At 33.8% G+C, this 115,343-nt stretch carries 114 protein-coding genes and 5 tRNA genes (2 of these 119 cut by a window edge); 94 read left to right on the top strand and 25 right to left on the bottom strand.

The window, feature by feature from the left end; translation table 11 throughout:
* Together HPY57_11920 and HPY57_11915 are read left to right on the top strand one after the other, a co-directional pair.
* Positions 1 to 1,184, top strand: partial view of a methionine synthase gene (locus HPY57_11920; GenBank protein NPV12483.1) — the 3' portion only. Its footprint begins 454 nt before the window's first position; 1,184 of the gene's 1,638 nt are visible here — the last part of the coding sequence; its start codon lies beyond the left edge, outside the window; the stop codon is at positions 1,182 to 1,184.
* Positions 1,185 to 1,199: 15 nt separating this feature from the next.
* Positions 1,200 to 2,513 carry an asparagine synthase gene (locus HPY57_11915; protein NPV12482.1) on the top strand — a complete coding sequence of 438 codons (1,314 nt, stop codon included), beginning with the start codon at positions 1,200 to 1,202 and terminating at the stop codon, positions 2,511 to 2,513.
* A gap of 83 nt (positions 2,514 to 2,596) precedes the next feature.
* Here the strand turns inward: HPY57_11915 and HPY57_11910 are convergent, their stop codons facing one another.
* Genes HPY57_11910 through HPY57_11900 form a run of 3 tightly spaced genes read right to left on the bottom strand, consistent with a single transcriptional unit; the run spans position 2,597 to position 5,560 of the window.
* Positions 2,597 to 3,847 carry an anion transporter gene (locus tag HPY57_11910; GenBank protein ID NPV12481.1) on the bottom strand — a complete coding sequence of 417 codons (1,251 nt, stop codon included), beginning with the start codon at positions 3,845 to 3,847 and terminating at the stop codon, positions 2,597 to 2,599.
* Positions 3,847 to 4,410 carry an aminodeoxychorismate/anthranilate synthase component II gene (locus HPY57_11905; protein ID NPV12480.1) on the bottom strand — a complete coding sequence of 188 codons (564 nt, stop codon included), beginning with the start codon at positions 4,408 to 4,410 and terminating at the stop codon, positions 3,847 to 3,849. The genes HPY57_11910 and HPY57_11905 overlap by 1 nt, the downstream gene beginning before the upstream one ends.
* 7 nt (positions 4,411 to 4,417) lie before the next feature.
* A complete protein-coding gene (locus HPY57_11900) occupies positions 4,418 to 5,560 on the bottom strand; it encodes an aminotransferase class V-fold PLP-dependent enzyme (GenBank protein ID NPV12479.1) in 1,143 nt (380 codons plus the stop codon).
* A gap of 93 nt (positions 5,561 to 5,653) precedes the next feature.
* On the opposite strand from HPY57_11900, the gene larC reads away from it, so the two are divergent.
* The 3 genes from larC (at position 5,654) to HPY57_11885 (ending at position 9,282) form a co-directional block, all read left to right on the top strand.
* Positions 5,654 to 6,913 carry a nickel pincer cofactor biosynthesis protein LarC gene (larC, locus tag HPY57_11895; protein ID NPV12478.1) on the top strand — a complete coding sequence of 420 codons (1,260 nt, stop codon included), beginning with the start codon at positions 5,654 to 5,656 and terminating at the stop codon, positions 6,911 to 6,913.
* A 96-nt stretch (positions 6,914 to 7,009) separates the two neighbouring features.
* Positions 7,010 to 7,651, top strand: a complete 642-nt coding sequence (gene msrA, locus HPY57_11890; protein ID NPV12477.1) for a peptide-methionine (S)-S-oxide reductase MsrA — start codon at positions 7,010 to 7,012, stop codon at positions 7,649 to 7,651.
* A gap of 95 nt (positions 7,652 to 7,746) precedes the next feature.
* Positions 7,747 to 9,282, top strand: a complete 1,536-nt coding sequence (locus HPY57_11885) for a T9SS type A sorting domain-containing protein (protein NPV12476.1) — start codon at positions 7,747 to 7,749, stop codon at positions 9,280 to 9,282.
* Positions 9,283 to 9,363: 81 nt separating this feature from the next.
* On the opposite strand, the gene HPY57_11880 is transcribed toward HPY57_11885, so the two are convergent.
* Both HPY57_11880 and cfa read right to left on the bottom strand, forming a co-directional pair.
* The gene (locus tag HPY57_11880) at positions 9,364 to 10,812 is read right to left on the bottom strand and encodes a T9SS type A sorting domain-containing protein (protein NPV12475.1); all 1,449 of its coding nucleotides are present in this window, start codon (positions 10,810 to 10,812) and stop codon (positions 9,364 to 9,366) included.
* 237 nt (positions 10,813 to 11,049) lie between these two features.
* The gene (cfa, locus tag HPY57_11875; GenBank protein NPV12474.1) at positions 11,050 to 12,171 is read right to left on the bottom strand and encodes a cyclopropane fatty acyl phospholipid synthase; all 1,122 of its coding nucleotides are present in this window, start codon (positions 12,169 to 12,171) and stop codon (positions 11,050 to 11,052) included.
* 171 nt (positions 12,172 to 12,342) lie between these two features.
* On the opposite strand from cfa, the gene HPY57_11870 reads away from it, so the two are divergent.
* From HPY57_11870 to HPY57_11775, 20 genes are all read left to right on the top strand, one after another.
* Entirely contained in the window at positions 12,343 to 14,118 is a 1,776-nt protein-coding gene (locus HPY57_11870; protein ID NPV12473.1) for a menaquinone biosynthesis decarboxylase, read from the top strand.
* Between the two features lie 138 nt (positions 14,119 to 14,256).
* The gene (locus HPY57_11865; protein ID NPV12472.1) at positions 14,257 to 16,011 is read left to right on the top strand and encodes a hypothetical protein; all 1,755 of its coding nucleotides are present in this window, start codon (positions 14,257 to 14,259) and stop codon (positions 16,009 to 16,011) included.
* Between the two features lie 131 nt (positions 16,012 to 16,142).
* The gene (locus tag HPY57_11860; protein ID NPV12471.1) at positions 16,143 to 17,252 is read left to right on the top strand and encodes a M20/M25/M40 family metallo-hydrolase; all 1,110 of its coding nucleotides are present in this window, start codon (positions 16,143 to 16,145) and stop codon (positions 17,250 to 17,252) included.
* A complete protein-coding gene (locus HPY57_11855) occupies positions 17,245 to 18,105 on the top strand; it encodes a cyanophycinase (GenBank protein ID NPV12470.1) in 861 nt (286 codons plus the stop codon). Before HPY57_11860 ends, HPY57_11855 begins: the two co-directional genes overlap by 8 nt.
* A complete protein-coding gene (gene yfcC / locus HPY57_11850; GenBank protein NPV12469.1) occupies positions 18,102 to 19,508 on the top strand; it encodes a putative basic amino acid antiporter YfcC in 1,407 nt (468 codons plus the stop codon). Before HPY57_11855 ends, yfcC begins: the two co-directional genes overlap by 4 nt.
* Positions 19,509 to 19,626: 118 nt before the next feature.
* A complete protein-coding gene (locus tag HPY57_11845) occupies positions 19,627 to 20,631 on the top strand; it encodes a T9SS type A sorting domain-containing protein (GenBank protein ID NPV12468.1) in 1,005 nt (334 codons plus the stop codon).
* Positions 20,631 to 21,470, top strand: coding sequence for a MurR/RpiR family transcriptional regulator (locus HPY57_11840; GenBank protein ID NPV12467.1), 840 nt, complete (start codon positions 20,631 to 20,633; stop codon positions 21,468 to 21,470). Before HPY57_11845 ends, HPY57_11840 begins: the two co-directional genes overlap by 1 nt.
* A 14-nt stretch (positions 21,471 to 21,484) precedes the next feature.
* A complete protein-coding gene (locus HPY57_11835) occupies positions 21,485 to 23,941 on the top strand; it encodes a TonB-dependent receptor (protein ID NPV12466.1) in 2,457 nt (818 codons plus the stop codon).
* Between the two features lie 25 nt (positions 23,942 to 23,966).
* The gene (locus HPY57_11830) at positions 23,967 to 26,732 is read left to right on the top strand and encodes a hypothetical protein (protein NPV12465.1); all 2,766 of its coding nucleotides are present in this window, start codon (positions 23,967 to 23,969) and stop codon (positions 26,730 to 26,732) included.
* A gap of 14 nt (positions 26,733 to 26,746) precedes the next feature.
* A complete protein-coding gene (locus HPY57_11825) occupies positions 26,747 to 27,736 on the top strand; it encodes a PorV/PorQ family protein (GenBank protein ID NPV12464.1) in 990 nt (329 codons plus the stop codon).
* Between the two features lie 179 nt (positions 27,737 to 27,915).
* On the top strand, positions 27,916 to 29,946 hold the full coding sequence (locus tag HPY57_11820; GenBank protein ID NPV12463.1) for a type 1 glutamine amidotransferase-like domain-containing protein: 2,031 nt from the start codon (positions 27,916 to 27,918) through the stop codon (positions 29,944 to 29,946).
* A gap of 51 nt (positions 29,947 to 29,997) precedes the next feature.
* Complete coding sequence (locus HPY57_11815) at positions 29,998 to 31,464, top strand: hypothetical protein (GenBank protein NPV12462.1); 1,467 nt, start codon at positions 29,998 to 30,000, stop codon at positions 31,462 to 31,464.
* Between the two features lie 77 nt (positions 31,465 to 31,541).
* Positions 31,542 to 32,246, top strand: coding sequence for a DUF1573 domain-containing protein (locus HPY57_11810; protein ID NPV12461.1), 705 nt, complete (start codon positions 31,542 to 31,544; stop codon positions 32,244 to 32,246).
* Positions 32,247 to 32,260: 14 nt separating this feature from the next.
* On the top strand, positions 32,261 to 33,103 hold the full coding sequence (locus tag HPY57_11805; protein ID NPV12460.1) for an acetyl-CoA carboxylase carboxyltransferase subunit beta: 843 nt from the start codon (positions 32,261 to 32,263) through the stop codon (positions 33,101 to 33,103).
* A gap of 135 nt (positions 33,104 to 33,238) precedes the next feature.
* The gene (gene mgtE / locus HPY57_11800) at positions 33,239 to 34,618 is read left to right on the top strand and encodes a magnesium transporter (GenBank protein NPV12459.1); all 1,380 of its coding nucleotides are present in this window, start codon (positions 33,239 to 33,241) and stop codon (positions 34,616 to 34,618) included.
* Positions 34,619 to 34,635: 17 nt separating this feature from the next.
* The gene (locus tag HPY57_11795; protein NPV12458.1) at positions 34,636 to 35,487 is read left to right on the top strand and encodes a pantoate--beta-alanine ligase; all 852 of its coding nucleotides are present in this window, start codon (positions 34,636 to 34,638) and stop codon (positions 35,485 to 35,487) included.
* Positions 35,488 to 35,571: 84 nt separating this feature from the next.
* Positions 35,572 to 36,432, top strand: coding sequence for an FAD-dependent oxidoreductase (locus tag HPY57_11790; protein NPV12457.1), 861 nt, complete (start codon positions 35,572 to 35,574; stop codon positions 36,430 to 36,432).
* Entirely contained in the window at positions 36,416 to 37,153 is a 738-nt protein-coding gene (locus HPY57_11785) for an N-acetylmannosamine-6-phosphate 2-epimerase (protein ID NPV12456.1), read from the top strand. Before HPY57_11790 ends, HPY57_11785 begins: the two co-directional genes overlap by 17 nt.
* The gene (locus HPY57_11780) at positions 37,095 to 39,071 is read left to right on the top strand and encodes a T9SS type A sorting domain-containing protein (GenBank protein NPV12455.1); all 1,977 of its coding nucleotides are present in this window, start codon (positions 37,095 to 37,097) and stop codon (positions 39,069 to 39,071) included. Before HPY57_11785 ends, HPY57_11780 begins: the two co-directional genes overlap by 59 nt.
* Positions 39,072 to 39,357: 286 nt before the next feature.
* Positions 39,358 to 39,891, top strand: coding sequence for a hypothetical protein (locus tag HPY57_11775; GenBank protein ID NPV12454.1), 534 nt, complete (start codon positions 39,358 to 39,360; stop codon positions 39,889 to 39,891).
* An 86-nt stretch (positions 39,892 to 39,977) separates the two neighbouring features.
* Here the strand turns inward: HPY57_11775 and truA are convergent, their stop codons facing one another.
* The 5 genes from truA to HPY57_11750 all read right to left on the bottom strand — a co-directional run bounded on the left by truA (position 39,978) and on the right by HPY57_11750 (position 43,829).
* Positions 39,978 to 40,754, bottom strand: a complete 777-nt coding sequence (gene truA / locus HPY57_11770; protein NPV12453.1) for a tRNA pseudouridine(38-40) synthase TruA — start codon at positions 40,752 to 40,754, stop codon at positions 39,978 to 39,980.
* 83 nt (positions 40,755 to 40,837) lie between these two features.
* The gene (locus tag HPY57_11765) at positions 40,838 to 42,463 is read right to left on the bottom strand and encodes an arginine--tRNA ligase (protein NPV12452.1); all 1,626 of its coding nucleotides are present in this window, start codon (positions 42,461 to 42,463) and stop codon (positions 40,838 to 40,840) included.
* A gap of 6 nt (positions 42,464 to 42,469) precedes the next feature.
* Positions 42,470 to 42,844, bottom strand: a complete 375-nt coding sequence (gene rsfS, locus HPY57_11760; GenBank protein NPV12451.1) for a ribosome silencing factor — start codon at positions 42,842 to 42,844, stop codon at positions 42,470 to 42,472.
* Positions 42,838 to 43,287, bottom strand: coding sequence for a LytR C-terminal domain-containing protein (locus HPY57_11755; GenBank protein ID NPV12450.1), 450 nt, complete (start codon positions 43,285 to 43,287; stop codon positions 42,838 to 42,840). The genes rsfS and HPY57_11755 overlap by 7 nt, the downstream gene beginning before the upstream one ends.
* Positions 43,288 to 43,313: 26 nt before the next feature.
* Positions 43,314 to 43,829 carry a hypothetical protein gene (locus tag HPY57_11750; protein NPV12449.1) on the bottom strand — a complete coding sequence of 172 codons (516 nt, stop codon included), beginning with the start codon at positions 43,827 to 43,829 and terminating at the stop codon, positions 43,314 to 43,316.
* Positions 43,830 to 44,079: 250 nt separating this feature from the next.
* Between HPY57_11750 and HPY57_11745 the strand changes: the two genes are divergently transcribed.
* The 57 genes from HPY57_11745 (at position 44,080) to HPY57_11465 (ending at position 81,270) form a co-directional block, all read left to right on the top strand.
* Positions 44,080 to 44,166: transfer RNA gene (locus HPY57_11745), tRNA-Tyr, on the top strand.
* Between the two features lie 30 nt (positions 44,167 to 44,196).
* Positions 44,197 to 44,269, top strand: a tRNA-Gly gene (locus HPY57_11740).
* 87 nt (positions 44,270 to 44,356) lie between these two features.
* A tRNA-Thr gene (locus tag HPY57_11735) sits at positions 44,357 to 44,429 on the top strand.
* 21 nt (positions 44,430 to 44,450) lie between these two features.
* Entirely contained in the window at positions 44,451 to 44,600 is a 150-nt protein-coding gene (gene rpmG / locus HPY57_11730; protein ID NPV12448.1) for a 50S ribosomal protein L33, read from the top strand.
* A 5-nt stretch (positions 44,601 to 44,605) separates the two neighbouring features.
* A tRNA-Trp gene (locus tag HPY57_11725) sits at positions 44,606 to 44,678 on the top strand.
* A 19-nt stretch (positions 44,679 to 44,697) separates the two neighbouring features.
* Positions 44,698 to 44,880, top strand: a complete 183-nt coding sequence (gene secE, locus HPY57_11720; GenBank protein ID NPV12447.1) for a preprotein translocase subunit SecE — start codon at positions 44,698 to 44,700, stop codon at positions 44,878 to 44,880.
* 2 nt (positions 44,881 to 44,882) lie between these two features.
* The gene (gene nusG / locus HPY57_11715; protein ID NPV12446.1) at positions 44,883 to 45,416 is read left to right on the top strand and encodes a transcription termination/antitermination factor NusG; all 534 of its coding nucleotides are present in this window, start codon (positions 44,883 to 44,885) and stop codon (positions 45,414 to 45,416) included.
* 16 nt (positions 45,417 to 45,432) lie between these two features.
* A complete protein-coding gene (gene rplK, locus HPY57_11710) occupies positions 45,433 to 45,858 on the top strand; it encodes a 50S ribosomal protein L11 (GenBank protein ID NPV12445.1) in 426 nt (141 codons plus the stop codon).
* A gap of 15 nt (positions 45,859 to 45,873) precedes the next feature.
* On the top strand, positions 45,874 to 46,569 hold the full coding sequence (locus HPY57_11705) for a 50S ribosomal protein L1 (protein ID NPV12444.1): 696 nt from the start codon (positions 45,874 to 45,876) through the stop codon (positions 46,567 to 46,569).
* A 69-nt stretch (positions 46,570 to 46,638) separates the two neighbouring features.
* Entirely contained in the window at positions 46,639 to 47,163 is a 525-nt protein-coding gene (locus HPY57_11700) for a 50S ribosomal protein L10 (protein ID NPV12443.1), read from the top strand.
* Between the two features lie 20 nt (positions 47,164 to 47,183).
* Complete coding sequence (rplL, locus tag HPY57_11695; GenBank protein ID NPV12442.1) at positions 47,184 to 47,567, top strand: 50S ribosomal protein L7/L12; 384 nt, start codon at positions 47,184 to 47,186, stop codon at positions 47,565 to 47,567.
* Positions 47,568 to 47,658: 91 nt separating this feature from the next.
* Positions 47,659 to 51,432 carry a DNA-directed RNA polymerase subunit beta gene (gene rpoB, locus HPY57_11690; protein ID NPV12441.1) on the top strand — a complete coding sequence of 1,258 codons (3,774 nt, stop codon included), beginning with the start codon at positions 47,659 to 47,661 and terminating at the stop codon, positions 51,430 to 51,432.
* 29 nt (positions 51,433 to 51,461) lie between these two features.
* Complete coding sequence (gene rpoC, locus HPY57_11685; protein NPV12440.1) at positions 51,462 to 55,709, top strand: DNA-directed RNA polymerase subunit beta'; 4,248 nt, start codon at positions 51,462 to 51,464, stop codon at positions 55,707 to 55,709.
* 68 nt (positions 55,710 to 55,777) lie between these two features.
* Positions 55,778 to 56,161, top strand: coding sequence for a 30S ribosomal protein S12 (locus HPY57_11680; protein NPV12439.1), 384 nt, complete (start codon positions 55,778 to 55,780; stop codon positions 56,159 to 56,161).
* Positions 56,162 to 56,163: 2 nt separating this feature from the next.
* Positions 56,164 to 56,631 carry a 30S ribosomal protein S7 gene (gene rpsG / locus HPY57_11675; GenBank protein NPV12438.1) on the top strand — a complete coding sequence of 156 codons (468 nt, stop codon included), beginning with the start codon at positions 56,164 to 56,166 and terminating at the stop codon, positions 56,629 to 56,631.
* A gap of 20 nt (positions 56,632 to 56,651) precedes the next feature.
* Positions 56,652 to 58,748 carry an elongation factor G gene (gene fusA, locus HPY57_11670; protein NPV12437.1) on the top strand — a complete coding sequence of 699 codons (2,097 nt, stop codon included), beginning with the start codon at positions 56,652 to 56,654 and terminating at the stop codon, positions 58,746 to 58,748.
* A 32-nt stretch (positions 58,749 to 58,780) separates the two neighbouring features.
* Positions 58,781 to 59,989 carry an elongation factor Tu gene (tuf, locus tag HPY57_11665; GenBank protein ID NPV12436.1) on the top strand — a complete coding sequence of 403 codons (1,209 nt, stop codon included), beginning with the start codon at positions 58,781 to 58,783 and terminating at the stop codon, positions 59,987 to 59,989.
* 38 nt (positions 59,990 to 60,027) lie between these two features.
* Complete coding sequence (gene rpsJ / locus HPY57_11660) at positions 60,028 to 60,342, top strand: 30S ribosomal protein S10 (GenBank protein ID NPV12435.1); 315 nt, start codon at positions 60,028 to 60,030, stop codon at positions 60,340 to 60,342.
* A gap of 12 nt (positions 60,343 to 60,354) precedes the next feature.
* Complete coding sequence (rplC, locus tag HPY57_11655; GenBank protein ID NPV12434.1) at positions 60,355 to 60,975, top strand: 50S ribosomal protein L3; 621 nt, start codon at positions 60,355 to 60,357, stop codon at positions 60,973 to 60,975.
* A 2-nt stretch (positions 60,976 to 60,977) separates the two neighbouring features.
* Positions 60,978 to 61,610, top strand: coding sequence for a 50S ribosomal protein L4 (gene rplD, locus HPY57_11650; protein NPV12433.1), 633 nt, complete (start codon positions 60,978 to 60,980; stop codon positions 61,608 to 61,610).
* Positions 61,603 to 61,911, top strand: coding sequence for a 50S ribosomal protein L23 (gene rplW, locus HPY57_11645; protein NPV12432.1), 309 nt, complete (start codon positions 61,603 to 61,605; stop codon positions 61,909 to 61,911). The genes rplD and rplW overlap by 8 nt, the downstream gene beginning before the upstream one ends.
* A 17-nt stretch (positions 61,912 to 61,928) precedes the next feature.
* Positions 61,929 to 62,762: a 50S ribosomal protein L2 gene (rplB, locus tag HPY57_11640; protein NPV12431.1), complete on the top strand. Its 834-nt coding sequence runs from the start codon at positions 61,929 to 61,931 to the stop codon at positions 62,760 to 62,762.
* Positions 62,763 to 62,776: 14 nt separating this feature from the next.
* Positions 62,777 to 63,064 (top strand): 30S ribosomal protein S19, encoded by a 288-nt coding sequence (gene rpsS, locus HPY57_11635; protein ID NPV12430.1) that lies wholly within the window; start codon positions 62,777 to 62,779, stop codon positions 63,062 to 63,064.
* Positions 63,065 to 63,082: 18 nt separating this feature from the next.
* Complete coding sequence (rplV, locus tag HPY57_11630; protein ID NPV12429.1) at positions 63,083 to 63,436, top strand: 50S ribosomal protein L22; 354 nt, start codon at positions 63,083 to 63,085, stop codon at positions 63,434 to 63,436.
* 8 nt (positions 63,437 to 63,444) lie between these two features.
* Positions 63,445 to 64,095 (top strand): 30S ribosomal protein S3, encoded by a 651-nt coding sequence (gene rpsC / locus HPY57_11625; GenBank protein ID NPV12428.1) that lies wholly within the window; start codon positions 63,445 to 63,447, stop codon positions 64,093 to 64,095.
* A 5-nt stretch (positions 64,096 to 64,100) separates the two neighbouring features.
* Positions 64,101 to 64,523 carry a 50S ribosomal protein L16 gene (gene rplP, locus HPY57_11620; protein NPV12427.1) on the top strand — a complete coding sequence of 141 codons (423 nt, stop codon included), beginning with the start codon at positions 64,101 to 64,103 and terminating at the stop codon, positions 64,521 to 64,523.
* An 8-nt stretch (positions 64,524 to 64,531) separates the two neighbouring features.
* Entirely contained in the window at positions 64,532 to 64,762 is a 231-nt protein-coding gene (gene rpmC, locus HPY57_11615; protein ID NPV12426.1) for a 50S ribosomal protein L29, read from the top strand.
* Between the two features lie 3 nt (positions 64,763 to 64,765).
* The gene (rpsQ, locus tag HPY57_11610) at positions 64,766 to 65,026 is read left to right on the top strand and encodes a 30S ribosomal protein S17 (protein ID NPV12425.1); all 261 of its coding nucleotides are present in this window, start codon (positions 64,766 to 64,768) and stop codon (positions 65,024 to 65,026) included.
* Between the two features lie 20 nt (positions 65,027 to 65,046).
* On the top strand, positions 65,047 to 65,415 hold the full coding sequence (gene rplN / locus HPY57_11605) for a 50S ribosomal protein L14 (protein ID NPV12424.1): 369 nt from the start codon (positions 65,047 to 65,049) through the stop codon (positions 65,413 to 65,415).
* Positions 65,416 to 65,425: 10 nt separating this feature from the next.
* The gene (gene rplX / locus HPY57_11600; protein NPV12423.1) at positions 65,426 to 65,755 is read left to right on the top strand and encodes a 50S ribosomal protein L24; all 330 of its coding nucleotides are present in this window, start codon (positions 65,426 to 65,428) and stop codon (positions 65,753 to 65,755) included.
* A gap of 8 nt (positions 65,756 to 65,763) precedes the next feature.
* Entirely contained in the window at positions 65,764 to 66,432 is a 669-nt protein-coding gene (gene rplE / locus HPY57_11595) for a 50S ribosomal protein L5 (GenBank protein NPV12422.1), read from the top strand.
* A gap of 10 nt (positions 66,433 to 66,442) precedes the next feature.
* Positions 66,443 to 66,628 carry a type Z 30S ribosomal protein S14 gene (locus HPY57_11590; protein NPV12421.1) on the top strand — a complete coding sequence of 62 codons (186 nt, stop codon included), beginning with the start codon at positions 66,443 to 66,445 and terminating at the stop codon, positions 66,626 to 66,628.
* Between the two features lie 18 nt (positions 66,629 to 66,646).
* Positions 66,647 to 67,042: a 30S ribosomal protein S8 gene (gene rpsH, locus HPY57_11585; GenBank protein NPV12420.1), complete on the top strand. Its 396-nt coding sequence runs from the start codon at positions 66,647 to 66,649 to the stop codon at positions 67,040 to 67,042.
* 21 nt (positions 67,043 to 67,063) lie between these two features.
* The gene (gene rplF, locus HPY57_11580) at positions 67,064 to 67,603 is read left to right on the top strand and encodes a 50S ribosomal protein L6 (protein NPV12419.1); all 540 of its coding nucleotides are present in this window, start codon (positions 67,064 to 67,066) and stop codon (positions 67,601 to 67,603) included.
* A 2-nt stretch (positions 67,604 to 67,605) separates the two neighbouring features.
* Positions 67,606 to 67,974 (top strand): 50S ribosomal protein L18, encoded by a 369-nt coding sequence (locus HPY57_11575; protein ID NPV12418.1) that lies wholly within the window; start codon positions 67,606 to 67,608, stop codon positions 67,972 to 67,974.
* 5 nt (positions 67,975 to 67,979) lie between these two features.
* Positions 67,980 to 68,050, top strand: a tRNA-Gln gene (locus tag HPY57_11570).
* Between the two features lie 23 nt (positions 68,051 to 68,073).
* Positions 68,074 to 68,583 carry a 30S ribosomal protein S5 gene (rpsE, locus tag HPY57_11565; protein ID NPV12417.1) on the top strand — a complete coding sequence of 170 codons (510 nt, stop codon included), beginning with the start codon at positions 68,074 to 68,076 and terminating at the stop codon, positions 68,581 to 68,583.
* The gene (gene rpmD / locus HPY57_11560; GenBank protein NPV12416.1) at positions 68,580 to 68,768 is read left to right on the top strand and encodes a 50S ribosomal protein L30; all 189 of its coding nucleotides are present in this window, start codon (positions 68,580 to 68,582) and stop codon (positions 68,766 to 68,768) included. The genes rpsE and rpmD overlap by 4 nt, the downstream gene beginning before the upstream one ends.
* Position 68,769: 1 nt before the next feature.
* Positions 68,770 to 69,237 (top strand): 50S ribosomal protein L15, encoded by a 468-nt coding sequence (gene rplO / locus HPY57_11555; protein NPV12415.1) that lies wholly within the window; start codon positions 68,770 to 68,772, stop codon positions 69,235 to 69,237.
* Complete coding sequence (gene secY / locus HPY57_11550; protein NPV12414.1) at positions 69,237 to 70,571, top strand: preprotein translocase subunit SecY; 1,335 nt, start codon at positions 69,237 to 69,239, stop codon at positions 70,569 to 70,571. Before rplO ends, secY begins: the two co-directional genes overlap by 1 nt.
* A gap of 5 nt (positions 70,572 to 70,576) precedes the next feature.
* A complete protein-coding gene (gene map / locus HPY57_11545) occupies positions 70,577 to 71,335 on the top strand; it encodes a type I methionyl aminopeptidase (GenBank protein ID NPV12413.1) in 759 nt (252 codons plus the stop codon).
* A complete protein-coding gene (infA, locus tag HPY57_11540; protein ID NPV12412.1) occupies positions 71,335 to 71,553 on the top strand; it encodes a translation initiation factor IF-1 in 219 nt (72 codons plus the stop codon). The genes map and infA overlap by 1 nt, the downstream gene beginning before the upstream one ends.
* Before the next feature lie 12 nt (positions 71,554 to 71,565).
* Positions 71,566 to 71,679 (top strand): 50S ribosomal protein L36, encoded by a 114-nt coding sequence (rpmJ, locus tag HPY57_11535; protein ID NPV12411.1) that lies wholly within the window; start codon positions 71,566 to 71,568, stop codon positions 71,677 to 71,679.
* A 15-nt stretch (positions 71,680 to 71,694) separates the two neighbouring features.
* The gene (rpsM, locus tag HPY57_11530) at positions 71,695 to 72,078 is read left to right on the top strand and encodes a 30S ribosomal protein S13 (GenBank protein NPV12410.1); all 384 of its coding nucleotides are present in this window, start codon (positions 71,695 to 71,697) and stop codon (positions 72,076 to 72,078) included.
* Between the two features lie 18 nt (positions 72,079 to 72,096).
* Positions 72,097 to 72,483: a 30S ribosomal protein S11 gene (gene rpsK, locus HPY57_11525; protein ID NPV12409.1), complete on the top strand. Its 387-nt coding sequence runs from the start codon at positions 72,097 to 72,099 to the stop codon at positions 72,481 to 72,483.
* Between the two features lie 20 nt (positions 72,484 to 72,503).
* Positions 72,504 to 73,130 carry a 30S ribosomal protein S4 gene (rpsD, locus tag HPY57_11520; protein NPV12408.1) on the top strand — a complete coding sequence of 209 codons (627 nt, stop codon included), beginning with the start codon at positions 72,504 to 72,506 and terminating at the stop codon, positions 73,128 to 73,130.
* 27 nt (positions 73,131 to 73,157) lie between these two features.
* On the top strand, positions 73,158 to 74,147 hold the full coding sequence (locus tag HPY57_11515) for a DNA-directed RNA polymerase subunit alpha (GenBank protein NPV12407.1): 990 nt from the start codon (positions 73,158 to 73,160) through the stop codon (positions 74,145 to 74,147).
* A gap of 14 nt (positions 74,148 to 74,161) precedes the next feature.
* On the top strand, positions 74,162 to 74,725 hold the full coding sequence (gene rplQ, locus HPY57_11510; protein NPV12406.1) for a 50S ribosomal protein L17: 564 nt from the start codon (positions 74,162 to 74,164) through the stop codon (positions 74,723 to 74,725).
* Between the two features lie 81 nt (positions 74,726 to 74,806).
* The gene (locus HPY57_11505) at positions 74,807 to 75,415 is read left to right on the top strand and encodes a YihA family ribosome biogenesis GTP-binding protein (protein ID NPV12405.1); all 609 of its coding nucleotides are present in this window, start codon (positions 74,807 to 74,809) and stop codon (positions 75,413 to 75,415) included.
* Positions 75,412 to 77,247 carry a GAF domain-containing protein gene (locus HPY57_11500; GenBank protein NPV12404.1) on the top strand — a complete coding sequence of 612 codons (1,836 nt, stop codon included), beginning with the start codon at positions 75,412 to 75,414 and terminating at the stop codon, positions 77,245 to 77,247. The genes HPY57_11505 and HPY57_11500 overlap by 4 nt, the downstream gene beginning before the upstream one ends.
* 7 nt (positions 77,248 to 77,254) lie before the next feature.
* On the top strand, positions 77,255 to 78,424 hold the full coding sequence (locus HPY57_11495) for a phosphopentomutase (protein NPV12403.1): 1,170 nt from the start codon (positions 77,255 to 77,257) through the stop codon (positions 78,422 to 78,424).
* A complete protein-coding gene (locus HPY57_11490) occupies positions 78,421 to 78,666 on the top strand; it encodes a hypothetical protein (protein NPV12402.1) in 246 nt (81 codons plus the stop codon). The genes HPY57_11495 and HPY57_11490 overlap by 4 nt, the downstream gene beginning before the upstream one ends.
* Positions 78,663 to 79,049: a PIN domain-containing protein gene (locus HPY57_11485; GenBank protein ID NPV12401.1), complete on the top strand. Its 387-nt coding sequence runs from the start codon at positions 78,663 to 78,665 to the stop codon at positions 79,047 to 79,049. Before HPY57_11490 ends, HPY57_11485 begins: the two co-directional genes overlap by 4 nt.
* A gap of 10 nt (positions 79,050 to 79,059) precedes the next feature.
* On the top strand, positions 79,060 to 79,359 hold the full coding sequence (locus tag HPY57_11480; GenBank protein NPV12400.1) for a EutN/CcmL family microcompartment protein: 300 nt from the start codon (positions 79,060 to 79,062) through the stop codon (positions 79,357 to 79,359).
* A complete protein-coding gene (locus tag HPY57_11475) occupies positions 79,359 to 79,640 on the top strand; it encodes a EutN/CcmL family microcompartment protein (protein ID NPV12399.1) in 282 nt (93 codons plus the stop codon). The genes HPY57_11480 and HPY57_11475 overlap by 1 nt, the downstream gene beginning before the upstream one ends.
* 3 nt (positions 79,641 to 79,643) lie before the next feature.
* Positions 79,644 to 80,501 carry a sigma-70 family RNA polymerase sigma factor gene (locus tag HPY57_11470; protein ID NPV12398.1) on the top strand — a complete coding sequence of 286 codons (858 nt, stop codon included), beginning with the start codon at positions 79,644 to 79,646 and terminating at the stop codon, positions 80,499 to 80,501.
* Between the two features lie 73 nt (positions 80,502 to 80,574).
* Positions 80,575 to 81,270: a hypothetical protein gene (locus HPY57_11465; GenBank protein ID NPV12397.1), complete on the top strand. Its 696-nt coding sequence runs from the start codon at positions 80,575 to 80,577 to the stop codon at positions 81,268 to 81,270.
* Between the two features lie 65 nt (positions 81,271 to 81,335).
* Here the strand turns inward: HPY57_11465 and HPY57_11460 are convergent, their stop codons facing one another.
* Together HPY57_11460 and HPY57_11455 are read right to left on the bottom strand one after the other, a co-directional pair.
* Positions 81,336 to 84,110: a vitamin B12-dependent ribonucleotide reductase gene (locus tag HPY57_11460; protein NPV12396.1), complete on the bottom strand. Its 2,775-nt coding sequence runs from the start codon at positions 84,108 to 84,110 to the stop codon at positions 81,336 to 81,338.
* Between the two features lie 249 nt (positions 84,111 to 84,359).
* Positions 84,360 to 85,889: an AbgT family transporter gene (locus HPY57_11455; GenBank protein ID NPV12395.1), complete on the bottom strand. Its 1,530-nt coding sequence runs from the start codon at positions 85,887 to 85,889 to the stop codon at positions 84,360 to 84,362.
* 149 nt (positions 85,890 to 86,038) lie between these two features.
* Here HPY57_11455 and HPY57_11450 point away from each other — a divergent pair, with 149 nt between their 5' ends.
* From HPY57_11450 to HPY57_11425, 6 genes are all read left to right on the top strand, one after another.
* Entirely contained in the window at positions 86,039 to 87,847 is a 1,809-nt protein-coding gene (locus HPY57_11450; GenBank protein ID NPV12394.1) for a long-chain fatty acid--CoA ligase, read from the top strand.
* A gap of 300 nt (positions 87,848 to 88,147) precedes the next feature.
* A complete protein-coding gene (locus tag HPY57_11445) occupies positions 88,148 to 90,019 on the top strand; it encodes a T9SS type A sorting domain-containing protein (GenBank protein ID NPV12393.1) in 1,872 nt (623 codons plus the stop codon).
* Positions 90,016 to 91,359 carry a SpoIID/LytB domain-containing protein gene (locus tag HPY57_11440; GenBank protein ID NPV12392.1) on the top strand — a complete coding sequence of 448 codons (1,344 nt, stop codon included), beginning with the start codon at positions 90,016 to 90,018 and terminating at the stop codon, positions 91,357 to 91,359. The genes HPY57_11445 and HPY57_11440 overlap by 4 nt, the downstream gene beginning before the upstream one ends.
* A complete protein-coding gene (locus tag HPY57_11435) occupies positions 91,359 to 92,000 on the top strand; it encodes a leucyl/phenylalanyl-tRNA--protein transferase (protein NPV12391.1) in 642 nt (213 codons plus the stop codon). The genes HPY57_11440 and HPY57_11435 overlap by 1 nt, the downstream gene beginning before the upstream one ends.
* 14 nt (positions 92,001 to 92,014) lie before the next feature.
* The gene (locus HPY57_11430) at positions 92,015 to 92,818 is read left to right on the top strand and encodes a hypothetical protein (GenBank protein ID NPV12390.1); all 804 of its coding nucleotides are present in this window, start codon (positions 92,015 to 92,017) and stop codon (positions 92,816 to 92,818) included.
* Between the two features lie 339 nt (positions 92,819 to 93,157).
* A complete protein-coding gene (locus tag HPY57_11425) occupies positions 93,158 to 95,593 on the top strand; it encodes a family 20 glycosylhydrolase (GenBank protein ID NPV12389.1) in 2,436 nt (811 codons plus the stop codon).
* A gap of 64 nt (positions 95,594 to 95,657) precedes the next feature.
* On the opposite strand, the gene aspS is transcribed toward HPY57_11425, so the two are convergent.
* A complete protein-coding gene (gene aspS / locus HPY57_11420) occupies positions 95,658 to 97,424 on the bottom strand; it encodes an aspartate--tRNA ligase (protein NPV12388.1) in 1,767 nt (588 codons plus the stop codon).
* A 308-nt stretch (positions 97,425 to 97,732) separates the two neighbouring features.
* On the opposite strand from aspS, the gene HPY57_11415 reads away from it, so the two are divergent.
* Positions 97,733 to 97,909, top strand: coding sequence for a hypothetical protein (locus HPY57_11415; GenBank protein ID NPV12387.1), 177 nt, complete (start codon positions 97,733 to 97,735; stop codon positions 97,907 to 97,909).
* Between the two features lie 529 nt (positions 97,910 to 98,438).
* Here the strand turns inward: HPY57_11415 and nuoI are convergent.
* Genes nuoI through HPY57_11390 form a run of 5 tightly spaced genes read right to left on the bottom strand, consistent with a single transcriptional unit; the run spans position 98,439 to position 104,125 of the window.
* The gene (nuoI, locus tag HPY57_11410; GenBank protein NPV12386.1) at positions 98,439 to 98,930 is read right to left on the bottom strand and encodes an NADH-quinone oxidoreductase subunit NuoI; all 492 of its coding nucleotides are present in this window, start codon (positions 98,928 to 98,930) and stop codon (positions 98,439 to 98,441) included.
* A 12-nt stretch (positions 98,931 to 98,942) separates the two neighbouring features.
* Complete coding sequence (nuoH, locus tag HPY57_11405; protein NPV12385.1) at positions 98,943 to 99,962, bottom strand: NADH-quinone oxidoreductase subunit NuoH; 1,020 nt, start codon at positions 99,960 to 99,962, stop codon at positions 98,943 to 98,945.
* Between the two features lie 3 nt (positions 99,963 to 99,965).
* A complete protein-coding gene (locus tag HPY57_11400) occupies positions 99,966 to 101,654 on the bottom strand; it encodes a molybdopterin-dependent oxidoreductase (protein NPV12384.1) in 1,689 nt (562 codons plus the stop codon).
* A 16-nt stretch (positions 101,655 to 101,670) separates the two neighbouring features.
* The gene (locus HPY57_11395) at positions 101,671 to 102,882 is read right to left on the bottom strand and encodes a pyridoxal phosphate-dependent aminotransferase (protein NPV12383.1); all 1,212 of its coding nucleotides are present in this window, start codon (positions 102,880 to 102,882) and stop codon (positions 101,671 to 101,673) included.
* Complete coding sequence (locus HPY57_11390) at positions 102,872 to 104,125, bottom strand: insulinase family protein (GenBank protein NPV12382.1); 1,254 nt, start codon at positions 104,123 to 104,125, stop codon at positions 102,872 to 102,874. The genes HPY57_11395 and HPY57_11390 overlap by 11 nt, the downstream gene beginning before the upstream one ends.
* Before the next feature lie 446 nt (positions 104,126 to 104,571).
* Between HPY57_11390 and pgsA the strand changes: the two genes are divergently transcribed.
* The 3 genes from pgsA to HPY57_11375 are packed head-to-tail and all read left to right on the top strand — an operon-like array spanning position 104,572 to position 106,888.
* On the top strand, positions 104,572 to 105,159 hold the full coding sequence (gene pgsA / locus HPY57_11385) for a CDP-diacylglycerol--glycerol-3-phosphate 3-phosphatidyltransferase (protein ID NPV12381.1): 588 nt from the start codon (positions 104,572 to 104,574) through the stop codon (positions 105,157 to 105,159).
* Positions 105,160 to 105,185: 26 nt separating this feature from the next.
* The gene (locus tag HPY57_11380; protein ID NPV12380.1) at positions 105,186 to 105,641 is read left to right on the top strand and encodes a phosphatidylglycerophosphatase A; all 456 of its coding nucleotides are present in this window, start codon (positions 105,186 to 105,188) and stop codon (positions 105,639 to 105,641) included.
* Positions 105,638 to 106,888 carry a competence/damage-inducible protein A gene (locus HPY57_11375; protein ID NPV12379.1) on the top strand — a complete coding sequence of 417 codons (1,251 nt, stop codon included), beginning with the start codon at positions 105,638 to 105,640 and terminating at the stop codon, positions 106,886 to 106,888. The genes HPY57_11380 and HPY57_11375 overlap by 4 nt, the downstream gene beginning before the upstream one ends.
* Before the next feature lie 184 nt (positions 106,889 to 107,072).
* Here HPY57_11375 and HPY57_11370 read toward each other — a convergent pair whose 3' ends face one another.
* The 7 genes from HPY57_11370 to HPY57_11340 all read right to left on the bottom strand — a co-directional run bounded on the left by HPY57_11370 (position 107,073) and on the right by HPY57_11340 (position 114,086).
* A complete protein-coding gene (locus HPY57_11370; GenBank protein ID NPV12378.1) occupies positions 107,073 to 108,467 on the bottom strand; it encodes an NAD(P)(+) transhydrogenase (Re/Si-specific) subunit beta in 1,395 nt (464 codons plus the stop codon).
* A gap of 8 nt (positions 108,468 to 108,475) precedes the next feature.
* On the bottom strand, positions 108,476 to 108,757 hold the full coding sequence (locus HPY57_11365; protein NPV12377.1) for an NAD(P) transhydrogenase subunit alpha: 282 nt from the start codon (positions 108,755 to 108,757) through the stop codon (positions 108,476 to 108,478).
* 16 nt (positions 108,758 to 108,773) lie between these two features.
* Entirely contained in the window at positions 108,774 to 109,922 is a 1,149-nt protein-coding gene (locus HPY57_11360) for a Re/Si-specific NAD(P)(+) transhydrogenase subunit alpha (protein ID NPV12376.1), read from the bottom strand.
* A 130-nt stretch (positions 109,923 to 110,052) separates the two neighbouring features.
* Positions 110,053 to 111,492 (bottom strand): tetratricopeptide repeat protein, encoded by a 1,440-nt coding sequence (locus HPY57_11355; GenBank protein NPV12375.1) that lies wholly within the window; start codon positions 111,490 to 111,492, stop codon positions 110,053 to 110,055.
* A 269-nt stretch (positions 111,493 to 111,761) separates the two neighbouring features.
* On the bottom strand, positions 111,762 to 112,622 hold the full coding sequence (locus tag HPY57_11350) for an FAD-dependent thymidylate synthase (GenBank protein NPV12374.1): 861 nt from the start codon (positions 112,620 to 112,622) through the stop codon (positions 111,762 to 111,764).
* Positions 112,623 to 112,625: 3 nt separating this feature from the next.
* Positions 112,626 to 113,258 (bottom strand): class I SAM-dependent methyltransferase, encoded by a 633-nt coding sequence (locus tag HPY57_11345; protein NPV12373.1) that lies wholly within the window; start codon positions 113,256 to 113,258, stop codon positions 112,626 to 112,628.
* A 93-nt stretch (positions 113,259 to 113,351) separates the two neighbouring features.
* On the bottom strand, positions 113,352 to 114,086 hold the full coding sequence (locus HPY57_11340; protein ID NPV12372.1) for a hypothetical protein: 735 nt from the start codon (positions 114,084 to 114,086) through the stop codon (positions 113,352 to 113,354).
* 260 nt (positions 114,087 to 114,346) lie between these two features.
* On the opposite strand from HPY57_11340, the gene HPY57_11335 reads away from it, so the two are divergent.
* The gene (locus HPY57_11335) at positions 114,347 to 114,766 is read left to right on the top strand and encodes a YjbQ family protein (protein ID NPV12371.1); all 420 of its coding nucleotides are present in this window, start codon (positions 114,347 to 114,349) and stop codon (positions 114,764 to 114,766) included.
* Between the two features lie 2 nt (positions 114,767 to 114,768).
* A protein-coding gene (locus tag HPY57_11330) for a T9SS type A sorting domain-containing protein (protein NPV12370.1) crosses the window boundary here: on the top strand, positions 114,769 to 115,343 show its 5' portion. The gene runs 562 nt beyond the window's last position; 575 of the gene's 1,137 nt are visible here — the first part of the coding sequence; it begins with the start codon at positions 114,769 to 114,771; its stop codon lies beyond the right edge, outside the window.

Below are 115,343 nucleotides of genomic sequence, written 5' to 3'. Positions count from 1 at the left end.
ATCCAATTTTAAGACATCACTTTGGCAGACCCACACTTGAAGAAACGATAGAAGGTGCCCGAAAAATTGCAGAAGCACAGGTCCTCGATGTTATTTCACTGGGAACGGACCAGAACGCTCAAGAATTTTTCTTCAGACCAGAGCTGATGAGAAAAGAACTTGATGGTGCAGGTGGAGTTCCTGTTCGTAAACCTGAAGATTTAAAAGCAATTTATGAAGCATCGAGAACAGGCAATTATCCATTGATGAGATGTTATAGTGGGACAAATGATTTGATTAAATGGGCGGAAATGTCAGTTGAGACAATTAATAATGCCTGGGCTGCTATTCCATTAACCTGGTACAGTGTAATGGATGGAAGATCCACTCGACCTCTTGAAATTTCAATTGCTGAAAATCAACAGGCAATGAAATGGTACGCTGAAAGAAATATTCCAGTCGAAGTAAATGAATCTCATCAATGGAGTCTGAGAGACGCTCACGATTCGCTGGCAGTTGCGACCGCTTATCTTGCGGCTTACAACGCAAAAAAGATGGGTGTTAAAAAATATGTTGCCCAATTTATGTTTAATACTCCGCCTGGAACAAGTCCACAAATGGATCTGGCAAAAATGATGGCCAAGAATGAGTTGATTGAAGAATTAAAAGATGAAAATTTTGATTTTTATCGTGAGGTAAGATCTGGTATCGCTCACTTTTCTCCTGATCCAGATATAGCAAAGGGTCAACTTGCTGCATCAATCTTAATAACCCTTTATATGAAACCGCACATTCTTCATGTAGTTGCTTATTGTGAAGGCGATCACGCTGTTTATCCAGAAGAATTAATTGAGAGTTGTAAGATTGCTCATGGAGTAATAAAAAATGTTTTGAATGGTTTACCAGATATTTCAAATGATAAAAGATTAAAGAAACGAAAAGATGAACTTAAGAAAGAAGCAAAGATAATTCTTGAGGCAATTAAGAACTTTGGAAGAAATATGAGTGATGATCCACTTGCAGATCCAAAAGTGCTGGCAAAAGCAATTAAAGAGGGAATTTTAGATACTCCGCATTTTATAGGAAATCCGCACCTGTGTGGTAGAATCAAAACAAATCTGATTAACGGCGCATGGTTTGCGGTTAACCCAAGAACAGGTAAAATTATTAAAGAAAAGCAGAGGCTTAAAAAGTATCTCAAATGAAAGGAGCGTTTTTAGATGACAAGAATAGTAGGAATAAACAAGCCTGAGCGGTTTGATCTTATTAAAGATATGCTGATTAAATTTCCTTATAAAAACTGGAAAAATCAAAAGGTATTTTCAACCGAACATTCTACATTTGGAATTGTATCGAATACATTGACTGATGAAGAATTTGATAAATTCGAAAAAGAAAAATTTGTTGAACAAAACATTTTTGATGATCACTTTGCTAGAGCAAGGGAAATAAACGGCTCATTAGTATTGGAAAGGGATTATCCAGGGGTTGCTCCACTCTATTTTGGTTATACAAATGATGGAAGTTTAGTTTTCGCATCTGAAATTAAAGCTTTAATTGGAATAACGCACAAAATTAATGAGCTAAAACCAGGAAGCATTTTTCAAGACAATAAAATTAACTCGACAGATGTAGTAAATACTGATAATGTTTTTTTAGAATTAGACGAAATCTCGATTGGCAAAAAATTAAAAGATTTAATTGAACAAACAATTTCAAAAAGAATTTATAAAGGAAAGATTGGCTCATGGTTGAGCGGCGGTTTGGATTCAAGTATCATTGCAAAAATCGTAAGCAAATTTTATCCGGATTTATATACATTCAGTGGAGGACTTAAAGGTTCATCTGATTTGCAATATGCTTCTTTAATGGCTGAACATTTAAAGACCAAACATTTTGAGATTATTGTTTCAATCGATGAGATATTAAAGGAATTGCCAGAAGTTATTTACGCACTCGAATCTTTTGACGTTTATCTTGTGCGATCGTCAGTGATTAATTATATGATTACTAAGAAAGCATTTGAATACATTGATTATGTCTTCTCTGGAGAAGGAGGAGATGAATTATTTGCAGGGTATTCTTATTTGAAAACTTTTAATCTAAGTGATTTGCCGGCTGAACTAAATGCCCTGATAAATGTTCTGCACAATACTGCACTCCAGCGAGTTGATAGATGCTCAATGTCTTTCGGTGTTCAGGCAATAGTACCTTTTGCTGTTTCTGAAATAATAAAGTTTGCAGTTAAAATTCCACCAGAATTAAAAATTAAAAATGGAATTGAAAAATGGATTTTGAGAAAAGCCTTTGAGGATGTTTTGCCTGATAAAATTATTAAACGAAAGAAAGAAAAATTCTGGGAAGGTTCAAATGTAAAGAATTTGATTTCTGAATATGCGGATTTTAAAATTTCAGATGAAGAATTCAGATCTCAGAGAAAAACAAAATCGAATTCAGTTTTAAGATCAAAAGAAGAATATTTTTATTACAAGATTTTTACTGAATGTTTTGGTGAAATTGAGAACTTCGATTGAGTTGGATTTTAAAATATTAGTAATTCTAAAATCGCCTGAATTAAAAAATAAAATCTTAGCTTGAAAATGTTTACTCTGAAATTTTATTTAAATGTTAGTTCAAGATACAACCAACCAATTGCAATTGAAATAATTGTAATTATCACACCAACTTTCAGGTATTCAACAAATTCCAGTTTTACACCATAACGCTTAGCTGATTCAGCAACAATTAAATTTGCAACTGAACCTAGCAAAGTCAAATTACCCGCAAAAGTTGAAGACATTGCAAGTATCAACCACGCTTTTTCAGGATTAATAAATTGACCAATCAATGGTTTAAAGAGCATTACTGCAGGAACATTGGATACAATATTGCTCAATATTGCTGAAGATACAGCAAAAAGCCCGCTATTGCCTTTTGCTATTGGTTCAATTAAATCAAATAATTTTTTACTCAATGCATTTTTTTCAATTGAACCTGTAATTATAAAAAGGCTTGCAAAGAAAACTAACAACGACCAATCAATTTCTATAAAAACTCTTTGTGGTTTTAATCTACGGGTAACGAGCAGAATTGAAGCCGACGTAAGTGCAGAAAGTGGAAGAGGAAAATTTAGAATGATCATCCCAACAAAGATAAATCCAGCGACAATACACTTTACAAAAAGAGGCTTATAAATTCTGAAATTAAATTCAGGAAATTGTTCAAAATTTTCCTTCTTGAATTCACTTTTGTAAATCAGAATTATAATGATGTAAAGAATAAGCAGACTTAATATTGATGGTATAATTAAAGCTCCAGTAAATTTCAGAAATGGGATTTTTGAGCTCATTCCAATTATCATATTTTGAGGATTTCCAATTATCGTAGCAGCGGAACCAATATTTGCTGAAGCGGCAAGTGCGATTAAATAGGGAATTGGATTTCTTTTCAATGAGATGGCAATCTCAACAATCAAAGGTGTAAGCATAATGCAGATTGTGTCGTTAAGAAAAATGGCAGATAAAATTCCCGAGGAGAAAATTATTAAAATCAGCAATTGTCCCGGTGATTTTGAAAAATGAATTATCTTCGATGCAACCAGTTGGAAAAAACCTGATATACCTAAGTTAACATTTATAATCATCATTCCAAGCAGAAGTGTAATCGTATCTAAATCAATTGACCGATAAGCATCATCGAGTGAAATTGCCCCAGTTAAAACCAAAAATGTTGCACCGACAAGTGAGATTGTTGCTCGATTCATCCTGAGCTTTGGAAGACTTCCAATAGCAATTCCCGTAAGTGTGATGATTGTAATTGTGGTTGTTAAAAAAAGCTTGTAATCTATTTTCTGAAGAAATTCGAACATTACATTTCTATCCAATTTTTAATCAACTCATCACCAAATTTGGTTAAGATAGACTCTGGATGAAATTGTACTCCTTCGATTGGAAAGTGTTTGTGTCTAATTGCCATTATTTCATTGTCATCACTTTTTGCCGAGATTTCGAATTCCTCTGAAAGTGATTTTTCATCAATGACGAGAGAATGATAACGAGCGGCTAAGAATTTTTCCGGCAAATTCCTGAAAATTGTTTTTCCATCGTTTTTAATCTCTGATGTTTTACCGTGCAAAATATTTTTTGCTCTAATAATCTTTGCTCCAAATAAGTAACCGATTGCTTGATGTCCAAGACAAACTCCAAGAATCGGGATTTGCTTATTAAATTCTTTTATTGCAATAAGCGAGCCTTTGGAATTTTCGGGTCTTCCCGGTCCAGGTGAAATTAAAATTTTAGAGGGATTGATTTTTTGTATCAATTCGGAATTTATTTCATCATTCTTCAAAACAATATAATTTGCATTAAACTTAGCAAGTTGTTGAACAAGGTTGAAAGTGAAAGAATCGTAATTATCTATAACTAAGATCATTTAGTTTCTAAGATTTGTTTGTAATCTCTTTAAGATTTTTTACGACGGTTTCAATTTCTTCTCTTGTATTGTAAAAATGCGGTGAAAATCTCAGATATCCTTCTCTCACTGAAATATGAATTTTCCTTTGCTTTAATTGTTGAAAAACATTTTCAGGATTATCAACTTTAATGCTGACAATTCCAGACATTTGATAATCTTTATCGGGTTTGAAGAGAAAATAAAATTGATCTGTTTCGAGAAGGTTAATTAAATATTTTGTGTTTTCAATTATCTCTTTCTCAATTTCATTTATTCCGAGTGAGATAAAAAATTTTATATTCGGATTCAGCGATACAATTCCAGCATAGTTTAATGTTCCGTTTTCAAAGCGGTGAGCAGTCTCATCAAGTTCAAGTTTGTAGTCAAGAATATTCCAGGCATCTTTAACGCTCAACCATCCTACATATTTTTGATTGATTTTATCCTGAAGTTCTTTTGAAACATAAACGATGGTAGTCCCTTCAAGTCCAAGAAACCATTTCTGAATTCCCGAAGCTAAAAAGTCAATGTTCATTCTTTGAACATCGATGTTTACAACTCCAAACGATTGAATTGCATCTACTGCGAAAATTATCCCATTTTCTTTGCAGAGTTTTCCAATTTGTTCAAGATCTGCTCGATATCCACTTAAAAATTGTATGTGACTTATTGAAAGGAGTTTTGTTTTATCCGTGATATTTTTTCTAATCTCATCAAATATGATTTTACCATTTTTTGTTGGAAGTATTTTTACTTTCACGCCTTGCTTTTCAAGGTTCAAAAAAGGATAAACATTGGCAGGAAATTCAATATCAAAGAGAATAATTTCATCGTCTTTGTTCCATTGTAGTCCCTGAGCTAAGAGATTCATCGCATTTGAAACATTATCGACAAATGCAATTCGATCAGAGGTTGTATTGATAAATTTTGCGACTAATTCTTTTGTTTCTTTTGTAATGGCTAAAATTTCGTTGTAATTATCAATTGAATCTTCACTTCTTTGTTCAAGATATTTATTAATTGCTTTGACTGTGAAATCAGGAATTGGTCCTGTCGATGCGTGATTGAAATAAATCATTCCATTATTAAGATAAGTGAAATGCTTTCGAACTTCGTCTTTGTTTATCATAAATTTCTCATTATTTACTCAAAGATATAAATTCGTTTACAATCACTCTAAACATCATTTGATATATTTGCAAGCAAAAGAAGGAAATTAAAGATGAAAATAGCTTTACTCGATGCATTTTCAGGACTTAGCGGAGATATGATGATCGGTGCTTTTATATCGGCCGGGTTGCCGTTTGAGTATTTGCAGTCAGAATTGAAAAAATTGAATCTGGGCGGTTACGAATTATCGACTTCGAGTGTTCAAAAGAAATCTATCACCGCTGTAAAATTTGATGTAAAAATTTTAGATCAAAATTATCATAAAAACAATAAAGAACATCATCAAACAAATGAGCACCATCACGAACATCATCACACTACAAATGCACACAAGCATGCAGAACATCACCATCACCATGAAACCAGGACATATTCTGAAATTATGGATTTAATTAACTCAAGTTCATTGAATGAAAATGTTAAAGATATTTCGAAAAAAATATTCACCATCATTGGCGAAGCTGAAGCGAAAATTCATAATGTAAAACTTGATGATGTTCATTTTCACGAAATTGGCGCAATTGATTCGATTGTTGATATTGTTGGCTGTGCAATTGGACTTGATTATTTCAGCATTAAAAAAGTTTATACTTCAATAGTTCCTCTTGGACGAGGATTTGTTGAAACTCAACATGGCAGAATGCCAATCCCGGCACCAGCCACAATCGAAATACTCAAAGAATATCCTGTGACATTTGTTGATTTACCATTTGAGTTAACAACTCCAACTGGTGCTGGAATCATCAAAGCTCTTTCAAGCGGATTGATGAGTGATAAGAAAGTAAAAATCTCAAATATTGGTTATGGTGCAGGCAGCAAAGATATACCGCAGCTTCCAAACTTGTTTAGAATTTTAATTGGTGAATTTGTCGAAGGTTATTCAGTAGATGATTCTTACATTATTGAAACAAACATTGATGATATGAATCCAGAATTTTATCCATTTGTGATTGAAAAACTTCTTGAAGCAGGTGCACATGATGCTTATTTAATTCCTGTTATTATGAAAAAGGGCAGACCTGGAATTGTTTTATCAACTCTGTGCGAATCTTCAAAAGTTGATGAAGTTTTGAGAATTATTTATCGTGAAACAACAACTCTTGGTGTTCGCATCATTAAAATTGATCGAAGAAAACTTAACAGAGATATTGAATTCGTCGAGACTAAATTTGGAAAAGTAAAAGTAAAGGTTGTCGTTACCGAACACGGCAAAAAATACATCCCCGAATTTGAAGAGTGCAAAAAAATCTCCATTGAAAAAGGAATTCCAATCGCAGAAGTTTATAATCAAATATTAAAGCTTAATGATTAATCAAAACTTTTAATTGAATTCGCTAGATCATTGATGCAATGGAATGAGAAATCAATGTTTTAGAAGTCAGATAAAATCTCAAAAAGAAAAATTGATATGTATAAGATTTTTATTTTTACCGTTCTAATTTTTTTCCTTCAACTTTCAACGATAAACTGTAAAGGGAATATCAAAATGTCAGAACAAACAAAAAATAAAAATGAATTGAACTACGAACTTGCAACTTTTGGAGGAGGATGTTTCTGGTGTACCGAAGCTGTTTTCAAACAAATTGATGGCGTGATTGAAACAGAAGTCGGTTATGCCGGTGGTGATGTTGAAAATCCGACTTACGAACAGGTTTGCACTGGTAAAACAGGTCATGCCGAAGTTTGTCAAATTAAATTTGATCCCGAAAAAATTTCTTACAATGAGCTGCTCGAGATTTTTTTCAAAACTCATGATCCAACTACATTAAATCGTCAGGGTGCAGATGTTGGAACACAATACCGCTCAGTTATTTTTTATCACAATGAAACTCAAAAAAATCTTGCTATAGAATTTATCAAAAAACTTGAGCGGGAAGGAGTATTCTCTAAGCCGATTGTGACTCAAGTTGAACCGCTCAAAAATTATTACAGAGCTGAAGAATATCACCAAAATTATTTTGAAAAAAATCCTTACAGCACTTATTGCATTTTTGTTGTTGCACCTAAGGTTGAGAAAACAAAAAAAATCTTTCAGAATAAGTTAAAATAATCAAGCTTAATCAGTTAGACCTTGCTTTTTCCCTGTAGCTATTGAATATCTTTTGATTGTCATTTAAATTTTTTTAAAAAAGTGGAGGGTAAAAAATGAAAGGGCTAACAAATTATTTAATTTTTATTTTGCTTCTTCTCTGTTTTAATCAAAAACTTTCAGCTTATGGTCAATCACCTCGGTTTAATCCAACTATTTATAAAAAATACAAATCAATTTCTCTGCAAATGGAAAAATTAAAATCCAGTCATCTGAATAATTACACTTTTACAAAACGACCATCCAATAAATCAAATTTGCAAAATGAATTTATTACTGCTAAGGAGAGGCTTGATACTGCAATTTATTATGCAAAGCAATTTGCATTGGACAGCGAATTACGAGCTATTTTATTAAATGAATTTGCATCAACTACTCCTATGGGAGATTCAATTGATGGTAAATCCTTATTCATCAGTTATTATTTTTATTCAAATCAAAAAGGGAATTTTGTAGTTAATTGTGCAAGCGCTTTTGCATATTTAGATACCTCTATTGTTAATTTCCCATTTACGGGTGGAACACTTGCAATTACACGTAATTTTATTGACAGCGATTCAGTTTCATTGATTGCTGAAGCTAACGGCGGTTATCGATTTAGATCGGAAGAGGGAACATCAACTTCAATTTTTTATGAATTACGAAATTTATCGAACGAAGATTTGTTCTTCCCTGATACAAGCAATATTTATTGGAAGGTTACATACTATAAAGCCGATACGAGTTATAATCCACGCGGATTTTTAACTTTTTATATAAATCCAACTGATGGAAATATAGCTAGGAAATTTCAAGGTGATTTTAATCCTGTAACAATTAAAGAAAAATTTGAGAATGTTGACTCAGTTGCAAAAGCCAATTATCCTGATGCAAAACTAATGTATGCTTTAGGTTTTTTAACTTCAGACTTTGATGGAAGATCTTGGGCTAATTCTTATGGTTATTTATCTCAGGATACTATAAAGTTTACAGTAAATTTATTCTTTGGTGTTCCGGTTCTGGATGATACTTCAGGCTGGCTATTTGAGGATTTTGAATTCAATAAACAATTGGAACTTAATTCATATTTGGACAGCGATACTCTATTTGCAATTGGTGAGTTAAATGGTGGCAAAGCTTTTCGTGAAACTTACCAGTTAATTTCTGGGGGTTACCTCTATTCGCAATCGTTTTTTGATACTTCGTATGTTCGTTTTCATTCAATTTATAATGGAGTGGATTCAACTACAGGATATGAGAAAAATTTATTTCTATTGATTGATCCTGTTACGGGTAACTTCATTACTTCGATTTTACTTAAAAATGAATCAAAAATTGTTACCATTCCGAATAATTTCATACTTTATCAGAATTATCCAAATCCATTCAATTCAGCGACAAAAATTAAATATTACATTCCCATTTCAGGAAATGCTTCGATTAAGATTTATGATTTGTTAGGAAGAGAATTAAAAACTTTAGTCTCGGGTTACCATACAGCTGGCGAGTATGAAATTACATTTGATGCGGGAAAATTATCTTCAGGAATTTACTTTTATGAACTTAAAACTGAAAAATCAACTTTAGTTAAGAAAATGGTCTTGTTGAAGTAAAGAATTAAAAATCGTTTTTCTAAACAAAGCTCATCGGGTTTTGAAAAAATTTTTGTCATTCCTATCACCCGATGAGCTTTATTATTTTATTATAAGAAGTTTAAATATTTCTCTTCTCTGGTTGATTAAAATTTCAGTGAAATAAATCCCGCTTGTTAACTTGTCAGTTTCAAAATTTAGTTCGTAGTTACCCGCTTCGCTATGCTCATTGTAAATGTCAAGCAAATTTTCCCCGAGTAAGTTATATATCTTAAAAAAGATCTTATAAGTAGAACTCAAATCTGATTTTTGAATTTCATATTTGATTTTTACTTTGCCATTTGTTGGATTTGGGTAAGGCTGATATATTTTAATAAACTCAGATTTATTTTTTTGATTTTCAACTCTGGTGACTTTTTTCAATTTGTAAATTCTGCCTTCGTATCCAACCACATAAATTTCGTTTTGATCATCAATTCCAAATGAACTTATTGCTTGAGGGCAAGTAGCGATTAGTTCATTAACGGGAGTTGATGAACCGTCGTAGGTCAACGCCCAAATTTTTTTTGAACCGAAATCGCCGTAAATATATTTCCCGGTTAATTCTGGGAATTGATTTCCACGATAAACATAACCGCCAGTTATTGAAATCCCTTCGATGTGAGAATATTCATAAATCGGAAAAATGTAAGAACCTGAGCAACCCGATAGATTATATGGGTGATTGCCCTCATAACATCGCCAACCATAGTTACCGCCATTCTCAATTATATCAATTTCTTCCCAATCATATTGACCGACATCGGCGCACCATAATTTGTTTGTGACTTGATCGAAGCTAAATCTCCACGGATTTCTTAAACCGTAAGCATAAATTTCTTTTTTTATATTTGGATCAGGAGAATTTGCAAAGGGATTATCAGCGGGTATTGCATAATTTAATGGAGCTTGTCGATTGTTTACATCAATTCTTAAAATTTTCCCGAGTAGATTAGTCAAGTTTTGCGCATTGTTTTGTGGGTCACCAGCTGAGCCTCCATCTCCGGTTGCAATGTAAAGATATCCATCAGGTCCAAACGCTAAACATCCGCCATTATGATTTGAGTAAGGTTGATTAAATGTCATCAAAATTAATTCAGAATTTTTATCAGCTGAATCGGGATTTGTTGGTGGAACTCTAAATCTCGATATCACAGTTCTCCTTGGATTGTTCGCAGTATAATTAACATAAAAATATCCATTTGAAGAGAACTGAGGATGAAATGCGAGTCCAAGCAAACCCATCTCACCACCCCAAGAAACTCTATCACTTATATCTAAAAAAACTTTCTTAGTTGTGGTGTTTCTATCATTTACAAATACAATTATTCGTCCTTGCTGCTCTACAACAAAAAGGCGATTTGTTCCATCACGAGGAGATTGTAAATCAACAGGATTTGAAAAAGTTAAATACGGAAAGGCTTCTTCGAGCGAGAAACTTGTTGATTTGGTTTCATTGCAAGAAGCAATTACAAATGTTAAGATTAAAATTGTGAAAATTTTTTCAATCATATTTGAACCCGCTGTTTGTTGTTAATGCAATTTTGTGATAATTATTGCAATTAATCAATATAATTTTTGTTGGCAATGGAGATAACCATAATTCAACCTTAATAATAAAAAGATGCTGGGAACGTAAAACAAATGATATTATGGAATCTGACTTTGTAGAGACAAAAAATTTTTATTAACAGGTTGGATTTTTAAGATACTTTAATCAAGAAAAAAATTTTTTGAAAAAGATAATAACTATCTAATCGAACTATAACCACCAAGAATACCTTTCTTTGATAAAACAATTTGCCAAAGTTGATTTTTCCTTGCACGAAATGCACCAGCACATGAGAGTAAAAAATACTCCCACATTCTGTAAAATCGCTCGCCATACTTATCCTTTAGTTTATGCCAGTTGTTTTTAAAATTATTATACCAAGCCATTAAAGTTTTATCATAATCGGCACCGAAATTATGAACATCTTCGATTACAAATAGATTTTCTACAGTTTTAGAAATTTGGGCAAGAGATGGCAGCATTCCATTTGGGAAAATGTATTTATGTGTCCAGGCATCTGTAGATTTAGTTGATATATTTGAACCAATTGTGTGAAGGAGAAAGATGCCGTCATCTTTTAAATTTTTTGCCGCAATTTTGAAATACTCTCTATAATTTTTATAGCCAACATGTTCAAACATTCCAATTGAAACGATTCGATCAAACTTCTCATTTACTTCACGATAATCTTGCAGACGAATTTCAACTGGTAAACCGTCGCATAATTCTTTGGCGAGTTTTAATTGCTCTTTTGAAACGGTAATGCCAACGACTTCAACTCCATACTTTTCAGCTGCATATTTTGCGAAAGCACCCCAGCCGCATCCGATATCAAGAACACGCATGCCTGGTTTTAGATAAAGCTTTTTACAAATAAGTTCGAGTTTATTTTCCTGTGCTTCATCTAAGTTAGTTGCATCTTTCCAGTAGGCGCAACTGTAATTCATTCGTTTATCGAGCATATTCTGAAAAAGATCATTACCAAGGTCATAATGTTTTTCTCCTATTATAAAAGCGCGTTTTCTCGATTGCATATTGATGAGATAAAAACCTGAAAGTTGTAACGCGACTTTTAAATTTCGTTTTATTTTATCCTGTAAATCAGCGCGTAAGATTCTGAAAATCATTTCATCGAGTTTTTCTACATCCCACCACTTGTCCATATATGATTCGCCAAGCCCGAGTTCGACTTCTGTTATAACGCGTTTATAAAATCTTTCGTCGTGGACTTGAATATCCCAAGGATTGTTGCCGTTAATTCGGATTCCAGCGAGTTCAAGTAATTGCTGAACAATTGTTTTATATCTGCTGCTTTTCATTTTTAATCCCCCTTATTAAAAAAATGTTTTCTTTATAAAATTAAATTAATTGGCATAATAATGTAAAATTATTATTTGAATAAAATTCATCAGGATTTTTTAACCTTGAATGCTCTCCTTGTAAAAATTAAATTGCATTAGATATGACTAACCACAAATATTGGATGAGTTATGAGCTTTTCAAATCTTAAAGAATTTATCGAAGAACTAAAATCAGAAAAAGAGTTATTAATAATTGAAGAACCAGTCGATCCTGTTCTTGAAGTAACAGAAATAGCCCATCGTGCTTTGTTGATGAACAAACCTGCTTTGCTCTTCACTAAACCAATTGGCTCAAAATATCCTTTGTTGATGAATATTTATGCTTCTGATAGAAGAATCGAACTTGCGTTGCAAAAAGATCCAGATGAACTTGGGTATGAACTTCTGAAGTTTGCTGAAATTTTAGTCCCGCCAAAATTCAATGAGATTTTGAAACGAAAAGAAATGTTAAAACGAGTTTTATCAACTTTCCCTAAATCTGGTGGAAGATATTCTCAAGCTCAAGAGATTCCAGTAAGATTAAGTGATTTACCTGTTTTGAAGTGCTGGCCTCAGGATGGCGGAAGATTTATAACTCTTCCACAGGTTTTTACTTATGATCCAAGAACAGGCAAACGAAATGTTGGAATGTATCGAATGCAGGTCTTTGATGATGCAACTACTGGAATGCACTGGCAAATTCAAAAAGGCGGCGGATTTCATTATTATCAGGCAGAAAAACTTGGTAGAGATTTACCAGTTGCTGTTGCACTTGGAACTGATCCAGCAATGCTCTTTGCGACAATTGCTGCACTTCCAGAAAATATAGATGAAGTAATGTTAGCTGGATTTTTAAGAGGTAAAAGAACTCCAATGATCAACGCTAAATCAATTAAAATCAAAGTTCCTGCAAATGCTGAGTTTGTTCTTGAAGGAATTGTTCCAGCAAATTTCAGGAGGATGGAAGGCCCATTTGGAGATCATTTTGGACATTATTCTGCTGCTGCTGAATTTCCAATCTTTCAAATAAGAAAAATTACGACTGCTAAAGATCCTATCTATCCTGCAACTATTGTTGGCATTCCTCCAATGGAAGATAAATTTCTTGGTGATGCAACTCAGAAAATTCTTGGCCCGTTAATAAAATTGATCCATCCTGAGATTGAATCGCTCTGGGCTTACTATGAAGCAGGATTTCATAACCTGCTCGTTGTTTCTGTTGATGAAAGATATCACAAAGAAGCGGTGAAGACTGCTCTCAGCATTATGGGTGAAGGACAACTTTCTTTAACCAAATGTGTAATTCTTGTTGACAGAGGAATAAATCCAAGAGACTTTCGAGCTGTATTACGAGAAATTAAAAGGAACTTTGATCCCCATTATGATTTCGTAATGATACCAAAAGTACCTTTAGATACACTGGATTTCACGAGCTTCAAAATGAACCTCGGAAGCAAAATGGTAATTGATGCAACAAGTAAAATTGAAAATAAGGAACTAAAAACGACCAAAGGACTCGAGTTTGAACAAATTAAAAAAATATTACTAAAAACAAATCCAACAATTCGTGATATAAACACTTACGAAGATACTTTACTCGTTTTCCAGGTTGAAAAAAATGGAAGAGAGACAATTGAAAAACTTGTCGCACAAAAAGAATTGAGTTCTTTTAAAATTATTGCTGCTGTAAGTGAAGATGTTGATGTCTTTAATCAGGAAAAAACAATCTGGGGCATTTTTACCCGATTTGACGCAGAAAGAGATATTGTTTTTACAGAACAAAAATTAATTGGAATAAGTCCGATTTATGAAGGAATTTTGGGAATCGATGCGACCTGGAAACAAGGTTATCCCGAGCCTTTACGAATGGAAGAAAATATTATTAAGAAAGTTGATGAGAAATGGCTGAAACTATTCAAGGTTTAATCTGAATTATTTAGTTATATTTGAATTAAGGAGAATATTGAGCAACAGCTGTGGTATTGCTTTAATCTGAATTATTTAGTTATATTTGAATTGGTAGATTAAGTCTGAAAATTATTTTTCATCTAATCGGAATAATCAATGATATTAAAATTATTTGCCCTCCTTTTAGTTTCAACTTCATTATTAGCCCAGAGCGGTTTGGAGCAATATTTCGAATCAAGTGATTATTATTTTAATCGTCAGTTATTAAATCCATATGGAATGAAAAATTTAAAAGATATAACTCCAGTATTAGTTGAAAATATCTTTGCTAATATGATTATAAATCCAGCTAGACTAACGGAACTTGAGAGTAAGTATTATTTTTACATTGATTACCGTGGGGAGAGAAAAGAGGCTGATTTATATGATTATCCTGTAATACCCCTTGATCAAATGCCCGAGATTATCCCCGAAGGTCGAGTAATTTATCCTCTACATTATTTCCCTACAACCAGATTAGAGCCTGAGCCTAGATTTTCATTCGGTTTTATTACAAATCCAGTTGAGTTTTTATCAGGAAAATTATTTGTGGGGTTGACTTATCAAAATATAAGAAGGTATGATTCTTTTGTTGATTTAATTTATCCGATTCTGATGGAAAAATCTTATCAGACTTCTTCCACGGAAAATAACGAAATGAAATTTAAAGGGGATATTTTTTCTTTCTTTGCAGGATATAAAATAAATGAAAAATTTTCAGCAGGCTTTAGTTTTAATGGAATAAATTATTCAAGAATAGGTTTAAGGTATCGCGCAAATAATCATCAGGATACAGACTATGTGGGAGAATATCTGGAGGATATTGACAAGGATCAAGATTATAATCATCAAGATTATACTTTTGGCTTAAGTTATTCACTAAATGAAAAAACAAAGATCGGAATTAAAACTGGTTTACTTGCTGGAAAAGTTAATCAACCATTTAATAGTGTTAATAAATACTTTTATCAAACAGGTATTCCTGATGTTTCTAATTTTTGGGATTATTCCAGCTATTATTCGAAACTTGATCGTAATTTCGACAACGATGGAAAGTTGTATTATTCAGGATTTGATTTTTCGAGTTATATAAAAGATAATTTGAAGGTATTTGGTTACTTTAATTATTTAAGCGGTAAATTTGACTTCAATGGAAATCGCAAACAATATGATACAAACTTTGTCTATAATAAATCATTTTACACAAATGAAAATTACTGGATTAAAAACTTACAAGATTATCGGCAAATTTCTTTTTCAAAACTAACTGGATTTGAAAAGAGGAAAGAATATAACGGCTTTATTGGATTAAGAATTGACATCTCACCGAAAGTTAATCTTGCAATTGGTGCTTTTTACTCTGAGAAATATTCGGAAATTATTTCTAATGAGCCACTTAATATCAGCAGAACAAGTAGAACAATTTGGATGACAAATAATTCTCAATTATCATATTATCCGATGGATAGTTCCAGATACAGTTATTTCGAAGATGCTCAAGTTGAATTAGAAAGAAAAACGATGGATTATCTCTATCAAATACCACTTTTATTCAATGTAAAAGTTGGTGACTATGGAGAGTTAATGTTTCTTTTGAATCAATTGACTGGCGGTGGGAAATACGAAGAAAATTTTGTTTATAGGATAAGAAATAGAACCGTAGTTCATAATGATTCTACGTATCAAGAAATTGGAACAGTGGTATCAAGTAAAAATTCGGGTTATAAAAACTCTATTTACGAAGCCAATGCAATTTGTGGATTTAAGGTTTTTCTCTCATCAAATTTTACCTTAAATGTTTTAATAGATCCTGATCTATTTTCTCAAATGCGTATAGCCCAGTGGTGGATGAGTCTGGAGGGGAAATTTTAGTTCCAAAATCTTAGTGTTTTAATTTACAATCCCTTAATTCTCTGTCAAATAATTTCAAACCTTCCACTTGACAAAAAAATATTTTTTCCTTAAAGTGTAATAGAAATTTCAATTAAATTTATTTTGAAACAATGGTTACAGATAATTTTAATGAAAATGAACTTGTAGATCTTTTCATTTCACTTTCCAAGATTGAGGGGCTATCGAAAAACGAGAGGGAAGTTTCAGAGTTTATTAAAGAATTTATCAGTCAGTTTAATCTTAAAGTTTTTGAAGATGATGCATTTCAAATTGATGGGGGCAATTCTGGAAATTTGATCTGTGAAATTAATGGTGGTGGTGATTTTGTTTTGCTTTCTCATATGGATACAGCCAGATCAACAAAGAATTTATCACCAATAATTCAAAATGGTAAAATAACTTCAGACGGTAGATCAATCCTCGGTGCCGATAATCGTGCAGGCATTTCGGCAATCCTTTATGCCTTAAAAAAATCAATTGAAAATGGAAGAAAAATTAAACCGTTCACAATAGCTTTTACTATTTGTGAAGAAACGACTCTGAGCGGTTCAAGATTTCTAAAATTGAGAAATAATATTAAAATGGGTTTCGTTTTCGATTCTCATTTAGATCCTGGTAATTTCATAATCAAGTCTCCTGGTGCTTTAATGTTCAAAGTCAATATCGAAGGAAAAGCATCGCATGCTGGTATTGAACCAGAAAAAGGCATCAATGCAATTGAAGTAGCTGCTAAGGCAATTTCAAGGATTAAGCAAGGAAGAATTGAAGAAGAAACAACTTTGAATATCGGAAAAATCTCTGGTGGTGAAGCTACGAATGTGGTTCCGGAATTGGTAATAATTGAAGGTGAAATTAGATCTTTTGATTCTTCGAAAGTCGATAGTTTGATTCTTACAGTAAAAAATATTTTTGAAAATGAAGCAAAAAGCTTTGGGGCTAAAATTTATTTTAATTTTAGTTGGGATTTCAAACCATATCAGATTAAACCTGAATGGGATGTTTATAAAAGAATTGTAGATGCGATTTCAAAAGCAGGTTTAAAACCAGAAGAAAAAATCTCATTTGGCGGCAGCGATGCAAATTCATTAAACGAGAAAGGCATACCAACAATAAATATCGGAATCGGAGCTAAAAATCCGCATAGCAATAATGAATACATTTTAATTGAACATTTAGTTCAAGCATCGAAAATAGCTTATCATTTAATGAACTATGATTAAAAGTAAAATCAAATTAATTGTTTTACTTTTTCTCTTTTTTCTGGAAAGTTTCTTCGCTCAACCAAAAGGGTATCTTATCATAATTGGTGGTGGTAATCGAACTGACGAAATTATGACAAAAATACTTGAACTTAGTAAAGCTGATTCCAGAGTTTTGATTATTCCCAATGCTTCAAGTGAGCCATTAATTACGGGTGAAAGATTGAAAAAAGAGTTTCAAGCACTCGGCTTTAAAGATGTTCTTGTGTTTTATGGCGATAGAGAAAAGGCAAATGATGAAGGATTCATTAAGCAGTTCAAAAATTGTAATGTTGTTTTCTTTTCGGGCGGAGATCAGAATTTATTAACCAGAGATTTGCTTAATACATCACTTTTAGAATTGATAAAGAGTATTTACAAAAGTGGTGGTGTTGTAAGTGGAACAAGCGCAGGTGCTGCTGTAATGAGTAAAATTATGATTACCGGGGATGAATACAGAAACAAGGATTCCTCAAATCCTTTTAATTGTATTGAAGCTGAGAACATAATTACATCCGAAGGATTTGGTTTCATTGAAAATTCTATTATTGATCAACACTTTATTAAAAGAAAAAGGTTAAATAGACTAATTAGTGTTGTTCTTGAAAATCAAGATAAACTTGGAATTGGTATTGATGAGTCTACTGCGATTGTTGTTTATCCAGATCAAACCTTTGAAGTAATAGGGGAAAGTCAGGTAATCGTCTTTGATCCAACTAAGTCAACACAGGTAACTAAAAATCAAAGCAATAAACTTAGTGGCTCTAATATCTTAATGCACATCCTGGTATCTGGACAAAAATTTGATCTTAAATCAAAGAGTGTTGTAAAGTGAAAACCAACTATAAATTCAAATTAAGAGTACCAAATACTTATTTGCTCATTTTTTCATTGCTGGTATTTATAGCAATATTAACCTGGGTAATTCCTGGCGGTAAATATGAAAGAACTTTAGTCAATGGGCGTGAGGTAGTTGTTCCTGGTTCTTTTAAATATGTAGAGAGCAATCCTCAGGACTTATTTGATCTTTTCATTGCACCATTAAAAGGATTTAAAGAAGCCGCCTTGATAATTGGATTCATTCTTTTTGTTGGTGGTGCTTTTAATGTTCTGACAAGCACTGGTGCAATTGATGCTTTTATTAAAAGACTTCTTTTAATGCATAATAAATCTCCTATAATGCGTGCAGCATTTATTCCTATACTTGTTATTCTTTTCTCTTTTGGTGGGGCGACATTCGGAATGAATGAGGAGATAATTCCTTTCGTTTTGATACTGGTTCCAATTGCACTAGCATTAGGATATGATTCGATTGTTGGTGTTGCAATTCCGCTTATTGGTGCTCACATAGGATTTGCAAGTGCTTTCTTAAATCCATTTAATGTAGGAATTGCTCAGGGGATTGCTGAGCTCCCCTTGTTCTCTGGTCTGAGTTATAGAGTCTTCTGCTGGATAATCTCAACTACAATTGCAATAATTTTTATCACTTATTATTCGAGAAAGGTTTATAAAAATCCATCCATTAGTCCAGTATTTGATATTGATCAGGAAAGAAAACTTAACGAAACGAATTTAGAATTGAATTCGGAAGAAAAATTGACACTAAGACATAAACTTGTTCTGTTAATCTTTGTTCTTAGTTTAGCTGGACTTGTAATTGGAGTTATAAAATTCAAATGGTTCATTGAAGAAATTTCTGCTTTGTTTGTGATTATGGGAGTACTTGCAGGAATTTTTGGTGGATTAAAGACAGATAAAATTGTTAATTCATTCATCAATGGTGCAAAAGATCTGGTGGGTACGGCCATAATTGTTGCTTTAGCTAGAGCAACTCTGGTTATTTCAAGAGATGCTCATATAATTGATACAATTTTATATGGACTGACACCATTTGTTGAATCTTCCTCTCCAATTTTTTCTGCACAGAAAATGTTTATAGTTCAAGCAATAATTAATTTCTTTGTTCACAGTGGAAGTGGACAGGCTGCACTTACAATGCCAATTATGGCTCCGCTTGCTGATTTAACAGGTGTATCAAGACAAACAGCAATACTAGCCTTTCAATTTGGTGAATACACAAATATCATTATTCCAACTTCGGCGGTTACGATGGGTGCTCTAACAATGGCTAAAGTGCCCTGGGAAAGATGGGCAAAATTGGTTTTGCCTTTAATGGTAATATTATTCTTGTTGGGATTTATTCTCTTAATTCCACCATTTTTAATTAACTATCAATAATAAAACAAATGGAGGTGCGATGAAAAAAATTCTACTAACTAGTCTCCTGCTTTTGATAGGAGTTCAATTTCACGAGCTTTTAGCTCAGAGTTTTTAAACCGGTAGTATCGGAGTGGAGGTGAATGTTTATGGAAGGGTTCGTATACATTCACCAGCAATAAACAATTTAAGACAAATTGATAGATCGTCAATTTTAATTGGTGTTAACAAAGATCAGGTATATGATTACAAAAAAGATGCGGATACAGAAATTCAACCTTATAATGTACAAAGCCCTGAGAAAAGCGATTATGAAATTTTTGGCGCATTTAATAATGCTTATTCAAATTTACCGCCAAACTTTCTTGTCAGACTTTCAGTTTATGGGTGGCAGAATCAGAGTTATGTAATCTGTAAATTCACTGTGGTTAATCGCGAGAATTCTACTCTTACTCCGTTTATAGGAATTGAATTTATTCCACAGCCTGATGGAACTTATGGACTTGAAACAGTTAAATTCAATTTGCCAAATTACATTGGTTATTCTTTCAGAGGAACAAGTCCTCTGGTCGGATACAAAATATTTTCACAACCAACTTATTCATTTAGAGTAATTGATTGGACGGCTTCTTATTATGATCCTGACTCACTTCTCTGGGGATATTTAACTTATGGTAACTTTGATACTTCCTTTGTTGCCGGCGGTGATGGTTCAGTTGCTATTTTAACTCAAGAACCTGTAACCATTCAGCCCAATGATTCTGCTCATTTTTGGGTTGGGATTGCAGTTGGAAGTGATGAGACACAATTGATTAATAATATGGAACAAGCCTACGCAAAATACACAACCCTGACAACAGTAAATGATGGAATAAATCCTTACTCCTACGAATTAAAACAAAATTATCCCAATCCATTCAATCCAAAGACTATGATTGAGTTCTCAATTCCAGAAAAGCAAAATGTTGAGTTATCTGTTTATAATTCTCTTGGACAAAAAGTAAAAACTTTGGTTAATAGAGAACTTGATGCGGGAAAACATTTTGTTGAATTTGATGCTTCTGAATTGACATCTGGTATCTACTTTTACAAACTAAGCTCTGGTCAATTTACATCAATTAAAAAAATGGTTCTATTGAAATAATGAAAAACATAATCTTAGCCAGGTACAATTCGATTCCAAAGAAGCAGCGTAAACTTGCTGATTATTTTTTAGAAAACCTTGATGTAATTCCTTTTCTAAACATTTACGAAATCTCAGAAGCCACACAGTTTAGTGTGGCTTCTATTGTTAGATTTACTCAACGGCTTGGGTTCAAAGGTTATAGTGAATTTAGATCAGAGTTATTGAAAGGATTGCAAAAAAATCTTAAAAAGCTTGAAATGTTTCCTTCAATTAAAGTGAATGAATTGAAGGAGCACATGTTAGTAGCAGTTGCAAATCAGGAAATTAAAAACATAAACGAAACTCTTCAATTAATTGATAAAAGTACTTTTGACTCAGTGATTGATTTGATATTAAAATCGGAAAGAGTTTTTACGATGGGGTTAGGCATTTCGTATCTACTTTCGCAGATACTTTCTTATCAATTAAATCAGGTAGGGATAGATTCAAGTTTCTTGAGAAGTGATACATCTACATTTTATGATCAAATTCTTTTTATGACAAATAAAGATTTGCTAATTGCTTTTTCATTTCCGCCATACTCAGTTGAAACAATTGAAGCTGCAAAATTCGCTAAAGAAAGGAAAATTAAGATTGTTGCAATTACAAATAAGAGTTCCGCACCATTAACATTTCATTCAACACACTCACTAATTGTAAAAAGTGAGAATATGCTATTTACCAATTCTTTCTCAGCCATATCTGTTTTGATCAATGCCATAGCGACTGAATGTGCAAAGAGGGATAAAAAGAGAGCCGAGAAAATTTTGAATGAGTTTAATTTAATAATGAAAAGATTTAATCAAGTAATAACCTAAGGAAGAGGTGGGTTATGAAAAAATTAATTTTATTTTTTTTAGTTATTGGTTCGAATTTAATTGCTGGGGTTACGGGTAAACTTGTTGGAACTGTAAAAGACGCAGAAACGAAAGAACCAGTTATAGGGGCAAATGTAATTTTAGTCGGAACAAATTTAGGTGCTGCAACCGATGTTAATGGAAGATTTGTTATTCTCAACATTCCTCCGGGTGTTTATTCAGTAAGAGTAAGCTCGATTGGTTATGAGGCTGTAATAGTTGAGAATGTAAAAATAATTATAGATCAAACGACTGAAATTTCAGTTCAGCTAAAACAAACAGATATTGTATTGCAGGAAGTTTATGTTGTCGCGAAGACTCCAATGATTCAAAAAGATATGACGAGTTCAATATCAATCATTACGAGAGAAAAAATTGAAGCACTTCCTGTTTCAAGATTTACAGATATATTAACTCTTCAAGCAGGCGTTGTAGGTGAAGGGACAGCAATTCATGTTCGTGGTGGAAGAACAAATGAAGTCGCTTACCTTGTAGATGGAATGTATGTCAAAGATCCTTTACTCGGTCGGCTTGCAACTGATATTAACAATGATGCAATTCAAGAGATGACTTTACTTTCAGGGACTTTTAATGCAGAATATGGAAATGCTATGAGCAGTGTTGTTAACATTGTAACTCGTGAAGGAACTGACAGATTTTCCGGCAAACTTGAATTTAGGACGAGCGATTTTGGCTTGAGTCCATACGATAAATTTGATGAAAATAGATTGAATGCAAGTTTGAGTGGACCAATTTTTACAAATAAACTAAAATATTTTGTCTCCTTTGATCGAGATAATCGAGGAAGTTATCTCCCATTTGGCTATAATAAAGTTTCTACTTTTTTCTCAAAGTTGACCACAACTCATATTCCCTCAATTAAGATAACTTTGTCCAATAGAGGAAGTAAAGGCAGAAGGCAAAATTATTCACATGAATTTAAATACATACCCGAACAATATTTGAGAATAAGAACAGACAGTTGGCAGACAGCTTTGACCTTTACTCACACATTATCGCCGAGACTTTTTTACGATTTCAGAGCTTCTTATTTCAATCAAGGCTTTTATTCTGGAATTGATAAAGATACTTCTCAATATTTATCAGTAAGTCAGAGAGAATATTTTCCGAATATTGGTAACGGATTCGAATTTTACTCTAAAGCCGATCCTCTTGAGATGACGGACAGCCGTACGGTAACTGCAGATTTTAAAATAGATTTCCAATGGCAGGCTTCAGAAATTCATGAATTGAAATTCGGAGGACAATTTAAAAAGCACTGGATACGCTATTGGAACATTTACGATCCTAAAAGAAATTTCCCTTATATAAATAATTACAAAACTTATCCATTTGAATTTGCAACCTACATACAAGATAAAATTGAATATCCTTATTTAATAATTAATCTTGGGCTCCGTTTTGATTACTTAAATGCAAATGTTGAATTCAGACAAAATCCATTAGATCCAAATTCAATTGTTAAAGTTAAACCGAGATATCAGTTAAGCCCGAGAGTGGGTATTGCACATCCGATTTCTGACAGAACAAAATTACATTTTTCTTATGGACATTTCTTTCAAAACCCAGACTTTGAGTTTCTGTTTGAGAATAAACAATATGATTTAAATGTGAGAGAACCTCTCTTTGGTCAACCTTCACTTGATGCACAAAGAACTGTTGCCTATGAAGTTGGTTTGTCTCATCAATTTTCTGAAAGAATGGCGGCTCACCTTGTTGCATATTACAAAGATGTAACGGGATTAATAGGTACACGATATTATTTCCCTTACTTTGAAGGAAGATATGTCGGATATACTCTTTATGTAAATGAAGACTATGCTAATATTAAAGGACTTGAATTAACAATTGATGTTCGACCCGATAGATATTTTTCTGGTGGTTTAACTTATACTTATTCCGTTGCTAAGGGCAGTGCATCTTCTGAAACAGAGCAGTATCCCGGAACTCAAGAATCAACATTGCTCTATTACTTAGATTTTGATAAAACCCATGTATTAAATGCAACTGCAACTTTCACAATTCCAGAAAATGAAGGACCAGAGTTTTCGGGATTAAAACTTTTTTCAAATACAGATTATAGTTTGATTTTCAAAGCTAGCAGTGGTTATCCTTATACTCCGAGTGGAAGAGACATAGGGTTTGTTGTTAAAAATTCTCTCCGAAGACCTGCTACTTATACAATCGATCTACAACTTGGTAAAGAGATTAAATTGATAAAAAACTCAAAGCTCAGAATTTTTGCTGAAATCTATAATCTCACTAATCGAAAGAATGTTATTTATGTTTATCCTGATACCGGGGATCCTGAATACACATTTGTAGGCGGTCATTCTGAAGAATGGATGAAAAATCCAGCAAATTATGGTCCGCCAAGAATTATAAGATTAGGAATGGGAATTAAATTTTAATCAATCAGAAATTGAAGAGTTTGATATGAAAAAAGTATTTATAGTCATTTTGATTTTTTTGTCAATCTCTGCTCTTTATTCTCAACAGAGCAAGAAAGAAATCGAAGAAATGGAAAGATTAAGAGCTCTTGAGAAATCAGAGGGAATAATAGATCGAGCAGGTGGGGTACATAATGCGAGTAATATTGGTTTGTTTTTTGAAAACAGAGGTAAACTTTATCCAAGAAGATTATCACAGGGACCATCCGGTGAATTTCCAATAAATAGTGGAAAACATTATATCTATCGAATAAATCCGTTCATTGGCGTACCGGATAATGTTGTTCAGGGAAGATTTACAACCAACGAAGAGTGGGAAGCAGTTGGTGGTTATCATAATCCGCAGCTTGCAAAAATTGCAATGAGTGATAAACCCGATACCTGGCATCCAGTTAATGGCTGGCCTATTAAAGATCAATATGGAAATCCAATCTTTAAATCCGATCAGGATAGTTACTGTGTTTTTAGTGACAGCAATAATTCAAAGTCAATACTTGGATTGGAAGTTCATCAAATTGGATACACTTATGGAGTAAAGTTTGCTCAGAATATTATTTTTTATAAGTACTTGGTAATTAATAAGGGCAAAAAAGATCTTGATAGTCTTTACTTCGCTATGTATTGTGATATTGATGTTGGTAATGTAAGCGGCGGCGTCCCGGAGTATGCTGATGATAAGATTGGATTTTTGAAAGAAAAGAATTTTCTCTATTTCTATGATGCTAAAGGATATTCAAGAGAGTGGCCCGATGGAAAAACAGGGTATTTTGGTGTTGCTTTTTTAAGAACGCCTGAAGTTAATGGTGTACAACTTGGCATTACTGATATGCACTATAATCTCTACGATGATGATAGAGATATTGATTCTATACAATACTGGATAATGTCAAGTGATCCGAGATTATATAATAATCCAACTCTGGGTCCTAAATATTTTCATCTTGGTCCTAATCCAAATATTCATTATGATGATCCTAATACAATTCCCGCTTCAGGACTTGATATTGTTGCAACCATTAGCTCTGGTCCTTATAAATTAAATGTAGGCGATACTCTTGTTTTTATTACTGCAATAATTGCAGGTGATGATTACGATGATGCAATAAGATATCTCGATAATGCTTATAAAATTATCGAGTTTGATTTTGAAATTAGCAAACCGCCGGCTACACCAACTCTAACAGGCTGGGCAGGTGATAGAAGAGTAATTTTAATATGGGATGATAAAGCAGAAAAATCTAAAGATAGTTTTAGCGGAGAATATGATTTTGAAGGTTATCGTGTTTACAAAAGTCTTGACAAAGGCGTAAACTGGCAAAAGTTAGCCGACTACGATTTACCTAATAAAATTGGTCTCGATCGAGGTTTACGATATTCATACATTGATACTTTAGTTGTAAACGGTATTGAATACTGGTATTGCGTAACATCTTATGATCGTGGTGATACGCTTGTTGGTGCGAGTCTCGAAAGTCCTCTTGGTAAAGATACTTCAGCTATAAATACGATCGCAGTTATTCCTTATTCTAAACAAATCGGTAGGATATCTGTTAGCTCGGATACTGTAGCTTATATTGGTACTGGAAATTCAAATTATCAATTGATTGTAGATCCTACTGATAAAGATGAACTTGCTGGTGGAACTTACGAACTAAAATTTTCCTATGTACAAAGAACAGAGAGGGGCAAACTTTTAACTAAAGTCACACCCATTATTACAGATTCATCCAGAACAGAACCCAAACGATATGGAATTGAATTTATTTCAAAAACCCAATTTCATTTAATTGATCTTTACACAGGTGATTACATCGCACCTGATCCTAAAAGCTATCTATCAGGAGCGACTTATACAGTAAATCCAGGAATGCGAATTAAAATCGAAGATCCAGATCCAACAGTTCCAGCAGAATTTAAACCAAAAGCAGGTGACTATATTACATTAAACTTTGCTGCTACTGTAGTTAAAAATGGGTCGGATACACTGATAAATCAGAGACCATTCTGGCTGAATACACCATATTCAACACCAGATGGAATTTTGTTTTCGCTTGTTCCGCCAGATGTAATCAGAAATCTTTCGCGTGTAAGTGGTTCTGACTTTATGAAAATTATCCCATCTGTTTCAGATACAACCGCATTAAAGAATATGATGTATCTAATTTCAGTTGAGAGCAATGGATTTGTGAATGGCGCCGGCTTTATCAGTGTACTCGTTCGAAATGAAAGATTAGATACAATTATGAAAAAAGATACAATCAGAAATTTAGAGTCGATTACATTCAACGGAATTAATGTTCGTTTTGAATTTCAATCAAATAATCCACCATCGCGAGGAAATGTATTTTCATTTGAAACAGTTGTTCCTGTTTTACCAAATTTAAGAGATGCTTATAGATTTTCTATTCTTCCATCAAGAATTGAGTCGAAGGTGATAAAAGAAAACTTAAGCAAGATTAAAGTCGTTCCAAATCCTTATGTGGTTTCTTCTTTATTTGAACCAGAATTTGGCGAATTGAGAAGAGAACCACTTAGACAATTACAATTTATTAATCTGCCAAATGAATGCACTATCTACATATTTACATTGGATGGAGATTTAATAAAAACAATATATCATAATTCTAATACTGGGACAGCAATCTGGGATTTGAGAGCGGAAGGGGGAAGAGAAATTAGCACGGGAATTTATCTTTATGTTGTTAAAACGAGTGTAGGTGAATATCTCAATCGATTTGCAGTAATTAAATAAAATTTGGAGGAGCTATGAAAAGAGTTTTTATTTTGGTTTTAGTTTTGTCCATCAATTTAATTGCTCAAAATCCAAATCTTGGAACATCTGGAGCTCAGTTTTTACAAATCCCTATAGGAGCAAGAAACGCTGCACTTGGTTCTGCAGTTGTTGGTCTAACGGATGATGCTTCAGCAGTATTCTGGAATCCAGCCGGTATTGCAAATGTTCAATCAACTTCTTTTCATTTTACTTTTTTCAACTGGTTCAAATTTTTTGATGTTAATGCTTTCGCAGTTGCGAAAAATTTCGGTGATTTTGGAATACTTGGTGCAAGCATTATCGTTTTGAATATGGAAAAGATGGAGATTACAACTGAATTAGAACCAAATGGAACGGGAAGATTTTTTGATGCGCAGGATATGGCAATTGGGTTAACTTATGCAAGAAATTTGACTGATAGATTTCGATTTGGTTTGACTATGAAATATATTTATCAAAGAATATGGAACGAGACTTCTAATGGAATCGCCTTTGATATTGGGACACAATACACATTAGATTTTCAAAATTTAACTATTGCAATGTCAATGACAAACTTTGGCCCTGATTTGAATATGTCCGGTCCAGATTTAAATGTAGTTCACGATAGAAATAATAACTTTCCTTTAAACAGATTAACCCCTGCTCGACTGGTAACCGATGACTATCCTTTGCCTTTACATTTTCAAGTGGGCATTGGAATGGACTTATTTAAAACCGAATTCTTTAAGTCTCGAATTGGGATTGATGCTTCTCACCCAAATGACAATAAAGAAAGAATTCATTTCGGTTCAGAGTTTACTTTCTTTGATATGCTTTCAATTCGAGGCGGATACAAATACAATTATGATGATGAAAACTTTACACTTGGCGGTGGGATAAAAACTGTTTTTGCTGATTATAAATTATCGTTTGATTACAGTTACTCGGCATTTAAAATTTTACCAAATGTTCATCGTATCTCTTTGAACTTTGAATTTTAAAGATTATTAATAATAAACTTTAGATCTGAACAGGTTTATAGAAATTCTTGATTTAAGTTGATAAAGGGAAAAATCATTAGAGCACGAGAGATTGTCTTTTAATTTACATTCTGAGGCTCGAAATAATTATTCTTTAATCTCGATAAAACATTTTATTATTGATCAAAAAAATTATTGACATGAGTTTTCATAAAATTTTCTTAATTATTTTAATTATCCTTACAGAACTTCTTTACTCACAGGGCTACATTTGTGCAATTGGTGGAGGAAGTGAAAATTACAACGATTGGAGCGATGAACCTTACCGCTGGATTGTGCAAAAATCAGATAGCGGAAAAATTATCATCTTAAGCTATTCAGATGCATCCAGCTGGTTACCAAATTATTTTATGTGGCTTGGTGCTGATACTGCATATAATAAAACAATTTCTTCAACTACAATAGCTAATCTTCAGTCAACTTACGATGAACTTATTACTGCGAAAGCTATTTTTCTCAGAGGTGGAGATCAATGGCAGTACATTAGATTGTGGAAAGGGACAAAAACAGAAGATGCAATTAAATATGTCTTTCAGAATGGTGGTGTAATTGCTGGAACAAGTGCTGGCGCAATGGTACTTGGTGAATTTGATTTCAGCGCTCAAAATGGTTCTGCCTATCCTGATGAAGCTTTGCTGAATCCCTTCTATTCAAGAATGAAATTCGAAAATAATTTTTTAAATCTAATGCCAAATGTTTTGATTGATACACATTTAATGGAAAGAGGTCGACACGGCAGATTAATTGCAATGTTATATAATATTTTTTATACATATGGGAAAAAAATAATCGGAGCCGGAATTGATGACAGAACAGCGATTTGTATTTATCCTGATAAATCAGCAGTCGTAATGGGAAGCGGCTCGGTAGCAGTTTTTTATTTCGATGGTAAAACCAAACTATCTGAGTTCACAAACAATAAATACACAATTGAAAATCTTCGCGGTCATCTCTTAACTAAAAACTGGAAATTTGATTTTCAGAATCTTGACATTTTAGAAGTTCCTGCCTCAGCAAAAGTACTGGATAGTTCTGCTGGCTTTAGTTTTTCAAAGACAAATTTTTATCTAACTGGAAATAACGATATTAGTTTACATACCAATCAGAATCTTTCTCAATTTTTAATTAGTAATAATTCAACAAATATTTTACTTATAACTCACCCAGGATTTTCTGGAACAAACACAATCATAAATTATCTTCAATCAAATAATTACAATTACTCAGTCTTATATCTCGATAGTTTAGTATTGAATATTCCCGAAGAAGCATCAAAAATTTCAGCAGCAACCTGCTTTATAATTGCAGGTGATTCATTAAAACATCTGACTTTGCTAAATCAACAAGGAACATTGTTATCTGATTCTTTTTATTCAAGCATTAATCAATCAAAGCCAATATTTTTCTTCGGGAATTCTGGAAAGATTGCGGGTCAATTTTATGTTGATAATGTTGATTTAGATAATCTTGCCTCGTTTAGAGGAAGAATGACTAATAATAATGGTCTTTCAATTTTTGATGATTTAATTTTTCAACCAATGATTTATGAAAATTCGAATTTCTACGAGAATCGGATGAGCTCTGTTTTGTGGGGTATGATGAGAAATAGAAAAAGATTCGGGTTATATCTGAACGGGACTGGCAGAGTTGAGATTTCAAAATTTGATTCATCACTATCTGGGAATGTATCAATACCATATTTAATCATTGATGCACGAGATGCACTTTATATCGATTCATCAACATATAGAGCAAGCGGAAGTGTCGGTCCAAGACAGGTTGTTGCAATTGATAAATTTAGGATTTCAATTACAAATCATTCGCAAATAAAATATTTATTTAATAAAGGGAAATTTGATCAATTAACATCGGTCAATGAACTTAGTGAAGAAGTTGAATTTGAACCATTTGAACTGCATCAAAATTTCCCAAATCCTTTTAACAATGAAACAAAAATTAGATTTACATTTAGATCGGATAAACAAAAATTTGTTTCACTAAAAGTTTTTAACATTCTTGGACAGAATGTAAAAGTTTTATTTAATGATTTTCTAAATGCTGGGTATTATGAACTTGATTTCAAGGCAACTGATCTGCCAAATGGAATTTATTTTTTAAGACTTGAGATTGATAATTATTCTCAAACAAGAAAAATGGTTTTATTAAAGTAATCAACTCAAGTATTTTAATCTTTTTGAAAAATTAAAAATCAAGGACTTTATATGTTTAGAGTTTTGCTAATTCTTTTTGCTTATTTATCATTACTTTTTTCTCAAGATACTCCGCTCGAGAAATCCAATTTCACCCGTCTGACTTCTTATGAGGAACTGAAAAAGTATGTTGCTGAAATTGACAAAAATTCGAGATTGATTAAAAAAGAAGTTCTTACAACTACTAATGAAGGAAGAGAAATTTACATACTTTATTTTTCAAAAGGCGATTTTGGTAAAAACAAAAACAAACTGAAAATATTATTTTTTGCACAACAGCATGGAAATGAGCAATCTGGTAAAGAAGGGGTTCTATTCTTAATTAAAGAACTTCTTAAGAAAGAAAATCACTATTTATTTGATCGTATTGATTTCGCTCTAATCCCCCAGATGAATCCAGATGGTTCTGAAAAAAATCAGCGGAGAAATTCTAATGGAGTTGACTTAAACAGAAATCATTTAATTCTTACAGAAAATGAAACAAAAGCTCTTCACAAACTTTTTAATAAATACAATTTTGAAGTAACTTTAGATGTACACGAGTATTTCCCATATTCAAATGACTGGAAAGAATTTGATTATTACAAGAATGCCGATGAACAACTGGGTCTTTTGACTAACCTAAATATCAATGAAAAGTTAAGATCTTATCAAAAGAAAAAAGTTTTACCATTCATAGAAAATTATCTGAAAGCAAAAAATTATACTTTCTGTGAATATGTTGTAGGTGGTCCACCTGACAAGGAAAGACTAAGACACAGCACAGTCGATATAAATGATGGTAGACAAAGTTTTGGAATCTTAAATACTCTGTCATTTATTCTTGAAGGTAAAAATGGCAGAGATTTCTATCTTGATAATATTGAGAGAAGAGCAAAGGGACAATGTGAAACAATGCTTGGTCTTTTGAAATTCTGTTATCAAAATCAGAAAGAAATTAAAAAACTTGTCGAAGCCGCAAGAAAAGATATTCTTAAAAAGGACAGCGTAATTGTTCGATCAGACCACTTCCCTGATGGTCAGTCATTCAAATTACCAGTAAAGTTAGTTGGTGAAGAAAAAGATACAATCATTTCAATTTCAAATTATCATCCGGTAATTGAAAGCTTGTTGAAAATAAAAATTCCATTTGCTTACTTAATTCCAAAGAATGATGAATTATTAGTAGAATTTATTCAAGATCATAATTTGAGGTACTCGGAAATCATTCCTGATGATAAAGTGATAAGTAGATATGAAGTTATAAACATTGATTCGATCTTAATTGAGGGGGAATATTTAGTTGATATTCAAATTCAAGAGCAAAGAGTAAATAAAGAAGAACTTGGACAAGAATATATTTTAATACCAACTGATCAACTAAAGAAAAATTTAATTGTTCTTGCATTAGAACCGCAATCAATGAGCGGATTAGTTCAATATGAAAAATTCAGATATCTTTATAATTGTAAAAACTATCCAATATTAAAGATTGAATAATCAACCCACCTCTTAGTAATTTTCTAAGATATCAAATATATTTGTATACATTTGTTAGTTTTCAAAGTGGAGGAATTATGATTAAGAGAATTTTTTTGATGTTGAGTGCTCTGATTGTTACATCCTACGCTCAATTTATTAAACCGCAACTTAAGTTTGTTGAAGATACTTATGATTTTGGAAAGATCAGACAGAATGATGTTGTTCAGCATACATTTGAATTTTACAATGCTGGCGGCGATACATTAAAGATTCTTGATATCTCTGCTTCCTGTGGTTGTTCTGTTGGAACACTTAAGAAAAAAGAATATGCTGCTGGAGAAAGAGGTTTTCTTGATGTTCGTTTCGATACTCACGGTAAATTTGGAAATCAAGTTCAGAGAATTTATTTAAGAACTAATGAACCTGATAATCCGACAAAAGTAATAACAATCAAAGCTCAAGTTTACATTGATACGACTGGTGCTCCCAAAATTTTCTTTGATAAGTTGTTTCACAATTTTGGAAAAGTAGAAGAAGGTAAGATATACGAGACATCGTTTGCTTTCACAAATACAGGTCAGGGCGTTCTTGAAATAGTTGATATTCACTCCTCATGCGGATGTGCTGCCGCAATTCCAAAGAAAAGAAAATTAAATCCCGGCGATATAAGTGAAATAAGAGTTGAGTTCAATTCAACAAATTATAATGGATTGGTTACAAGATATGTGACAATCCGTTCGAATGATCCATCAAATCCAGAAGTAATTTTGACAATTCAAGCAGATGTTTATAGAAAATAATGGAGGGTTTTTAAATGGCTTGGTTTAGAAGAACTAAAAGCGGAATCGAAAGCGACTCAAAGAAAAAAGAAATTCCTGATGGAATGTGGACAAAGTGTGATAAGTGCGGCGAGATAATTCATAAAAAGCAACTTGAGCAACACGCTTACACCTGTCCCAAATGCAATTATCACTTTAGAATCGGAAGTGCCGAGTACATTGAAATTTTGTTTGACGAAAAATCTTTCAAAGAGATGGACAAAAAAATGATGTCCGACGACCCATTGAATTTCGTCGATACAAAACCTTATAAACAAAGAATAAAAGAGGCGATTAAAACAACAGGATTATATGATGCAGTAAGAACAGGTACTGGCAAAATAAATGGTCATAATGTAGTTGCTGCAATAATGGATTTTGCTTTTATTGGTGGAAGTATGGGTTCAGTGGTTGGAGAAAAAATTGCTCGTGCGATTCAGAAATCAATTAAGACTAAGTATCCGTTAATTATTATTTCAAAAAGCGGCGGTGCCAGAATGATGGAAGGTGCTCTTTCACTTATGCAGCTTGCAAAGACTTCTGCATTGCTCACAAAACTTGCTGAAGCAAAAGTGCCTTATATCTCTGTATTAACAGATCCAACAACTGGCGGTACCACCGCAAGCTATGCAATGCTCGGCGATGTAAATATTGCTGAACCTGGTGCATTAATTGGATTTGCCGGACCACGAGTTATAAAACAAGCAACTGGCAAAGACCTTCCTCCGGGTTTCCAGACATCTGAATTTTTACTTGAAAAAGGATTTATTGATTTCATTTGTCACAGAAAAGAATTAAAATCAAAAATTACACAGTTGCTTGATTTATTTGCAAGCTAAATTGATAGGCTCTGGATCTTTTGTTTTGATTTTTTAGGCTTAAGCAAATCTTTGAAGCATATCTAAAAAGTTGGAGCGAATCCCTCAGGATTTGTTCTGTTTGAAATTTAATTTTAAAATCAAGAGGGTGAAACAATGCTCACACAATTATTGAAACCTGAAATTAAATCACTTCTTAATGAAAGACGTTTTGATGTATTAAAAGAAGTTTTACAGGAATGGCCCCCCGCAGACATCGCTGAATTGATCGTTGAACTTGAGGAAAAAGAAAGAGTTATAATTTTTAGGTTATTGAATCGTGAACTTGCAGCTGATGTGTTTGAATATCTTGATGTTGATACTCAGATGGAATTAATTAAATCGATGGGCAAGGAGGATGTTGCAGCAATTTTGAATGAAATGGATCCTGATGACCGTACTGCATTATTTGAGGAAATTCCCACTCAAGCTCTGCACCAATTAATCTCGCTACTCTCAACCGATGAAAGAAAAATTGCAACCACTCTTTTAGGTTATCCTGAGAATTCAATTGGCCGTTTGATGACGCCAGACTATCTGGCTGTCAAAGCTGAGTGGACAATTCAGGAGGTTCTTGATTACATAAGAAAAGTCGGTAAAGGTAAGGAAACATTAAATGTCATTTTCGTTACAGATGAAAAAGGAAAACTGCTTGGCTCAGTTGATATTAGAGATATTTTACTTGCATCGCCCGACCAAAAAATTGCAGAGATTTACGATGAAAACATAACACCTCTTCTTGTTAACGAAGATCAGGAAAAAGCCGTTTCGGTTTTACAAAAGTATGATACAGTTGCGTTACCTGTCGTTGATAACAATGGAATTTTACTTGGTATCGTGACGGTTGATGATATTATGGATGTTGCAGAAGAAGAAACAACTGAGGATATTCAAAAACAAGCCGCTGTTGAAGTTCTGGAAGAACCTTATTCAGAGATTCCTATTCTTAAGATGATTAAGAAAAGAGCTGGCTGGTTGTCAATTCTCTTTATCAGCGAAATGTTTACTGCAACAGCAATGGCAGTATTTGAAGAAGAAATTGCGAAGGCTGTTGTGCTTGCCCTTTTTGTCCCTTTGATAATTTCAAGTGGTGGTAACTCGGGTTCTCAGGCATCAACACTGGTTGTTCGCGCTATGGCTCTGGGTGAAGTAACTTTGAAAGATTGGTTCAAGATTATGAGAAGAGAATTTCTAACCGGTCTTTCTCTCGGAATTATTTTGGGCTTCATCGGTTTTCTAAGAATTTTCTTATGGCAAGAAGCTACTCATATTTATGGTGAATATTGGTTTTATGTAGCTATGACTGTTTTCTTTTCACTCATCGGTGTGGTAATGTGGGGAACTTTGATTGGTTCAATGCTTCCATTTATTTTAAAGAAAATTGGATTTGATCCCGCAACATCTTCAGCACCTTTTGTTGCAACGCTCGTAGATGTGACTGGAATTATTATTTACTTTTCAGTCGCAATGGAAATTTTAAAAGGTAAATTATTATAAGACTTTAGGTTAAAAGAATGAAGGTTCTTAGAACAATTGGTGAATTAAGAAACGAATTAAGGGATTTAAAGCTTCAGAAAAAAATCATTTCTTTTGTTCCAACGATGGGATATCTGCACGAGGGTCACCTCAGTCTTGTTGGATACGCTAAACAAAATTCAGATTTTTGTGTTGTTTCGATTTTTGTCAATCCAACTCAATTCGCTCCAAACGAAGATTTTAATCGCTATCCGAGAGATGAACAAAGGGATTTGAGTTTACTTGAAAAAGAAAAATGTGATTTTGTTTTTATACCATCAGCTCAGGAAATGTACGGCGAAAATTATCAGACTTATGTTAAGGTCAGAAAGTACAGTGAAATTTTAGAAGGAGAATTTCGCCCGACTCACTTTGAAGGTGTGACGACTGTTGTAATAAAGTTATTTAATATCGTCCAGCCAGATTTTGCTGTTTTTGGTCAAAAGGATGCTCAGCAAGCTTTTATAATTCAAAAAATGGTTAACGATTTGAACATTCCAATTAGGGTTGATGTTCTGCCAATTGTTCGAGAAGTTGATGGTCTTGCAATGAGCTCAAGAAATGTTTATTTATTAGGCGAAGAAAGAAATCAAGCTTTGTGTCTTTATAAAGGAATTCAACTTGCTGAAAAACTTTTCAACGAAGGAGAAAGATCAGCAAAAGTCTTAATTGAAAAAGTGAAGAATTTAATCAATCAATTTTCACTTGCTAAAATTGATTATGTGGAAATTGTTGAGAAAGAAAGTTTTGAGAAAGCTGATTTATTGAAAGAAGGAAATGAATATTATTTATTACTCGCCGTTCGAATAGGAAACACAAGATTGATTGACAATACAATTTTAGGCAGATAAATTCTAAATAATTTTCGAAATGTCGTATAGCTGGAAAAAAATCTCCATAAAATTCTTAATGTTCCACAGATAAATTGATGAGAAATGGAAACAAGCAATCAATATGATTTAATAATTTATCCCGCTAATCTTTCTGGAGTTGTAGCTTCAATTTTTCTAAAACAGAATTTCAAAAAAGTGTTGCTTTTAAATCGATACGGATTTTTCGGCGGCTCAATTACAGAAAGTCTTAATCTACTTCAGAGAAAACCTGAAGAAGACTTTGATCGAGGTAAAGTTTTAAACAGTATTTTAAAGCGAGTTAAAGAATTTAATGAAGGCATTTTATTCGAAGATGCCCAGTATATTTTATTCAATCCTGAAGTTGTGAAATATATTCTTCAAAAAGTTTGTGAAGAAAATGAGATTGAACTTTTGTTTCACATCACTCCATATCAAGTTAATTTTTCTGAAGATTTGATCTATATTAATGTAATTGGTAAGGAAGGTGAAATTAATTTTACAACTTCAAAGCTGTTTGACTTTTCAACTGAATTTACTTTTGCACCATTAATAGATAAAACATCGAGAATATTTTCAAAGGCTCAAGTTAATTTTATTTCTCTACCAGTAGATGAAAAAATTTTACAGAATGTAGATCAAAAAATTAGATTGAAAGATGAAAGGTGGTGGTTATCAATTGATTTAGATACACAAAATCTTTTTGATGTAGAAGAAATTGCAACGCAGACATTGGATAAGATAGATGAATTGCTAAGACAAAATCGAAGTCGAATTCAAATTGTCCCTGCTCAGTCACATTTGATGTTTACATTAAATCAAAGAGCAAAGTTCGACGAAAGAATTTCATTCATCACTGATTTTGTAAATATATTCGAACCAGAAAATGAAATTTTAATTGCCGAAGAAATCGAGAAAAGATTAAGCGATGAAAAAAATTTTTGAAGAATTAAAAAATGGTCTTGTTGTCTCCTGTCAATCAGAGGGAGATGATCCGTTTAACACACCTGAAGGCGTAACTCTATTTGCTCGTGCTGCAGAGATGGGCGGCGCAAAAGGCATTCGATCCGAAGGAATTAAAAAGACCAAAAGTATTCTGGCGAATGTTAAAATTCCTGTCATTGGATTGATTAAGTCTCAATTCGAAGATGGTTCAGTTAAAATTACTGGTTCATTTAGAGATTTTGAATCATTGCTTGAAATTGGTTGTCATATAATTGCTGTTGATGGAACTTTTCGAATCAGAGAAGGATTGTCGGGTCCAGAGTTTATTTCACAACTTAAGAAAAGATATAATGCTTTAATTATGGCTGACATTGCAACTTATGATGAAGCTATCGCATGCGTTGATAGTGGTGCCGACTGTGTATCTACAACTTTGAGCGGATATACACCAGAAACCCGTTATCTTAATAACAATAAACCAGACTTTGATTTACTGAGAAAATTGGTAGATAATTTAAGAGTTCCAGTATTTGCCGAAGGGAGATACAACACTCCCGAATTTTGTGCAGAAGCAATTAAAATTGGTGCATGGTCTGTTGTGGTTGGAACAGCCATCACTCGGCCCAGAATTGTTACATCTTGGTTCGTCTCAGCAATAGAAAATGCTTCACTTGAAAGAACATCAGAGAATGATAATTCATTCGATTTTGATGAAGAGTAAAAAATCTTTTGTCACACTTTCGCTCATTCTATTCTTTAATCATTTTGTCTTATCGCAAACTGTTGCGAAGTATGAACCACCAAGCGGATGTTATATTGGTGCCTTCATTCAAAATGATATTAATGTTAATGGAATGATATCGAATTTTGAAGCACTTGTCGGTAAGAAACATACAGGATATTTGACTTATACTTCTGTTTCATCTCCATTCCCGAAAGCTTTTGCTGATTCTTGTAAAAAATATAATGCATTTATGCAGCTTGGCTTCGAACCAGACACTGCTTTTCGTGATGTTGTTGATGGACCTCATCTAAGAAATTGGGCAAGAGAAGCTGCTAAGAGCGGAATACCAATATTTTTAAGATTTGCTTCCGAAATGAATGGCGATTGGGTCCCCTGGTTTGGTTCACCAACTCTTTATAAAGAAAAGTGGCGATTGATGCATCGAATAATGAAAGAAGAAGCACCAAATGTTGTGATGGTTTGGTGCCCGAATTGGCGTCCCGATATTCCAAATGATACCTCAAGAAACATAATGGCTTATTATCCAGGTGATGAATATGTTGATTGGGTTGGAGTAAATTTTTATATGTGGGGTCCTGTTTATGATTCTTTAATGAATGAAACAGGAATTTCAACTCTCTCAAAGGTCGGTGCTGTTTACAATAAATTTCCAAATAAACCAATTATGATTTGTGAATGGGCAGCAGCTTCAAGAGAATGGAGAGGTAATCCGCCGCTGCCAAGAATTACCACTGATTATTGTATTAATCATATGCAGCAACTTTACAATAATTTGCAACAGTATTTCCCAAGAGTAAAAGGAGTTTTCTGGTTTGATTACGATTCACACCTAATTAATAAATCTGATTTTTCTTTGACAAATAATTCGGCTGTTTTAAATGCTTATAAAAATGTGATTCAGAATCCTTATTTCATTACAAATGTAAATTTTAATGTCCCACTTATCTCGATTGCTCCAAAAGTTGTAAGGCTGATTGATACAATTTACTTTGAAATTAATTGTTCAAGACCAATAACAGAAGCAAAGCTGATGATTAATAATTCCGAAATTCAAACAATTTATTCAGAACCCTGGATGTTTGTCGTTGACTTTTCAAATCACAATGATGGAAATTTAGAGATTGAAATTCGAGCAAAAACTATTGATAATTTCGAAGGCAGAGGATATCAAATCATCGAAGTTGATAATAACAATGATTACTTCTCTTTTGTAATAGACAATTCAGACTCACTTTTCACAGGTTCCGGTGGATGGCTTTCATCATCTCAGCCAGATAGATTTGGAAAAGATTACTATGTAATTCCTCCAAATTCAAACGCTTTTGGTGAATGGACTTTTATATCGCAAGTTAGCGGCTCAATGAAGTTATATGCATTCTGGAGTGCTCATCCAAATCGTTCTTTGAATGCGGTATATAGAGTTTTTAAAAATGATAGTTTGTTATGTTTATTTTCAGTTAATCAAAGAGAAAATGGTGGAAGCTGGAATTTCCTTGGCGAAATTAATTTTAAGGCGAATGATACTATTAAAGTAAGATTAAACTCATCAAGCGATGGTTACTGTATTGCGGATGCAATTAAATTTTATCGAAACACAACAAAAGTGGATTACTCCAATCAAACGCCTGAAGATTTTGTTTTATATCAAAATTATCCCAATCCATTTAATTCACTGACCAACATTAGATTTTCCTTAAAAGATAATGGATTTGTTTCTATCACTATTTATGATGTTCTTGGTAGAAAAATAAGTACCTTACTTGAAAACTATTTAGAAGGAAATAAAACTTACAATTTTACTTTTGATGGTAATGAACTTTTTTCAGGGATTTACTTTTTGAAGTTACAGCAAGGAGATAAATCAAAAATTATAAAGATGATCTTGTTGAAATAATTTATTGAGAAACTTAAGATTTAGGGCAATTATTATTATAAGCCAATTATACCTTCCTCGATTCTTTCCTTATTAAAAAAATACGCCAAATGACTAATTGACGATTTACAGTATTAGAATATTTTAGAACCAGAAAGTTGAATAATGAAATTATGAAATCATTCTTTCAAATTATTAATGCATTTTTGTTCCAACAATCAAAAGGGGCACAGTATGAGCACAAAAATGAGCACTTAATGATGAACTTCAATAAACAGACAATCAAAAAAATTAAGGAGAACCAAAAATGAAAAAAGTCCTATTTGTTATCTCGTTCGTTTTAATAGCCCAATTAGCTTTTGCTCAAGGCTTTAAATCAGGTGATACCTACCTTGGTGGTAGAGTTGCACTTGGAGGTGTTGGTAACGCATCTCTCGGGTTTGGATTAAATGGTGAATATGGCATTGGTGATAATCTTGGAGTTGGATTTGTCGGAATGTATTCTGGTTATTCCGAGGATGTCGGTGGAGTATTCTACTCTGGTAAATGGTCATATACAAATATCTATGTGCTGGGAATGGTAACATATCATTATGATGTATTTGGTTTGAAAAATCTTGACACTTATGGAGCTTTCAATATTGGTTATAATGTTGCAAGCGCAAAATGGGAATGGGTAAATAATCCTGGAGGCTTCCCTGAACCTTCTGCAAGCGTCGGTGGTTTTGTCTGGGGATTTACTTTTAATGCAAGATATTTCATTATGCCGTCTTTAGCATTAACTGCAAGCCTTGGATACGGGATTGGTTACTTACATTTAGGAGTTGACTTTAAATTATAATTAACAAAATCTAACTAAGTGCTCATACGCACCCTTCACAAAGCCGCCTTGCATAAAATCCTGAATGTAGGGCGGCTTTTGTATTCCTATAATTTGATCCAGGATTTTAATTCAGGAAGCTTATAATTATTCGAATAGAAAACATTTTCAAGATATAATCCAGATGGTGGGGCTGTAAATTTTAAAGGTAAATCTGTATTTGATTCAAACATTTTAATTAATTCAGTTTCAGTAAGATTTTCTCTGCCAATTTCGACTAACACACCAACCATTCTTCTGACCATTTTCCAGAGGAAATGTGAACCAATAACTCTAATCAAAATCAACGAGCCTTCTTCTTTCAACTGCACATCTTCTATTTTAACCAATGTTGATTTTTCTTCATCGTCTATATCAGCAAATGATTGAAAATTTTTTAGACCAATGAAGTGCCTGGAAGCGAGATTCATTTTTTCAAAATTAAGCTCGTCCTTTATCCACCAAACAAATTTCTTTGCAAAAGCAGTTCGTCTCTTACTGATGATATAAAGGTATGAGCGATATTTCGCATCTTTTCTAGCGTGAAATGATTTATTTACTTTTTCGACAGCCAGAATATTTATATCAGAGGGCAAATTATCGTTCAGTGCAAATTTAATTTTGTCTTCCGAAAGATTTGTTTTTACATCGAGATGAGCTATTTGATTTAATGCATGAACTCCAGCATCGGTTCTGCCAGCACCTTGAAAATCAAAATCGTTTGTCGCAAAAACTTTTTTGATTGCACCAATAATTTCACCCTGAATTGTTCTTGCATTTCTCTGTATTTGCCAGCCGCTGTATCGTGTCCCTTCGTATTCAATTGTCAATTTGAATTTAGGCATTGTGATTTTCTGATTAGAGGATTAATAAATTATGTGCGGTTTGATTTATCAATTTTCAACGCAAGATAATTTAATTTAAAGCATTACATTCTCTCAGGTGCTTTCACGCCAAGAATTGCAAGTCCATTTTGCAGAACAATCTGTGTTGCTTTGCAGAGTGAGAGCCTTGCAGATGTTAGTTCTTCTTCCTGACCCAACACACGATGTTCGTGATAAAATTTGTGGAATAACTCAGCGAGTTCATGTAAATAGCTAATCAAAATCAGTTGATCAAAATTTTCTGCAGATCTTAAAACTATATCAGGGTAATTTAAAATATGTTTGATCAATTCGATTTCTTCTTCTTCTCTCAAAAGCTCAAATTTATTTCCAGGATTTTTACCTTCCTCTTTTGCCAATCTCAAAATTCCGCAAATTCTTGCATGAGCATATTGTAAATAAAAAACAGGATTTTCGTCAGTTTGTTTTTTTGCAAGTCCAATATCAAAATTCAAGTGACTGGAAATTGATCTCATCAGAAAAAAATAACGAACCACATCGGCACCAACTTCGTCAATTAATTGATCAAGCGTTACAAAATTTGCTTTGCGAGTCGACATTTTAACTATTTCACCATCTTTCACAATTGTCACAAACTGATGAATAAGCACTTTAACCTTTGAAGTGTCGTAACCTAAAATTCGAAGTCCTGCAAGTACATCAGGATATGTAGCCATATGATCTGAGCCAAAGATATCGACCATCAAATCATAATTTCGTTTGAATTTTTCAATGTGATATGCAATATCAGGCAATCGGTAGGTAGGTTCGCCAGTGCTTTTGATAATAACTTTATCTTGTTCAAGTCCAGCTTTAGTTAGAGCAAGCCAGAGAGCACCATCTTTTTCATAACAATATCCTTTTTCTTTAAATGCATTAACGACTTCATCAATTTTACCGGTTTCATACAGTGAATTTTCATTAAAGTAATTATCAAACTTAATTCCGAGTCGATTCAAGGTTTTGTTAATATCAGCGAAGATTTCTCTTTCTGCAATATTCTTGAAATAAGAAAGATCGTCTGAATTTTTTAGTTCATCTTTTTTTTCTTCATAAATTTTTCTAGCTATATCAATTATGTATTCGCCTTGATAATAATCCTCTGGAAATTCAATTTTTTCACCAAGCAATTCCAGATACCTTAATCGAACTGAGTCAGCCAATACGCGCATTTGACGGCCAGCATTATTAAAATAATATTCACGCTCAACTTTGTAACCGACCGCAGAGAGAAGGTTTGCAATTGTATCTCCAAAAACAGCGTTTCGTCCGTGTCCCACAGTCAGAGGGCCTGTAGGATTTGCAGAAACAAATTCAACCTGTGCCTTTTTGCCGAGATATTTGTTCGATTTTCCGTACTCAGATGATTTTTCAAGAACAAGATTTAACTGCTTGTCAATAAATTCCTTCTTGAATTTAAAATTAATGAAACCGTTTCCTGCTACTTCAATTTTTTCAAGAGCGTTTTCAGTGTCCTCCAAATTTTCAACTATCTGATTAGCTATTTCTTTGGGTGATTTTTTTAATTCCTTTGCGAGTAAGAAAGGATAATTTGTTGCAAAATCACCATGTTCTTTTTGTTTAGGGACTGTGAAGATAATGTTATCAGTATTAATAAAAGATAATTTGCCTTCAAGATTTTTAAAGATTAAGTAAAGATAATTTTTCATTTTTGTTTAATTATTTACCTCAACTTGTTCATAGTCGGTTTTAATTTTTTCCGCTTTTGCGTCTGCCCATAATTTTTCAAGCTTGTAATAATCTCTGGCCAATGGATGAAAGATGTGAACAACAACATCGACATAATCAATGAGTACCCAAGTGTTTGCTCTTTCGCCCTCAATGTGCCAGTACTTGATTCCTTTTTCTTCAAGTTTTTCGATGATATTATCTTTGATAGCCTTAATGTGTTGTTCAACTGTTCCTGAGCAGATAACAAAAAAATCGGTTACAGAAGTAATTTTTCTGAGGTCAAGGACCAGAATATTTTCTCCTTTTTTCTCGATGATTTTTTCGACGATTAAATCTTTTAAAGCTTCACTTTTTACCATTTTATTTCACTGTTTAGTTTTTGATAATCTTCGCCAATTACAATTGTTACATCAGTCAATTCGAATTCTTTAATATCAGTTTTAACCTGATCAGGATCAATCTTTAGAACTTTAATTATTTTTCTAAGAATTTTTTTATCTCCTCTATGATCTATGATGAAAGTTTTCTTTACATTCCTTTCGTTGTAGTTACCTTGAATAACTACATCAAAATTTTTTGATCGTAGAAAATCGGTTAGCTTTTTTGCAAGTCCATCAGTTTGTGTCCCATTTAAAACTTTGACCTGGATAATTTTCCCAGAAATATTTTTTTCTTCCAGATCTTCATCAGAAGGTTTTTGAAGTGATAGATAAATATTGTATGCAATAAATAAAAGAATAAGTCCGAGAAAGAAGAGGGTAATATTTAAGAGTGTATTTTTAGTTTTAAGAGACTCCGCCACTTTGATCTATCAATTCCCTCCGTTTTTCATCTTCCAAGATACCAATCATTAAATCCTGCTTCATCGTAACGGTACCAGCTTGGATAATATCTATAATATGGATTCATTAGATAAAGTGCGGAAGGTAAATTCCGAAATTCAACATTAATTAATGTGTTTTCAGTAGGTCTCCAATTTAATGCAGCACGACTTACAAAAATGCCGTTAAATTGATTTTGAAATTCTCTTCCAAAAGAGTTAAATGGTGAGTGAGTTAAACTAATATCGAGTTCCATTGTGAGAGGATCAGAAATTTTATAGAACATTGAATTTGTGTAAACACCTAAAGCAAGGCTTGATTTTCCAAAAGAGGTGTAGGAAAAATTATAAGAGTGAGACATCTTGAAATTTGATGGATTAAAAAAGCCGAATAATAGATTCCCCGATTTAGGTGAAAGCATTGCACTTCCAACATTAATCTCTTGAGGTTTTTGGCTTTTTAGTTGTCCAAAAATTATTCCTGATGTCAAGAGAATTACGATTAGTATATTTTTAATTTTCATTTTTCTGTCCTCTCATTAATTAATTACACTCTCTTGAACAAATGCAATATATTATTTGTTTCGTATTTTCTCAAAGTAATGATTAATTTTGATTTTAATTTTGAGCTCGCAATGAAATTATATTCTTTATTGTTAACGAAAACATTAATAAAACAATTGAAGTAAAAAATTTTGACTTTACTATAAACCACTCAGTTGCATCTTTAAAATAAGATTAATATAATTGTAAGCTAAAAATATAAGATAAAATGGGTGGACGCCGGAGTTGGAGAGCCGGGGCGGACTGTAAATCCGTTGGCATACGCCTTAGGGGGTTCGAATCCCTCGCCACCCACCAGAAAGTTCATTAAAAGTTTTGGTAAAACAAGCGGGAGTAACTCAGTTGGCAGAGTCACAGCCTTCCAAGCTGTTGGTCGCGGGTTCGAGTCCCGTCTCCCGCTCAAAACTTTTAAGATTAAATTTAGAGAAATTTGATAATGTGTTTTCCCTTTCTAAGGGGAAATTTTTTTATTTGAAATAGTGTATTTGCTTGCGTAGCTCAGTTGGTAGAGCACTTCCTTGGTAAGGAAGAGGTCACCGGTTCAATCCCGGTCGCAAGCTCAAGAAAGTGAGAATTGAAAAATGAGAGATATTATTACATTAGAATGTACTGAGTGTAAAAGGAGAAATTACACTACCACCAAAAATAAAAAGCTCCATTCGGGAAGAGTAGAGTACAAAAAATATTGCAAGTGGTGTAATAAACATACAATTCATAAGGAAACAAAATAAAATTTACGTCAGTAGCTCAATTGGTAGAGCAGCGGTCTCCAAAACCGCAGGTTGGGGGTTCGAGTCCCTCCTGACGTGCATAATCAGGAAATAACTTATGAAACAAAAAATTATTAATTACATTAACGATGTTGTCAGGGAGATGAAAAAAGTTACCTGGCCAACACAAGAAGAACTTAAGGGTTCAACTCAGCTCGTTATTATCACTTGCTTAATTCTCGCTGCTTTTGTTTATATCATCGATCAGATTTTGAGTAATATAATAAAAGGGATTTTTTAGAGATGAGCTTTAAGTGGTATGTGTTGAGAACATTTTCGGGTCACGAGAATAAAGTAAAGACGGCGCTCGAAAAGGAAATTGAGTTTAGAAATTTACAACCTTACATTAAACAAATTTTGATTCCTGTAGAAAAAGTTTTTGAAGTAAAAGACGGGAAGAAAAAACAAAAGAATAAAAGTTTTTTCCCTGGTTATATTCTAATCGAAGCGGAACTTGATAAAAAGATCATTGATATTATTCTAAGTATTCCATCAGTAATGGGTTTTCTGGGTACAAAAAATCGCCCACAACCTCTTCAACCTAGTGAAGTTGAAAGAATAATTGGAAAGATTCAAGCCGAAGCAAAAGGTGAAAGAATCGAAACTCCATTTAAAGTAGGCGATCCTATTGTTATTACTAATGGTCCTTTTGCCAAATTAAAAGGTACCGTCCAGGAAGTAAATAATGAGAAGCTTAAATTAAAAGTAATGGTTAGTATTTTTGGTCGCAAGACACCAGTAGAAATAGATTTTACTCAAGCAGAATTAGAAAAATAAATTTTGAGAGAAAGTTATGGCTAAGAAAATAGTTGGTTACATAAAACTTCAAATTCCAGCAGGACAGGCAAACCCCGCTCCACCAGTTGGCCCTGCATTAGGTCAAAAAGGTGTTAATATTATGGAGTTCTGCAAGCAATTCAACGCAAGAACTCAAAATCAAGCGGGATTAATTATACCTGTTGTTATTACTGTTTATTCTGATAAATCATTTACTTTTATTACAAAAACTCCTCCAGCATCAGTATTACTACTCAAAGCTGCTAAAATAGAGAAAGGTTCAGCTGAACCAAACAGAGTAAAAGTTGGGAAAGTCACAAAAGAACAGATAAAAGAAATTGCAATGATGAAAATGCCTGACTTAAATGCGGCTTCACTTGAAGCAGCAATGAGTATGATCGAAGGAACTGCAAGAAGTATGGGTATCACCGTAGAAGGATAAAAAAATAGGTTTGATATGAAAGTAAGTAAAAGAGTAAAAAATAATCTTTCATCAATCGATAAGAAAAAAGAATATAAATTATCCGAAGCAGTTGAGCTTGTTAAAAAATTAGCCAATGCAAAGTTCGATGAATCGGTTGATGTAGCTGTTAGGTTGGGTGTTGATCCAAGACATGCTGATCAAATGGTTAGAGGTACAGTAGTTTTACCTCATGGAACTGGAAAGGAAGTAAAAGTTTTGGTTTTAACTCGTGGACCAAAAGAAACTGAAGCAAAAGAGGCAGGTGCTGATTATGTTGGATTTGATGAATATATAAAGAAAATTCAAGAAGGTTGGTTAGACTTCGATGTTGTAGTTGCAACCCCCGATGTTATGCCAGAAGTCGGTAAGCTTGGAAAAATTTTGGGTGCTCGAGGTTTAATGCCTAATCCAAAGAGCGGAACTGTTACTAATGATGTTGGAAAAGTTGTTAAGGAATTAAAAGCAGGTAAAATTCAATTCCGAGTCGATAAAGCGGGAATTGTTCATGCATCGATTGGGAAAGCATCTTTTGATGCTCAAAAACTAATTGAGAATTTTAAAGCTTTGATGAGCACAATTCTCAGATTAAAACCTGCTTCGGCAAAAGGTCAATATGTAAAATCGATTTATCTATCCAGTACAATGGGTCCTGGAATTAAGGTAGATCGAAATGAGTTAACTAATTTATAAAAGTGACTATTACGCACTCTTAAGCTTCTAAATATTAACGGTGTAAATCTATTAAGGATAGGTTGAATTATGAATAAAGCTGAAAAAGCCGAGATCGTTGCAAGGGTTGCCGATAAGTTGAAGAATGCGACAGGTCTTTATCTTCTTAACTACCAGGGGATTACTGTTGAAGAAGTAAATGAACTTCGTCGTGAATTTCGTAAAGCTAATGTGGAGTATCGCGTTGTAAAAAATACTCTGGCAAAACTTGCAATTGATCAAATTAACCGCTTTGAAAAGGCAAAAGAATATCTTGTTGGAATGACAGGTATTGCAATTTCAAATGAAGATCCGGTCGTTCCTGCAAAGATTATCAAAAAATTTAGAGAAAAATATAACAAGCTAGATTTAAAAGCTTGTTATATCGAATCCTCATTTTATGATGGTTCAAAATTAGATGAATTGGCTTCATTACCATCAAAACCAGAGATCATTGCAGGTATCATTGGTGGTATCCAATCGCCAATATCTGGTTTGATTGGAACTATCAATGCAGTAATGCGTGATCTTGTTGGTGTTCTTGATGCTTACATTAAAAAACAAGAAAGTAATTAAAAAAATCAGGAGTTATTAAAATGACAGAGAAAGTAGCAAGTTTAGTAGAGCAAATTAAAGGATTGACTTTAACAGAAGCTGCCGAATTAAAGAAAGCATTAGAAGAAGAATTTGGTGTAACCGCTGCTGCCCCAGTTGTAATGGCAGGAGCTCCAGCAGCAGGTGGACCCGCAGCACCAGCTCAAGAAGAGAAAACTGAATTTAATGTTGTATTAACTGATGCAGGTGCACAAAAAATTAATGTTATAAAAGTTGTCCGTGCTCATACAGGTTTAGGTTTGAAAGAAGCAAAAGATCTTGTTGATTCAGCTCCAAAAACAATCAAAGAAGGTGTTAGTAAAGAAGAAGCTGAAAAAATTAAGAAAGAAATTGAAGAAGCTGGCGGTAAAGTCGAGATTAAATAATTTTTCTATAAATATTTTTTTCAGGAAAGTGATGAGTCAAAACCACGGCTCATCATTTTCCATTTTTATTGGTAACAATCAATAATAAGTTATTGGAGATGTAAAAGTGGCAGACAGAATATCATTCTCAAAAATTAAAAGTGCAGTTGAGGCTCCGGATTTATTGGCAGTGCAACTTGAATCGTTTGAAGATTTTCTCCAGTCTAAAGTTCCACCAGAAAAGAGAGAAAACAAAGGTTTACAAAGTGTTTTCCTTCAAAACTTCCCGGTGTTAGATCAAAGGGAAAATTATAAACTTGATTTTGTTGAATATTATGTTGAAAAACCGAGATATACAATTCAGGAATGCCTTGAAAGAGGATTGACTTATGCTGTGCCTCTAAAAGCCAAGATGCGTCTCTCCATTCGTGATCTTGAAACACAAGAGTTTGTTCAATCGGTCGAGCAAGATGTATATCTTGGAAACTTGCCCTATATGACACCAAAGGGAAGTTTTATTATTAATGGTGCTGAACGAGCAATAGTCAGTCAATTGCATCGTTCACCAGGTGTTGTTTTCTCAGAAACTATGCACCCAAATGGAACAATGATTTATACTGGAAGGGTGATTCCATTTAAAGGCTCGTGGGTTGAGTTTGCTACTGACATCTCCAATATGATGTATGTTTATATTGATAGAAAGAAAAAATTCCCTGCAACAACTCTACTCAGAGCAATTGGATATTCTTCTGATGAACAAATTCTTGAATTGTTCGATCTCTATGAAGAAGTTGACTTAAATAAATCTAATATTAAGGATTACTTTGGCAGAAAAATAGCTTCCGATTTAATTGATTTTTCAACGGGGGAAATTTTTGCGACTAAGGATACAGAGTTTACTGAGGAAATTTTACAAAGGGCAAAGAAAACTGGTAATAAAAAAGTAAAATTTATTAAACAAATTGACTCCGTTGATGGCCATTTAATCTTAAACACACTCGAGAATGATATTGCTCACAGTGAAGAAGAAGCTCTTGAAGCAATTTATAAGCAACTTAGAGCAACCGAAGCACCAGATCTTGAAACAGCAAGAGGGTTGATTGATAAATTATTCTTCAATCCAAAAAGATATGATCTTGGTGAAGTTGGCCGCCATAGAATGAATGTTAAACTTGGATTGAACATTCCAGAAGATATTACAATCCTTACTAAAGAAGATATTATTGCAATCATAAAGTATTTAATTGACTTAAAAGATGGAAAACATCCAATTGATGATATTGATCATCTTGGAAATAGAAGAGTTAGAACAGTAGGAGAGCAATTAACTCAGCAATTCAACACTGCGTTTGCAAGATTAGCAAGAACCATTAGAGAAAAAATGAACATTCAGGAAACAGAAAATTTTGGACCTCAAGATCTTGTAAACGCAAGAATTATTTCAAGTGTAATTAACTCTTTCTTCGGTACAAATCAATTATCACAGTTCCTTGATCAAACCAATCCATTAGCTGAGATTACACATAAAAGAAGATTAAGTGCATTAGGACCGGGCGGTTTGACAAGAGAAAGAGCAGGTTTCGAAGTAAGAGACGTTCATTACACACATTATGGTAGATTGTGTCCAATAGAAACCCCCGAAGGACCAAACATTGGTTTGATCTCATCACTTTGTATCTATTCAAGAATAAATAAATATGGTTTTATCGAAACTCCATATCGAAAAGTTGAAAATGGAAAAGTTACAGATCAAATAGAATACTTAACTGCAGAAAAAGAAGACGAAGTAGCAATTGCTCAAGCAAGTACGCAAATTAATGAACAAGGAAAGTTTGTCGGTGAAAGAATAATTTCAAGATTCAGAGGAGACTTCCCCGAAGAATCTCCTGAGAATATAAAATACATGGATGTCGCTCCAAATCAAATTGTAAGTCCTGCAGCTTCGTTAATTCCATTCCTTGAACATGATGATGCTAACCGCGCATTGATGGGAAGCAACATGCAGCGTCAAGCTGTTCCTTTATTGAAGACAGAAGCTCCGCTAGTTGGAACAGGAATGGAAGCAAAAGTTGCAAGAGACTCACGTGCTCTTATTTTAGCCGAAGGTGATGGTGTTGTCCTTGAATGTGATTCTAATCACATTACGATTGAATATGATATGACTGAAACAGAAAGATTAACTTCCTTTGAAGATAGAAAAATTAGAACTTATTATTTAACCAAGTTTTACAGAACCAATCAAGATACCTGTATTAATCAAAAACCGCTTGTTGTTGAAGGACAAAGAGTCAAGAAAGGTGATGTGCTTGCTGATGGTCATGCAACTGATAACGGAGAACTTGCTCTTGGAAAGAATATCCTTGTCGCATATATGCCATGGCGTGGCTATAACTTCGAGGATGCTATTATTCTTAGCGAGAGACTTGTAAAGGAAGATGTCTATACTTCAATCCATATTGAGGAATTTGAACTTCAAGTTAGAGAAACAAAACGAGGAGAAGAAGAACTTACTCGCGAAATTCCTAATGTGAGTGAAGAAGCAACAAAAGATCTGGATGAGAACGGAATTGTCAGAGTTGGAACCGAAGTTAAAGAGAACGATATCCTGATCGGAAAGATTACTCCTAAAGGCGAAACTGATCCAACTCCCGAAGAAAAATTACTTAGAGCAATCTTTGGTGATAAAGCTGGAGATGTTAAAGATGCTTCTTTGAGAGCTCCAGCAGGAATGAAGGGAGTTGTTGTTGCAACTAAATTATTTAATAGAAGAAGACGCGATGCTGAAGGAAAGAAGGAAGAAAAAAGATTAATCGAACAACTTGAAAAAGAACACGCTGAAAATATTGAGAAGTTAAGAGAAAAATTAATTGATAGGCTCGTCGAAATTTTCGAAGGCATTGAAACAGTTGGCATCAAATTCAAAGATGGTTCCTCAGCAATTAGAAGCGGAACCGTATTAAGAAGATCAATATTCGAAGCTCTTGGTGAGAAAATAGATGAACTTGATGTCGAGCCTGACTGGACTGAAAATACAAAAAAGAACAATCTAGTCAGAAAACTTTACGAAAATTATTACCTCCATAGACAGGATATTGATGATAATTTGAAAAGAGAGAAGAATAAGATTCAAGCAGGTGATGATCTTCCGCCCGGAATTGTACAGATGGCTAAAGTTTATGTTGCTAAAAAGCGTAAGATTATGGTCGGTGATAAAATGGCGGGTCGTCATGGTAACAAAGGTGTTGTTGCTAAGATTGTTCCTGTCGAAGATATGCCATTCTTACCCGATGGTACTCCAGTAGATATTATTCTCAATCCACTTGGTGTTCCTTCAAGAATGAATGTCGGGCAATTGCTTGAATGTGCTTTAGGCTGGGCTGCATATAAATTGGGAGTAAAATTCGCAACTCCAATTTTTGATGGTGCATCCTGGGAAGAAATTCAAGAATATCTTGCAAAAGCAGGATTAAATCCAAGTGGAAAAACAGTTCTTTATGACGGAAGAACTGGTGAAAGATTTGATAAAGAAGTTACCGTTGGTGTCGCTTATATAATGAAGCTGTCTCACCTTGTTGAAGATAAGATCCACGCACGATCAATTGGACCTTACTCATTGATTACACAACAACCGCTCGGTGGTAAGGCTCAGTTCGGTGGTCAAAGATTTGGTGAAATGGAAGTATGGGCTCTTGAAGCTTATGGTGCTGCTCATACTCTACAAGAAATGTTAACGGTAAAAAGTGATGATGTGACAGGTCGAGCTAAAGTTTATGAAGCAATAGTCAAAGGTACTGACTTCCCTGAAGCTAATGTTCCTGAATCGTTTAATGTCTTGGTCAGGGAATTGCAAGGACTATGTTTAGAAGTAAATGTTGAATACGAATAAGAATCAACAACAAATTATGAGTTTGAAAAATGACAACAATTAAACCTTTAGATCAGCAATCAAAAACAATTTCAAAGATTACAATTAGTCTTGCTAATCCCGATGTGATTTTGAAAAGGTCTCATGGTGAGGTAACAAAACCTGAAACAATAAATTACCGTTCATTCCGTCCCGAAAAGGATGGCCTATTCTGCGAAAAAATCTTTGGACCAACTCGCGATTGGGAATGTCATTGCGGTAAATACAAAAGAATAAGATACAAAGGTATTATATGTGATAGATGCGGTGTTGAGGTTACTACAAAATCAGTTAGACGCGAGAGAATGGGCCATATCTCTCTTGCAGTTCCCGTCGCACATATCTGGTTCTTTAGATCACAGCCAAGTAAAATCGGAAATGTTTTAGGATACACTACAAAAGATCTTGAAAAAATTGTTTACTACGAGACTTATGTTGTCATTAATCCAGGACCCACTGGATTAAAAGAAAAAGATTTGATTACCGAGGAACAGTATTTTGAAATACTAAACTCTCTTCCACCTGATAATGATAAATTACCTGATGACGATCCTCGCAAATTCGTTGCAAAAATGGGTGGAGAGGCACTCAAAGCTTTATTAAAGAAAGTAGATCCAGAAGCTTTAAGTTTAGAACTTAGAACTCAATTAAAAGAAGAAACCTCTCAACAGAAAAAACAAGAAATTCTAAAAAGATTAAAAATAATTGAAGCATTCAAACCTAAAGAAGGTGCACCAGAAAATAAACCCGAATGGATGATTGTTGAAGTCGTTCCAGTTATTCCGCCAGAACTCCGTCCTCTTGTGCCTCTTGAAGGTGGAAGATTTGCAACAAGTGACTTAAACGATCTTTATAGAAAAGTCATCATTCGCAATAATCGTCTTAAAAGATTGATCGAAATTAAAGCTCCTGATGTAATTCTGAGAAATGAAAAAAGAATGCTTCAGGAAGCTGTTGATGCATTGTTTGATAATTCAAGAAGAACAAATGTAGTTCGTGTTGAATCAAACAGAGCGTTAAAATCATTATCAGATATCTTAAAAGGAAAACAAGGACGATTTAGACAAAATCTTTTAGGAAAGAGAGTTGACTATTCTGGTCGTTCAGTAATCGTTGTTAATCCAGAGCTTAAACTTCATCAATGTGGTTTGAACCGAGATATGGCTCTGGAGCTCTTCAAACCTTTTGTAATTAACAAGCTGATTGAGCGTGGATATAACAAGACTGTTAAGAGTGCAAGAAAAGTTATCGATAAAAAGCAACCTATAGTTTGGGAAATTCTAGAGAGTATTGTTGACTCCCATCCTGTAATGTTAAACCGTGCACCAACTTTGCACAGACTTGGTATACAGGCATTCCAACCAATTTTGGTTACAACAAAAGCAATTGAAATACACCCAATGGTTTGTACAGCATTCAATGCTGACTTCGATGGAGATCAGATGGCTGTACACGTTCCGCTTTCTCCAGAAGCTATACTCGAATGCCAGTTATTAATGCTTTCAAGTCATAATATTCTTTCTCCACAAAATGGTAATCCAATTGTAATTCCAACTCAAGATATTATTCTTGGTGCATATTATTTGACCAAAATAAAAAATGGTGATCTCGGCGAAGGTAAAGTTTTCAGTTCACCAGATGAAGTTTTGATCGCTTATGAAAATAAAAAAGTTGGATTGCATGCAAGGATAAAAGTTAGAATAGATGATGAATTAATTGAGACATCAGTTGGAAGAGTAATCTTTAATCGCATTGTTCCAAAGGAGATGGGCTTTATTAATGAATTATTGGTGAAGAAGTCATTTGGTAGTTTAATTGGTAAAATGTTCCGCAAACTTGGTAATGTAAGAACCGCCCAATTCCTTGATGATCTGAAAGATATTGGTTTCAAATACGCTACAATTGGTGGTATTTCAATAAATGTCGATGATATGATTGTTCCCGATGCTAAATGGCAGTTTGTGGAAAAATCTAACAAAGAAGTAAAGAAAGTTCTCAATCAATGGCAAGAAGGTTACATTTCTGAAGGTGAAAGATATAATAAGATAATTGATATCTGGACTCACACAACAAATAATGTTGCTGATGCTCTTGTAGAAACTTTGAAGAAATCTCAGGACGGATTTAATCCACTCTGGATGATGATAGATTCAGGTGCTCGTGGTTCGAAAGAGCAAGTTCGTCAGCTTGCTGGAATGAGAGGATTGATGGCTAAGCCGCAGAAGAGTTTAACAGGACAGGCTGGTGAAATTATTGAGAGTCCAATTATTTCTAACTTCAAAGAAGGTCTTTCGGTTATTGAATATTTCATTTCAACTCACGGTGCAAGAAAGGGGCTTGCTGATACCGCTCTTAAAACTGCCGATGCTGGTTATCTTACAAGAAGATTGGTTGATGTTGCCCAAGATGTTGTAGTAACTCAATATGATTGTGGAACGATCCGGGGTGTTGAAATTACTGCATTGAAAGATGGAGAAGAAATTCGAGAACCATTATCTGAAAGAATTTTAGGAAGAGTTGCCCTTGAAGATATTGAAGATCCAATAACTAAAGAATTGCTTTGTGAAGCCGGTGAATTAATTACAGAAGAAATTGCTGAGAGAATTGGTGAAACAGCAATTGAAAGAGTTAAGATTAGAACAGTTTTGACCTGCGACTCAAAACGCGGTGTTTGTGCAAAGTGTTATGGAAGAAACTTGACTACAGGCAAATTGGTCGATGTTGGTGAGGCTGTAGGTATTATTGCAGCTCAATCGATTGGTGAACCAGGTACTCAGCTTACATTAAGAACATTCCATATTGGTGGTGCAGCTAGCAGAATAGTTGAAACTTCACAAGTTACTTCAAGATTTGAAGGTAAAGCTCAATTTGAAGGGTTAAGATTTGTTGAAAAAGTAAATGAATTTGGCGAAAAAGTAAAAGTCTCTCTTACTAGAAATGGTTTAATCAATATTGTTGATAATGATGGCAGAATACTTAGAAAGTATGAAGTTCCTTATGGTGCAGAGATAGTAATTGAGGATAATCAGAAGGTTGAGAAAGGAACAATCCTTTATAATCATGATCCTTACAATGCTGTAATTATTACCGAAGTTGATGGTGTCGTCGAATTTCAAGATATGGTGGAAAACATTACATTCCGTCACGAAAGCGATGAACAAACAGGTCATATCCAGCAGGTAGTAATTGAATCTCGTGATAAAGCTTTAGTGCCGAGAATCAATATTGTTCAGAATGGCAATAAAATTATCGAATACATTATGCCAGCTAAAGCTCATTTGGTCGTTAGAGAAGGACAGGAGATAAAAGCTGGTACTATTTTAGCAAAAATTCCACGAGAGATTGGAAAGACAAGAGATATTACTGGTGGTCTTCCAAGAGTTACCGAATTATTTGAAGCAAGAAAACCACACGATCCAGCAATTGTCTCAGAATTTGATGGAGTTGTTTCTTTCGGAGCTCAGAAAAAAGGAACTCGAGATATAATCATTACCTCTATCGATGGATTAACAACAAAAACTTATTCAATCTCAGTTGGTAAGCATGTGCTTGTTCAGAATGGTGATGTAGTTAAAGCTGGAGATAAATTAACAGATGGCGATCTTGATCCTCATGATATATTAAGAATCAAAGGTCCTAATGCAGTTCAAGAGTTCCTCGTAAATGAAATACAGGAAGTTTATCGTTTGCAAGGTGTTAAGATAAATGACAAGCACATTGAAATTATCGTTAAACAGATGCTGCAAAAAGTTAAAATCCTTGATCCAGGCGATACCAAATTCCTTGAGAATGATCTTGTTGATAAGTACGTTCTAGAAGAAGAGAATGAGAAAATCAGAAATTCTGTTGTTATTCTTAATCGTGGTGATTCAAGATTTAAGAATGGTCAGGTTGTTGAAAGAAATAAAGTAAGAGATGTTAATATCGATCTTAGAAAGAAGAATAAGAAACCTGTTGAATTTAGAGATGCTCAACCGGCAACTTCAGAACCAATTCTCTTAGGTATTACCTCAGCTGCTCTTTCAACAGAGAGCTTTTTATCAGCAGCGTCATTCCAGGAAACAACTAAGGTTTTAACAGATGCTGCAACTGAGGCAAAAACAGATTACTTACTTGGTTTGAAGGAAAATGTTGTAATTGGCCATAAGATTCCAGCAGGAACTGGTTTGAAGAAATTCAGGAATATTATTTTAACGACATCAGAATTTGTTGAAACGAAAAGTTCGACCCAGGAGACAATCAAAGTAAAATCGAAATAACAGCTTGACTAAAAAATATCTAAATGTTATATTGCGAAGCTAAATTTTTATAAAACGGAGATATAGAGTTGCCAACTATAAATCAGTTAGTTAGACAAAATAGAGTAAAAGTTAAAAGTAAGAGCAAGTCACCGGCTCTTCAAGGATGCCCCCAAAAAAGAGGGGTTTGTACACGTGTCTATACTACAACTCCGAAAAAACCTAACTCCGCTCTACGGAAGGTAGCTCGTGTTAGACTTTCAAATGGTATAGAAGTAACAGCTTATATTCCAGGTGAAGGTCACAATTTGCAAGAGCACTCAATAGTTCTTGTTCGCGGAGGAAGAGTTAAGGATTTACCAGGTGTTAGATATCATATTATTCGCGGAACGCTTGATGCTGCTGGTGTTCAGGATAGAAAACAGGGTAGATCTAAATACGGAACTAAAAAAGCAAAAACAGCAAGTAAGTAAATATGAGAAAGAGAAGAGCAGAAAAAAGAATTTTGCCGCCTGATCCAATTTATAATGAAGTTCTTGTAACTAAACTTATAAATTATGTGATGAAACGCGGCAAAAAGAATGTTGCACGCAAATTAGTTTATGGTGCCTTTGATATAATAAAAGAGAAAACCAACAAAAATCCACTTGAAGTCTTTTTAAAAGCAGTTAACAATGTTCAACCGATGATTGAAGTTAGAAGTCGAAGAATTGGTGGTGCAACTTATCAAGTACCAACTGAAGTCAGACCAGAGAGAAGGATTGCATTGGCTTTAAGATGGATTATTAATTTTGCTAGAGAAAGAAAAGATAAATCATTTGCAAATAAACTCGCTGCTGAACTAATGGCTGCTGCAAATAACGAAGGTGCAGCCATTAAGAAGAAAGAAGACACTCATCGAATGGCTGAAGCAAATAAAGCTTTTGCTCATTTTAAATGGTAAGAACGGAGAATTGATTTTTTATGCCTAGAGGATTGCCAATTGAAAAATTGAGAAATATTGGAATTATGGCTCATATCGATGCCGGAAAAACAACTACTACGGAAAGAATTTTATTCTATACAGGTAAAGTGCATCGAATGGGCGAAGTGCACGATGGCTCTGCAACTATGGATTTTATGGAGCAAGAACGTGAACGTGGTATAACTATTACAAGTGCAGCAACTACTTGTGAATGGAAAGGTCATAGGATCAACATTATTGATACTCCAGGACACGTTGATTTTACTGTTGAAGTTGAAAGGTCATTAAGAGTACTGGATGGTGCAGTAGCTCTCTTCTGTGCAGTAGGTGGTGTTGAACCACAATCAGAAACAGTTTGGAGACAGGCTGATAAGTTTGGTGTTCCCCGTATCGCTTTTGTAAATAAAATGGATCGCGTCGGTGCTGATTTCTTTAATGTAATTCAAATGATGAAAGATAGATTAAGTGCTAATCCTGTTCCTGTGCAGGTGCCTATCGGTGAAGGTGATATGTTTACTGGCGTGATTGATTTAATTAGAATGAAAGCTGTTATGTATACTGAAGATCCCCTCGGTACCAGGTTTGAAGTTTTTGATATTCCCAAAGATCTTGAAGCTTATGCTAAAGAACATAGAACTAAATTATTAGAATCTGTATCTGACATTGATGATACTTTGTTGGAAAAATATCTTGAGGGACTTGAAATTACTGAAGATGAAATAAAAAAGGTTATCCGTCAAGCAACTATAAAAGGTACAATAGTCCCAGTTTTGTGTGGATCTGCATTTAAGAATAAAGGTATTCAGTTATTATTAGATGCAATTATAGATTACTTGCCATCTCCCGCAGATTTACCAGATATTGTTGGTCATCATCCTCATTTGAATGACCTTGTTACAAGAAAATTAACAGAAAATGAAAAATTCACAGCGTTGGCATTTAAAATTATGAGCGACCCTTATGTTGGTCGCTTAACTTTCTTTAGAGTTTATTCGGGTAAAGCCACTGCAGGTTCGTACGTTTACAATTCAAACAAAGAAAAGAAAGAAAGATTGGGAAGACTCCTGCAGATGCATGCAAATCACAGAACTGATATTGATGAAGTATACGCAGGAGATATTGCTGCAGCTGTTGGTTTGAAATTCACTAAGACTGGCGATACTCTATGTGATGAATCTGACCCAATAATTTTAGAGAAAATGGAATTCCCGGAACCGGTTATTCAAATTGCAATTGAGCCTAAGACAAAAGCTGATCAAGATAAGTTGTCTGAAGCTTTAAATAGATTGGCTGATGAAGATCCAACATTTAGAGTAAGTGTTAATGAAGAGACTGGTCAAACATTAATTGCTGGAATGGGTGAACTTCATCTCGAAATTCTTGTTGATAGAATGAAGAGGGAATTCAATGTAGAAGCTAATGTTGGCAAACCACAGGTTGCTTATAGAGAAACTATTACCAAAAAGGTTCAAGCCGAAGGGAAATTTATCAAACAGACAGGTGGTAGGGGTAAATATGGTCATGTCTGGATTGAAGTAGAACCAAATGAAAAAGGTAAAGGTTACGAATTTATAAACAAGATAGTTGGTGGTGTAATCCCTAAAGAATACATTCCTGCTGTATCAGCTGGTATAGAAGAGGCTATGAAAAATGGTGTTTTAGCTGGCTATCCTGTCGTAGATGTAAAGGTAACTTTGTTTGATGGTTCATATCACGAAGTTGACTCTGATGAAATTTCATTTAAAGTAGCAGGATCAATTGCATTCAAAGAAGCGGCAAAGAAAGCTGATCCAGTTCTCTTAGAACCAATTATGGAAGTTGAAGTTGTTACGCCCGAAGAATATCTGGGCGATGTAATGGGAGATTTAAATTCAAGAAGAGGGAAGATTGAAGGGTTTAGTGCGAGAAAAGATGCTCAAGTTATAAGAGCACTTGTCCCATTATCTGAGATGTTTGGATATGCAACTATTTTAAGATCAATGACTCAAGGAAGAGCTTTATATACTATGCAATTTGCATTTTATCAAGAAGTGCCAAAGCAAATTGCTGATCAATTAGTAGAAAAATCTATTGGTAAAGAAGGAATTAAAGTTTAAGTTTAACTTTTACTAATTAAAGGAGAAAAAACATGGCAAAGGAAAAATTTGATAGAAGTAAACCTCACGTGAATGTCGGAACAATTGGTCACGTGGATCATGGTAAAACTACTCTAACTGCTGCTATCACAATGGTTCTTGCCAAGAAAAATCTTGCTCAGGTAAGAACATTCGATTCAATTGACAATGCACCAGAAGAAAAAGCTCGTGGTATTACCATAGCAACAGCACACGTAGAATATTCTTCTGAAAAGAGACACTATGCACACGTTGACTGCCCGGGTCACGCTGATTACATTAAGAATATGATCACTGGTGCAGCTCAGATGGATGGTGCAATTTTAGTTGTTGCAGCAACAGATGGTCCAATGCCTCAAACAAGAGAGCATATTCTTTTAGCTCGTCAGGTCGGTGTTCCTGCTATTGTTGTTTTTATGAACAAAGTTGACGCTGTTGATGATCCAGAATTGTTAGATCTTGTTGAAATGGAAGTTCGTGAATTGTTAACTAAATATGAATTCCCAGGTGATGAAGTGCCTGTAATTCGTGGTAGTGCTTTGAAGGCAATGGAAAAAGCAATGCAGCCAAACTCAACTGCCGATGAACCAGAATTTAAATGCATTTATGAATTAGTTGATGCTCTTGATAACTATATTCCATTACCACAAAGAGAAATTGATAAACCATTCTTAATGCCTGTAGAAGACGTTTTCAGTATTACCGGGCGTGGTACCGTTGCAACTGGTAGAGTCGAAAGAGGAAGAATCAAGTTGAATGAAGAAGTTGAGTTAATCGGTTTAGGTCAACATAAGAAAACTGTTGTAACTGGTATCGAGATGTTCAGAAAAGAACTTGATGAAGCAATTGCTGGTGATAATGCAGGATTATTGTTGAGAGGTATTGGCAAGGACGAAATTGAAAGAGGAATGGTTGTAGCAAAACCAGGAAGTATTACTCCACATAAAAAATTTGAATGCGAAGTATACGTTTTGTCAAAAGAAGAAGGTGGTCGTCATACTCCATTCTTCTCAGGTTATAGACCACAGTTCTATTTCAGAACAACTGATGTTACTGGTGTAGTTACTTTGCCAGAAGGTGTTGAAATGGTTATGCCGGGAGATAATGTAAGATTAACTGTTGACTTAATTTCAGAAATAGCTATGGAAGAAGGATTGAGATTTGCTATTCGTGAAGGTGGTAGAACTGTCGGTGCTGGTGTTGTAACAAAGATTTTAGAGTAAATAGATTAGATAAAATTATTATTAAGGAGATTTAAGAAGTGCAAAGTCAAAAGATACGTATTAAGCTAAAGTCATACGATCATAATTTACTTGATAAATCAGCTGAAAAAATTATCAAGACAGTAAGAAGTACCGGGGCTCTTGTGTCGGGTCCCATTCCTTTGCCAACTAAAAGAACCGTTTATACAGTTCTTAGATCTCCTCATGTTGATAAAAAATCACGTGATCAATTTGAAATTCGTTCTCATAAACGTTTGATTGATATCTTAAATTCAAACAATAAAACAATAGATTCATTAATGAAACTCGATATCCCTGCGGGTGTCGATATTGAGATTAAAGTTAATGCATAGTTGGAGATTATAATGATTGGCCTTTTAGGTAAAAAAACAGGAATGACAAGAATTTTCGATGAAAATGGAAATGTTATTCCAGTAACAATAGTCGAAGCAGGTCCCTGCTTTGTCACTCAAATCAAAACAAAAGAAAATGATGGTTACGATGCTGTTCAATTAGGTTTCGATGATAAAAAAATTAAAAGTACAACTAAGCCATTGCTTGGACACTTCAAAAAAGCAGGGCTTTCGCCTAAAAGATTTTTAGCTGAATTCAGAAATTTTGACTTAAAAGATTTGAAATTAGGACAAGAGATAACGGTTGATCTCTTTAATGTTGGTGATAAGATTACAGTGCAGGGTATTTCCAAAGGTAGAGGCTTTCAAGGTGTTGTAAAAAGACATGGATTTGGTGGTGGTCCCGTAACTCACGGGCAAAGTGACAGATTGAGAGCTCCTGGTTCTATTGGAGCAAGCTCATTCCCAAGCCGTGTATTCAAAGGTCAAAGAATGGCTGGAAGAATGGGCGGTGAAAAAGTTTCAATTAGAAATCTAAAAATTGTCAAAATAGATAAAGACCAGAATCTCATTTTTATCAAAGGAGCTATTCCTGGTCATATTAACGGTTATGTGAAATTGATGAAGAAGTAAAAATGAAAGTTGACATTTATAAAATAGATGGTTCATTAACTGGACGACAGATTGAGCTGAATCCAAAAGTTTTTGATATTCAGCCAAATGATCATGCAATTTATCTTGCGGTAAAAGCTTACTTAGCAAATCAGCGTCAGGGTACTGCTAAGGCAAAGGAAAGAAGTGAAGTTAGCGGTGGCGGTCGAAAACCCTGGAGACAAAAAGGAACTGGTCGTGCGCGTGCTGGTTCGATTAGATCTCCATTGTGGGTTGGAGGTGGAACTATTTTCGGTCCGAAACCGCGTGATTATGAAATGAAATTACCAAAGAAAGTAAAATTACTTGCTCGTTTGTCTGCTTTAACATATAAAGCTAAAAGCAATCAAATAATTGTAGTTGAAGATTTTGATTTTGAGCAGCCCAAAACTAAAGAGATGTTTAATATTATTAAGGCGTTAAATCTAAACGACAAAAAAACATTACTTTTAACGGAAGGATACAATAAGAATATTTATTTATCTGGAAGAAATATTCCAACCTTAAATGTTCTGGAAGCTCAAAAAGCATCGACATATGATATTTTGAATAACAAAGTATTGTTATTACAGGAAAGTGCATTGAACTTAATAAATCAAAAGTTTAGCCATGAGTAAAAATATTAACGATATATTAATTCGACCCTTATTAACTGAAAAGTTGACAGGACTTCAAGATAAAGGTGTAAATGTTTACGGTTTTGTTGTTGCTCGAGATGCAAACAAAATTGAAATAGCTAAAGCAGTCGAGCAAAAATTTAATGTAAAAGTTGTCAATGTTAGAACAGTTATTAGAAAAGGGAAAACAAGAACACAATTTCGCAGATCTGGAAGATTCACTGGTAGAACTGCGACTATTAAAAAAGCTTATGTAACTCTGGAAAAAGATCAGAAAATTGATTTCTTTGAGAACATTTAATTGCAGGATGAATTAGAATGGGACTAAAAAAATTAAAACCAGTAACGCCATCACAAAGATTTGCAATACTACCAGATTTTTCTGAAATCACTAAAACTGAACCAGAAAAATCGCTGCTCGAGCCATTAAAGAAATCTGGTGGTAGAAATAATTATGGTCGATTGACAGCTCGTCATCGTGGTGGTGGCCATAAGAGAATGTATCGAATAATCGATTTTAAACGAGATAAAAGAGATATTCCAGGAAAGGTTTATTCCATAGAATATGATCCTAATAGATCCGCTAGAATCGCATTAATCCATTATGCTGATGGAGAAAAACGGTACATTCTTGCTCCTAATGGATTAAAGATTGGAGATACGATTGTTGCTGGTGAAAATGTTGAAATAAAACCTGGTAATGCAATGCCTCTTGGCATTGTCCCTTTAGGTAGTTTCGTTCATAATGTTGAATTAAAGCCAGGGAAAGGTGGTCAGCTTGCAAGAAGCGCTGGAACCTCTGCGCAAGTAGTTGCACGTGAAGGCAAATATGTTCATTTGAAATTACCATCTGGTGAAGTAAGATTAGTTAATGTGAATTGTTATTGCACATATGGAGTCGTCGGTAATGCTGATCATGAAAATATAAGTTTAGGTAAAGCTGGACGAAATAGATGGTTAGGTTGGAGATCGTATGTAAGAGGTGTTGCTATGAACCCTATTGATCATCCAAATGGTGGTGGTGAAGGTAAAAGTAAAAGTGGTGGTGGATGGCAACATCCAACTTCGCCTTGGGGTCAATATGCTAAAGGTTTGAAAACAAGAAAGAAAAACAAACTATCTAATAAATATATCGTCAAACGAAGAAAGTAGTCTAAGAGGAACAAATGCCAAGATCAGTTAAAAAAGGTCCATATATAAACGAAAAGTTATTGAAAAAGATTAGAGCTTTGAATGAAGCCAATCAGAAAAAAATGATTAAAACCTGGTCTCGTTCTTCAACTATATCACCAGAATTTGTAGGACATACTATAGCTATTCACAATGGAAAACAATTTATTCCAGTCTTAATAACTGAATATATGGTTGGTCATAAACTCGGGGAATTTGCACCTACGAGAATTTTTAGAGGACATCCTGGTACTAAAGCAGAAAAAGCAAGTAAAGCAAAATAAAGTTTGATAAGGTTGAAAATGGAAGCAAAAGCAACGTTTAGATATATTCCAACATCACCTCGAAAGATGAGGACGGTTATTGATTTAATTCGAGGAAAATCAGTTGAAGAGGCACTAAGCATTTTACATTTTACTAAGAAACATGCTGCCAGAGATGCTGAGAAAGTTTTAAGATCTGCTGTTGCAAATCTAATGAACAAAGTTGAAGATGGTCGTGTTGAAGTAAGTGATCTGTATATCAAAGAAGCTTATGTTGATGGCGGTCCAATGTTGAAAAGAATTTTGCCAGCTCCACAAGGTCGAGCTTATAGAATTAGAAAAAGATCTAATCATGTAACTATTGTTGTTGCACAAAAAGAAACAAAATCATAGGAGTATCTTTGGGACAGAAATCTAATCCAATTGGTTTGAGAATAGGTATTACAAGAAGTTGGGAATCCAACTGGTACGAAGAAAAATCCTTTGGACCCAAACTCGTTGAAGATGTTAAGATTCGTAATTACATAAAAAGCAGATTAGAAAATGCTGGTGTATCAAAAATTTTAATTGAAAGAACAGCAAAAGATCTAACCATTACAATTCATACTTCTCGACCGGGTGTTGTTATAGGTCGAAGTGGAAAAGATATTCAACAGCTCGAAGCAGAACTTAAAAAGTTATTTGATAAAGAAGTTAAAGTTCAGATCCATGAAATAAAAAGACCTGAATTGGATGCTGAACTTGTTGCAAAAAATATTGCTCGACAAATTGAAAATCGAATCTCTCACAGAAGAGCTATGAAAACTGCTATAACAGCAGCGATGAGGATGGGTGCCGAAGGAATTAGAATTAAATGCGGTGGCCGTATAGCTGGTGCAGAAATGGCAAGATCTGAGCAATATAAAGAAGGTCGTGTACCTCTACATACTTTCAGAGCAGATATTGATTATGCAACCGCAACTGCTCAAACCATTTATGGTTCAATTGGTGTAAAAGTATGGATATGTAGAGGCGAAATATTCGGTAAAATCGGCGAAAAAATTGGAGCTTAAATTCTATGTTAATGCCTAAAAGAGTAAAGTATCGAAAAGCACAAAGAGGTCGAATGAAAGGTAAAGCAACTCGTGGTAATACTGTTGCTTTCGGTGATTTTGGTTTAAAAGCTTTGGAACCTCATTGGATTACTGCTCGACAAATCGAAGCATGCAGAGTGGCTCTCTCGAGAAAAATGAAGAGAGATGGTAAAATCTGGATTAGAATCTTCCCAGATAAACCTGTTACAAAAAAACCACTTGAAACAAGAATGGGTAAAGGTAAAGGTGCGCCAGAATTTTGGGTAGCTGTAGTCAAACCAGGAAGAGTTATGTTCGAGGTTGGTGGGGTTGATGCAAATGTTGCTATGGAAGCCTTAAAATTAGCTGCTCACAAGCTTCCAATTAAAACTAAAATTGTTACCCGAATTGACTACAAAGCTGAATAGGTGCGATTATGAAAATGTATGAAATTAGACAAATGACAGACGAAGAATTAAGAAAAAGAATTCAAGAAGAAGAAAATAATTTAGTTGATTTAAGATTTGCTCTTGCAACAAAACAATTAACAAACACAGCAAAAATTAAATTAACAAGACGAGATATTGCAAGAATGAAGACGGTTTTACGTGAAAGAGAACTTGGAATTGAGAGAAAAACCGATTCTGGGAAAAAGGAGGTGAAATAAAAAATGACTACAACTCGTGGAAGAAGAAAAACCAGAATCGGTAAAGTCGTGAGCAACAAAATGGATAAAAGCATTGTCGTTGCAATTGAACGCAGAGTTGCTCATCCTATCTATAAAAAATATTATAAAAAGACCACTAAATTAATGGCTCACGATCCCAACAATGAATGCCAAATTGGCGATATCGTCGAAATAATGGAAACCAGACCATTAAGCAAAAGAAAAAGATGGCGATTAGTGAAAATTCTCGAAAGAGAAAAATAATCTAATGAGAGGATAGAGTTATGATTCAGGAAGAAACCAATTTAGTTGTAGCAGATAATTCAGGTGCTAAGAAAGTTAGATGTATTCGTGTTCTTGGCGGAAGCAATAGAAGATATGCAACTGTTGGTGATATTATCGTTGTTTCAGTTAAATCTGCTATCCCTGGTGGTGCAGTAAAAAAAGGTGATGTATCCAGAGCCGTTGTTGTAAGAACAAAGAAAGAAGTTAGACGAAAAGATGGAACATATATCCGATTTGATGAAAATGCAGCTGTTTTGTTAGATAATAAAAACGAGCCAAGAGGTACTCGTATTTTCGGACCAGTTGCTCGTGAACTAAGAGAAAAACAATTTATGAAAATTGTATCATTAGCTCCTGAAGTTTTATAAGAGGTTTTGAATGAGACTAAAAATCAAAAAAAATGATAACGTTATAGTAATTGCAGGTAATGAAAAAGGAAAGACCGGAAAAGTTCTAAAAGTCTTTCCCAAAAAACAAAGAGTAATTGTTGAAGGTGTTAATATAGTAAAAAGACATACTAGACCTTCCCAGAAAAATCCACAGGGAGGTATAATTAAAAAAGAAGCACCTATTCATATTTCGAATGTAATGCTTATTGATCCAAAAACTAACGAAAGAACCAGAGTAGGATCAAAAATAATTTTTGATGAAACTACAGGAAAGAAAAAAATAGTTCGTGTTAGTAAAAAATCTGGAGAAATGATTTAGGTCTAAAGATGGCAGATAAAAAACAGAAAAAACAAGCTCAGCAAACACAACAGAAAAAAGGCAAAGAAGAAAAAGCAAAAGATACTGCTGTGCAGGTTCAAACAGAACCTGAAGAAAAAATTACGCCACGACTTTTTGAAATGTATAAGCAGGAAATTGTCCCTCTTTTAATGAAGCAATTTAATTACAAAAATGTAATGCAGGTACCAAAACTGCATAAAATAACTTTGAACATTGGTGTGGGAAAAGCAACTCAAGATCCAAAGTTGCTTGAAGATGCAGTTAAAGACCTTGAAATGATTGCTGGACAAAAACCTGCTATTCGAAAAGCGAAAAAGGCAATTTCGAATTTTAAATTGCGTCAGGGCATGGCTATTGGTTGCATGGTTACTCTTCGTGGTGCAAGAATGTATGAGTTTCTTGATAGATTGATAAATATTGCCTTGCCAAGAGTTCGTGATTTTAGAGGTGTATCAGATAAGTCATTTGATGGTCGTGGTAATTATACTCTTGGAATTAAAGAGCACATTATCTTCCCTGAAATTAATGTCGATAAAGTAAATCGTATTTATGGAATGGATATTACAATTGTGACTACTGCTAAAACAGATGCAGAAGCTTACGAATTATTAAAGGCATTTGGATTTCCATTTAGAAAGAAAGAAGTAAGTCAATAAGGAGTTAACTTTGGCACGATTAGCTTTAATTGTTAAACAGAAAAAAGAACCAAAATTCAAGGTAAGAAAATATAACCGCTGCAGTTTATGTGGCAGACCAAGAGGTTATTTGAGAAAATTTGGTATTTGTAGAATCTGCTTTAGAAATATGGCTAGCAGCGGTAAAATTCCCGGTGTTAGAAAAGCAAGTTGGTAAAAGAGGAGATAGATTAGAATGACAATGACAGATCCAATTGCGGATTTTTTAACTCGATTAAGAAATGCAATCAAAGCTCGACATGTTGTTGTTGATGTTCCTGCATCAAAAATGAAAATTGATATTGCCAGAATTTTATTAAATCAAAAGTATATCGATTCTTATGAAGTTATTGAAGACGGTAAGCAAGGAATTTTGAGAATTCGTCTTAAATATGTTCAGGGCAGAAGTGCGATTACTGGATTGAAAAGGATTAGTAAACCAGGTTTAAGAATTTATAAAGATGCTAAGTCAATCGACCGAGTTTTGAACGGACTTGGAATTGCGATCATTTCGACTTCAAAGGGTTTAAAGACCGATAAAGAAGCAAGAAATGAAAATATCGGTGGTGAAGTAATCTGTCACATTTGGTAAATCGAAAGAGGAGATTAAAAAGTGTCTCGTATTGGTAGAAAACCAGTTGAAATTAAAAAAGGCGTAACTGTAGAAATTCAAAATGGGACAATTAAAGTTAAAGGTCCTAAGGGTGAATTAACGCAAACTTATGATCCAAGAATTAAAATTAATATTGAAAACAATCAGGTAGTTTTGACCCGTGATTCAGATGATAAAAGAGTTAGAGCATTGCATGGTTTATACAGAGCTTTGATTCAGAATATGATTGATGGTGTAACAGAAGGTTATACTAAAAAATTAGAAATTGTTGGTGTTGGATACAGAGCGGAATGGAAAGGAAGAGGATTGCAATTAGCATTGGGTTATTCACATCCAATTTTCTTTATTCCGCCAAAAGAAGTTAAAGTTGAAGTTCCAGCTCCAACAAACATTGTAATCAGCGGTATTGATAAACAATTAGTTGGACAAATAGCTGCAAAAATTCGTTCTTTCAGACCACCTGAACCATATAATGGTAAAGGTATTAGATATGAAGGTGAACAAATAATCCGTAAAGCTGGTAAAACTGCAGGTAAATAAATATGATTAAACCAAAAGCAAAATCAAGATTTAGAGTAAAGAAACATTTGAAAAAGGTATTGGCGAAAGGGACCCCTGAAAAGCCAAGATTAAGTGTTTATCGAAGTCTGAATAATATCTATATTCAATTTATTGATGACTCTACGAACAGGACACTCTTTTCTGTTTCAAATTTATCGAAAGAAGTTAAAGAGAAAATTCAAGGTCACTTGACGAAAACAGAAGTTAGTAAACTAGTTGGTAAAGTTGCTGCTGAAATTGCTTTAAGCAAAGGAATTACAACAGGTGTGTTCGATAGAAATGGTTTTAGATATCACGGCAGAGTAAAAGCCTTAGCTGATGGATTAAGAGAAGGTGGATTTAAAATTTAAAAATTTGCCGGGTCGTCTAAGGGTAGGACAGCGGCCTTTGGAGCCGTATGTAGAGGTTCGAATCCTCTCCCGGCAGCTAAATTAATGGAGTGATGTAATTTGAAAACTGTTAGACCACAAAACATAGAAGAGTTAAAAGAAAAAGTTGTCCACATCAATCGAGTTGCAAAAGTTGTTAAAGGTGGACGAAGATTTAGCTTTAATGCAATTGTAGTTGTTGGTGATCGCAAAGGTCATGTTGGTGTCGGTCTTGGTAAAGCAAACGAAGTGACCGATGCCATTAGCAAAGGAACAGAGGATGCTAAGAAGAACATAGTAAAAGTACCTGTAATTAAAGGCACCATTCCCCATGAAATTATTGGGAAATATGGCGCAGCAAAGGTACTTTTAAAACCTGCTTCACCTGGTACTGGATTGATAGCAGGTGGTGGAGTTAGAGCAGTTCTTGAAGCTGCAGGAATTACTGATGTTCTCACAAAATCTCTTGGTTCTTCAAATCCTCACAATACTGTAAAGGCAACATTGAAAGCACTTACAAGTCTCCTTGATGCAAATACTGTTGCAATGAAAAGAGGAATTACAAAACAAGAATTGTTTGGTAAGTCATGAAAAAGTTAAAAATTACTCAAATAAGATCAATTATAGATAGACCAGAAAGACAAAAGCGAACTATAAAAGCTCTTGGTCTTGGTCGTCCAAATTATGTTGTAATCAAAAACGACACTCCTCAAATTAGAGGAATGCTTCGCAAAGTTAGTCATCTCGTTAAAGTTGAAGAAATTAGTGAAGAGTGATATGAACATTTTAAGTAATTTAAAACCAGCAAAAGGCTCAGTCAAAAAAGAAAAAAGAGTTGGTCGAGGACCAGGTTCGGGTCATGGCGGTACATCATGTCGTGGAATGAATGGACAAAGGTCTCGCTCAGGCGGCGAAAGATTTAGACCTAACTTTGAAGGTGGGCAGATGCCTCTGGCTCGTCGAGTTCCAAAAAGAGGATTTAAAAGCCCTTTAAGAGTTGAATATCAAGCTTTAAAATTGCAAAGACTTGTTGATTTTGTACTTAAAAATAATTTATCTGACCAAAAAATAACTCCTGAGTTGCTTTACGAGAAAAAAGCAGTTGGGAGTAAAAACAAACCTATTAAAATTTTAGGCGATGGTGATGTAAACTTTAAACTCGATCTCACCATTCACGCAATTAGTCAATCCGCACGTCAGAAGATCGAATCTGCAGGTGGAACAATAAATATAGTGAAATTCTAATGGCGACATTTGCTGAAAGTTTTAGAAATATCTTTAAAATCCAGGAATTAAGGGAACGAGTTCTTTTTACACTCGGTCTTTTAATAATCGTTAGAATCGGAGCTCACATTACACTGCCAGGTGTTGATGCTCATGTATTGGCAGAAGCAACAAGAAATGCGACACAGGATAACTTGTTTGGACTTTATGATTTATTTGTCGGAGGTGCTTTTTCAAATGCTGCGATCTTTGCACTGGGTATAATGCCATATATCAGCTCATCAATTATTATTCAGTTGCTTAGTGCTGTTGTACCATACTTTCAGAAACTTCAAAAAGAAGGTGAAGAGGGACGAAAGAAAATTAATCAACTTACAAGATATGGTACCGTTTTGGTTGCTGCCGTTCAAGCCTGGGGTGTGAGTGTAAGATTAAATCATATGAATGCTAATGGAGTTCCAATAGTACCTATTGAAGTACAGGGAGCTTTATTTACTTTTTCGACCATCATTATATTAACTGCCGGAACAATATTTTTAATGTGGCTTGGTGAGCAAATTACAGAACGTGGAATTGGAAACGGAATATCTTTAATAATTTTTATTGGAATTATTGACAGATTACCATATGCTTTTCTTGATGAATACAGATTGCTTGCAGCTGGTCAAACAAATTTAATTGTTGAATTGATTTTTGTGACTTTGATGGTTTTCATTATAGCTGCTGTTGTTTTAATGACTAGAGGTGAGAGGAGAATACCAGTTCAGTATGCAAAAAGAGTAGTAGGAAGAAAGATTGTTGGTGGTGTAACTCAATTTATTCCTTTAAGAGTTAACACCGCTGGAGTTATGCCCATCATTTTTGCACAGTCAATTATGTTTATTCCAAATACAATCTTGACTTTCTTCCCTGAAAGTGAATTGATGGCTTCTATAGCAAGTCATTTTAGATATGACTCTTTCGTTTACTCATTCTTCTATGCTTTATTGATTATTTTCTTTACATATTTCTATACAGCTATTGCATTTAATCCGAAAGATGTTGCTGAGACAATGAAAAAGCAGGGAGGTTTTATTCCAGGAATTCGACCAGGAAATCAAACAGCTGAATATATTGATAATATTTTAACAAGAATCACTTTACCTGGTTCAATCTTTTTAGCAATCATTGCGATTCTTCCTGCATTTATTTCTAAGTTTGGTGTATCACCAAGCTTTGCTCAGTTTTTTGGTGGAACAAGTTTGTTGATTGTTGTCGGCGTAGCTCTCGATACGCTTCAACAAATTGAAACTCACTTGAAAATGAGACACTATGATGGATTTTTGAAAACTGGTAGGATTAAAGGTCGTAGATAATTTGAATGATATTTATTAAGAATGCTCAAGAGATTGATGGTATTAGAAAAAGTTGTCAGATTGTTGCAGAAGTTTTGAAATTAATGAGTTCTTTGATAAAACCTGGTATTACTACAAAGATGCTCGACGAAGCTGCTGAAGATTATATAAGGTCTCGAGGCGGTATTCCTGCATTCAAAGGATACTCGCAGGCGGGAAGTTTTAATTTCCCAGCTTCAATATGTGCATCTGTTGATAATGCTGTGGTTCATGGAATTCCTGATGATGTTCCTCTAAAAGAAGGACAGATTATTTCAATTGATGTCGGTGTTCAATTAAACGGATTTTTTGGTGACGCAGCAAAAACATTTCCAGTTGGGAAAGTATCTGAATTAAAGAAGAAATTAATGAAAGTTACAGAAGAAGCTCTTTATAGAGGAATTGAAAAAGCAAAAAATGGAAATCGAGTATCTGATATTTCGCGAGCGATTCAAACTTATGTTGAAAGTAATGGTTTTAGCATTGTGCGAGAATTAACTGGTCACGGAGTTGGAAAGTACTTGCACGAGGATCCTTCAATACCAAATTATGTTGTTGGAGGTCCAAGTCCAAAATTAAGAGAAGGTATGACGATAGCAATTGAACCAATGGTAAATGCTGGAACTTATAGAGTAAAAACTTTAAGAGATGGATGGACAATTGTAACAGAAGATGGTCAACCATCTGCACATTTTGAACATACAATTTTAATAACTAATAACGAACCAGAAATTTTGACAGCCTGATGGCAAAAAAAGATGTTATTGTAATGGATGGAGTTATTACTGAAACATTGCCTAATGCAATGTTCAGAGTTAAACTTGATAATGGTCACGAAATACTTGCCCATGTTTCAGGCAAGATGAGAATGCATTTTATACGTATACTCGTTGGTGATAAAGTTCAAGTTGAAATTTCACCATACGATTTAACTAAAGGAAGAATAATTTATAGATACAAGTAAATTGGAGTTTTTATGAAAGTTAGAGCTTCTGTTAAAAAAAGATGTGAACATTGTAAAATAATAAAGAGAAAAGGTCAGGTTAGAGTGATTTGCAAAAATCCAAAACATAAGCAAAGACAAGGATAAAAGAGGAGTTTAAAATTGGCACGTATAGCTGGAATTGATTTACCAAAGAACAAAAAAATTGCTTACGCTTTACCTTTGATTTATGGTATTGGCCGCTCCAATGCCTGGGACATTCTGAAAGCTGCCAATGTTGATCCGAATAAAAAAGTTGGTGATCTTACCCCTGATGAAGTAGCAGCAATTAGAGCGGTTATTACTTCTGATTATAAAGTCGAAGGTGCTTTAAGAAGTGAAGTTCAGATGAATATTAAACGATTAATGGATATTGGAACTTATCGTGGGTTAAGACATCGTAAGGGATTACCAGTTAGAGGTCAAAGGACAAGAACTAACGCTCGTACAAGAAAAGGAAAGAGAAAAACTGTTGCTGGTAAGAAAAAAGCTGTAGCTAAGAAGTAATAAATAGGAGATTGAAAGTTGGCAAAGACACAAAAAAAGTCTAAAAAGAAAATTCATATAGATCCTAAAGGAGTTGCCCATATCCAGGCGACATTTAATAATGTTATTGTTACTATCACTGATATTTATGGAAATACCATTGCCTGGTCATCTGCTGGTAGAAATGGATTTAGAGGTTCTAAAAAGAATACACCATATGCAGCTCAAGTAACCGCTGAAGCAGCAGCTAAAGAAGCGTATGATGCAGGAGTTAGAAAAGTTGATGTGTTGATTAAAGGACCAGGTGCTGGTAGAGAAGCTGCAATAAGAGCACTTGCAAATGTCGGTTTGCAGATTGAATCTATAAAAGACATTACACCAATTCCTCATAACGGTTGCAGACCACCTAAAAGAAGAAGAGTATAATTATTTTGGAGAAAAAGTAAATGGCAGTTTATCACGACGCTGTTTGTAAATTATGTAGACGAGAAAGACAAAAGTTGTTCTTAAAGGGAACGAAATGTTACACCGAGAAATGTCCTCTGGAGAAAAAGAATTATCCTCCAGGACAACATGGTACTTCTCGAAGAACGAAGATAAGTGAATATGGAATTCAATTAAGAGAAAAACAAAAAGTTAAAAGAATCTACGGGCTTCTTGAAAGACAATTCAAAAACTATTTTGAAAAAGCCCTGAAACAAAAAGGTCGTACGGGTGAAAATCTCATCAAACTTCTTGAAAGAAGATTAGATAATGTAGTTTTTCGATTAGGTTTTGCTCCATCAAGAAAAGCAGCAAGACAACTTGTCCGTCATAGACATATCTTGGTGGATGGAAAAATTGTTGATATACCTTCTTATTTATTAAAACCAGGACAGGTCGTTTCCATTAAAGAAAAGAGCAAGGCTCTTGATATAATACATAACTCACTAAAAAGAGTTAAAGAGGGTACATATCCCTGGTTACAAATTGATAAAGCTACTCTATCAGGCACTTTCTTGCATATTCCTGAAAGAGCTGATATTCCTTTAAATGCAAATGAACAGTTAATAGTTGAATTGTATTCTAAATAATCAATAACCTTAGGAAAGGTTGAAAAGATGAGTTTATCATTATTGCAATTACCTGAAAAGATTACTTTAGATCAGACCTCTTATTCTCCAAGTTATGGGAAGTTTGTGATTCAACCACTTGAGAGAGGTTATGGTATTACCGTTGGAAATGCTTTAAGGCGAGTCCTTATTTCATCAATTCCAGGCGCTGCCTTTAAAGCAATTAAAATAGATAACATCCTCCACGAGTACAGCACAATTGAAGGTGTTAAAGAGGATGTAACTGAAATTATTTTGAATCTTAAGCAGGTCAGAATTAAAATTCTCAACAATCGTGCAAATAAAATTACATTAAAAATTAAAGGTCCAGGCGAATTTAAAGCTGGTGATATTCAAAAACAGACTAACGATATCGAAGTATTAAATCCTGACGCACACATTGCTACACTTGGAAAGACTGCTAACTTCACGATGGAGTTGTGGTTCGGACAGGGAATAGGTTATGTTCCTGCTGAAGAAAACAAAAGTCCAGAATTTACAATTGGTGTGATTCCAATCGATAGTATTTTTACTCCAGTGAAAAATGTAAACTATACCGTTGAAACAATTCGTTATGCTAATCGAGATAATCTCGAAAGGTTAACTCTTGAGATTACTACTGATGGCTCGATAACACCAGAAGATAGCTTGAATCTTGCAGCTCAAATATTAAAAGAACATTTTGAGTTCTTCTTGAATTACAAATTTGAAGCAAAAGCTGCAGCGGCTGAAAAACCGCGAGATGCGGAAAAAGAAAGAATTAGAAAAATTCTTAAAATGTCTATTGAAGAACTCGAGTTATCTGTTAGAGCTTACAATTCACTTAGAGGTGCGAACATAAATACAATAGCCGATCTTGTAAAGAGAGAAGAAAACGAATTACTAAGATTTAGAAATTTTGGACGTAAATCTCTTGATGAAATTAGAGAAAAAATACAAAACCTCGGTCTCCAGTTTGGAATGGATGTCGATAAATACCTCGAAGATGAAAAAGAATAATCAGGAATTGAAAAATGAGACACGCAGTTAAAGGAAGAAAATTAAAAAGAACAGCTGAACACAAAAAAGCATTGTTGTGTAATCTAGCAACAGCTTTATTCAGATACAAAAAAATTAAAACAACTGTTGCAAAAGCTAAAGAAGCACGAACTTTTGTTGAAAGATTAATAACAAAAGCTCGCAAAGGTGATGTCCCTGCAAGAAGATATGTAGCCAGATTTATTAAAGATCGTGAAGTATTAAAAGAATTATTTAACGAGATAGTAGTAAAAGTTGGTGATAGACCAGGTGGTTACACAAGAGTAGTTAAATTAGGCGCTCGAAGAGGAGATGGCGCAGATCTGGCTATCTTAGAACTCGTTGATTATAATGAAGGAGTTGCAAAGGAACAGAAAAAGAAAGAGACTCCTGTAGCTCAAACAGAGCAGGTTACTAAAGAAGAAGAAAGTAGAACAGAAAAAGAGCAACAGGATGTAAAAGCTGAGGCAAACGAAGACATTAAAGATAATGAAGTTGAATCTAATTCTGAAGAATCTCAGAGTGAAAGTTCAACTGAATCCAAAAATAAAGAGAATTAAAGTTTAGTTAATCGCAATTAAGGAGTAGTTGGAGCAATCTGACTACTCCTTTTTTATTTTGCAGAATAATAATTAAACACAATGAAGATAGATTTTAATAATGCAAGGTTAGAGAGAACAGTTTATACACTCGATCAGTTGAAAACACAGAATTTACCCGAAATTGTATTTATGGGGCGGTCTAATGTTGGTAAATCATCATTAATTAATTTAATTCTTGGGAAAAAAAATCTTGCAAAAGTTAGTCAAACCCCTGGAAAAACTCGCTCAATAAATTTCTACATAATTGATGAAAAATTTTATTTAGTAGATCTGCCAGGATTTGGTTACGCATCTACAAGTAAGGAAGAAAGTTTTAGATTTTCAAGGCTTATTCAAGATTATTTCAAATTGAGTAATAAAATTATACTTGTCTGTCATCTAATGGACTCAAGGGTACCATTTACAAAACTTGATGAAATAGCCAAAGATTATGTTCTTGACTTAGGTCTACCTTATTGCATTTTGTTCACAAAAGTTGATAAATTAAACCAGTCTGAAAAATCTAAATTGAAAAAACTTACTCAGCAAATAATGGAGAGCACAGATTTTAATTATATATTTCTTTCCGCAAAGTCTGGTGAAGGGAAAAAGGAATTGCTGTCATTCTTAATCAATAAATTATTTGAAAGTAGAGAGAAAGAAATTTGATCAAGCTCAATCCTAAAAGAATCATAATATTTCTAATTTTGCTTGGGTTGTTAGTTGCTTCATATTTGATAGATACAATTATTTTAAAGCTGTTTTTTATTTTATTAACGATTATAATCATTAGTTTTATAATTTTTACACGTAATGGCAATGTAAAAAGTAAAGAAGTAATTGAAGATACTAATGAGGAAAACGAAGAGGAACAGAGTAACAGCGCAGAAGATGTTCAAGAATTTAGAGCAGAGGATAAAATCTTAACAGAAGCAGATATTAAAGAAAGATTACTTAAAGGAAAAGTTACTCAATTTGTCCCGCAAGACTTGAATGTACAGTATAGAAAGATTGCTCTTGAAGAAATACCTGCAGGTGCCAGTGGAGATGTTCAATTTAATTTTTATCTCGAGAAAACTCTTGATGTTATTAAATATGTATTTATGGCTCACTCCGCAATTTTTTTCTGGTATAGAAGAGATAAAAATCAAATCATATTTTATAATTATTCTTCCGATGAAGATGGTCTTCAAAAATTAAAATATGAAGTTGGTTCTGACATTATCAGTAAAGTTATACTAACGGGTAATCCGAATTATACTTGCAACATCAATTCGAATGTAGAAGCAGATTTAATTAAATATTATCAGATACCTGTAGGAATAAAGTCAATAGCAGCAGTTCCAGTTTTTCTTAATAACAAAGTAATTGGCGTTCTGGCAATAGATAGTAAAAGTGAAGATGCTTTTGGTCCTGAGACTATTTATACTCTTGGTAAATTCGTCAGGATGATCACTCTCATCTTAAACATTTATGATGAGAGATATAACATAGAGTTAGTTAATCAAAAACTTGATGCATTACTTGAATTAATTGGAAATTCAACTCGAGATTTTGATGAGAGAAAAATTGTCCAGAATTTTATAGTTGTCCTAGATAAATTCCTTGAATGGGATGTTCTGGGAATTGTGCTTTATGATTATGGTGCAAAAACATATATTCTAAAAAAAGTAATCAATCGAACATCAATCGATTACATGGGCGAAGGTCTACCTGTAGATGTGAGTCTTGAAACTCTGATTGGTAATGCAATCCGTTCCGGCAACAGCGTCAAAATAGACGATTCGAGCTACAACAAATATTTCTTGTACAGAAAAGGATTTTTGTCGGATATTAAAGGTTCATTAATGATTGTTCCAATAAATTCAAGCGGAACCATTCATGGTGCATTAGTGCTCGAAAACATCAAAAAGAAAAAATATTTTGATGATGATGTTCGATTAGTTGAAAAAATGGCTAATTACTTCGCATTCCAATTGGATAATTTATTAAACAAAAATCTTCTCGATAAATATTTAAGCATAGACCTTGAAACAATGCTTTTAAATCGGCAAACATTTGAGAGAAAAGTCAGTGAGGTTACAAAAATTACTGCTGGAGAAAAACATATAGGTCTTGCTTTAATTTCCGTCGATCGAGTTGATAAATTAGTTAAAAAGTACTCACCAAAGGTAATTCCCAAGATTGCAAAATATATTGCAATGAGATTAAACAAAGAAGCTGAAGATTTGATGGAAATTGGAAGACTGGAAACATTGAAATTTGGTGTTCTTTTTATTAATCGTGAACCTGCAGTTGATAATATCTGGTGTCAGAAGATAATGCAAAAAATTTCAGGTGAGTTTATAGATTACGAGGATGAAAAATTTGGAATTACTGTAAGCATTGGATACGCTGGTGGAACAAAAAACATCCGAAGTGAAACGTTATTTCAATCAGCTGAAACTGCATTAAATAAAGCCATACTTGATGGTGGAAATAAAATAAGAACAGTTAAATAGGAATAAAATGAAAAAAGCTGTTGTAATAGTCCTTGATGGAGTCGGAATTGGTAACGCACCCGATGCAAAATTTTATAATGACGAAGGTTCAAATACACTTGGAAACATTGCTAAAGCATTAAATGGAATAGAACTCCCAAATCTTGAAAAACTCGGACTTGGAAAAATCGTCAAATTAAATTCTATTGAAAGAGAGGTAATCGGGTGTTTTGGTAAAATGAAGGAAGTTTCAAGAGGAAAGGACAGCACAACAGGACATTGGGAACTCGGTGGTTTAATTTCCGAAAAACAATTCCCTGTTTATCCTAACGGCTTTCCTGATGAAATCATTGAGAAATTTATTCGACTTAATAATTTGAAGGGAATATTAGGTAATAAAGCAGCTTCAGGAACAGAAATTATTAAAGAGCTTGGCGAAGAACATATTAAAACAGGATATCCGATTGTTTATACGAGTGCCGATTCTGTTTTTCAAATTGCAGCTCATGAAGATGTAATTCCCGTCGAAAGATTATATGAAATTTGTAAAGTTACTCGTGAACAGGTGATGATTGGTGAACACGCTGTTGGACGAATCATAGCTCGACCATTTATTGGTTCAAATGGAAATTTCACAAGAACTTATAGACGAAAAGATTTTGCACTTGAACCAAGTGGTGATGTGATTTTTGATGTTCTAAAAAGAAATAATATCAAGACAATCGGAATTGGAAAGATTAATGATCTGTATGCATACAGAAATATTGATGTTCAAATAAAAACAAAAAATAATCTCGATGGAATTCTTCAGACAATTGATGCAATTAAATCTGAAACGAATTCTTACATTATGACAAATCTCGTAGATTTTGATATGCTTTATGGTCATAGAAACGATGTTCAGGGTTTTTACAACGCTTTATTAGAATTTGATAATTATTTACCTGAAATAATGAATTCCTTAAACGAAGAAGATTTACTTTTCATTACTGCAGATCATGGGAATGATCCGACTTTTCCAGGCACTGATCACACTAGAGAACTTGTTCCAATTCTGGTTTATGGTAAAAAGATAAAGCAAAATGTTAATCTAGGCTTAAGAGAGACTTTCGCTGATTTAGCAAAAACCATCTGCCATTTTTACGGTTTTGAAAATAATCTTAACGGAAAAAGTTTTTTAACTGAAATAATTTTATGAACGAAAAAGAATTCACAATTAAAATAATAAATGGAAAACCAGTATTCCCTGATGAAGCACTAAATTTTTTCAGCTCGGCAAACATAAAATCATTTAAGGCTAAAATTTATCCAGATATTGAAGAAATTTGTAGACAAGAAAAAATTTCAATTAAAATAGTTGAAAAAATAGCTAATACTCAGAAAATTCCCTTAGAAATTGCACTTGGAGTTGTTAGATCCAGAGGAAAAATCGAAAAATGAAACAAATTTTAGTTGATACCGATATACTTTTAGATCATCTAACTACAGGTGAAAAAACATCAACTTTGATGAAATTGATGTCCCGTTACGATTGTTTTACAACAGTTATTAATGCAATTGAAGTCTATGAATTTGCCGGTGAAGAATACAAAAAATACGCAGATATGGTGCTTTACGGTTTCAAGGTTCTGGGAATCCACAGCCGATATGCAGAAAAGGTTGCTGATTTAATTAATCAAGCAAATCGACATAATTTTGATTGGAACTTGCGAGATGCAATAATTGTTATGATGGCTGCTCAGAACAAATTAATACTTACTACTTTTAATCACGAAAAATATTTAAATTATAATAATGTAAAACTGCTAAAAATAAACAAATAATGGTGGGATATTGATTTTAGGAAGAGTAATTGGAACAGTCTGGGCAACAAGAAAAGACGAAAATCTTGTTGGCGCAAAATTTTTAATTGTTCGTCAGATAAATTTAGATTATTCAGATACAAAAAATTTCGTCATTGCTGTAGATAGCGTTGGTGCTGGTGTCGGTGAGGTTGTTCTGGTTGCAACTGGCTCTTCCGCCAGACAGACGGCGTTTACCAAGAATAAACCTATTGATGCTGTAATTATGGCAATAGTTGATAAACTGGACATAGTAATTAAAGAAGAAAAATTGGAGACAGCAAAGAACTAATGTTTTTTGCGAAGGTAATTGGAACAATTTGGGCAACAAAAAAGTATCCTGCCCTGCAATCAATGAAAATGCAATTTATTCAACCTCTTAATTCAAATTTGGAAAAAACGGGGGAGCCAATTGTTGCCATAGATACTGTGGGTGCGGGTCCTGGAGAAATTGTTATGTATATCACTGCATCTGAAGCAGTTATTCCATTACCTGTTGATATGGCTCCTGTTGATGCCTCTATCGTAGGTATAATTGATAGAATAGATGTCGAAACAAATTTAAAGGGTTAAATTATGGTGAGAATAACCAAACAATACACAAATCGTGAAAGTCAGTCATTAGATAAATATTTGCAAGAAATTGGTAAAGTTGACCTGATTACTGCAGAAGAAGAAATTGATTTAGCTCAACGAATTAAAAAAGGTGACCAGAAAGCTTTAGAAAAACTGGTCAAAGCTAATCTTAGATTCGTGGTCAGCGTTGCAAAACAATATCAAAACCAGGGATTATCACTTGGTGATTTAATTAACGAGGGTAATCTTGGACTAATTAAAGCAGCAAAAAGATTTGACGAAACCAGAGGTTTCAAATTCATTTCTTACGCTGTGTGGTGGATTCGTCAGTCTATTTTACAGGCTTTAGCCGAACAATCGAGAATTGTCAGATTGCCTCTTAATAGAGTTGGTGCATTAAATAAAATTGGCAAAGCATTCAGCAACCTTGAGCAAGAATTCGAAAGAGAACCGAGCGCAGAGGAACTTTCAGAAGAATTAAATATTCCTGTTAATGAAATTTCTGATACCTTAAAAATTTCTGGTCGCCATGTTTCTGTTGATGCTCCATTTGCACCTGGTGAAGAAAACAGATTGCTTGATGTTATCAGCAACGATCAGCAGCCAGCTCCAGATCATGGTTTGATGAAAGAATCATTAAAGATGGAAATTGAAAGAGCTCTTTCTACTTTAACTGAAAGAGAAGCTGAAGTTATAAGATTATACTTTGGTTTAAATCACGAGCATTCTCTTACACTTGAAGAAATTGGTGAGAAATTTAACCTTACTCGTGAGAGAGTCCGTCAAATAAAAGAGAAAGCAATCCGCAGATTGCGTCATGCTTCTCGAAGTAAAGCTTTAAAAGCCTACTTAGGATAGAACCTTCAAAATTTAAGGGTGTGATGTGAAATTCATCATACCCTTTTTTATTTTTAAAAAAAGAGGAGAGAGCTTGAGAAAATTACTACTGTTGCTTTTGTCATCATTTCTTCTTGCTTCATGTTATGGTCCTGTTCGTTTTGCAACAAAAACTTCAGAAAATTCTAAATCACATTATATCGATTCATTGAGGATTATTCGAGCTTTAAATAATCAATCAAACGATACAACTCAGAGATTTGCAACTGATCTTGAATTCTCTGAAGAAGAATTACAGGAAATAATAATCGAAGATCAATCTCAGCCGATTTTCGATATTAAGCAAATTCTAACTCGAAAAGGTAATTTCGATACTTTAAATAGTAACCCGACCAATTATGAAAAATTCTTAATGACAGTTGTAAATTATCTGGGAACACCTTACAAATATGGCGGAACAACCAGGAAGGGAATTGACTGCAGCGCTTTCACTCAATTAATTTACAAAGAGTCTTTTAACATAGAAATTCCACGGTCTACACTGCAACAAATAAAAATTGGCAATCCAGTAAGTCGTGAAGAATTAAAGTTTGGTGATCTGGTTTTCTTTAATACAAGAAGGAGACAAAATCCAGGTCATGTTGGGATTTATTTGTGGGATAATTACTTTGTTCATGCTTCAACTAAGTACGGGGTTACAGTTAGTTCTATGGCAGAGGGTTATTATGATAAACGATTTGTTGGTGCAAGAAGAGTCGAAGATGTTTATTTTTTGACGAATGGAAATTGAGCTTATAAGAAAAAAAAAGCCTCGCAATTGCGAGGCTTTTTTATTTTAAATAATTTCTTCTTTCATTAAGAACAACCACTTGTTGATCCACATTCAAAGCATTTATAACAACTTCCACTTCGTACCATTATTGAGCCGCATTCTGGGCAAGGTGGAGCGTCAGCCTGACTTACAAATATGAGTTTTTCAGTTTGTTCAATTGTATTGGTTGGTGTCTCCGAATTTACTTGAACTGTTGAAGTTGTATCAGGAGTCTCATTTACAGCAGTAGGTGTCTCAACAACAGAAGAATAACTAATTGATTCTTCAGGTAAGAATTTTAATGCTAACCACCTAAAAATGTAATCCATAATTGACTTGGCAATTGGGATTTGCTTGTTGTTAGTAAAACCAGAAGGTTCAAATCTAGTATGAGTAAATTTATCAACAAGAACTTTTAAAGGTACGCCGTATTGCAAAGCAAGAGATACAGCTGTAGCAAAAGCATCCATAACACCAGAAATTGTACTTCCTTCTTTTGACATTACAATAAAAATCTCACCCGGACTGCCGTCTTCGTACATACCAACTGTAATGTAACCTTCGTGACCTCCAATGCTGAATTTATGAGTAATTGATTTTCTTTCGTCGGGTAATCTTCGTCTTCTCGGCTTTTGTTCAACTACTGTTGTTTTTTCCTCAGTCTTTAATTTTTTATCGGTTTTGAGTGAGGTGCTTAGGGGTTGAGTTAGTTTACAACCATCACGGTAAATTGCGATTGCCTTTAAGCCAAGTTTCCACGCTTCTATGTAAGCATTTTTAATGTCCTCTGGTGTAACTTCATTTGGCATATTTACTGTTTTTGAAATTGCACCTGAAAGGAATGGCTGAACGGCAGCCATCATTTTAATGTGTCCCATATAATGAATTGATCTTTTGCCATTGGCTGGTTTAAAGGCGCAATCAAAAATCGGTAAATGTTTCTCTAATAAATATGGAGCTCCTTCAATTGTATCATTTGCATTGATATAAGCAACGATCTGTTCAATTTGCTCACTATCATATCCTAATTTTTCAAGTGCCAATGGAACAGTATTGTTGACAATTTTAAAGACACCACCACCAACTAATTTTTTGTATTTCACGAGAGCAATATCAGGTTCAACGCCTGTAGTATCGCAGTCCATCATAAAGCCTATTGTTCCGGTTGGAGCCAGGACAGTAACCTGAGCATTTCTAAAACCATTTTTTTCGCCAATTTTAATAGCTTCTTCCCATACAGCTACGGCTTCATTATAAAGATCAAGAGGAATTAAAGTACCATCAATTTTTCTAGCTGCTGAAAGATGTTTATTCATTACTCTCAAGAATGGTTCACGATTTTTTGCATAACCTTTGAAAGGTCCCATTTCACCTGCAATTATTGCAGATTGTCTATAAGCTTCGCCAGTCATAATTGATGTAATTGCTGCAGCGAAAGCACGACCTTCATCACTATCGTAAGCAAATCCATTTGCCATTAAAAGAGCACCGAGATTTGCATAACCAAGACCAAGTGGACGATATTCATGACTGTTTTTCTCAATAGCTTTAGTTGGATAGGAAGAATTATCTACGATGATTTCTTGAGCTGTAATGAAAATGTCACAGGCATATTTAAATTTTTCTATGTCAAATGAACCGTCATCTTTCCTGAATTTCATTAAATTTAAAGATGCAAGATTACATGCCGAATCATCAAGGAACATATATTCGCTGCAAGGATTACTTGCATTAATTTTTGCAGTATTTGGGCAGGTATGCCAGTCATTAATTGTTGTATCGAATTGCATTCCAGGGTCACCGCAAATCCAGGCCGCTTGAGCAATTTGATCCATTATATCCCTTGCACGATATGTATCAAGTATTTTCCCTGTTTTGACTGCTTTTGTATGCCATTCCTTATCCTCGATAACAGCTTGCATAAATTCATCTGTAACGCGAACTGAATGATTGGCATTTTGGTAAGCAATACTATCGTAAGCTCCGCCGGGTACATTAAAGCCAGGATCGTATCCCATTTGAATTAAGGCATGAGCTTTCTTTTCTTCTTCAGCTTTACAATTAATAAAATCGATAATATCCGGATGATCAACATTTAAAATCACCATTTTGGCAGCGCGACGAGTTTTTCCTCCGCTTTTAATTACACCAGCGAATGCATCGAAGCCTTTCATAAATGAAACAGGTCCTGATGCCATCCCTCCACCGCTTAATGGTTCTTTTGATGATCTTAAAACACTCAAATTTGAGCCCGTCCCACTTCCATATTTAAAAAGCATTCCTTCAGTTTTTGCAAGCTCTAAAATAGATTCCATCGTATCTTCAACGGAATTAATAAAGCATGCTGAACATTGTGGTTTTTCTTCTATTCCAACATTGAACCAGACAGGACTATTAAAACTGCCATATTGATTGACAAGAAGATAGGTTAATTCTGAGTAGAATGCTTGTGCATCTTCGGGAGATGCGAAATATCCATCTTTAATTCCCCATTCGGTAATGGTCTTAGAAACTCTATTAATTAATTGTTTAACACTTCTTTCTCTTTCTGGTGAATTGATTTGACCATGAAAATATTTTGATACAACTACATTAGTTGCTGTTATTGACCAGCTTTTAGGGACTTCAACATCTTTTTGATGAAATACAATCTGACCTTTTTCGTTTGTAATTTTTGCTTCTCTCAGTTCCCATTCTATTTCATCAAAAGGATGCACACCCTTTTTTGAAAAAGTATATTTAAACTTCAAACCTCCCTGCTTAAATAAATCCTCATTTAATGAAATATTGTTATTGGACTTTGTATTTGACTGGCTCATAAAAGACTCCTTTTTGTTTTTTATTTAAAGGCTTCACTAAAATTTATTTAGTGAGATTATAAGACTAAATAAAAAATGAATTACAAAAATTCAATATCGAAAAAAATAAAAGACTTTTCGGAAATTTTGTTCAAACTTAACCATCGTAAGCTTTAAAAGAAAATAATGTTTATAAATGCTTGTTTGTTTTTTTGGTAATTAATTATTAAAACTAACCTGCGCAAAAACTTTTTTAAAGAATTTTTTTGATTAATTCAAGTACAAAGGTCCATCCGGTCCAACAGGCAAACCAATTAACATCCAGATCACTAATAAAATAACCCAGAAGATTGTAAATAAAATTGTATAAGGAAGCATTGTAGAAATTATAGTTCCAATACCGTATTTCTCATCATACTTCTGAGCAAAGGCAACAATCAAAGCAAAGTAACTCATCATAGGTGTAATTAAGTTTGTAACAGAATCTCCAATTCTAAAAGCGGCTTGAGTTAATGCAGGATGATAACCGAGTAACATGAACATAGGAACAAAGACAGGAGCCATTATCGCCCATTTAGCTGAAGCACTTCCCATAAACATATTTATAAAAGCCGATAACAAAACAAATGCAACAATCAAACTAATACCAGTTAGTTCAATGCTTTTCAAAAATTCAGCACCTTTTATTGCTAAAATTAAGCCGAGATTACTGTACTTAAAGAAATAAACAAATTGTGCAGCAAAGAAAACTAAAACGATATACGTCGCCATTGTTCCCATCGATTTAATAATATGTTTCATCAAATCTTTATCATTTTTAATTGATCTAACTGCAATTCCATAAGCTAGACCAGGAATGAAAAAGAAGAGAAGGATACCGGTTATAATACCATCAAAAAATGGTGAATGCAAAATCTCTTTTGTCTCGGGATTTCTCAGAATTCCATTTTCAGGTACAATGCTTAGGATTAGTAGAATAACAATTACCAGTGCACTAATTCCTGCCCATTTTAAACCTTTTTTCTCCTCTGGTGAAATTGTTTCTACATCTACTCTATCTACTCCACCAGAATAGGTTTTTAATCTAGGCTCAACAATTCTTTCAGTTATGAATGTACCCAAAAATGTAATCAAAATTGCTGATACAAACATAAAGTAAAAATTAACCGCTGCATTTATTTTAATGTTTGGATCTAAAATCTGTGCAGCTGATTGAGAAAGTCCTGCCAGAATTGGATCAACTGAACCTATCAAGAAATTTGCACCAAAGCCTCCACTGACACCGCAGAAGGCAGCTGCAAGTCCAGCCATCGGATGACGACCGAGCGCATGAAAAAGCATTGCACCAAGTGGTATTAAAATCACATAGCCTGCTTCCGACGCGATATGAGAAAGAATACCAGTAAAAACTAATGAGAATGTTATTAACCGTTTAGGTGCGCTTAAAACTAAAGCTCGAATTAATGCAGTGAATAAGCCAGAACCTTCTGCTACTCCTATTCCGATCATTACTGCCAGAACATAACCCAGCGGCGGAAAATTAACAAAATTGAAAGTTATGTTTGTGTAAATCCATCTTATACCTTCGGCATTCATTAAGTTTTGAACTTTTATTTCAGATTTATTTGCTGGATGGATTGCGCTCCATTGTAAAAAATCTCCAATCATCGAAAACAAAGCTACAAGGAACGCAAGTAGGGCAAAAAGGGTTGCGGGGTGAGGAAGTTTATTTCCAACATATTCAATTAAATCAAGACTACGATTAAAAATTTTTGAAAGATAATTTTTAAAGTTTTTCATAGCTCACCATTAATTTTCACAAAGATAATAAAATATCATTGCTACCTATGAATTTACCTCAGTCGAAATTCTAAAAATTTTAATGTTTTTAACTTCTTGATAATTAACTTTTATCAAACTATTTTGCTAAATAAAAGAGGAGAGCTGTTATGCCTATTGTTACTGAATTTACAACTATCGTAGAGATGTACGATAGAATAACAAAGCATTTTATTAATCTTGAGCGACCTGCTCTAATGCACAAAGTCCAAAATCAGTGGGTGGGAATAAAATACAGCGAGCTGAGGGAAATTGTTAGAAATTTTGCAATGGGTTTACTTTCTTTAGGGATTAAAAGAGGCGATATGGTGGGAATTATATCAGAGAATAGACCCGAATGGGTTTTTGCTGATTTTGCAATTTTGTCAATCGGGGCTGTTGATGTTCCAATGTATCCTTCTTCCACTTCAAATACCATTGAATATATAATGAACGATTCGGAATGCAAAGCAGTAATTGTTTCGAATAAACTTCAACTTACCAAAGTTCTGAAGATTAAAGATAATGTTAAATCGCTTAAACATATTATTGTTTTGAATGAAAAGGATGCTGAAGAGGGAATTCTAACTTTTAATCAAGTAGTTGAAAAAGGTAAACAGGAGGCATCCAGATTTGAATCTGTTCTCGAAGAGGAAATGAAAAAGGTTAAACCTGAGGATCTTGCAACTTTAATTTATACTTCAGGAACTACAGGTGAACCGAAGGGTGTGATGCTTACGCACAATAATTTTGTAAGTAATGTGAAATCAGCATTACAGGTAATTCCAGCGGATCACACTGATATTTTCCTGTCATTTCTTCCTCTTTCACATTCATTTGAAAGGATGGCAGGGTATTATACTGCATTTTCAGCAGGATGTCTGATTGCTTATGCCCAATCAATCGATACAGTTGCAAAAGATTTACAGGAAGTAAAACCGACAATTATGACATCAGTACCTAGATTGTTTGAAAGAATACACGCAAGAGTTATGAAGAATGTTGATTCTTCGCCTCCGACGAAACAAAAAATTTTCTACTGGGCACTCGAAATAGGTAAGAAATATCATCAAGCAAAGAAAGAAAGAAAAACAAACCCGCTTCTAGCAGCAAAATATAAACTGGCTGAAAAACTTGTATTTCATAAAATAAGAGCAGCTACTGGCGGTAGATTAAGATTCTTTGTCAGTGGCGGTGCTGCACTTCCACAAGAGATAGGTGAATTTTTTGAAGCAATGGGAATCTTGATTATTGAAGGTTATGGATTAACAGAATCAAGTCCGGTTATAACTTGCAACCGACTTGATGATTACAAGTTTGGAACAGTTGGTAAACCAATTCCTGGTGTCGAAGTCAAAATTGCTGATGATGGTGAAATACTTGCTCGTGGTCCAAACATTATGAAGGGTTATTACAAAAACAAAAAAGCAACGGAAGAAGCTATTGATAAAGACGGCTGGCTTCATACTGGCGATATCGGTGAATTTGATAAACAAGGATTTTTGAAAATCACAGACAGAAAGAAACACTTATTCAAAACTTCTGGTGGTAAATACATTGCACCTCAACAACTCGAAAATCTCTTTACAAGAAGTAAGTTTATCGATCAATTTGTCTTGATTGGTGATAACAAGACCTTCCTTTCAGCTCTCATCACTCCCGATTTCGAAGCAATTCGAGAATATGCAGATGCTCACAAAATTCCTTACGAAAGAGTTGAAGACCTTGCTCATCATCCTGAAATTTATAGGTTAATTGAAAAAGATATTCAAACACTGCAAAAGAATCTTGCTAATTATGAGAGAATTAGAAAATTCGTCATTCTTGATAAGCCATTTACTATTGAAGGCGGTGAATTAACACCAACATTGAAGGTAAGAAGAAAGGTAATCGAAGAACGTTATGCTAATCTAATTAAAGAAATGTACGAAAGAGAATAAACTATATTTCTTCATTTTAATTCAGAAGCACTTATCTTCATCAGTAAGATAAGTGCTTTTTTTGTTTTCAAGATTTTTCTTGTATAATCTTCAGAATTTTTTTGCTTTGATTCTCTAATAAATGCGTTATTCTTAATGAAGCGAATTTATTGATCATAGTATAATGAACAAATTAATTTATTATCACTTTTTCCTTAATTAGAATTAAACTACTCCATTGAAATTAGTTTGTTTTTCGTTTAAGCTTATTCTTTGTTAGCACTTTAATCAATCATAAATTTGTAAAAGAGTAAATCAGTTATGAGATATTTTTTATCGTTTATCATTGTTTTCTTGCTTGTTTCTCAAAGCTTTTCTCAAGTAATTTTTGAAGCAAATTTTGACAGCGGTAATCTCCAATCTGTTACTACTACTGACTCAATTAATTTTTCGGTACGGGTAAATTCTGATATTGTTGGCAGATGGTTTTACTTCAAGATGAAAAATGTTAAAAACCGATATGTCTCAGTAACAATTTTAAATTCCGATGCAACTCGCCCGATGTATTCTTACGATAATAAAAACTGGATTAGATTTACTGCAGCCGAAAGTCCACAAAGAAATGTTTTTCGCAAAACTTACACAGAAGACTCAGTTTATGTAGCTTATTATGTTCCGTATTCAGTTACACAATTAACAGAAAAAATTCATCAATTGATAAATAACCCTTATGTAAAAATTGATACAATTGGTTATTCTGAACAAAATCGTCCTTTAATTCTTTTGACAATCACAGATTTTACAATTCCAGATTCTCAAAAGTATTTCATCTGGACACATGGAAGAACACATCCATCTGAAACGCCATCTTCATATCATCTTGATGGAATGATAAATTATTTTCTTTCTGATGATGAAGTAGCTTCGTATCTAAGAACGAAATTAAAGTGGTTTATTCTTCCCTTTATTAATCCAGATGGAGTTTATCTTGGTAAATCGAGAGTTAATGCAAATAATGTGGATATAGAAAGTTCGTGGAATAAACCCGAAAGTCAGACGCCGAAGGAAGTAATTCACACAAAAAATTTTCTTCAAAGTATTCTATCCAATAATCGAATTTATGTTGCTTTGAATATGCATTCTCAGGTTGCCAATTATGCAACTTTCTGGATTCATACAGCATCTTCAACTTCAGATTATTTTTATCGAAAACAAATGCAATTTGCCAATCTTCAGTCCGGGAACAGTGATTTTATCAAGCCATCAGATTACAGCTATTCTAATTTGCAACCATATTTCCCTGAAGGATGGATGTGGTCAAACTGGGGAGATCAAATTTTAGCTCTTACTTATGAAACACCGTACACTTACTTCTCAAATGGACAATGGATTGATAATTCAATTTTAGATTTATTTGGTAAACAGACTGTTTGGGGTATAATGGAATATCTCGGCGTCAATCACCCGAAAAGATTTATAATAGATAATGATAACGCTATTATTTCTGGAAATTGGAACATTTCGAATTCAAACTCTTTCTGGAATTTTTACGGTGAAAATTTTCTTTACATCTTACCCGGCGATGAAAGTCAGTATGTTGAATGGACTTCTCCTTTATTGAGCGAGGGTAAATATTTAGTTTATGCAATGTGGCAGGATCTGGCTACCTCGGCAACTAATGCAGAATATCAAATCAACACTTCTAATTACTTTAAAGTCAAAAAAGTAAATCAACAACAAAATGGTGGATTGTGGAATTTACTCGACTCTGTTATCGTTTCGAATAACGATCAAATTAAAGTTCGTTTGCTTGCAAAGGGTGATGGAACAATTACTGCTGATGCAATAAGAATAATTTATGCTGGACAAGTTTCACAGCTAAGAGATGAACAACTTTCAATCAATGATTTCATAATTCTGTCGAGCTTTCCGAATCCATTTAATTCTTCAACTCGAATTAGTTTTTACATTTTGACAGATCCTCTAAATCCTTACAAAAAAGAAAATGTAAAGCTTACGATTTATGATATCTTAGGCAAAGAAATTATCTGCTTGAAAGACGAGCTTCTTTCAACCGGAACTTATGAAATTGAATTCAATGCTGATAAATTTAATCTCTCAAGCGGTGTTTATTTTGCCAAACTCGATTTTAAAGGGAAATCTAAAACAATAAAAATGGTATTTGTAAAATGAATCCACCCAAGATTAAAGTAGGAATTTTAGAAAATCAGGATTCTATCTCATTTAAAATTCATGGTGACTATATTTTGAATGATAAATTAAAACTTAAGCAAAAAAGCCTTAAAGCATATGCAAATGGTTCAAAGATTTTATTAAAAGAAAATGACAATATAATTTTTTCGGATACGGTTCTGAATTTTAATCCAGTCAGACAAAATAACAGGATTGAAGAAGCTGTATATAAATTTGAAGTTGAAAATGTTGTTATTGGTATTGATTTTCATTGGGAACAAAAAGAGAGAGAATATTTTGAAGGAAGTTTTTTAATTATAAATAAAAATGGAAAGTTAACTTTAATTAATGAGCTCGACATCGAAAGATATTTACAAAGTGTCATTTCCTCTGAAATGAATTCAGAAAGTCCTCTTGAGTATTTAAAAGCTCATTCAATTGTTTCAAGAAGCTGGCTGCTTGCTCAATTAAATTCAAATAAAAATGATAAGCTTGAAAATAAATTTCATATTTCTGATGATGAAAAAATTGTTTGGTATGATAAATCTGCCCACGAAGATTTTGATGTTTGTGCAGACGATCACTGTCAGAGATATCAAGGTTTGACCCGAGTTAGAAGTAATACAGCCCTTGATGCAGTTAGAGAAACTTATGGAATTGTTCTCACTTACAACGATGAGATTTGCGATACAAGATATTCAAAAAGTTGTGGAGGAATAACGGAAGAATTTCAAAATGTCTGGCAGGATATTTATTACCCTTATCTTAAATCAGTTTATGATTCAGAAAACCAAGATAAACCTTTCCCTCAGACAGAAAAAGAATTTGAAGAATTCATCAAATCCAACACTGAAGCTTATTGCAATACAAATGATGAAGATTTATTGAAACGAGTTTTAAATAATTTCGATCTGATGACAAAGGACTTTTTTAGATGGAAAATTGAAATCAAACAGCTGGCTTTGAAAACTTTGCTCGAAATTAAACTTGGAATCGACTTTGGAGAAATTAAAAATCTAATTCCGCTTGAAAGAGGAAAATCGGGAAGAATCAAAAAACTAAAGATCGTTGGAACGAAGAAAGAGTTTACAATTGGTAAAGAACTTGAAATTCGTCGAGCTCTTTCTGAAAAACATCTGTATAGTTCAGCTTTTGTTGTGGAGCCAGTCTATAAAGAGGGGAATGATATTCCATGTAAATTTATTTTATATGGGGCAGGTTGGGGACATGGTGTCGGTTTCTGTCAAATTGGCGGAGCCGTGATGGCTTCAAAAGGAAAAAATTTTGAAGAAATTCTCAAACACTATTTCCCTGGTGCTGAATTGAAAAAAATTTATTGATGCAGCCTTTTCAATTTTTTAATTTTTATTTAGTGCAAATTCATGAAAATGGTTCTATGCTGATTGACGAGACACTTCAACCTGAAAATATGATTAAGTTATATTCCATTGGTGCTTTTCCAATGGCCGATGATCAATATAGTCCTATTGAATGGTATTTCCCACAAATACGAGCAATCATTCCGCTTGATAATTACAATATCCCAAGAAGCGTTAAGCAATTAATTAAAAGAAAGAAATTTGAAGTCCGATTTGATCAAGATCCAATGCAGGTAATTCGGAATTGTGCAAAAAGAGAAAAAACTTGGATCACAGAAGACTTGATTGAAGCTTACGAAAGAATTTATAAGCTCGGATATATTCACAGCGTAGAAACTTATTTTATGAATAAGTTGGTCGGTGGACTTTATGGTGTTGTGATTAAAGGAGCTTTCTTTGGAGAAAGTATGTTTTCTTTTCACGAAAATGCTTCGAAGGTTGCGCTTGCTCATTTAATTCTTCATCTTAAAGAAAGAAATTTCAAACTTCTTGATGTTCAGATAATTAATCCTCATTTAGAAATGTTTGGTGCAATTGAAATTTCTTTAGAAGAGTATAATCAATTACTTTTAGAAGCTTATCAAACAGAAACAACTTTTTAATAAAGGGAAGAATTATGAATAAAAAGATTTTAATCTGGTTACTGGCTTTTATTATCACTATTGCCTCAGCCGTTTATCAACGAATTACTGGTCCAACTTACCCGATTAAAGGTAAATTTGAACTTAATAATAAAAAGGTCACCTATAAGCTCGAACGCTCACATAGTTCAAGCCAGCCTTATAAGGTTGTAATTGATGTAGGAAATTCTGAAACGATTGGAAACATTTATTGGAAACGACACAAAACAAATGATGACTGGCAAGTTGTAAAGCTCAATAATGAAAATGGAGTTTTATCGGGAGAAATTCCTCCGCAACCGCCTGCAGGAAAAATTGAATATCGAGTTGAATTGTTTTATGACGGTAAATCTATTCTTTTGCCAGAAGATGAGCCAGTTATTTTAAGATTTAAAGGAGATGTGCCTGCTTATATTTTGATACCTCACATTCTTTTCATTTTTCTGGCAATGCTGTTTTCTGTCAGAACAGGGCTTGAATATTTTAACAGAGAGAAGAATTATAAAAATCTCGTTTATTTAACATTATTGTTTTTAATACTTGGTGGTTTCGTGTTTGGTCCAGCAGTTCAATATTTTGCTTTTGGTGAGTGGTGGACGGGTTTTCCATTTGGAATTGATCTTACTGATAACAAAACTTTAATCGCTTTGATTGGATGGCTTTTCGCTTTGTATAAAATGAAAAAATCTGAAAACTATGAGAAATGGATTTTATTTGCCTCGATTTTAATGCTTATTGTTTTCTTAATCCCTCATAGTTTACTCGGAAGTGAGCTGGATTATTCGAAGATGAACAGATAAGTCGTAGATCTTCGATAAGTTATTTATCGCTTATAGTTTGTTTCTAATTTTAATTTACAATTAATTTTATTGGACAGGGTTCAGCCCTGTCTTAATTTTTTATATCAATAATGCTTTCTTAGTCAAAAACTTGATGTGAGTTTTCAAATGTGATTTTCTAAAGAAAATCTTTGCACATCCAATTTTCTAAATCAAATATCACTCTTATCTATGATATTCATCTAATCTTATTTTTTTATTTTTGTTTATGAACAAACTAAAAAGGTGGCGGTTATGAGATTAATTTTAATTTATTTATTAGTCTCAATTTTATTTTCCCAATTAGTTTCAGGAGAACAAATGAGAAATATCAACATAATCCCTAAACCGCAAAAAGTTATATGGGCAGATGGAAAATTTTTAATCGATAACTCTACCCGACTTTTTTTTGAGCAGTTCAAGGAGCGTAGCGATTTTTTCCAGAATGAACTTAAAAATTTAATTAAAGAAAAATTTCAAATTGAATTAAAACTAAAAACTTCAAATCAAAAACCTTCGAAAAATTTCTTTTACTTTGGATCTCTTTCTTCAAATGAATATGCATGGCAGTTTAAAGAAATTATCAGAGAGCACAATCTTCTCGAGAAAAAAGAAGCCTATTTACTAAGTGTAGAAAATTCGAAAGTAACAATATTAGCAAATAATCCTCAGGGTGCTTTTTATGGATTGATGAGTTTAGTTCAATTAGTAGAGAAGGACGGAAAAAATAATTTATCAGTTGGTGGATGTTTAATAGTGGATTATCCAGCTTTCGAAATGCGTGGAATTTCTGATGATATTGCCAGAGGTCAGGTTTCAACTCTGGAAGATTTCAAAAAAATTATTAGAAATCTTGCAAGATACAAGATGAACACTTATCAGATTTATTTTGAAGATGCAATTGAATTAAAATCATTTCCAGATATTGGATTGAATCGGGGAAGAGTTACACAGAAAGAAATCAAGGAATTAGTTAGTTATGGTGAAAAATATTTTGTAGAGATAATTCCGATTTTTCAAACGCTTGGTCATTGGGAGAATTTGCTTATTCAACCAAACTATTATTACTTAGCCGATTTCCCTGGCGCTGCATCTTTAGATGTGACCAATGAAAAAACTTATGAATTTATTGAGAAGTGTGTATCAGAACTCTCCAATCTTTTTCCATCAAAATATTTTCATGCGGGACTTGATGAATCGTGGGATGTTGGATTTGGAAATAGCCGAGAGATAACAAAACAAATTGGTATTGCAGCAGTTCATGCTAATCACTACAAAAGAGTGAATGAAATTGTCAAAAAGTATGGAAAGAAGATGATGATGTATGGTGATATAATTCATCATCATCCAGAGATTTTCGAAATGCTGCCAAAAGATATAATTGTTGTCGATTGGAGATATGGTGTAAATGATTATGAACCATTCGTCAAAAAGTACAAAGATTATAATCAACCTTTTATTTGTTCACCTTCTGTAACTAATTATAATAGAATTTTTCCTCACATTATTAATTCACTCTTGAATATTAAAAATTTTGCCCAAATATCTTATCAATATGGTTCAATTGGTTTTATAAACTCGAATTGGGGTGATAACGGAGGCGAAAATTTCCGTGAATTCAATTGGTTAGGTTATGCGTTTGGTGCTGAGTGTTCCTGGAATCCTGAATATGTTGATTTATATAAATTCAAAGAAAAATTTTATCGTGATTTTTATGGATCAAACAAACCTGAAATAGATGCAGTTTATTCAATACTTTCAGATTTCGGTGCATCTTTCACACAATATGACTTCTGGCGGAATCCATTTATTCAGTGGAACAACACAATAAATTATCAGGAACAAAACATTCTGCTTTTCTCTGAAAATACTAAATCAAAAGGATTAACAGCGCTTTATTTAATTAACGAATTAAAGAAGAATGTAACAAGAAACAAATCTCATCTTGATTATCTTGAATTTGCTGCAGAACAGGCTGTGTGGTATGGCGATAAATTAAATTATGCTTTTGAAATCAAAAAAATTGTAGACAGAAAAAATGGATTTCTTTCAAAAGAAGAAAGAGAGTTAATTTCAAAGAAGTGTGATGATATGATAGAAAGACTTAAAGAGATGAAATCGAAGTATCGTCAATTATGGTTAAGAACTAATCGAGAAGATAATCTCCATTTAATAGAAAAAGAGAAATATGATAGGCAGATTTTTGCCTGGGAAAGAATGAAAGAAGCATTGAAACAGGAAATTGTTGAATACGATCAAACAATTAAAAGTAAATGGATGTATCACCTTGATTCCAATCCTTACGAAAAAAATAAACCACAGGTAGAAAATGCAATCTTTATTCGTGATTTAATAGTGAAAGATAAAGTCAATTCGGCTGTCATTCATCTTATGGCTGACTCTTATGCTGAACTTTATGTAAATGATATTTTGATTGGTGATGTGAGAGGACGGCGAACTCTTTCACTTCTTGTAGAAAGTCAAAGAGCAAAATTTTTTGATATAACTAATTACTTAAAGCCGGGCATCAATAAGATTAAAATTATAGCGAAAAATTTTGGCGAAAATGTTTCTGCAGGCATAAATATCCAGATGGATGTGAAGACAAACATATCTCATCAACGAATTTATCCCGATGAAAGCTGGAGAGTAAGCAGCGACGGTAATACTTTTGTTGAACCAAAGTTAGTTGTTGGACGATTTATTTCATCAGAACCAGATTTTGAGAGAAAAATTACAAGCTGGTATGAGAGATAAAAAGATCAGACAAATAAATTTTTAGCTTTTAGATTGAGGGAGGGCGTGACCCTCCCAATTTTTTTTATACAACTTTAATATGTAGTTCTTTCAGTTGTTCTGGTTTAACAGGAGATGGAGCATTATCCATTAAAGAAATTCCATTTGAAGTTTTTGGAAATGCGATCACATCTCGAATAGATTTTTCACCTGCAAAGAGCATTACCATTCTATCGAAACCAAATGCAATTCCGCCGTGTGGTGGAGCTCCATATTTAAATGCATTCAATAAGAATCCAAATTTTTCTTCTGCTTCTTCTTTTGAAATTCCAAGTGCTTCAAACATTCGCGATTGAACTTCAGGGGTATTAATTCTGATACTTCCGCCGGCAATTTCATTACCATTTAGGACAAGATCGTAAGCTTTAGCTTTTACTTTCAATGGTTCTGTTAGCATTAAATCTACATCTTCATCCTTTGGTGAAGTAAATGGATGATGCATTGCAACAAGTCGTTTTTCTTCCTCGCTGTATTCAAATAGAGGGAAATCAGTTACCCATAAAATTTTTGGTTCTGTATTTTCTTTGATTAAATCCATTCTTCGAGCCATTTCGAGTCTAAGTGCGCCCATGATAGTCAAAGCTTTTTTCCACTCACCAGCTTGGATAAGAATTAAATCTCCAGTTTCAGCATTCATCTTCTCTATCAAATTTTTCTGTTCTGTTTCAGAAAAGAATTTTAATGTAGGAGATTCAAGTCCATTTTCAGTAACTCTGATCCAGATTAATCCGCCGGAGCCGAGTTTTTTTACAAAGTCAGTTAATACATCAAGTTGATTGCGTGTATAATTGCCGCATCCTTTTGCATTTAATCCCGATACAATTCCACCCTTCTTTATAGCGTCTGCAAAAAGTCTAAATTCACTCTTTTCAAAAACTGAATTGAGGTTAACGAGCTTAAGGTCAAATCTTAAATCTGGTTTGTCGGAACCATAAGTTTCCATTGCATCGTTGTAAGTCAATCTGAGAAAAGGAGTCTGGATATCAATATTTAAAGTTTCTTTATAAAGTCTTTTCATTAATCCTTCAACAATTTGAAAAACATCTTCTTCATCGACAAAAGACATTTCGACATCAATTTGTGTGAATTCGTACTGACGATCGGCTCTTAAATCTTCATCACGAAAACATCTTACGATCTGAAAGTAACGGTCGAAACCCGCGACCATTAAAATTTGTTTGTATGTCTGAGGTGATTGAGGCAAAGCGTAAAAGTGTCCTTTGTGTAATCTGCTCGGTACTAAAAAATCTCTTGCACCTTCAGGAGTTGATTTCATTAAGAATGGTGTTTCAATTTCAAGAAAATTATTTTCATCAAAATACTTTCTTGTGATTTGATACATTTTGTGTCTGAGAATTAAATTTTTTTGCATTCTTCTTCTTCTTAAATCGAGATATCGATAGCGCAGCCGGATTTCTTCATTTGTGTCAATTTCATCTTCAATTGGGAAAGGTGGGGTTTGAGCTTTATTGAGAATTGTAACTTCATCTATCATAACATCAATTAAACCAGTTTCTAAATTTGGATTTTCAGTTCCTTCCGGTCGTCTTCTGACTTTTCCAGTTACAGAGATTACCCATTCGCTTCTTAAATCTTTTGCGTCTTCATGTGCCTGCGCATTATAATTTGGTTCAAATACGATTTGAGTAATTCCATAACGATCTCTTAAATCAATAAAAATCACACCACCTAAGTCTCTTCGGCTGTCTATCCAGCCATTTAAAGTTACAATTTGACCTATGTGTGATTCTCTAAGTTCTCCACAGGTATGAGTTCTTTTTTTGAATTTCATTTTAAGTCCTTTAGTTCGTTATACATCTAATCTGGAGTTAAAATTAATGTATTTGTTATGCTAAATTGAAAATAAAGCTAAAAAAAAGCATTTCTATTTGCAAGAATAAATTTTTGATTCAAATCTAAAATATTTTTGTCTATCAATTCATAAATGATCTATGTTCAAAATGTTGTCAAAATGAGAAAAGGTTTTAAATGTTTTTCACATTCGAAACTTTCAGGGTCGTAATTTTTCTAACTTTTTAATTTCACCGAGTGCAACTCGGGGCTGTTCATATTCAGCTCATTCGGAGTTATAGAAAAACAATGAATATAGAATATTTTTTGATTGAAAATTTGTTAGAAAAATATCTTACGAAACAATTAAAAATTAAATCCAGAATGGATGAAATTATTATAGACAAAAACAATTGCACAAAAAGAAAAAATCCTGAAGGGATGATATTATCTCAAAATAATGGATTTTATAGAATTACAAATTGATTTATTTTTATCGTTGATCCTAAAAATGTCACTCCTTCGGAGTTTTAATTTTTTTATGTGCAAATTTAATTCTATAATAATTTCACCACTTTGTGGTTATGGGTTGTAGTTTTTCTAACTTTTTAATTTCCCCAAGTGCAACTCGGGGCTGTTCATATTCAACTCTTTCGGGGTTGAGATTTTTTAGTTTAGTTTATTCGGTGAGAAATTTGAATAAATTCTTTCATTCTGTGTCCACTACTTAATTTGGACTATTCGTGACCAGCTCATTTTAAGTTGTAAGTTCATCAGAGAGTACTTAACAACATTTTGAAGGAATAACTTTTTATTAGTACCTAAAATGTAATTAAGCGTTATTTCCCAATTAAAGGATTGAACTTTTAAAATGTAAGTCTGTATTAAGTTTTGTCGAATTAAAATCGTGGAGTAATTTGGAAATTAAAAAATTAGCTCACCGCTGAAGAATATTGGATTTGTAGAACATCGGTGAGCTAATAAAATAATTAACCCCAAAGGGATGTTTTAAATTTTATCTATACTGTCTTATGAATTCAATTCTATCTTTCAACTGTTCAGCTGGAATAAGTAATTTATCTTTTCCAAAAATTGCATCTTCATATTTTGTGAAAACGAGTTCGTAATCTTTGCTCATTACAATTGCTTCTTCTGGACAAACTTCCTCACAGAATCCACAAAAGATGCAACGAAGCATATTTATTTCGAAAAGGTAAGGATATCTTTCTTTTTCATCCGCAGTTTCAGCTGCTTGGACTTGAATAGCAAGTGCCGGACAAACTCTCGAACACAGTCCACAGGCAACGCATCTCTCTTTACCGTTATCCATCACAAGAACCGGTCTTCCACGATACGATGGCGGCTGAACATATTTCTCTTCAGGATATTGACGAGTAAATTTTGGACTGAAGAAATGCTTTAATGTTAAGAGCATCCCTTTTATAATTTCAACAATGTAAATTCTTTCGAAAAAGTTTAAATCTTTTTTTCTTTTCTTTACTGCCATCGTATTCCTCGCTTATATTTTAAAGAAATAAACTAAAATTGCAACCCAGACTAAATTAACAAGTGATAAAGGCAACATTACTTTCCATCCTAAATTCATCAATTGATCGTACCTGAATCTTGGAATTGACCATCTAACCCAGATAAAGAAGAATAACAGCAAACAAACTTTTGCCAGATAAATTCCTACTGATATTAAAGGCAACCATCCTTCAGTTAATGAAGCTGAATCAACGAAAGGCAAATGCCATCCGCCTAAGTATAAAGCAGCAATTAAACAACTGGCAATAATCATATTTGCATATTCAGCTAAAAAGAACATTGCGAATTTCAAACTACTGTATTCTGTATGATAACCACCAACAAGTTCTGGTTCGGCTTCTGGTAAATCGAAAGGTAATCTATTTGTTTCTGCAAATGCAGCCACAACAAAGGTGATAAATCCAATCGGCTGAATAAATGCATTCCACATCCAGCCCTGCTGATGATTTATTATATCATAAATTCTTAAAGATCCTGAAACCATTAAAACGCCAACGACTGAGATTCCCATTGAAAGTTCATAGCTTATCATTTGAGCACTTGAACGAAGTCCGCCAAGCAAAGAATATTTATTATTTGAAGACCAACCGCTCAGTGTAATTCCATAAACTCCAATTGATGTAAAAGCTAAGATGAAAAGAATTCCAACATCAACATCTGCAACAATCAACCTGACTTTTTGTCCAAATAAATTAATGTCTGGTCCAAATGGAATTACAGCATAGGTTGACATTGCAATCGTTAATGAAATTACTGGTGCAAGGGAATGAACAAACTTTGTCGCTGCAAGTGGAACGATATCTTCCTTAAAGACTAATTTTAAAACATCAGCTGGAGATTGAAGTAATCCCCAGGGTCCTACACGATTTGGACCAATTCTATCCTGAATATATGCGCTAATCTTTCTTTCAAAGTAAACAAGATAAGTTACAACAAACAACAAGATTGAAAGTGCGATAGCTATTTTGGCAAGTGGAATTACTATAATCATAACTTAAACCAGAATTTTTTCTTCAATTATTTTTGATGATTGAATTTTATAACCTGTGTCTCCGATTGTTTCATAGTCGAGGTTCGCAAGTTCTCGGACATTTTGAGTAATTTCGATAAATACATCTTCAGAAGTATCATAATCAAATTTTCCACCCATCACATTGGCAATTTGAGAAATAATTTTCCAGGAAGAACGAGCATTTACTTTTCTTCCTCTTGCCCATTTGTCAAACTCAGTTCCAAACTTATCCCATCGACTTTGAGCAAGTCCGTCCAGACTTCTGTCCAAATCGACTGTTGCAACTGCAGGTCTAATTCTTTGAACAAAGCCCTGGAAATTGACAAAGACACCGTTCTTTTCTGCATAAGTTGCAGCTGGAAATAGAATATCAGCTAATTGTGAAGTTTTATTTTCATTAGTTGCAAATACAATTAAGCACTCGAGATTTTGAAAATCATTTTGCAGTTCAGGTTTTATAGCTAAAGGATCATCTTCCACAACAACTAAACATTTAATCGATTTAGAATTAATTTTATCAGAAAGAGTTTCGAGACGCAATCCATTTTTAGCTTCGTCGATTCCAAGCAATTTAAGTCCCGTTGAATTTGGAGTTTTATCTTCACGGATTAAAATATCATCCTGATCGCCTGGTTTGATATGCGGAACGAAAAAGATATTGTTTGTTTTGAGAACCTGTCTTGAGAATTTTAATAAAGCGTAATTATCTTCAAGTGTTGCAAATGGCGAAGCAATCACAGCAATTTCATTTGGTTTAAATCTTTTTAATTCAGAGGTTGTTCGACTAACCGCTTCATCCCAGTTAACGGAAACAAGCTTTCCATTTTTCTTTATAGATGGACCATCTATTCTATCTTTTGCATTAACAAATTTGAAAGTATTAATTCTGCCATAATCACACATCCAATAATCATTTACCTGTTCATTAAATCTTGGTGTGAGTCTTAAAATTTCATTGTTTCGTACCCATATCTCAATATTACATCCGCGTGCACAACCAATACAGATACTCTTGGTTGCTGACATTTCCCAGACACGAGCTTTGAAACGGAAATCAATGTTTGTCAAAGCACCAACTGGACAAATATCAACAACATTAAGTGAGTAAGGATTATCGAATTGCTTGCCAGGAAATGTTTCAATTGTTACTCTGTCACCTCTTTGAACAAATGTGAGTTGATCAGCTTTTGCAATCTCTTTTGAAAATCTAATGCATCTCGAGCAAGAAATACATCTTTCTGCATCGAACATTACATAGGGACCAAGCTTAACTCGCTTAGGTTTATGATTTTTCTCTTCAATAAATCTACTAACACCTGTTCCATGTTCGTATGCATATTCTTGAAGCTTGCATTCACCTGCTTCGTCACAAATTGGACAATCGAGAGGATGATTGATTAAAAGAAATTCCATTACATGTTCACGACCTTTAATTGCCTTTTCTGATTTAGTGTGAACAACCATTCCATCCATTGCTTGAGTTGCGCAGGCAATTACAAGCTTAGGCATTTTTTCCACTTCGACAAGGCACATTCGACAATTCCCCGAAACTGAGAGTTTTGGATGCCAGCAGTAATGGGGAATTTCGACTCCATTTCTTTTAGCAATTTGAATTATTGTTTCACCGGGGTTAAAGTCGTATTGAATTCCGTCAATTGTAATTTTTGGCATTTTCAACCTACTCTTTTTAGTTAAATTTCTTTAAATATTCTTCAAGTGCAATAGAAATAATTTTCAATGATTTTTTCATATCGTCTACATTGAGCATAAAAGCAAGTCTTACTTCATTAGTTCCTTTGCCGGGAGTTGCATAAAATCCTTGAGCTGGAGCTAATAGAACAGTTTCTTTATTGTAATCAAATTCTTCAATTAACCATCGAGCAAAATGTTCTGAGTCTTTAACAGGTAAACCGATGATGATGTAAAATGCACCTTCTGGTTTATAATATGTAACTCCATTTATCTGAGAAAGAGCTTCATAAACAACATCTCTTCTTCTTCGAAATTCTTCAACGATTGGCGCTGTATATGTAAATGGATTTTCAAGCATCGGGATTATAGCGAGCTGTTCAATTGTTGCAACGGATAGTCTTGCCATTCCAAACTTAAAAGCTGATTGAACTACATCTTCATTATGACTTGCAAGCACTCCAATTCTTGCTCCGCACAAATTAAATCGCTTTGATGCACTATCGAGTAAAATTGTTTGTTGACTAATCTCGGGAAAATCCATCACACTAAAAAATTTACCTTCGTAGGCAAATTCACGATAAACTTCATCGCTTAACAAAAATAAATTGTATTTTTTAACAAGATTAACCAATCGTTGTAATTCTTCTTTTGAATAAACTGTACCAGTAGGATTTGAGGGATTGGTAATTAAAATTCCTCTGGTTTTTGGAGTAATGTATTTTTCAATTTCTTCTTCTGTTGGCAGATGAAATCCATTTTGAATTGAAAGTGGAATTGGGACCAGTTTGACATCTACCAGAGTAGCGAAACCATTGTAGTTAGTATAAAATGGTTCAAAAACAATTATTTCTTCGTCAACATCACAAATAGAACACATTGCAAAAATGATCGCTTCGGAACCGCCTTGAGTTACAATTATTTCTTTCTCATCGAATTGAATTCCAACGTGCTCGAAGTATTTTTTCCATGCTTTTATTGTTTGCGGCATTCCATTCGATGGAGCGTAAGCAACGGTTGTTTGAGGAATTTTTAGAAGTTGCTCATAAAAAATTTTATCCGTTGGAAGATCGGGCTGACCAATATTTAAGTGGTAAACTTTGATTCCGTTTTTCTTCCTTTCTTCAGCAATTGATGCAAGCTTCCTTAGCGGAGAAGCCTGCATTGATCGAGCACGATTCGAAATTGAAGGAACAGCTTTATTTCCCATTTCTTCCTCCCGACTTTGGCATAATTTTATAAATTGAATATTCCTCCCACTTCAAAAGTTCTTCAGCAAGATTGAAAATATCCTCTTTTTTGATACGATCAACGAGATTAAAAATTTCTTCGAGAGATTTAACTTCACCATAGTAAAATTCATTCATAGCTAGATGAGTTGATTTTGCTGAAGTATTCTCAAGGGACATTGAAATTCCACCCTTTAGATAATTGCGAGCGATTTCAAGTTCTTCATCTCTAATTCCATTTAAAACAATAGATTGAAATTCTTTTTGAATTAAGTCAATTGTTCTCTGATAATTGTTCAACGATGTACTGAGATAAACTCCAAAAACAGAAGCATCGTAATAATTATTTAAAAAAGAAGTAATGTTATAAGCAAGTGCCTCTTGTTCTCTAATCAATTGGAACAAACGAGAGCTTGTCATTCCACCAAGCAAAGTATTTAGAATTGCAAGGGCTGTCCTCCTTTCATCTTTCGCACCAAATGTTTTGCGAGCAATACAAATATGAACCTGATTAATATCACGATGCTCTTCTATTTCAACTTTTTTATTTATCAATGAAGGTTCAGTTCTCTTGTTGATAGAATTTTGCGGGAGTAAATCTCCAAGTAACTGTTCAGTTTTTTTAACGACTAATTCGTGTGGAACTGGACCAGCCACAGAAACTATTATTTTATCTGCGGAGTAGTTCTGTTTGATAAAATTTTGCGCCAGATCAGAATTAAAAGCAATTATATTTTCTTCTTTTCCAATAACCGGATTAGCGAGTCCATCTCCTTCAAAGAGCTTTTCTTCAATTAAATCAAAAATGACATCATCGGGTGTGTCATTGATAGATGAGATTTCTTCAAGAATGACAGATTTTTCTTTTTCAATTTCATTTTCAGGGAAAATTGGATTTTTTACAAGATCAGCTAAAACTTCAAAAGATTTGGAGAAATGTTCATTCAAAGCTCGGGTGTAAAAACAAGTATGTTCCTTTGTTGTATATGCGTTAATGTATCCACCCAAACTTTCAATGCTTGTTGCAATATCTTTCGCACTTCTTGTTCTGGTTCCTTTAAAAACACAATGCTCGATGAAGTGAGAAAGTCCGTTTAAACTTTTCTCTTCATCTCTTGATCCGACATTTACCCAGATTCCCAGCGTAAATGATTTAATTGAATTAACTTCCTGGGTTAAAACACGAATTCCGTTTTGCAGAATAGTTTTATTGTAGAATTTCAACTTTATATAGTAATTTTCTCAAAAATTTTTACAAATATAGAAACCCTTATTCTGACAAACAATGAAAGAAAATGGGGCAATTTTCGAATTTTTCAGACAAATGATAAGTCTATGCTTAGGGTGAATGTTTTTTAATTAATAAAGCTTTGATTAAACGAAAGATCAATTTGAAAGATGATTTAATGCGGTTGAGGATTATAAAATATTTCAATAATAGTTTATTAAATTTTGTAGCGATTTTCATCTAGGGATTTTTGAGTTCAGAAACTTTTGGCTGATCTATAATGACTAAAATTATTTTGAAACTGGTTTAATTTATTTAATCTTCTTCGGCATCTTTTGTGAAACTAAAACAATATGTAGAACAAAAAATCAATCGAGTTGAATTTATTAGTGAAAAAGATTGTTTTTCAAATTTCATATCCTTATTTAAATTTGAATGAATTATGACAATACCAAATCAACTAACTGTTACAAGAATAATTTTAACGCCGTTATTTGCATTTCTCTTTTTGTCAAGCAACAAAACTCTAAACCAGATTTCACTTTTTGTTTTTTTAATTGCTGCTTTAACAGATTGGTATGATGGATGGCTTGCCAGGAAATACAATTATATTTCTGAACTAGGGAAATTTTTAGATCCACTTGCAGATAAAATACTTACGTCAACAGCATTTTTCTTATTCGTTTACATTGACATATTAAATTTCTGGATGGTTTTGATTATTGTCATCAGAGATTTGCTTGTAACCTTGCTGCGTGTTTATGGCCAGTATAAAAAAAGAGCATTCTCAACGAGTTTTCTTGCAAAATTGAAGACAAGTTTACAGATGATTTTTCTTTACTACTTACTTTTTGTTTACATAGGGCTCGAAAAAGATTTATTTACATTCATAGATAAAAACTGGGCAAGGGTTCTATTAAATGATAAGCTCATTAATTACTCTATTTTATTTATAACTGCTTTAACGGTTTACACAGGCATTGAATATCTTTACACAAACAGATTTACAATCAAGGAGATTTTCAAGTGAGCGAAAAATTAACTTTTAAAGATCGAATAAAATTATTTTTTGCAACCGGATTTTTTACTGGTTACTTTCCTTTTGCTTCGGGTACAGTTGGTTCATTCCTGGCAATTTTATTTTATCTATTCATTCCTGGATTTGATGAACCATACTTACTGGTTCCATTAATACTTCTTTTTTTAGTTATAGGAATTTACACTTCCGATTTTGCTGAAAAAGTTTATGGCATTGATCCGCCTCAGGTTGTGATTGATGAGATTGTAGGTATGTGGTTCACAATGCTTTTTGTTCCGAAAACATTTCTTTTAGCAGCAATTGGATTTGTTCTTTTTAGAATTTTCGACATAATTAAACCATGCCCCGCAAGACAAAGTCAGGATATAAAAGGCGGATTGGGAATTATGCTTGATGATCTTATTGCTGGATTTTATTCACTTATAATTTTACATCTAATACTTTTAATTTTTCCGGAGGTGAAAAATTTATGAACAAGGTATCAATTATATCAATTGGAGATGAGTTATTAATTGGGCAGACAATCAATACCAACGCGGCTTACATCGGAGAAAAATTGACTTCAATTGGTTATGAAGTAATTAGAAATTTTACAGTTGGTGATAATAAAGAAGATATAATACAAACTTTGAGCGATGCAGAATTAATTTCTGATTTTATTTTTATCACCGGCGGACTTGGTCCAACGCACGATGATATTACACGAACCTGTATAATTGAATATTTCAAAACAGACTTAGTCTTTGATGAACAAACATTTGAACGAATAAAAAAACTTTTTGAAAGAAGAAAAATACAAATGCCTGAGATTAATCGTGAACAGGCAATGGTTCCAAGAATTGCAAGAGTAATTCCGAATGACTACGGAACCGCACCAGGTTATGATATCACGAAAGATGGGAAGCGATTTTTTGTGATGCCTGGAGTTCCTTATGAAATGCGAGGAATGATGGAAAATACAATTCTGCCTGATTTGAAAAAGTACATTCAATCAAAAAATATCTTCTATAATCAAAAAATTCTTTACACAACTGGTATCCCTGAATCTGCTCTTTATTCGAGACTTGAAGATTTAAATCCTCTTTTCAATGAAGTGAAAGTTGCATTTCTTCCGAGTCAATTTGGTGTGAAAATTCGTCTTTCAATGAGAAGTAATAACGAACAGCTCAATCTTGAAAAGATAAAAAGTCTGGAAGAGAAAATAAGAGAAAGGGTTGGTGAATTTATTTACACTGATGAAGATTTAAGTCTTGAAGAAGTAATTGGAAAAATTCTTACTGAAAAGAAATTAAAAATTGCAGTTGCTGAATCTTGCACGGGTGGATTGATTTGCAACAGAATTACGAACATTCCTGGTAGCAGCAATTATTTTGAAAGAGGAGTTGTGAGTTATTCAAATGAAGCCAAAATTCAAATACTTGGTGTTAATCCAGAAACAATTAAAAACTTTGGGGCTGTAAGTGAACAAACTGCAATTGAAATGGCTCGCGGTGTAAGAAAAATTTCAAATGCAGATATTGGTATTTCAACAACAGGAATAATGGGACCAACTGGCGCAACAGAAACAAAACCAGTTGGACTGGTTTACATTGGTTATTCAGATGGTGAAAAAGAATTTGCAAAGCAATTTAATTTTGCCGACAACAGAGTAAGAAACAAAGAACGAACATCTCAAGCTGCTCTTGATATTCTGCGGCGCGCTTTAATGGGAATGATCTGAATTAGCATATTTGCTCATTCTCAAAAATGATTTTTTGATCAAAATAAAATTTACCTTACAGAAGATTTAAAATTCAAATAAAGCTCTAACTAAAAAGTCACAACTAAAATTATTTTTTAAAATAAAAAATGGAACTGCCAGATTAGGCTCTGACAGTTCCATTAAAAAATCAGGAGCTTTTTGATTAAAGATTTTTCAATTCGTGAACTAATTTATTAACTGCCTCTTTTGCATCACCAAAGTACATCAATGCGTTAGGATAGAAGAATAGTTCGTTCTCAATTCCAGCATATCCAACATTCAACGATCTCTTGTTAATAACTACAGTTTTTGCATAGTCGACATTCAAAATTGGCATCCCATAAATTGGAGAATTTTTATCGTGACGGGCAGCTGGATTAACGACATCATTTGCTCCGATTACAAATGCAATATCTGTATTCGGGAAATCGTCATTAATATCTTCCATCGCATAAAGTTTATCATAAGGAACTTGAGCTTCTGCAAGCAGAACATTCATATGGCCTGGCATTCTTCCAGCAACAGGATGAATTGCAAATCTTACATTTTTACCTTTTGATTCAAGAATATTAAACAAATCTCGAACAGCATGTTGAGCTTGAGCAACCGCCATTCCATATCCGGGAACGATAATTATGTTTTCTGCAGCATCAAAAAGCATTGCAAGTTCTTCAGCTTCGATGGATTTAACATTACCTTTAATTGTTTGTGTTGCTGGGCCAGATGAACCTGCACTTTCCCATCCACCAAGAACAACATTCATTAAAGAGCGATTCATTCCTTTGCACATAATATTTGTTAAAATAATTCCAGATGCACCAACTAATGCCCCAGCCACGATCAATTGCTCATTCTGAAGAACAAAGCCAGTTGATGCGGCAGCTAATCCTGAGTAAGAATTTAAGAGCGAAATTGCCACAGGCATATCCGCACCACCAATTGGAAGAACAAGCAAAACTCCAAGTACAAGTGAAATTCCACTAACTGATAAAATCACCCATTCAAGTTGAGGATTAATGGTGAAGTAAACACCACCAGCAAGTACCAGAATTAATAAAAATAAATTTAATGGATGTTGACCGGGATATTTAACAACTTTACCCGTCACTATTCCCTGCAACTTACCAAAAGCGATGAGTGAACCTGTGAAAGTTACAGCACCTATTAAAATACTCAGAGCGATTGTAGCAGTTAATTCAGTATTGAAACTTGCATTCTTAACAGTACCGAGATGAACCTTGTAATACTCAGAAAGGGCAACTAACATCGATGCACCGCCGCCAAATCCATTTAGCAATCCAACCATCTGAGGCATTCCCGTCATCGGTACTTTAATAGCCATTATAGCTCCAAGTACCGAACCCACGACCAATCCAATTATTATCCATTCAAAAGTTAAAACATGCTTATCGAATAAAGTTACCACAATAGCAATAAGCATTCCGATTGCAGATAAAAAATTCCCTTGCCTTGCTGTTTTTGGAGAAGCCAGATATTTTATACCGAAGATAAATAAAGTTGAAGCAACCAGATAAGAAATTTTAATTAATGTATCCATATATCAGCTCACTTTTTTTTGAACATTTTCAACATTCTATCAGTTACTAAATATCCACCCACAACATTGATTGTTGCAAAGATCACGGCAATTAAACCAAGGATTGTGCTTATCGTAAATTGCTCAAGTCCTGCACTAATCAACGCACCAACAATCGTAATTCCAGAAATTGCATTTGAACCAGACATCAATGGAGTATGAAGAGTGGGCGGTACTTTGGTGATTAATTCAAATCCCACAAACATTGCAAGGACAAAGACATATATTAACATTAAGAGACTTCCATCCATAGTTTTATCCTTTCATTTAGTTATTTAATAATTCTTTCGTTCTTTCGTGGACTACCTGACCATCTTTTACAATTGTTGATTTGCCAATTATCTCATCTTCCATATTATGATTGAAGTTGCCTTCTTTCGATGCATAATTAATCAAGTTGAAAAGATTTCTTGCATACATTTCACTTGCGTGATATGGGACGAGACTTGGAAGATTTGGTTCGCCAATAATAGTCACACCATATTTTTTGACAACTTTTCCTTTTTCGCTTATTTCAACATTACCTCCAAATCCAACTGCCATATCAAGTACAACCGAACCAGGCTTCATATTTTTGATCATTTGTTCTGTAATTAATAACGGAGCTCTTTTTCCAGGAACAAGGGCTGTTGTGATAACTATATCAGCTTCAGAAACATGTTTTGCAATTAATTCCTGCTGTCTTCTTAAAAATTCTGGTGAAGCCTCTTTTGCATATCCACCTTCATCTTGCATTGATTCATCAGTTTCAACTTCAATGAACTTCCCGCCAAGACTTTGAACTTCTTCTTTGACAGCTGGTCTGATATCAGAAACCCATACATTAGCGCCCAATCTTTTTGCTGTACCGAGTGCTTGAAGACCAGCAACTCCGGCTCCCATAATCACAACTTTAGCAGGTGAAATTGTTCCAGCAGCTGTCATGAGTAATGGGAAAATTTTGTGAAGATGATTTGCAGCAAGAATAACAGCTTTGTAACCAGCTAAATTAGCCTGAGAACTTAAAGCATCCATTGGTTGGGCAAGAGTTGTTCGTGGAATTGCATCCATCGAGATGACATTAATACCAAGCTCTGCTGCCTTCTTTGCAAGTTCGGGATAATGAAGCGAATACATAAATGTAATCAGTAGTGAACCTGGTTTCATCAATTCTAATTCATTCTTACCATACTGCGGATGTTCTACGGGTCTCTGGACTTTTAAAACGATGTCCGATTTAGAATAAAGTTCTTTTAAATCATCTAAGACTTTAACACCGACTTTTTCATATTCTTCATTCGTGAAGCCAGCGTTAAGTCCTGCATTGGTTTCGATTAAGACATCAAATCCTTTTTTAATCAATTTACCGGCAACATCTGGAACCATCGCTACGCGATTTTCGCCGGGATAAATTTCTTTTGGAATGCCTATAATCACTTTAATCTCCTTATTTAATTTTTCAAATTTAATTATAAGAGGCTTTTTTTACTAAGTGAGGACTTAAAGGATTAATGAGATTTTTATTGGATTTAAAATAAAGTTGATAGATGGAAGAATGATTTTAGATCTAACTTCTTTTATTAAATCTTTTTTGATAATCCTTTGTTGAGGCGATATCAGGAAATTCTTTCTCAAATTGTGATTGCTTTTCTTTATCGAGTCTGAAACTTTCTTCTAAATATCTAAATGCATCGTTAGTCTGATTCAGCAAAATTAATATCTTCGCTTTTTGGTAATATGGCTCAGTGACGTAGGGACAATAAGATATACAGTCATCATAATATTTTAATGCAAATTGAATATTGCCGAGTTCGTAATAAGTACTGGCCACATTCAAATAAGGTTCGGGATCGTATGGATCAAGTTCAATTGCTTTTAGATAATTTATAATTGCTTCGCTTAAATTACCGAGAGAATATTCGAGATCACCTTTTGCAATCCATCCAGCTTTATCATCAGGGCTAATTTCAATCGCTTTATCGAAATCATTAATAGCCAGTTGAGTTTTCCCAAGTTCGTTGTAACAATAACCTCTTGCGATGTACGAATTTGTGTTTTGAGGATTTATATCGATTGATTTTGTATATGCATTCAGAGCTTTATAAAGATCACCCAACTCCTCATAACTAACTCCCAGATTATACCAGGCTGAATAATCATCAGGATCAAGTTCAAGTGTTCTTCTATAACATTCAATTGCTTCTTTGTGATTGCCCAATGAAGCATAAGTGTATCCTAAATTAAAGTGAGCTGAAGAAAATTCTTCATTAATAGCGATTGCGAATTTGAAACTTTCAATCGCATTGTTCCATTCTTTCTTCTCTGAATAAGCAACTCCAAGGTTGTAATAAATTAAATGATTGTATGGTTCAATTTCTAAAATTCTCTGATAAGTTTTAATTGCATCGTCATAGTACTCGTAAAGTTCATAGCAGTAAGCGAGCTCGCTTAATAACTCAATATTTTCAGGATCGTTTTCAATCATTTCGTTCAAAACCTGAACAGCTTTATCGAAATCATTATCCTCATAAAAATAAACTAATTGCATTTTTACATCTGAATTATCGGGAGCAAGTTGAACAGCCTGTTCAAGATAATATAATTCTTGGTCTGGAATAGAAAGTTTTTCGTAAATAGAAGCTAAATTCAAAATTGTTTCGATGTCGGTCGGATTTAATGAATATGCTTTTTTAAGTGATTCTTCAGCTTCTTCAAAATCACCAAGATAAGAATGGAATATTCCTTTTTTTTGCCAGATTTCTGCATCATAATTTGAAAATTTCAAATAGGCTTCGGTAAGTTCAAGCCCAATCTCAAATTCACCGAGTTCAAGGGCAAGACCGATATAATCTTCCAGTGAATCTAAATCATATACGACAGGATTGGATTTAACAGACCTGTAGAACTCGTTCAGGGACGCTAAATCCTCTTGATATTCACTATCATCAAATTCTTCAGAGTCACCGTCGAAATCATCAAAAAAATTGTCGTCAAAATTATCTTTCATATCTTCTTGTTTTTTTCTTTTGTGAAACTAATTAAACAAATGAATTAATTCAAGTTAATGTTTGTGAGAAAAATTTTTAGCTAATTGAAAAAGCAAATCACAATCAATTCACAAATATTCAATCTAAATTTATTGCGTTTACTCCTTTAATTGCTTTCGGTTTCTTCCCACAACATTACTACTTATCAAATTCGTATCGGAAGCAATGAAATTATAAAAATTAATTTTCTTAAAAAGAAATAACTCGCTAGGAAAAGAAAACTAAATCGTTATTTCAGTTCAGAAACTTTTTTCAATTTATCGAAGAACTCAGATTTTTCATATTTGGAGAAATCAAGTTTTTCAATTTCTTCTTCATCGATTTTTTCAGGTAAATATTTTTTCAGAAGAAGCAGTTCATTTTTTGAAAAAGTCACTGAATTAAGAACATAATCTTCAAATGCTTCATAAGCTATCGGAACTACAGCTTTTACAATTTCAGCCATTTTCTCAGCATAAACTCTAATTTCATATTGTGCGTGTTTATCCATTCTAAGTTTCAGGAAGTGAAACAGATTGTGTAAATCTATTTTCCAATACCATTGAGTGTAAAGAGACAAAGGAAGATTTATCCTTGCAAGTTCACGAGCAATGTTATATTCAAGCATTTCTTGATAGCCATTAAAAGCTGATCTCTGTTCTTGAAGCAAAATTTCCAGAACTCTCTTTCGAATTTCAGGAGGAACTTCTTCGCTATCTCTTCCCTGTTTATTTAATGTACTTTGATATTTAATAACTGACTCTTCAGGGACATAAAATTCTTCTGGCATTATGGAATATCTTCCAGAGTATTCATTCACATTTGCAGTTCGGTGTCTGATCCATTGTCTTGCAACAAAAATTGGAAGTTTGATGTGAAATTTTAATTCAACCATTTCAAAAGGTGTTGTATGTTGATGTCTCATCAAATAACGAATTAAAGTTCGATCTTCACTGACTGTTTTGGTACCTTTACCGTAGCTTACTCTTGCTGCTTGAACAATTGATTCATCTCCACCCATATAATCAACAAGACGAACAAAGCCATGATTTAAAACTTTAAATTCTTTATCAAGCAATTCTTCAGCTTTTGGATTAATCACTCGAGCCATTTTTTATTCCTCTTTTACTTTTCTACAAACAAATCTTACAACTGAACCTTCACCTTCATGAAGTTTTCCCTCATGGAGTAAGACTACTTTTTGCTCTGAAATAATTATTTCAAATCGATAACCATCAAATGGTTTCTTAAATTCTTTCTCTAGTTCTTCTTTTGTATAAAGTAATTCAGGCAAACTTGGTCCGCCGGAATTATAATTCAATTGATCGACTGAAAATACTTCCATAAAAAATAATCCATCCGGGATTAAAGCATCTTTGATTTTTGAGTACAGATTTTTTCTTTCATCCTTAGTCAAGTGTAAAAAAATTAAAACGATCGTTCCCCACTTTTCTTTACCGAAATCAAATTCGTTTACATCGGATAAAATGGTTTTTAAATCCACGTTTTTTTCTTCTGCTAATTTTTTTGCTTTTCGAAGTCCCATTTCAGCATAATCAAGAGAAGAGACATCGAGACCTCTGGTGGCTAAATAGACTCCATTTCTTCCCTCACCATCGCCCAACATTAAAACAGGATTCTTAAATAAAGATGGATTAAGTTCATAAAACTCTTTCAAAAAAATATTTGGCTCTTTACCATATACATATTCTTCGCTCGAAAATCTTTCGTTCCATTTATCCTGCATTTATTCCTCCACTTATTTCAGATCTTGTTTGATTTAATGAGAAATTGATAAAATTTTATACGGGTTAAAAAAATTTTTACCGAGACAAATATCTCAAAATCTGTAATTCAAACCTAAAATGAGGTTTATTCCATCTACATTAATTTTTGTATAAAAAGTTTTCTCGAAGAGCTGAACATTGCTGCCATTGATTGTAGTTTGTGTCTCGGGAAAAGTGTTTTTGAATTCAAGTTCAGGGTCACGAAACTTCATTTCAATTTTTAAACTTAAGTCATGAATTAAATTTATATCCGCCCCAACATTAACAAGAATTCCATAATCAAGTCTGGAAATTCTGCTTTCAGATTTAAGATTGAAGATTTTTCTTTCATACTTACCGTAATAGACTCCGAAACCTGCGCCCATATAAGCTTTATACCAATCTCGACTGAACGGGAAAATATAATAAGCAATTATCTCAATTGGATACAAGTAAAAACTTTCCTCAACCTGAAGTGTTCTTGGTAAATTATCTACCAACGCTCGTACAGAATACAATAATTCTGATGCTTTCAAATATTCACCGCTTAAACCTGCATAAACATAATTATTCCAGACATTTGCCTTTAATTCAAATGAATAACTTAAAAATCCATCGAAGGTATAATAAAGATTTCTTAAATCTGGATCAGAAGCGCGTGGGGTCAAATAGACCTTTGCTCCAGTGATGTAATTTAAATTAAAGCTAACATCAAATAGGTTTTGATGATAGACAAAATAATCAGCTTCTTGACCGGATGTATTTTTGATCGAGATGAATGTAATCAAAAGGATTAAAAATGCTTTCATCAATTTCAAGATAAATGAAGGAAATTATTTTTAAAACTACAATACTATAGAAGGAAGCAACTTGTCAACAAATTTTGAAAAGAATACTAAATCAGAGAGACATCTAATGCATTTTATAAGAAAGATTGAGAATAAACATAATCAAGATAATATCCCACTAATTTGAGATATTCGATTAGTATTACTCGTTTCTAAATATTTTCCAATCTATTTATCTTATATTTAGAAAATTATGTATAACAATTCAGGAATGATCATATATGAAAATTTTGACTGATAAAATTGAAATCAACACTCGTGGAAATACTGACATAATAGACATAACTACAAAAGTTCAAGAAGTAATTACGAAAAGCGGACTAAAAGAAGGGAATGTTCTCGTTTTCGCTGTCGGTTCAACAGCAGGAATTACAACAATTGAATACGAACCTGGATTATTAAAAGACTTACCCGAACTTTTTGAAAAACTAATTCCTTCCAATCGTCCTTATCATCACGATAAAACATGGGGAGATGGGAATGGCTATGCTCATTTAAGAGCCTCTATGCTTGGTGCTTCAATTCAAATTCCGTTTTCAAAGGGACATTTATTACTTGGAACCTGGCAGCAAATAATTTTTGTTGACTTTGATAATCGTGCAAGACAGAGAAGAATAATCGTTCAAATTATTGGAGAATAAAAATGAAAAAAATTATTTCAGTCGTTCTATCATTGGTACTTTTATTTTTAATTGTTCAAGAAATTTTTGGTTGGGGAAGTGTTGGTCACAGCATAATCAATCGAAATTCGACCAAACATTTTCCATCGTCTATGGTAGGTTATGCCAGCTGGTCAGAATTTTTGGCTCAACACGCATCTGATGCTGATTACCGTAAGAGCTCCGACCCAACTGAAGGAAATAAACATTTTATCGACATAGATAATTATCAGGAATTTCTATCAGGTAATTTCCCTTATTCAATTGATACTTTGATTAATCGTTATGGCTGGGATTATGTGTGGCAGCAAGGAATTTTGCCATGGGCGACAAAAACAACAGTTGATTCTTTAACTGCAGCATTACAAAGAAAAGATTGGGACAGAGCAAAATTAATTGCCGCTGATTTAGGTCACTATGTTGCAGATGGACATCAACCGCTTCATATCACGCGGAATTATGATGGACAATACACGGGTCAGAGAGGAATACATTCGAGATATGAAACTCAAATGATTAACCGATATCAGAGTGAAATTACAATCTCTACGGAAGGTAT

The sequence above is a fragment of the Ignavibacteria bacterium genome, from assembly GCA_013177855.1.
Lineage (GTDB): Bacteria > Bacteroidota > Ignavibacteria > Ch128b > Ch128b > Ch128b.
The sequence above is the reverse complement of the archived record's forward strand: the minus strand, read 5'-3'. Positions and strand labels throughout refer to the sequence as shown.

Bases quoted from the DNA above. Each gene is read 5' to 3' on its own strand.
- mgtE (NPV12459.1), top strand. From the start codon at position 33,239: ATGCTCACACAATTATTGAAACCTGAAATTAAATCACTTCTTAATGAA.
- HPY57_11820 (NPV12463.1), top strand. From the start codon at position 27,916: ATGAGTTTTCATAAAATTTTCTTAATTATTTTAATTATCCTTACAGAA.
- rpsD (NPV12408.1), top strand. From the start codon at position 72,504: ATGGCAGTTTATCACGACGCTGTTTGTAAATTATGTAGACGAGAAAGA.
- HPY57_11575 (NPV12418.1), top strand. From the start codon at position 67,606: ATGATTAAACCAAAAGCAAAATCAAGATTTAGAGTAAAGAAACATTTG.
- fusA (NPV12437.1), top strand. From the start codon at position 56,652: ATGCCTAGAGGATTGCCAATTGAAAAATTGAGAAATATTGGAATTATG.
- nusG (NPV12446.1), top strand. From the start codon at position 44,883: ATGAGCTTTAAGTGGTATGTGTTGAGAACATTTTCGGGTCACGAGAAT.
- nuoI (NPV12386.1), bottom strand. From the start codon at position 98,930: ATGGCAGTAAAGAAAAGAAAAAAAGATTTAAACTTTTTCGAAAGAATT.
- rpsG (NPV12438.1), top strand. From the start codon at position 56,164: ATGAGAAAGAGAAGAGCAGAAAAAAGAATTTTGCCGCCTGATCCAATT.
- HPY57_11790 (NPV12457.1), top strand. From the start codon at position 35,572: ATGGAAACAAGCAATCAATATGATTTAATAATTTATCCCGCTAATCTT.
- HPY57_11915 (NPV12482.1), top strand. From the start codon at position 1,200: ATGACAAGAATAGTAGGAATAAACAAGCCTGAGCGGTTTGATCTTATT.
- rsfS (NPV12451.1), bottom strand. From the start codon at position 42,844: ATGGTAAAAAGTGAAGCTTTAAAAGATTTAATCGTCGAAAAAATCATC.
- HPY57_11870 (NPV12473.1), top strand. From the start codon at position 12,343: ATGAGCTTTTCAAATCTTAAAGAATTTATCGAAGAACTAAAATCAGAA.
- rpsH (NPV12420.1), top strand. From the start codon at position 66,647: ATGACAATGACAGATCCAATTGCGGATTTTTTAACTCGATTAAGAAAT.
- HPY57_11345 (NPV12373.1), bottom strand. From the start codon at position 113,258: ATGCAGGATAAATGGAACGAAAGATTTTCGAGCGAAGAATATGTATAT.
- rplW (NPV12432.1), top strand. From the start codon at position 61,603: ATGAGTAAAAATATTAACGATATATTAATTCGACCCTTATTAACTGAA.
- HPY57_11865 (NPV12472.1), top strand. From the start codon at position 14,257: ATGATATTAAAATTATTTGCCCTCCTTTTAGTTTCAACTTCATTATTA.
- tuf (NPV12436.1), top strand. From the start codon at position 58,781: ATGGCAAAGGAAAAATTTGATAGAAGTAAACCTCACGTGAATGTCGGA.
- rplV (NPV12429.1), top strand. From the start codon at position 63,083: ATGGAAGCAAAAGCAACGTTTAGATATATTCCAACATCACCTCGAAAG.
- HPY57_11470 (NPV12398.1), top strand. From the start codon at position 79,644: ATGGTGAGAATAACCAAACAATACACAAATCGTGAAAGTCAGTCATTA.
- HPY57_11445 (NPV12393.1), top strand. From the start codon at position 88,148: ATGAGATATTTTTTATCGTTTATCATTGTTTTCTTGCTTGTTTCTCAA.
- HPY57_11785 (NPV12456.1), top strand. From the start codon at position 36,416: ATGAAAAAAATTTTTGAAGAATTAAAAAATGGTCTTGTTGTCTCCTGT.
- rpsS (NPV12430.1), top strand. From the start codon at position 62,777: ATGCCAAGATCAGTTAAAAAAGGTCCATATATAAACGAAAAGTTATTG.
- HPY57_11765 (NPV12452.1), bottom strand. From the start codon at position 42,463: ATGAAAAATTATCTTTACTTAATCTTTAAAAATCTTGAAGGCAAATTA.
- rplX (NPV12423.1), top strand. From the start codon at position 65,426: ATGAGACTAAAAATCAAAAAAAATGATAACGTTATAGTAATTGCAGGT.
- HPY57_11395 (NPV12383.1), bottom strand. From the start codon at position 102,882: ATGGGAAATAAAGCTGTTCCTTCAATTTCGAATCGTGCTCGATCAATG.
- rpmJ (NPV12411.1), top strand. From the start codon at position 71,566: ATGAAAGTTAGAGCTTCTGTTAAAAAAAGATGTGAACATTGTAAAATA.
- HPY57_11780 (NPV12455.1), top strand. From the start codon at position 37,095: ATGCTTCACTTGAAAGAACATCAGAGAATGATAATTCATTCGATTTTG.
- HPY57_11455 (NPV12395.1), bottom strand. From the start codon at position 85,889: ATGAAAAACTTTAAAAATTATCTTTCAAAAATTTTTAATCGTAGTCTT.
- HPY57_11700 (NPV12443.1), top strand. From the start codon at position 46,639: ATGAATAAAGCTGAAAAAGCCGAGATCGTTGCAAGGGTTGCCGATAAG.
- HPY57_11900 (NPV12479.1), bottom strand. From the start codon at position 5,560: ATGATAAACAAAGACGAAGTTCGAAAGCATTTCACTTATCTTAATAAT.
- HPY57_11370 (NPV12378.1), bottom strand. From the start codon at position 108,467: ATGGATACATTAATTAAAATTTCTTATCTGGTTGCTTCAACTTTATTT.
- HPY57_11435 (NPV12391.1), top strand. From the start codon at position 91,359: ATGCAGCCTTTTCAATTTTTTAATTTTTATTTAGTGCAAATTCATGAA.
- HPY57_11810 (NPV12461.1), top strand. From the start codon at position 31,542: ATGATTAAGAGAATTTTTTTGATGTTGAGTGCTCTGATTGTTACATCC.
- HPY57_11335 (NPV12371.1), top strand. From the start codon at position 114,347: ATGAAAATTTTGACTGATAAAATTGAAATCAACACTCGTGGAAATACT.
- HPY57_11805 (NPV12460.1), top strand. From the start codon at position 32,261: ATGGCTTGGTTTAGAAGAACTAAAAGCGGAATCGAAAGCGACTCAAAG.
- HPY57_11495 (NPV12403.1), top strand. From the start codon at position 77,255: ATGAAAAAAGCTGTTGTAATAGTCCTTGATGGAGTCGGAATTGGTAAC.
- HPY57_11835 (NPV12466.1), top strand. From the start codon at position 21,485: ATGAAAAAATTAATTTTATTTTTTTTAGTTATTGGTTCGAATTTAATT.
- HPY57_11910 (NPV12481.1), bottom strand. From the start codon at position 3,847: ATGTTCGAATTTCTTCAGAAAATAGATTACAAGCTTTTTTTAACAACC.
- HPY57_11365 (NPV12377.1), bottom strand. From the start codon at position 108,757: ATGGATGGAAGTCTCTTAATGTTAATATATGTCTTTGTCCTTGCAATG.
- aspS (NPV12388.1), bottom strand. From the start codon at position 97,424: ATGAAATTCAAAAAAAGAACTCATACCTGTGGAGAACTTAGAGAATCA.
- HPY57_11885 (NPV12476.1), top strand. From the start codon at position 7,747: ATGAAAGGGCTAACAAATTATTTAATTTTTATTTTGCTTCTTCTCTGT.
- HPY57_11515 (NPV12407.1), top strand. From the start codon at position 73,158: ATGAGTTTATCATTATTGCAATTACCTGAAAAGATTACTTTAGATCAG.
- HPY57_11775 (NPV12454.1), top strand. From the start codon at position 39,358: ATGAAAAAAGTCCTATTTGTTATCTCGTTCGTTTTAATAGCCCAATTA.
- rpoC (NPV12440.1), top strand. From the start codon at position 51,462: ATGACAACAATTAAACCTTTAGATCAGCAATCAAAAACAATTTCAAAG.
- HPY57_11355 (NPV12375.1), bottom strand. From the start codon at position 111,492: ATGAAAGATAATTTTGACGACAATTTTTTTGATGATTTCGACGGTGAC.
- rpmD (NPV12416.1), top strand. From the start codon at position 68,580: ATGAAAAAGTTAAAAATTACTCAAATAAGATCAATTATAGATAGACCA.
- rplQ (NPV12406.1), top strand. From the start codon at position 74,162: ATGAGACACGCAGTTAAAGGAAGAAAATTAAAAAGAACAGCTGAACAC.
- rplO (NPV12415.1), top strand. From the start codon at position 68,770: ATGAACATTTTAAGTAATTTAAAACCAGCAAAAGGCTCAGTCAAAAAA.
- rplD (NPV12433.1), top strand. From the start codon at position 60,978: ATGAAAGTTGACATTTATAAAATAGATGGTTCATTAACTGGACGACAG.
- secY (NPV12414.1), top strand. From the start codon at position 69,237: ATGGCGACATTTGCTGAAAGTTTTAGAAATATCTTTAAAATCCAGGAA.
- HPY57_11340 (NPV12372.1), bottom strand. From the start codon at position 114,086: ATGAAAGCATTTTTAATCCTTTTGATTACATTCATCTCGATCAAAAAT.
- rpmC (NPV12426.1), top strand. From the start codon at position 64,532: ATGAAAATGTATGAAATTAGACAAATGACAGACGAAGAATTAAGAAAA.
- HPY57_11880 (NPV12475.1), bottom strand. From the start codon at position 10,812: ATGATTGAAAAAATTTTCACAATTTTAATCTTAACATTTGTAATTGCT.
- cfa (NPV12474.1), bottom strand. From the start codon at position 12,171: ATGAAAAGCAGCAGATATAAAACAATTGTTCAGCAATTACTTGAACTC.
- HPY57_11750 (NPV12449.1), bottom strand. From the start codon at position 43,829: ATGAAAATTAAAAATATACTAATCGTAATTCTCTTGACATCAGGAATA.
- HPY57_11460 (NPV12396.1), bottom strand. From the start codon at position 84,110: ATGAGCCAGTCAAATACAAAGTCCAATAACAATATTTCATTAAATGAG.
- HPY57_11475 (NPV12399.1), top strand. From the start codon at position 79,359: ATGTTTTTTGCGAAGGTAATTGGAACAATTTGGGCAACAAAAAAGTAT.
- rplN (NPV12424.1), top strand. From the start codon at position 65,047: ATGATTCAGGAAGAAACCAATTTAGTTGTAGCAGATAATTCAGGTGCT.
- HPY57_11795 (NPV12458.1), top strand. From the start codon at position 34,636: ATGAAGGTTCTTAGAACAATTGGTGAATTAAGAAACGAATTAAGGGAT.
- msrA (NPV12477.1), top strand. From the start codon at position 7,010: ATGTATAAGATTTTTATTTTTACCGTTCTAATTTTTTTCCTTCAACTT.
- infA (NPV12412.1), top strand. From the start codon at position 71,335: ATGGCAAAAAAAGATGTTATTGTAATGGATGGAGTTATTACTGAAACA.
- rplP (NPV12427.1), top strand. From the start codon at position 64,101: ATGTTAATGCCTAAAAGAGTAAAGTATCGAAAAGCACAAAGAGGTCGA.
- rplL (NPV12442.1), top strand. From the start codon at position 47,184: ATGACAGAGAAAGTAGCAAGTTTAGTAGAGCAAATTAAAGGATTGACT.
- HPY57_11400 (NPV12384.1), bottom strand. From the start codon at position 101,654: ATGCCAAAAATTACAATTGACGGAATTCAATACGACTTTAACCCCGGT.
- rpmG (NPV12448.1), top strand. From the start codon at position 44,451: ATGAGAGATATTATTACATTAGAATGTACTGAGTGTAAAAGGAGAAAT.
- HPY57_11825 (NPV12464.1), top strand. From the start codon at position 26,747: ATGAAAAGAGTTTTTATTTTGGTTTTAGTTTTGTCCATCAATTTAATT.
- rplB (NPV12431.1), top strand. From the start codon at position 61,929: ATGGGACTAAAAAAATTAAAACCAGTAACGCCATCACAAAGATTTGCA.
- HPY57_11415 (NPV12387.1), top strand. From the start codon at position 97,733: ATGAATATAGAATATTTTTTGATTGAAAATTTGTTAGAAAAATATCTT.
- HPY57_11450 (NPV12394.1), top strand. From the start codon at position 86,039: ATGCCTATTGTTACTGAATTTACAACTATCGTAGAGATGTACGATAGA.
- pgsA (NPV12381.1), top strand. From the start codon at position 104,572: ATGACAATACCAAATCAACTAACTGTTACAAGAATAATTTTAACGCCG.
- HPY57_11815 (NPV12462.1), top strand. From the start codon at position 29,998: ATGTTTAGAGTTTTGCTAATTCTTTTTGCTTATTTATCATTACTTTTT.
- HPY57_11430 (NPV12390.1), top strand. From the start codon at position 92,015: ATGAATAAAAAGATTTTAATCTGGTTACTGGCTTTTATTATCACTATT.
- nuoH (NPV12385.1), bottom strand. From the start codon at position 99,962: ATGATTATAGTAATTCCACTTGCCAAAATAGCTATCGCACTTTCAATC.
- HPY57_11905 (NPV12480.1), bottom strand. From the start codon at position 4,410: ATGATCTTAGTTATAGATAATTACGATTCTTTCACTTTCAACCTTGTT.
- HPY57_11485 (NPV12401.1), top strand. From the start codon at position 78,663: ATGAAACAAATTTTAGTTGATACCGATATACTTTTAGATCATCTAACT.
- truA (NPV12453.1), bottom strand. From the start codon at position 40,754: ATGCCTAAATTCAAATTGACAATTGAATACGAAGGGACACGATACAGC.
- HPY57_11705 (NPV12444.1), top strand. From the start codon at position 45,874: ATGAAAGTAAGTAAAAGAGTAAAAAATAATCTTTCATCAATCGATAAG.
- secE (NPV12447.1), top strand. From the start codon at position 44,698: ATGAAACAAAAAATTATTAATTACATTAACGATGTTGTCAGGGAGATG.
- HPY57_11425 (NPV12389.1), top strand. From the start codon at position 93,158: ATGAGAAATATCAACATAATCCCTAAACCGCAAAAAGTTATATGGGCA.
- HPY57_11505 (NPV12405.1), top strand. From the start codon at position 74,807: ATGAAGATAGATTTTAATAATGCAAGGTTAGAGAGAACAGTTTATACA.
- rplE (NPV12422.1), top strand. From the start codon at position 65,764: ATGGCAGATAAAAAACAGAAAAAACAAGCTCAGCAAACACAACAGAAA.
- HPY57_11840 (NPV12467.1), top strand. From the start codon at position 20,631: ATGAAAAACATAATCTTAGCCAGGTACAATTCGATTCCAAAGAAGCAG.
- larC (NPV12478.1), top strand. From the start codon at position 5,654: ATGAAAATAGCTTTACTCGATGCATTTTCAGGACTTAGCGGAGATATG.
- HPY57_11855 (NPV12470.1), top strand. From the start codon at position 17,245: ATGATTAAAAGTAAAATCAAATTAATTGTTTTACTTTTTCTCTTTTTT.
- map (NPV12413.1), top strand. From the start codon at position 70,577: ATGATATTTATTAAGAATGCTCAAGAGATTGATGGTATTAGAAAAAGT.
- HPY57_11375 (NPV12379.1), top strand. From the start codon at position 105,638: ATGAACAAGGTATCAATTATATCAATTGGAGATGAGTTATTAATTGGG.
- rplC (NPV12434.1), top strand. From the start codon at position 60,355: ATGATTGGCCTTTTAGGTAAAAAAACAGGAATGACAAGAATTTTCGAT.
- HPY57_11860 (NPV12471.1), top strand. From the start codon at position 16,143: ATGGTTACAGATAATTTTAATGAAAATGAACTTGTAGATCTTTTCATT.
- rpsQ (NPV12425.1), top strand. From the start codon at position 64,766: ATGACTACAACTCGTGGAAGAAGAAAAACCAGAATCGGTAAAGTCGTG.
- rplK (NPV12445.1), top strand. From the start codon at position 45,433: ATGGCTAAGAAAATAGTTGGTTACATAAAACTTCAAATTCCAGCAGGA.
- HPY57_11350 (NPV12374.1), bottom strand. From the start codon at position 112,622: ATGGCTCGAGTGATTAATCCAAAAGCTGAAGAATTGCTTGATAAAGAA.
- HPY57_11490 (NPV12402.1), top strand. From the start codon at position 78,421: ATGAACGAAAAAGAATTCACAATTAAAATAATAAATGGAAAACCAGTA.
- HPY57_11440 (NPV12392.1), top strand. From the start codon at position 90,016: ATGAATCCACCCAAGATTAAAGTAGGAATTTTAGAAAATCAGGATTCT.
- HPY57_11830 (NPV12465.1), top strand. From the start codon at position 23,967: ATGAAAAAAGTATTTATAGTCATTTTGATTTTTTTGTCAATCTCTGCT.